The following is a 99,094-nucleotide window of genomic DNA, read 5'->3' on the forward strand; positions in this document are numbered from 1 at the left end:
AGAAGGATATCTCTGCGATTGATACAGAAAATCATATCCATGTATGCCAAGGGAATGACTACGAGACAGATTTCCGAAACGATCAATGACATCTACGGTTTTGAGGCATCGGAAGGATTTGTATCCGACGTAACCGATAAGATTCTGCCCCACATTGAGGAATGGCAGAACCGCTGCCTTGTCAGCGTTTACCCGATCGTTTTCATTGATGCCATCCATTTTTCCGTGCGTCAGGACAGCATCGTAAGCAAACTTGCGGCCTACGTCGTTGTAGGGATTAACGATGCCGGGCGAAAAGAAGTCTTAACCATTGAAATTGGAGAAAATGAGAGCAGCAAATATTGGCTTGGCATTCTTAAGGAATCACTGATAAATAGTGGATAATCACAGCCAGCTGATCCGCAGACACAAATTTCACAAATTGCAATACAAAAGAGCGTGCAACACTGCTCTCATTGCCCCTTTTTCTTCCCCGAATCGCCCATTTCACCGGGAAATTTTGGAAAAAGGGCGCACTTATCCCATTGTCATGCAGAACGCCCTCTGCCTTCCTGCCCTCAAACACATGACGAGGTTCGCCGATGCAAAGAGCAGATAGTAACGGAGCAGGTTCTTCTTGATGCCACGATACCTTGTCCTGCCCGCTTGGAACAGCCGCTTCACAATGAGGAACGGATGCTCCACCTTGCAGCGGATGGAAGTTTTCTCGTGTTCGATCTTCTTGTCCCAGTTGACTCCTGCATACGCCTTTGTTGTGCGGTTCTTTGAAGGTCTTTTCGCAATACGGTAATCCACGCTCGATAGATGAGGATCTTCAAGGATTTCTGCGCGCTTTTCCACGCCGAGATACCCAGAGTCCCCATAGACGCTGTGGTCATCCGCTCGGATCAATGCGTGCGCCTGCACGATGTCATGCACGTTGGCTGCTGTCCCTGTGATTGTATGAACGTAGCCTGTTGCCGCATCCGTACCGGAATGAATCTTCATGCCGAAGAACCATTGATTCCCTTTCCTGACGGAGTGCATTTCAGGGTCGCGGGTCTTCGTGGTGTTCTTGGTCGAGCTTGGTGCATGGATGATGGTGGCGTCAACGATTGTACCGCCGTGCATGATGAGTCCTGCGGCGTCCAGCCGCTCTTTCACGTCGTCGAACATCTTGCGGGTGATGTCATGCTTTTCCAGCAGGTGTCGAAAGTGCAGGAGTGTCGTAGCATCCGGTGTCCGTTCGATGGAGAAGTCGATCTTCAGGAAGCGCTTCATGGCATAGCTGTCATAGATTGCATCCTCGATTCCCTCGTCCGAGAGACCGAACCAGTTCTGCATGAGATACATGCGCAGCATCGTTTCGAGCGGGATTAACTTCCTGCCACGCTCTTTCTGGACGTAGAACGGCGCAATGAGTTCCATCCATTCTTTCCAAGGGATGATGGATTCCATGGCATCCAGGAAGGCTTCACGCTTTGTTGTTCTGTTACGGTTTGCGTATTCCATGTCTGTAAATGTTTGCTGCACCATTTTTGTCTCTCCCTCATCGTTTATTGTTTTTCTCTATTGTAATCTTTCAAGGCAGAGTTGCGCAACATAAGAATTTATCAGTGTTTCCTTAACAGCCTAAAAAATCGGGGGGGTTCAAGATGTTCTTATCCTTTGCTCTGACGGGCTCAGCGGGCTCAAGGAAGCGGTAGAGGCGGCCTTTCCGGAAACGGAGCATCAGCGCTGCATCGTACACATGGTACGCAATACCCTGAAATATGTGGCGCATAAGGACATGAAATTCTTTGCCAAGGATCTTCGCAGCATATACACGGCTCCTGATGAAAAGACCGCCCTCAAAAGACTAGAAGAGGCAGATAAAAAATGGAGTTCCCATTATCCAGCGGCCATGCGGAGATGGTATGATCATTGGGACGTCATAACACCGATATTCAAGTTCTCTATGGGTGTTCGCACCGCATTTTATACCACGAATATCATAGAGAGTCTTAATGCATCATACCGCAGATTAAATCGACAACGGAGCGTATTTCCTAGTGCACAAGCGTTATTAAAGGTTCTTTATTTGACGACGTTTGAAGCCACTAAGAAATGGACGATGCCGATAAAGAACTGGGGTAAAATCCGAGGCGAACTGGCCATTATGTATCCGAACAGATTGCCTGATTAACACTTGCACACATCATAGAAGATCCGATTTACAGACTTTTCTTCACAGACTCATATCAACAAACCATATACTCAATGCCACTGCTCATTTCAGCTCCGCAACGCTTGCACCGCTTCCGCCTTCGGAAATATCGGCAAATGCGACAGATAAAACAGACGGGTGACGCTTCAAATAATCCTGTATGCCAAGGCGCAAGGCGCCCGTCCCTTTGCCGTGAATGATTAGGATTTTTGAAAGTCCCGCAAAGACAGCGTCGTCAATAAATTTGCCAAGCGTGAGTTCCACTTCGGATACGGTCATGCCGCGCACATCGATCTGCGAGTGTACCCGCGCCGCTTTTTGAGAGATTCCTCCCGTGAAGCCGACTTTTTCGGTGCGGTGGTTTTTCTTTTTTCGTGAGACGAACGTGCATTCATCCGGTTTAACGACGGTGCGCAGTGCACCGATTTGGACGGTGAGCTCCTTCCCCTGCACGGCGAGGACGGTACCCTCCTGTGCCAACCGCGTGATATGGACAATATCTCCGGGCTCAATCTCGCCCGCACGGATCTTTTGCCCGACTTTCGTGGCGGAGGGATGTCGCTGCGGCATATAGGCTCCGGTCAGACGCTCGCGCGCTTCTTGGATCGCCTTGCGGCGCTCTTTCACGCCGTGATCGTCAAACTGCTGCTTGAGCTTTTTAATTGTCTCTTCCGCACTGCGCCTTGCCTCGCGTACAATGCCGTTCGCCTCTTCGCGCGCCTTGTGCAGGAGCTTCCTATGCGCCTGGATAAACTTGTCTCGTTCCGTGCGCAGCTGCTCCTCCATGGCGGATATTTTCTGTGCCCGTATACGCAGTTCGGTTTGACGGGTCTCGTACGCGCGCTTTTCCTGCTCAAGCTCGTTGACGACAGTCTCAAACCGCACATGATCTTCGTCGATATACCGCTGCGCACGCGCGACGATAGCGTCGGCAAGTCCGAGCCGACGGCTGATCGAAAAGGCGTTGCTCGCACCCGGCGTACCGATCAAGAGACGATAGGTAGGGCGCAGCGTCGACGTATCAAATTCGACGCTGGCATTCATAACGCCCTGTCTGCCATAGGCATATGTCTTGAGCGCGGCGTAATGCGTCGTTGCAATCACACTGATGCGGCGCTGTAAAAGATGCTCGATGATACTGCGCGCTAGGGCTGCGCCTTCGTCAGGATCCGTCCCCGCGCCCACTTCGTCTAATAGGACGAGATCGTTGCTCTTTGCCTTTTGCAGAATCCGCACGATATTTTTCGTGTGTGCCGAAAACGTAGAGAGACTTTGCTCTATGCTCTGCTCGTCCCCGATATCCGCATAGATGCTTCCGTACACGGGGAGTTCTGCCCCCGACGCGGTTGGGAGAAAGCAGCCGGACTGCGCCATGAGCGCTAAAATGCCAAGCGTTTTCATGCTGACGGTTTTCCCGCCGGTATTGGGTCCCGTAATCAACAGCACGGAAAAATCGCGTCCCAGTTCAATATCGATGGGGACGACACGGTCTTTCGGGAGCAGCGGATGGCGCGCCCTTTGCAGCCGAACGTATCCGGCACGATTGAACGTCGGCGCATAGGCTTCCATATTGCGCGATAGTCCCGCGCGCGCAAAGATGAGATCAAGCTCTGCCAATATCGTGCAGTTTTCGGATACAATATCTGCGGCGCGTGCAATTTCCTGCGACAGCTGCTGCAAAATACGCCGTATTTCCTGCTCTCGCGCAAGCTCCATTTGACGCACGGTGTTGTTGAGTTCCACGGTTGCCAACGGCTCTACAAAAAGCGTCGCGCCGCTTGCGGAGCGGTCATGAATGACGCCGGGAAATTGCGCGCGGTATTCCTGTTTGACGGGGATAACGTAGCGTTCGGCACGGACGGTGACGATCGCCTCTTGAAAACATTTTTGATATGCCGCATCGTGCAGAATCGTGGAAAGCCGCTCTTTCACACGATTTTGTGCGGAAAGCATCTCTCGTGTCACACGTCGAAGTTCCGGACTCGCATCGTCGCGGAGATTGCCATGCTCGTCAATGGTATTCTGCAAATGCTTTTCGAGCATCCCCAGGATTTCAATCCGTACACCCTTCTCTTTCAGCAGTGGAAGAGACAGATCGGCATCGCGGAAAAAATACTTGACGTTTCTCATGCCCTGCATCGTGCTCATGATCTCTCGCAGCTCTTCGACTTCTAGTGTAGAACCGAGCGTGGCTTTTTGCAGCGTATGCCGCAGGTCATAGATACCGCCGAAGGGCGGCGCCTGCATTTGCAGGACGCTCACAGCTTCCGCAGTCTCCGCGTGCAGCCGCAGAACGGTATCGAAGTCCGATGCGGGCGTCATCGTGCGGCACAGTTCTTTCCCTCGCATGGAGGAAGTAAATAATGATAGCCGGTCTTTTATTTTTCGTATTCTAAAACCTTGAATGCCTCAGTGTCCATGCTCCTACCTCAAATTATAAAATGCCGCGGGAATAATGCCCGCGTGTGATATTGCCGCCCTCCTGCATACGCAGCATACGCTCTTGCTCCGCGCTGAGCGGGAGCAACATGCGCAGGGCATTTTTGTAAGCGGCAACCGTCTTACGAAGCTCGTTGATTGTCATGCCGCGCCCCTCAATCCGAATACACGAAATGCCGCTGTGCATCAAACGCGCGGCATACGGAAGCAGGGACAGCGTCTTAGCGTTGCATATATGCATACGGCAGAATTGATCGGTTTCTATCGGGAAATCAATACCTTTGCGATCACGCAGGAAATACTTTTCCCTGCGGCATGGATGTGAGCATGTATCGCCGTCTAAGCCCCCGAGAAAGCTGCCGACAGCGCAATACTCCGAGATCATAAGCGGCAGTCTGCCGTGCGCCAATACGGTGAGCGGAAGTGCGCTGCGCCCTGCCATACGCGAAATCTGCTTTGCATTCAGCTCCGGTGAAAGTGTCGCCTCGGAAAATCCATAGGAATGCAGAAACTCCGTGGTCATCGCATTATAGGAGATCATAGAGTAATCTGCATGAAGAGGAACTGAAAGATATGATCGAGCCAAATACGCCATGCCAATATGATGCACGTGAAGCGCGTCGGGCGGCTCTGTACGGAACGATTCAAGAAGACGCACGATCTCCTCTTCTTCCGTCGCACGGACAATGCGCGGCGTATTGAAGTCGATGCGAACGCCGCGCTCTTTTGCACAGTTCCACGCCGCTCGATAATCCTCGGCACGCAGGTGAATACCGTCATAATTTTCTCCGCCGTAGAGAATACCGTCTGCCCCTGCGTCTATAGCCGCCTTTAACGTCTCTATGTCATCCACCGCGGCCATTAGCGGCGCAGGCTTCGGCGTAGGAGCGGGGCTGCCGGTCGGCATGTGCCAATCTTTTTTTGGCAGTGCGCCGCGCCTTGCCCGCTCGAAAGATACGATGCACTGCTGCGCTAACGCGGCGATCGCTTCTCTGCGCACGTTGTTCAGTTCGCTGACGGGCATCATCAGCCCGTCCTCTATATCGGATGACAAGTGCGCTATCGTGAAAGCCGTTGCTCCGAGCCGATTGATCTGCTTTTCTACAGTTTCCTCCGTGAGTGGTCGATTCTTTGCCGGCTCTGCGATATACTCGGTCTCTGCCCAAACGGTATTACCTCTATCGTCCGTAAACGCAAGGCGCAGCGGCTTCCCCATCCGTGCCTCAACGTGCGCGCAGACGGGGATTTTTTTACGCGCATCCTCCTCATAAGAACGGCGGGCTTCATCCATTAGAGCCTTGTCATAGACCTTGAACACGGCGTCGCTCATGTGAACCTTTCCCTTGATTTCAAAGGATACCGTTGTTCCTGCCCGGGCATGTTCGATGCTCTGCCCTCGACTCGTATAGAGGGCGGTAATATCCGCACCGATACGTTTGCCGTTCATCCCCCACACATCGACTTGGTCACCGACGGACAGAGGTCTTGTTAATTTGACCGTTAGCATTCCCGTTTTACTTGCATACGCAGTGACTCGACCGATACGCAGCCCGCGATTGTTGGGACGCCGATCACTCATCATATACTTTCCGGGACGTTTCTCCAAATACGCCGTCGTAAAATCACGATTGAACACCTGCGCCAAGCGGTCGCGATCCTGCTCGTCAACAGGCGGACGGCTCATATCAAGATGCCAGTCAATCGTTTTACGATAAGCACGCACGATCGTCGCAACGTATTCGGGACGCTTCATACGCCCCTCTATTTTGAGAGAATCAACGCCGGCGTCCATCAACTGCGGGATCAAGTCTATCGTATTGAGATCGCGCGGAGACAGCAAAAAATCCCCCGCCGCATCGCCAAGAACGTCACGTCCATCACGATCCACCAGTGTGTATGGGAGACGACATGGCTGCGCACACCTGCCCCGGTTTCCGCTGCGTCCGCCGATCATACTGCTCATGAGGCACTGCCCGGAATAGCATACGCAGAGCGCGCCGTGGACAAAACATTCGATTTCTATGCGGCTGTGCGCGCAAATAGAACGAATTTCTTTGAGAGAAAGCTCACGCGAGAGTACAACGCGAGAAACCCCCAGCTCCTCTAACGCCTGCACACCGGAAATATGATGCACGGTCATCTGCGTGCTCGCGTGCAGGGGAAGTTTTGGAGCGGCATCCCGCGCGAGTTTTACCGCGCCGAGATCCTGCAAGAGAACGGCGTCCACACCTGCCTCGTAGAGGAACTGCAAATAACTTCTGAGTTTTGGCAGCTCGTCGTTATTGATGATTGTATTGACGGCAACATGTACACCGACATTCCTGAGATGGGCATATCGGATCAGTTCCGCGAGGGTGTCGTTGTCAAAATTAGATGCATAGGCGCGTGCGCCAAACATCTTCCCCGCGAGATAAACCGCGTTTGCTCCGTTTTCCACGGCAGCAAAAAAAGACTCCTTGCTTCCTGCCGGAGCAAGTAATTCCACCAAGTGTGTCACACTCCCAAAATACGGCGTCCGTATCTATTTGACCGAACAATATCATTCTTCAATGGCATCGTTCCCATCATTCTCGCCGATGAAGACCGATGTCGTCTGCAATTCTTCAAACAGTCGGAGCTGATCGTTATCAAGTGTATCCTTCAGCTCGTCTGCCGCCGGAAGCGCAGGCAAATCCTCTAACCGCTCCAAACCAAAGGCACGCAAAAAGAGCTCCGTCGTGCCGTAGAGGATCGGGCGTCCGACGACCTGCTTCCGTCCCGTTTCACAGATCAGCTCCAGCTCTAAGAGGCGCGCAATAGAGCGCTCTGCCCGCACACCTCGGATATACTCCACTTCCTGTTTCGTAATGGGCTGTTTGTAGGCGATGATAGAGAGCGTTTCCATCGCAGCGGTGGACAGCGTTGGCCGCACAACGTCCGATAGTTTTTGCACTGCGGAAAATGCCGCCGGATGCGTGACGAGCTGATACCCACCGGCGGATCTGCGCAAGGAAATGCCGCTGCCGCGTTCACGCAGGCTACTCTCCAATGCAGTCAGCAGTTCTTGTACGATCCACTCAGGCGTTTCGATGATTTCGGCAAGTTTCTGTATGGAGAGCGGCGTCCCTGAGGCAAAGAGAATCGCCTCCAATATCGCTTTTTGGCTAAGAGACTCCAACTGCCGCCTCCTTCATCACAATCTGTATGTCGTCATATAGCCGGTCTTGGTACACAATGACGGTCTGCATTTTCGTCAGTTCCAAGAGTGCTAAAAAAGCCGCCAAGAGCTCTTCGCGTGTGCCCGTAGGAAAGGCGTTCCGCAAGGTGATTCTTCCGCGGTGCTCTGTAAGAAGTTCCAGTATATCCGTCATCTTATCCCGGACACGATATTCTTCCGCGGCGATCACGACGGTCGGTATCGTAATTTCTCGATGCATACGCCGCAGCGTGCAAAAAATCTTCATCAGCACATCTGCCGATAGATTTTCGGGTGCTGACCGCTGCGCGGGAAGAGATGTCGGCGGACGTTCTACATAGCCGTTTTGCCCTTCCACCATCGCATACAGCGTCGGCGTAATCTCCTTGAATCGTCTGTACTCGAGCAGGCGAAGCACGAGCTCCATGCGAGGGTCCTCGTCCGGCGACGTCTCCGCATCGGTTTTGGGAAGCATCATGCGCGACTTAATCCGCAGCAGCGTTGCCGCCATCACCAAGAACTCACTGGCAAATTCGATGTCGAATTCATATGCCGCATCAATATATGCAAGGTACTGTTTTGTCAGATCGGCAATCGGAATATCGTAGAGATCGATCTTATTCTTTTCAATCAAATGCATCAAAAGATCCATAGGACCTTCGAACGCCTCCAATTTCACAAGATAATTTGACGCCATAATCCACACTAAAATACAAGTATGCCCGCAAGCGCTTTATAAATGGCATACACGAATTGGAACATCGGCATGAGAACGACGCCGAGCACAGGCGTCGCAATAAATACAATCATAATGAGGATACTGTACCGCTCCAGCGCCTGATAGCGATAGGCGAGATCCGGCGGCAGGAGGTTCCGCAGAATGTGTGATCCGTCGAGCGGCGGGATCGGCAGGATATTAAACACAGCGAAGTTGACGTTATAGATGAAGATCATCTGTATGATGCTGAAGGTAATCGCCGAGACGTCTATGTTGTGATAGCGAATAAAATACAACATATAAAAAGCGATAAATCCCAGCAGAAGATTCATCGCGGGACCCGCGAGCGATACGATAATGTCGTCTCTCTTGGGATTGCGAAAATTGACCGGATTGATCATCACGGGCTTTGCCCATCCGAATCGTACGAGAAAGAGCATAATCAGTCCGATCGGATCGATATGCGCCCTCGGATCGATGGTCAATCGCCCCATCAGCCGCGGCGTGAAATCGCCTAGAGAAACTGCGGCACGCGCGTGTGCGTACTCATGGAACGTCATGGCTATGATAAGTCCCGGAATGCCGAGCAGCATTTCGGTAAAATTAAATCCGAACATAAATCTCTCCCATCAATCAGTCCCGAACCGCTCTGCCGCCATCATTAAGGAGATGATGGTCTTGGAGTCGATAATCTCCCCTTTTTTATCAGTTCGAGCGCACGCGAAAACGGCATCTGCACGACGTTGACAAATTCGTCCGCATCCGTGTGCTGCACGCCGGAGGACAGACCTCGTGCGGCATAGAGATGAATATATTCGTTGGAGAATCCGACCGTGGTCGCAATCGTCGTCAATTTCTCGTAGGTCTTTGCCGTGTATCCGGTCTCTTCCGAGAGCTCCCGGCGCGCGCAGTGCAGCGGATCCTCACCGTCGGCGTCGAGCTTTCCCGCCGGCACCTCGAGCGTCACCGCACTGATCGGGTAGCGGTACTGCCGCACCAAAATAACGTCGCCGTTCGGCAAGATCGGCAGTACGGCAGCAGCCCCCGGATGCATGATCCACTCCCGAACGGCATCTTTGCCGTTCGGGAGCCGTACGGTATCGAGCCGGACATGCAGCAGTGTGCCGTCAAAGATTTTTTCACAGGCGAGTTTCGTTTCAACAAGATCTTCGTACATAATCATGTTCCCCTTCATCTGCGTTACGATGACGCCCCCTCGTCTTCCTTTTTCAAGAACAGCGCGCTCACGAAGTCCTCCGCGCGGAACGGGCGCAGATCGTCAACGCCTTCTCCGACGCCGATCCACTTTATTGGAATGGAAAGCTGTGATTTGATGCCGATGGTTACGCCGCCCTTTGCCGTGCCGTCCAATTTCGTCAGCACAACGCCTGAGACCGGCGCCGCCTTGGTAAACAGCTCCGCCTGACTGATGGCGTTCTGCCCCGTCCCCGCATCGAGCACGAGCAGAGTCTCATGCGGCGCGCCCGGAATCTCGCGTCCGATTACGCGGTATATTTTTTCGAGCTCCTGCATAAGGTTGGATTTTGTTTGCAAACGTCCCGCCGTGTCTACGATCACGATGTCGACGCCGCGTGCTTTCGCCGCCTGCATCGCGTCGAATACGACCGCAGCGGGGTCGGAGCCCTCCGCGTGCTTGACCACCTGCGCGTTCGTGCGGTTCCCCCAAATCTCCAACTGGTCGATCGCCGCCGCACGGAAGGTGTCCGCCGCGGCTAAGAGAACGGTCTTCCCCTGCCGACTATAATATGCGCTCAATTTTCCGATGGTCGTCGTCTTGCCGACGCCGTTGGTTCCGACCACGAGCAGCACCGTCGGTTCCTGCGCCGCCATCCGGAACGTATCGTCGCCCTCTTCCAGGATACGGACAATCTCTTTCTCCATGAACGGAATCAGGTCTTCGGGACTCCGAATCTCTTTCTGTTTAATCCCCTTTCGCACGGCGGCAATCAGCGTTTCCGTCGTCTTTACGCCGACATCCGCCATAAGCAGCGTCTCCTCGAGCTCGTCAATGAGATCGTCGTCAATGTCCGCATAACCGATGATGAGCCGTTCTATGTTGTGGGTGAGATTTTCCCGTGTTTTGCTGAGCCCTTTTTTGAGTCGATCAAAAAATCCCATGCCTGCTCCTTTATTTCTAAAAACCTAAGCGGTCGCACTCTCTTCGTAATCCTTCAGCCGAATCGAGAGAACCTTCGACACGCCCGCATCCTCGACCGTGATGCCGTACATACTGTCCGCCGCCCGCATTGTGCCTTTCCGATGTGTCACGATGATGAACTGTGTATTGTGTGCAAATTCTTGTAAGAAATCTCCAAATCGAGAAACATTCGCCTCATCAAGCGGCGCATCAATTTCATCCAAAATAGAGAACGGTGACGGGCGGTACTTCAGGAAGGAGAAGAGGAGCGCAATCACGGTGAGAGCACGTTCGCCCCCGGAGAGAGCCGAGAGATTCTGCCGTTTTTTATGCGGTAGTGTGACGAGAATCTCCACACCACTCGAGAGTATATCGCTTTGATCCGTGAGCCGTAATTCCGCAACGCCGCCGCCAAAGAGCCTCATAAATATCTCGTTGAAATATCCCTGAATTTGCTGAAACGCCTCCCGAAATGTCTGCGTCATATCCGTGTCTATCTTTTGGATGATGCGCTCTATATCTTCCTTCGCCTTTTGAAGGTCGTGAATCTGTGCTTCTTCCTCTTCATAGCGCGCTTTCTTTTCCGCGTATTCCTCGACGGCGTTGGGGTTGACCGCACCGAGTGCGTTGATGGCGTTCGTCAGCTCATTGAAACGTTCGTTCAGTACGGATTCGTCAATGGGAGAAATTTGCTGCGCTGCAGTTTCCGCCGTCATGCCAAATTCTGAAATCAAATTTTCGCTGCAATCGGCAAGACGCACATTGATGCGATCGAGCTGCTTGTCGTTCTCATGGAGCTTCGCACGCACCTGCTCCATGCAGGCGATCGTACGCTTAATCGCGTCGTCCAGCAGACGCATATCTGCCTCATACCGCAGACGACGATCCTTGAGGATCTGCGCATTGTCTCTATGGGCGCGCAGCTTCCCCTCTTCTTCCGAGATGGCGGATTCCAATGCAGCATTCCGTTGTTCTCCGGCGGATAATTCTTCGCTGAGCTTCGCAATTTGCTCCGTAAAACCGTCCAGCATCTCGGTTGCCTCACGGTATTCAAGCGTACGCGTTTTCACATGGTCGGCTCCCGTCCGAATCTCCGCGTCCAGTGCGGCAGATTCTACTTCGAGCGCATGGAGCCCCTGCGCGCAGGATTGCTCCTCGGATGAGAGCGCCGTCATTTTCTGCGCAATCTCTTCCGTCTCTTTGGAAAAACGCCGTGCATGATCGCCGCACTGCGCGAGATGACGCTCGAGCAGCTCTTTTTTGCGCGCGGCTCTCGCACTGCTTTCCTGCGCCACACGTTCTTTGCGTTCTAAATCCTCTACCGCAGCTGTTTGATCCGCGAGACGCGTGCGGTATATATCGCGTTGACTGCGCGCCGCAAGGAGGTCGCGGTTAAGCTCTGCCTCTTCGGCGGACGCGGCGTCCCGGCGTGTGCAGTCGTCATCCAGAAGCCTGTTTCGTTCCTCCAAATCGGCTTGGAATGCAATATGCCGTTCTTTTTGCGTGCGCAGCGTCTCTGCCAAGGTCTCCGCCTCATGGCGGCGGTTCAGTAAGAAGGACTGACGGTATCGCTGCCCGCCGCCCGAGATCGCGCCGCCCGGGTTCAGCAGCTCCCCCGTCAGTGTGACCATGCGGATTCGATACCCGTGTTCCTTTGCCGCAGCGAGCGCATCGTCCAGCGTCTCCATCACAAGCGTCCGGGAGAGCAAATGATCCACGGCTCTTTGAAACCGCTCCTCCGCCGAGACCAGCGTATTCGCCCAACCGACAGCACCCCGGACGCGGCAGAGATCAACGTCATACGGACGTTTAACGACGATGGAGGAAAGCGGAAGAAAGGTCACGCGTCCCCCGTTCCGCCGCTTGAGGCAGCCGATCGCCGCCTTCGCCGTCTGCGCATCATCCGTGATAATGTTGCGCACACTGCCGCCAAGTGCAATTTCAATCGCGGTCAGATAACGCTCCGGGATGCTGATCAGATCGGCAACGGTGCCAAAAACACCGCTGCGCCAGCCCTCCTTTGCCTGCAGCACCATTTGTATGTCTTTGCCAAATCCCTCATAGCTTTCCTGTAGTTTTCGAACAAAGTCATAGCGTTGCTGCGCACGTTGAATTTCCTCTGCAGTGCGGCGCATCTCTTCCTCGATGCCCTGCGCTTTCGCCCGGTGTTCTTCCACTGCATGAGAAAGGCGTACGCGATCGTCGGCGCATTTATCTCGCTGTTGCTCGAGGTCTTGCAGTGCGGCTTCCATACGGCTCAATTCGCTTTGCGCCTCTATAATCCGGCATTTCTTTTGTGACAGTTCTTCGCTGCGCCGCAGACGCCCCTCATCTCCGCGTTCAGAGTGATCGGCGGCAACGGCAAGCGACTCGCGCAGCCTTACCATGACGCGCTCCACGGCGCGTAGCGATCGGCTGCCGCGTGCCGATTGTTCCTCATACAGCGCACGATGCGTGCGGATGTTCTTTAGTTGTTCCTGCGCCTCTGTGTGCGCCTTCTCCTTTTCCTCCCGTGCGGCAATCTTACCGGAGAGCATATTTTGAATTTGCACAATTTCCTGCTCAGTCGCTTCAATCTTTGCCCGGCTCGACTCGCGCAGCCGCTCCAAATCCTCTTTGCGCCGCACACATTGATCCTGCCGCCCTAGGAGCATAGCGGATTCCTTCTTGAGCGCGTCAAGCGCATTCTGCAGCTCTGTATCACTTTTTTCTATCTCTGCGAGATCGCTGTCGATTTGCTCCATCTCAAGCTCTATATTGCGTTTTTTCCCCTCCGTCTGCGCGCGTTCTCCAATAAGAGACGCCTCTTCATCACGGTCATTATGCAGGAGGCGCATGAGATTTTCCTGCGCGCCGACGAGCTGTTCATGCGTCTGCACGAGCGACGTCAGGCGATATTGACGCCGCTCCGCCTCGAGCTCACGATACGCGCTTGTCTTTTCCGCTTGTGCCGCCAGCGGCTCTAGCTCGGCGCGCTGCGCATACATGATATCGCTCAAGCGAATGAGATCGGCGTCGTTTTCGCGCAGCTTGCGCAGCGCCTCCTGTTTCCTCGTGCGATACTTCGTAATGCCTGCCGTTTCTTCGAAAAAGACGCGGCGTTCCTCTGGGCGGCTGTCGAGAATATCGTTCAGACGGTTCTGCCCGATGATGCTCATGCCGTCATGTCCGATACCGGTATCGGCAAAGAGACGGTAAATATCCTTGATACGGCAGCGCGCGTCGTTGAGATATACCTCGCTTTCCCCGCTGCGATAAAGACGGCGTTTGACGACAACTTCCTCATAATCAATGGGGAGTGTCTTATCCCGATTGTCAAAGACGAGCACGACTTCCGCGACGCTGAGTGCACGCCGCGCGGTGGAACCTGCAAAGATAATATCTTCGGAGCGAAGCCCGCGCAGCATTCGGATATTCTGTTCGCCAAGAACCCAACGAACGGCATCCGTAATATTGCTTTTGCCGCTGCCGTTCGGCCCTACAACCGCCGTAATGCCGCGGTCAAATTCCACGACGATGCGGTCGGCAAAGGACTTGAATCCGTACGCTTCCAAGCGTTTTAACTGCACGCTGCGCCCCTCCTCTACAAATAAGTGCCCCCATTATAACAGAACGTGAGGGAAATTACAAAAATCAGTATCCCGGAATGATAAACTATGCTATAATGCAAGTGTCGATTCTGTGTTTTAACTTTTTAGGGGGTAATTACATGCCACTCGTTGGAACAAAAGAAATGTTTAAGAAAGCCTATGACGGCGGCTATGCCATCGGCGCTTTCAACGTCAACAACATGGAGATCGTTCAGGGCATCACGGACGCCGCGGGCGAACTCGGTTCCCCTCTGATTTTGCAGGTCTCCGCAGGGGCACGCAAGTACGCACGTCATGAGTATCTTGTTCATCTTGTGCGCGCCGCTCTCGAGATCAACGACATCCCCATCGCACTCCACCTCGATCACGGCGCGGACTTTGACATCTGCAAGTCCTGCATCGACGGCGGTTTTACCTCCGTGATGATTGACGGCTCCCATCTCCCCTATGATGAAAATGTTGCGCTTGCAAAGCGCGTTGCCGAGTATGCTCATGCGCACGGCGTTGTCGTTGAAGCGGAGCTCGGTCAGCTTGCAGGCATCGAGGACGATGTAAATGTCTCCGCAGAAGATGCGTCCTATACAAAACCGGAAGAAGTACAGGATTTCGTAGAAAAGACCGGCGTCGACTCTCTCGCCATAGCGATCGGCACATCGCACGGCGCATTCAAATTCACGCCGGATCAGTGCACGCGCAACGCCGACGGCGTGCTCGTCCCGCCTCCGCTGCGCTTTGACATCTTGGAAGAAATCGAAAAACGAATCCCAGGCTTCCCCATCGTGCTCCACGGTGCTTCCTCCGTCATTCCAAAATATGTGAAAATCATCAACGAGAACGGCGGGCATATGCCGGATGCGGTAGGAATCCCCGAGGATCAGCTCCGCCGCGCAGCAAAATCCTCCGTCTGCAAGATCAACATTGACTCAGATCTGCGTCTTGCCATGACGGCGGGCATTCGCGAACATTTCAAGAAAGAGCCGTCCCACTTCGACCCGCGTCAATACCTCACGGACGGCCGCAGCTACATCAAAGAGCTGGTCGCCCACAAAATTAAAGACGTCCTCGGATCGGACGGCAAAGCCGCCGAGATTCAAGCACTCCTCGACAAAAAATAAATATCTCTGTTCCTTTCCTCCGGTCGGATAGAAGGACTTCATCAAAATCATCAAAAAAGGCTGCTGCATTCATGAGTAATGCGGCAGCCTTTTTATTAAAGAAGACGACCCGAGTAAATACTTCAGTCATCCTCTGAAAAGCTTTTACTGAACGCTCGTAAAGATATCCTTGAACTTGTCGAGCCAAGCCTTCTTATTCTTTTCGACCGTTGCTTCATCGTCGTTGATGATGTTGATCTGTTCCTTCGGGATGAGACCAACGGGCGGATCCACATCGTCGCGAACAGAACGGCGATGGAGCTGTGAGGCAATGATGCTCTGCGCTTCTTTGCTCGTGATGAAGTCGATGAACTTCTTTGCATTCTCCATATGCTTTGCATTTTTGATGATGTAGATGCCGTCCGGCTTGGAGATAACGCCTTCCTCCATGTAGACGAGCTTTACGGGTGCACCGTCGGCAACGTATTTTGCGCCGCCCTCTTCAAACGTGCAGCCGACCGCATACTCGCCGTCCGCAACGCCTTTATAGACGGCGGAGGAGCCGGAGAGGAGCTTGCCGTCAAGATTGCGGCAGAACTTCTCGACATAATCCCAGCCCTTGTCAGGATCGCCTTTGCCCATCGCATAGAGCATGTTGACGAGGTGCTCGTAGGACGAGGAGGACTTGGAGGGATCGCTCATCGCGATCTTGCCCTTGAGCGCGGGGTTGAGGAGATCCTCATAGCCGTTGACCTTGATGTCGCCGATGAGGTTCGTGTTTACCATGATAACGCTCGGGATGTCGGTGAAGCGCGTCATCGAGCCCTCGACATTCTTGAACGCCTGCTGCACATGGTCTTCGTTCGCGGACGTGTAGTTCTCGAATAGTCCCGCCTTCGGCTTCATCGTGTTGAGTGAACCGCCCCAGAAGATGTCCCCGAGTGGATTCGCTTTCTCCGACTCAACGCGCTTGAGAAGCTCGCCGGTGCCTGCTGCGATGACTTCAACGTGGATGCCGCTCTGTTTCTCGAACTCCTGCACAAGCGGGTTGATAAACGCGAGCGGATGCGGGCAGTAGACGACGAGTGTTTTATCGCCATCAGCCGCCGCCTTCTCCTCTTTCTGCGCGCCCCCGCCGCAGCCTGCGAGCACGCCGCCGAGGAACACGCCTGCCACCAATCCGGTGAGCAGTTTCTTGAACTTCATGGAAATACCTCCTTTATATTTTTCGGAACAATTTGTTCCAAAGAAACGCGAATGTATCAAATCCCTAGAGGGTAACATCCTTGCTGCCGGAGACACGGAAGAAAATTACCATCGCCGCAATCGTCGTTATTGTGAGGATCGTCGAGAGCGCTGCCGCCGTGCCGTAGCTGGCGCGGATGACCTCGGTGTAGATGGCGACGGACATTGTTTTGGTTGCGCCCGTAAAGAGGATGACCGAGGAGCTCAGTTCGTTGATCGCGGTGATCCACGAGAGGATCGCGCCGCTCATCACACCGGGGAGCATCATGACCGCAGTGACCTTAAAGAAGGTCTTAAGCGGTGATGCACCGAGACTGATGGACGCCTCTTCGATGCTCGGGCTGATCTGATAGAGGATCGCCGAGCTGGAGCGAAGTGTGTACGGCAGACGCCGAATGACAAGGGAGATGATGATGATGAACGCCGTGCCCGAAAGCAGGATCGGGTCGTCGTTGAACGCGAGGAGCAGCGTGATACCGAGTACAGAGCCGGGGATGATGTACGGGAACATGGTCAGTACGTCGATGAACTCGGTCAGCGCGCTGCGGCGCCGTGTGGTCAGATACGCGACCGTCGCACCGAGGAAGACGATCAGGAGAATCGCCGAGGTGCTGTAAAGATAGGTATTCGTAATCGCCGTGCCGAGCGTTTCGAAGATGGTTCGATAGCTGTCCAGCGAATACCCTTCGACAAAGACCGCACCTCTCGTATTGAGGAACGACGTATAGACAACGACAAGCTGCGGTATCATCGACAGCGCAACCAAGAGGTAGATGATCGCGTGCATTACGATGTTGCCCGCGCCGGTCATGGGTTCGGACTGCATGGGACGCAGAGAGCTCATTGTGAAAGACTTGCGATTGACGACAAATTTTTGCAGGAGGAATATGGTCGATGTGATGATGACCATGATCGCCGCCATTGCCGCCGCGAAGTTTGCTTGATCACCGACCTCATTGATGAACTCCGAGTATATCATGACGGGCATGACGTTGAATCCTTCGCCGATGAGCATCGGCGTGCCGAAATCCGCCATGGCGTTCATGAATACCATGAGTGCACCCGCGAGAATCGTCGGTGTGATGAGCGGCACAATAACGGTGAATACTTTCCGAACGCCGCTGCACCCAAGACTCTCTGCCGCCTCTATGAGCGCGGAGTCGATATTTTTCATCGCGCCCGCCGCATAGAGATAGATGAACGGATAGAGCTTCAGCGTAAGGACGAGCAGGATACCTGCAAATCCGTAGATAGATGGGAACTCATAGCCAAACGTATTGTAAAGCCACTGTGTCAGCATCCCGCTGCGCCCGCCGATGAGGATCCACGAGTACGCACCGATGAATGGCGGCGAGAGGAGCGAGATGATGATGCAGATCTCCACAACGTTTTTTCCCTTGATTTTGTATTTCGTCATGAAGTACGCGAGCGTCGTGCCGATGAGGATGGCGAGCACCGTTACGCAGAGCGTCACGGAAAAGCTGTTGATCATCGACTGGTAATAATATTTGCGTTGAAAGAAATGTACAAAATGTTCCAGCGAAAATGCTCCTGTCTCTGCATTCTGGAACGCGGAAACGAAGAGCGAGAAGAGCGGATAGATGAGAAAAAGCGAAAATATAGCGATGGAGAGGACGGTGACGCCCGTCCAAAAATCGAGCCTTATTTTCTGCTTATTCATAGCGAACCACATCCTTCAGGAGGTTGCGGCTGCCGTCCGCTGTGAACACATTTACCTTGGCTGCGTTCGGGCGCAGACGAATCGTCTCTCCGACCTCGAGGATGCGCTCCGCATGTCCTACATCCTGCGAGAACTCGATTGACGGCTGTCCCATGCAGATCATGTCCTCGGGGAACTCCAGCCAGTAATTGACATATTTGCCAAGGAACACCTTGCCCGTGATGCGGCATTCCATGCCGTCCTCCTGCAGGGAGAACTCCTCCGGACGCACGGAGAGAACGACCTCCTGCCCGTCCGATGCGCCTTCGATGCCGTCTACTTGGAACGTGTAGCCGTCCGAGAGGACGATGTTCCTGCCGCCCTCGATGCGCGCACGGAACAGGTTCGAATGTCCAATGAACGTTGAGACAAAGGCATTATATGGGCGCGCGTAGAGCGTCTCCGGATCCGCTGTCTGCTGGATGACGCCCTTGTCCATGACCGCGATGCGATCCGAGATCGAGAGCGCTTCCTCCTGATCATGTGTCACATAGATCGTTGTGATGCCGACTTTCTGCTGTACCTCGCGAATCGCGGAGCGCATCTCCACACGCAGCTTCGCGTCGAGGTTCGAGAGCGGTTCGTCCATGAGCAGTACGCTCGGATGAATGACGATGGCGCGCGCAAGCGCAACGCGCTGCTGCTGACCACCGGAAAGCCGCTCGGGCAGGCGATCCTGATACTCTGTGATCTTCACCGCGTCAAGGATGTCGTCGACGAGACGTTTCATCTCATCTTTCGCCGTCTTGCGAAGTTTCAGACCGTATTCCACATTTTCACGCACCGTGAGATGCGGAAAGATCGCATAACTCTGGAATACCATGCCGATGTTGCGTTTATGCGCGGGCAAATCGTTGATCGTCTCCCCATTGAATTGGATCACGCCGCCCTCGATGGAGTTGAACCCCGCGATCATCCGCAGGAGCGTCGTCTTGCCGCAGCCCGACGGTCCCAAAAGTGTGAAAAACTCACCGTTTTTGATCTCCTGCGAAAGATCCGGGATAATCGTCAGATCTCCGTAACGCTTCACCACATCTTTGATCTGTATCGCTACACTCACTCTGTATCCCACCTTTTATCAAGTTGTCCCGTACATCGTCAAGAATTTTCCGCGAATCACGACAAATATCGCCATAAAAGAATCCATCGTCTTTTATGAAGTTTCCGACTTCTTATATTTTACAGAATTAAATATAGCGATACAATCCTTAATTCTGTAAAAATATCTGAATTTCTGAACTAAGATATTATTTTAAAATAAACTATAAAAACTGTATTGAATAAGGGAGTGTATAATAAACTGTGTAAATAGGGATACAGCTTAGGAACACTCCCGGTGAGGGGAAGTCAAAAACTAAGGAGGAACCGTTATGTCAAAGAGGCTCCCACGGCGCGGTGCAACGCTCGCCAAGGCAATTATCGAAGAGTATCAACCCAAAACCGTAGAGGATATGCAAAACGCCCTCAAAGAAATCTTCGGTCCCATGTTTGAAGCCATGCTCAACGGCGAGATGGAAAACCACCTCGGTTACATGAGCAACGAGCGCAGCGAAAAGGATACAGCAAATCGCCGCAACGGATATACCCCCAAAGTCCTCAAAACCTCAGCAGGCGAGGTTCCCATCAGCGTCCCAAGAGACCGTGACGGCTCTTTTACACCGCAAATCGTTCCCAAAAGACAGACGGACGTTTCGTCCATTGAAGGAAAAGTCCTCGCGATGTATGCCAGAGGAATGAGTCAGCGAGACATCTCCTCCACCATCGATGACATCTATGGCTTTATGCTCAGTGCCGAGCAAATCTCGCATATTACAGACAGTGTGCTTGACGAGCTGCATGAATGGCAAAATCGACCGCTCAAGGCATTTTATCCGTTTGTCTTCGTTGACTGTATCTATGTTTCAATGCGCGGTGACAAAGGCGTATCTGATCAAGCGGTATATGTGATCCTCGGATATGATCTGAAAGGCAAGAAAGACGTTCTAGGGCTATGGATGGGAGATACGGAAAGCAAACATCACTGGATGCAGGTATTTGACGAGATCAAAGCACGCGGCGTACAGGACATCGGCTTCATATCAATGGACGGAGTGAGCGGCCTGGAAGACGGCGCAAAGTCGATCTTTAAGAACGTGGTGGTACAGCGGTGCATTGTTCACCTGATACGCAATTCTCTTAAATACGTTCCGAGCAAGGATTACAAGGCATTTACGGCACAACTTAAAAAGATCTATGGGGCAGTTAGCCTTCGGGCTGCACAGAGCGAATTTGAGAAATTCTGTGAGACTTGGAGCAAGTATCCGGGCGCAATTCGCGTATGGAAGGACAACTTCCGGCATGTTGAGCAGCTTTACCAATATGGCAGTGATGTCCGTCGTGTCATGTACACAACAAATGCGATAGAGAGCGTCAATGCAAGTTTTCGCAAAGTAACGAAGCAGGGGGCATTTCAAAGCGAGACGGCTGTGTTCAAGGTGTTTTACTTACGGATCAAGGAGCTGTACAAGAAGTGGAAGGGACACTCCATTCAGAACTGGGCGATTGTGAGAGTGTGTGAAAGAAATTCTGTAAAAACTTCCGACTCGAAGGAATAAGGACTTCTATGGTAAAATCAAATCATGGGAGGTCTTTGTTTATGGCAAAACAACAAAAAGAAGTTCACAAAGTCAAAATGACCGATGGGAAAAGAGCGATCATTCAGCAACTCTTTCAAGAGTATGACATTGAGAGCACATCCGACATCCAAGACGCACTAAAAGACCTGCTGGGCGGAACCATCAAGGAAATGATGGAGGCGGAAATGGACAGCCATTTAGGCTACGAAAAATCCCAACGCTCCGCCAATGAGAACGCTCGCAATGGGTACAAATCCAAGACATTAAACAGCAGCTATGGGAGCGTTCGGATTGAAGTCCCCCAAGACCGACAGTCTTCTTTTGAACCACAGGTGGTAAAAAAGCGGCAGAAGGATATCTCTGCGATTGATCAGAAAATCATATCCATGTATGCCAAGGGAATGACTACGAGACAGATTTCCGAAACGATCAATGACATCTACGGTTTTGAGGCATCGGAAGGATTTGTATCCGACGTAACCGATAAGATTCTGCCCCACATTGAGGAATGGCAGAACCGCTGCCTTGTCAGCGTTTACCCGATCGTTTTCATTGATGCCATCCATTTTTCCGTGCGTCAGGACAGCATCGTAAGCAAACTTGCGGCCTACGTCGTTGTAGGGATTAACGATGCCGGGCGAAAAGAAGTCTTAACCATTGAAATTGGAGAAAATGAGAGCAGCAAATATTGGCTTGGCATTCTTAACAGCCTAAAAAATCGGGGGGGGTTCAAGATGTTCTTATCCTTTGCTCTGACGGGCTCAGCGGGCTCAAGGAAGCGGTAGAGGCGGCCTTTCCGGAAACGGAGCATCAGCGCTGCATCGTACACATGGTACGCAATACCCTGAAATATGTGGCGCATAAGGACATGAAATTCTTTGCCAAGGATCTTCGCAGCATATACACGGCTCCTGATGAAAAGACCGCCCTCAAAAGACTAGAAGAGGCAGATAAAAAATGGAGTTCCCATTATCCAGCGGCCATGCGGAGATGGTATGATCATTGGGACGTCATAACACCGATATTCAAGTTCTCTATGGGGGTTCGCACCGCATTTTATACCACGAATATCATAGAGAGTCTTAATGCATCATACCGTAGATTAAATCGACAACGGAGCGTATTTCCTAGTGCACAAGCGTTATTAAAGGTTCTTTATTTGACGACGTTTGAAGCCACTAAGAAATGGACGATGCCGATAAAGAACTGGGGTAAAATCCGAGGCGAACTGGCGATTATGTATCCGAACAGATTGCCTGATTAACACTTGCACACATCATAGAAGATCCGATTTACAGACTTTTCTTCACAGACTCGATTGTGATGAATCAACTCTGTATTGATGAGCGTGTCGGGCAGATGATCCGAAAATATTCCGCTCTATAAGAAACTTACACACTTTACTTGACAAACCCTTGAATAATTTTTATCAGTTTTTCCCATCCTTCCTCCTGATAAAATTCATGCTAGATAATTTGACTTTTGTTATTATTAATAAAAATATTCTATTATGCCTCATATACTTTTTAATGATCACTATCCACTTTTTTTAATGGAAACATCCATACCTTACGTGGATGTTCATCTTCTCCATTTTGAATTTCTTGATATGGCTTATTCGAAAGCTTTACTATCCCTTGATAGGTATACTTTGTAGGCTCAAAAACTTCAAATAGATGAATCTCAACACCATTATGATCTGATTCAAGTAAAGTCTTATTTTGATTTCCATCTATTGTCTGATCACCATTTCTCCCCATACCTGTATAATGGAGCTCATTTCCATACCATTTATCAGCGTACATTTTCGTATGATCTGATATGATAACAAGTGTACCTGTTGCTTTAGACCGACGCATTCCTCCCATATTTCCACAACGAAATGTACGATATAATTCTTCATTTGTTACAACATCTCCAACAGAAAATATTGGCTTAACTTTTTGAGATTCCACTGCTTATTTCCTTTCTCCTATTATTTTTGATTTTCTTATCAACATTCTTGAGTATGAACAAAACTAATACATTCATTATAACAGAAAAATATCCTCTCTTTAATATTAAAAATAAGAGCATCAGTGTATTGATTCCAAATACATGGATTTATATATGGCAAGACTTTGTATGACTTCACCGCCCCGTCTGCGTCATCCATGCCACGCACTCGACATGCGAGGTTTGCGGAAATAAATCCACGGGTTGTATCTCCCGGGCTTCGTACCCGAGGGTTTTCATGATGGCGAGGTCGCGTGCGAGGGTTGCGGGGTTGCAGGAGACGTAGACGATGCGGCGGGGCTTCATATTAGCGAAGGTTTTCAGGACGGTCGGCGTACAGCCCGCGCGCGGGGGATCGACGACAACGACATCGGGGCGTACGCCCTGCCGATAGAGCGACGGCATGACGGCGGTCGTATCGCCAACGATAAACTCGGCGTTTTTGATGCCATTGTCGCACGCATTTTTCCGTGCGTCGAGGATGGCGGGACGGACGATCTCGATGCCGTAGACGTTCCACGCCCTCTGTGCGAGGAAGAGTGTGATCGTCCCCGTGCCGCAGTAGGCGTCGATGACGGTCTCCGTGCCGTGGAGGTCGGCGTATTGCAGCGCCTGCTCATAGAGGACTGCCGCCTGTGCGGTATTGACTTGGAAGAAGGAGCGCGGCGAGATGTGAAAGCTGAGCTTTCCAAGTGTGTCTCTGATGGTCGGCTTCCCCCATAGCAGTACGGTGTCCCGCCCCATGACAACGTTGTTGCGGTAGGTCTGGATGTTCTGCTGGATGCTGACAAGCTGCGGCAGGCGTTCGCGCATCATGCGGATCAATTCTTTTTTGCGCGGCAGTTCCTTCGCAGCGGTCACGATGACCGCCATGAGTTCATCGCCCTGCCCGACGCGCCCGACGATGTGACGCAAAATGCCGCGGTGTGTGTCCTCGTTGTAAACGGGAATCCGGAGCTTCGTTACGATGTCACGCACGGCGTTTGCGAGCGCATTGTTCCCCTCCCGCTGGATATGGCAGTCCTCGGTGTCGATGATCCGGTGACTCCCCTGCGCGAAACATCCGACGACAATTTGCCCCTGATGAATGCCGACGGGGAACTGCATTTTGTTGCGATAGTTCCACGGCGATGCCGCGCCCAACGTTTCCTTGACCGGGACATGCGGCAGTTTTCCGATATGCGTCATGGCGTCGACGACTTGAAGACGCTTTGCCGTAAGCTGTGCTTCGTAGGAGAGGTGCTGCAACTGACAGCCGCCGCAGACGCTGTAGATCTCGCAGCGCGGGCGTACGCGGTCGGCGCTCGCGACACGAATCTCCATGATACGCGCACGCGCATAGGTCTTTTTTACTTCTTCGACGCGCGCGGAAACCTGCTCGCCCGGCAGTGCGTTCGGCACGAATATGGTGAAGTTATCGTACCTGCCGACGCCCTCGCCCGACGTGCCGAGACGTTCTATCCGGATGTCGTAATTCTTTCCCTGCTGTACGGGTATTGCGGTCTTCATTCTGCCTCTCTCTGTATCATACTATATCCTGCGCACAAAACGTCAGTTTTTGAAAGAGTTCGCGCGGATGCGATAAAAGGATCTGCGCGCCGTGCTCTGTGAGTTCCTGCTGCGGGCGAAATCCCCATAGGACGCCGACCGCGAGCGTTCCCGCGTTGTGCGCGGTATCCATGTCGACGGCAGTGTCGCCAAAATACGCTGTGGATGCAGGCGATACGCCCATTCGACGGGCGATGTGCAAGACCTTCTGCGGATCGGGCTTGCGCGGCAGACCGCGCCGGTCGCCGATGACTTCTTGGAACATATTTTTAGGAAATAGGGCTTCTACTATGGCATCCGCCGCGCTCTGATGCTTATTCGTGCAGATTGCCATGGGGATATTCCTGCGCCGAAGTTCCTCCAGCATCTCCGGGATGCCGTCATAGGGCTTCGTCTGGTGCAACAGACGCTCCGCGTAGCAGTCTTTGTAGCGCGCCATTGCTTCATCCACGAACGCCGCATCCCGGCTCCGCTCCTTGGGCAATATGCGCTCGATCAGTTTGCGAGAGCCATCACCGACGAAATAGCGATATGCGCCCACGTCATGCGTTCGAAATCTATAGGATGCGAGCATGGCGTTCGCGGCGTCCGCGAGATCCGCCAGCGAGTCGACCAGTGTTCCGTCCAAATCAAATACGGCGGCTTGACAGTGCATGACCGTGCCCCTCCTTCCGCAAGTGCAATCAGCCCTTTCCATACGGGAAGGGCTGATTTTTATGTCCGCTCACAACGAGATATTTGTTTTCGAAAAATCAGGCGTCCAGTTTTTTTGCGAGCAGTTCGTTCACCATCTGCGGGTTTGCCTTGCCCTTGGACTGTTTCATGACCTGCCCGACCAGCGCGCCGATGGCCTTCTTGTTGCCGCCCTTGTAGTCCTCGACCGCCTTTGTATTCGCGGCGATGACGTTCTCGACGATCTCCTCGATCTCCTTGGTATCGGTGATCTGGACGAGCCCCTTATCCTTGACGATTTTCTCCGGTGCGTCGGGCGATGTCCACATCTCCTTGAACACGGTTTTGCCGATCTTCGAGGAAATCGTTCCCTTCGAGATGAGCAATATCATCTCGCCAAGGCGTTTGGCATCGACGGGAGACTGCTCGATCGTCAGTCCCTCGGCGTTGAGGTTTTTCGACAGATCGCCCATCAGCCAGTTCGCCGCGAGCTTTGCATCCGCTCTCGTTGCGGTAATGGCATCGTAATACTCCGCCATGGCGCGCGAACTCGTGATGATGCCCGCGTCGTAGGCGGAAAGCCCCGCCTCGTCCATCAGACGCGCACGGCGGGCATCGGGCAGCTCCGGCAGCGCGGCGCGAATCGCCTCGATCTCTGCGGCGCTCGTGACGATCGGCGGCAGATCAGGCTCCGGCATATAGCGGTAGTCGTGCGCCTCTTCCTTACTGCGCATGGAGAGCGTGATGCCGCGCTCGGGATCCCATGTGCGCGTCTCCTGAACGATGTGTCCGCCGTCCTCAAGCACCTCGGTCTGCCGTTCCACTTCGTAGTTGATGGCGTCTTCGAGCGCCTTAAAGGAGTTGATGTTCTTCATCTCCGTGCGCGTGCCGAGCACATCGGAGCCGACCGGACGCAGCGACACGTTGATGTCCGCGCGGAGATTGCCCTCCTCCATGCGGCAGTTGGAGACGTCGATGTACTCCATGATCGCCTTGATCTTCTCCATATAGGCGCGCGCTTCCTCCGCCGAGGACATATCCGGCTCTGAGACGATCTCGAGCAGCGGCACGCCCGTGCGGTTGTAGTCCACATTCGACGTCGCGGAGTCCTTAATCGTCGTACCGGAGTGCACGAGTTTTCCCGCATCCTCCTCCATGTGGATGCGCGTCAGGCGAATCCGTTTCTTCCCCGCCGCCGTATCGATGTCAACCCAGCCGTGCTCGGCGATGGGCAGATCGTATTGGGAGGTCTGAAAATTCTTCGGCAAATCGGGATAGTAATAATTCTTTCGGTCAAATTTGCTGTACTCGTTGATCGTGCAGTTCGTCGCAAGCCCCGCCTTGATCGCGAACTCTACGACGCGGCGGTTGACGACCGGCAGGACGCCCGGCAGGCCGAGACAGACGGGACAGACATGCGTGTTCTGCGCGGCGCCGAAGGTTGTGGCGCAGCCGCAGAAAATCTTCGTGTTGGTCTTGAGCTCGCAGTGAATCTCAAGACCGATGACAGTTTCGAATTTCATGCGTTCCCTCCAATCGGCGCTAGTTTCGTATGATAGTCGTGCGCCTGTTCATAGGCAAATGCCGCACGCAAAATCGTCTCTTCCGCAAGAGGTTTCCCTATGATTTGCAGTCCGATCGGAAGTCCCGCCGCACTGAATCCGCACGGCACAGAAATGCCCGGCAGTCCCGCAAGGTTGACCGGTACGGTAGAGATGTCCTGCAAATACATTTGCAGCGGGTTTTCTATCTCTCCGATGCGATACGCGGTCGTCGGCGCCGTCGGCGTCATAATCACGTCGACGTCCTCAAAGGCGCGTGTAAAGTCCTCGCGAATCAGTGTCCGCACCTTGAGCGCCTTCAGATAATAGGCGTCGTAGTAGCCCGCCGAGAGCGCATAGTTGCCGATGAGGATGCGGCGGCGCACCTCATCGCCGAATTTCTCCGTGCGCGTGCGCGTCATCATATCGACGAGGTCTTCCCCGTCCACGCGCGCGCCGTAGCTCACGCCGTCATAGCGTTCGAGATTGGTCGCCGCCTCCGCGGGCGCGATGAGATAGTAGGTCGACACCGCGTAGTCCGTATGCGGCAGGGAGATTTCCCGCACCTCGGCGCCCATGGATTCAAAATCGTGAATCGCCTTGCGGACGGCAGTCTCGACCTCTGCGTCCATGCCGGGGATGAAGTATTCCTTCGGCAGTCCGATCTTCAGCCCCTTGACATCCTGCGTCAATGCTTTCGTATAGTCGGGCACGGGGCTTTTGCTTGCCGTCGAATCCATCACGTCGTGTCCCGCGATGACGTTCAGCAGATGTGCGGCATCCGTGACGTCGCGCGTCACAGGACCGATCTGATCGAGCGAAGAGGCGTATGCGATGAGTCCGTAGCGGGAGACGCGCCCGTAGGTCGGTTTGAGTCCGACGATGCCGCAGAACGACGCGGGCTGACGGATGGAGCCGCCCGTATCGGAGCCGAGCGCCCAGATCGCCGTCCCTGCCGCGACTGCCGCCGCGCTGCCGCCGGACGAGCCGCCGGGCACGCGCGCCGTATCCCACGGATTGTGCGTCGGCCGGTACGCGGAGTTCTCCGTCGAGCCGCCCATCGCAAACTCGTCCATATTTGTCTTGCCGAGAACGACCGCCGCAGCATCGTGCAGCTTTGTCACAACCGTCGCGTCGTAGGGCGGAACAAAGTTTTCGAGAATCTTTGAAGCGGCGGTCGTCCGCACGCCCTTCGTGCAGATGTTATCCTTCACCGCGCCGGGAATCCCCGCGAGGAACGGAATCTCTTCCTTCGCCGCAATTTTCGCATCAACGGCGTCCGCCTGCATGCGCGCCGCTTCGCGTGTCTCGAGGAGATACGCGCCCACCTGCGGCTCTGCGGCATCCATCCGTGCAAAGGCATCCTCCGTGAGTTCGCGCGCGCTGATCTCGCGGCGCGAGAGCATATCGTGCAGGACATGCGCCGGTTTTTCATAGAGATGCAAAAGAGTCCCTCCTATCCTTCCAGTACCTTCGGCACTTTGAAGTACCCGTCCTCCCGGAGCGGCGCATTGGAGAGCGCGGCTTCGTTCGGGAGAGACGGACGCACCTCGTCGGCACGAAACACATTCTCGATCGGCAGCGCGTACGTCGTCGGCCGGACGCCCTCCGTATCGACACCGGAAAGATTATCCACATAGGTCAGGAAGTCCCCGAGACGCGCGAGCGCATCCGCTCTTTCGTCCGCAGGAATGGCGAGACGCGAGAGACGCGCGGTCGTCTCCAGATCCTTTTCCGTCACATTCATAGCTTCACCGTCTTTCATTGCAATATCCTAGACATTATAACAAATTGGCGCACGCCTATCAAATCGAAATCCGCGCCGGTCTGATATTCCCGCAGAAAATTACCGCAGGAGTCCCTTGCTGCGGAGATGCTCTTCCGCCACGGCGCGAGGTTCGCGCCCCGCGCTCTCAACGGCATAATTCATCCGCGCCATTTCGGCATCCGTGATCGTATCCGTCAGTTTTTCAAGCGTATCCGCAAGCTCCGGATGTGTGGTCAAAACTTCCTCGCGAACCACATTCCCGCAGCGGTAGGAGGGAAAAAATCCGCGGTCGTCTTGAAGAACGACGGCATCCGATGCGGCGAGCTGCCCGTCCGTCGTGAAAATCGTCATGACGTCGATTTGTCCGCTTTCGAGCGCCTTATATTTAAGCCCGATATCGAGATCCATCGTCCGCGCAAAACTCAGCCCATAGGCGCGGCAAAGCGCCGCATATCCGTCCTCGCGTTCGAAGAAATCATACTCCGCCCCAAAGGTCAGTGCCGGCGGAGCATTTACTAAGTCGGAATACGTTCGCAGTCCATATTGCTTCGCGATGTCCCGCCGCACCACAATGCCAAACGTATCGTTGAATCCGTACATGCCGATCCACCGCATATGATACCGCTCGTGATACGCCGCCGTGAGTAACGGAAATAAATGCTCGTCATACGTCCGTTTTTCCTTCAGCACCATGTTCCACCCCGTGCCCGTATACTCCGGATAGAGGTCAAAATCACCGCTTTCCATAGCGGGCTGAATATTCGACGTTCCGCCGCCGACGCCCGGCGTCAGACGAACCGAAAGATTCGTGTCCTGCTCGATGAGGAGCTTCAGCATCTCTCCCATGACGAGCTGCTCCGTCATGGGTTTTGTCGCGATGCGGATAACATCTTTTGTTCCAAACATCCCGTAGAGCACCCCGCCGGCAAGACCGATGAACACAAGAAGTCCGGCGGCGATACCGAGAGATTTACCCGACCTGCGCCGATGCAGATCTTTTTTCGCGCCCTGCTCCAATGCGCCGAGGATGGCGTCGAGCACCAGCGCAAGCGCGGCGATAAGGAGACTGCCCGCGATCGTCAGCGCCGGGTTGTTCGTCGTAATGCCGCGATAGATCGCAACGCCGAGCCCGCCCGCACCGATGAACGAGGCGATTCCCGCAAGCGCAACGGTCATCGTCACCATATTGCGAATGCCCGACATGATAATCGGCAGTGCAAGCGGCAGTTCGACGTGCACGAGCACATAGATCGGCGTCCCGCCCATGCCGATCGCCGCTTCGATGAGCGAGCGGTCGACCTGCGCGAGCCCCGTATGTGTCGCGCGCACCATCGGCAGGAGCGCATAAACGGTCAGCGCGATGATCGCCGCCGTATTGCCCACGCCGAAAAACGGGATCAAAAAGCCCAGCATCGAAATGGACGGCACCGTATAGAGGAAATTCACCACGCCGAGCGTCGGCTGTACCGCCCGTTCGTAGCGGCTGATCAAAATCCCCGCCGCGCCGCCGACAACAAGCGCAATCCCAATCGCGGACGCAGAAATCCAAAGATGTTCCAGTGTCAGCTGCAAAAAAAATTGACCGCGCTCCGCAAATATCGAAACGACCGCCTGTAACAAGTCCATCGTTCACCTCTTTTCAAATTGTAATAAAACAAATTCTATAAGACTATATCATCACTCCCGTGTTTTTTCAACAGTAAATGCCCTTGCGCATAGTTCAAAACATACGCAAGGGCAGAACATTCAAATGACGATGACAACCTTTCCGAATCCAGTTCTGCTTTCCAAATAACGATGTGCATCAATGATTTCCGAAAGTGAAAATATTTTTTCGGGGCGAATACGGACGCGATACCGGTCGATATAATCAATCAGATCATTGAGGCGTCCCTCACGCACATTGCCCGAATAGAACGAGGTTAGATAGCTGTCCTCTGCCAAATCGATAATGGGGTCGAACTGTTCCAAGTACCATTTCCCGCCGAGCTGACCCGTACTGCATAGAATGCCGAATCGGCAGAGGTGTTTCATGCTGTCCTTTATCACTGCGGGATCGATGAGTTCCAAAATCCGGTCATAGGATCGCTCCGTCTCAAGGCGTCCGTCCCGATCTATCACAATATCGGTATAGCCCTCGGCAAGAAGTGATGACCGCATATCCGCACGCCGCGTTATCCCGTCGATACGCATATCCGGATATTTCCCTCGCAAAAGGCGCAGCGCCGCCACACCAACGCCGCTTGCACCGCCATGAACGAGGACGCTGTGCTCCGCCGAAATGCGAAGGTTCTCCAGTGAACAAAATGCCGTATAGTACGTCTCCGGAATCGCCGCCAGTTCTGCCCACGGAAGGTCAGTGTCCACCGGATAAATCTGTGCATTCGGAATCAGGACGTACTCCGCATAACTTCCGTCAAATGCCCGCCCCATCTCTCCCATGATGGAAACGACGCGCCGCCCGACGGGAAGTCGCTCCGGCTCCGTCGTCTCCTCGACCGTGCCGACGCACTCGATACCAAGGATGCGCGGGATTTTTACCGAAGGAGACAGTCCCTGCCGTGTGAATATTTCCGAATGATTGATGCCGAATCCGCGCACCTTGACGAGAGATCGTCCCTCTTTGATTGTGGGACGTGGAACATCCGTATAAACGAGCTGCTGCGCCCCGCCCGCCTCATAAACGACAACCGCCTTCATAGCGAATGTACCTCTCTTTTCACCGGTACTTAAATATATCATACGATCTGCGGGCGAATAAAATCCTCCTCGAACGCGAGCAGCATCTCACGCAGGAGCTTCAGCGCCGTCGCCGTAGATGCGCCGCTCGCATCGAGAGGCGGGGACAGCTCCACCATATCGCAGGCGACAATCCTGCACCCGTGAATGACGGAGAGCGCCGCCTTCATCAGCTCAATGAAGTTCACGCCGCCCGCCTCGGGCGTTCCCGTCCCGGGGAACACCGACGGGTCGAGCACGTCGAGGTCGATCGTGAGGTACACGGGACGCCCCTTCACCGCAGCGACGGCATCGGAAAGCCCCGCAAAGGTAAAGGGACGCAGGTTCGTGTGTCCCGCGCGCGCCCACTCCCATTCGGCGCGCTCACCGCTGCGAATGCCGAACTGATGGATGCGCCCGTCCCCCAAAATATCCCAGACGCGCCGGATAACAGTCGCATGTGACAGACGGTTGCCGAGATATTCGTCGCGCAGATCCGTATGCGCATCAAAATGAATCACGGCGAGGTCGGAATATTTTTCGGCAGCCGCCTCGATCGCAGGCAGGCTCACGAGATGTTCCCCACCGATGAGAAACGGGAGCTTCCCGTCCGTCAGGACTTCCGTGGTAAAATCTCGAATCATACCGAGCGCACGCGCCGTATCCCCGAAGGGCAGCTCCAAATCGCCGCCGTCGAACACGCGCGCATCCTCAAGGTCAAGATCCTGATACGGACTGTACGTCTCCAGTCCATAGGATTCAGCGCGCATTGTCCGCGATGCAAAGCGCGTGCCGGGACGGTACGAGGTCGTCGAATCAAACGGCGCACCAAAGAGGACAATGTGCCCCTCCTCATACGCAGCGTCACATCCTAGGAACGTCTCTATATTACGATTCCACATCTTCGAGCATCTCCTCCACATAGTTGGGCAGCGCAAAGGAAGCCGCGTGCAGCTGCGTGTTATAATAGCGCGTCTTGATGCCGAGGGCTTTCCAGCGTGCAAAATCCGCATCCTCAACGGGATGATATTTCTTTGACGCAAAGCCGAAGAGCCAATGCCCCGACGGGTAGGTCGGTATATGTGCCTGGTATACGCGGCTGATCGAAAACGACGTTACAATGCGCCGGTGCATACGCTGCATGGCATAGGCATCCTGCTCGTAAAAAGGGCTTTCATGCTGATTGACCATGATGCCGTCGTCTTTCAGCGCCTTGAAGCAGTTGCCGTAAAATTCCTTTGTAAAAAGCCCTTCTCCGGGGCCGAAGGGATCCGTCGAGTCCACAATGATGAGATCGTAGGCGCTCACGGGCTTGCGTACAAATCGAAGACCGTCCTCATAGTGGAGGCTGACGCGCGGATCGTCAAGCCCCGCCGCGGTAAACGGCAAATATTTTTTGCAGATATCCACAACCTGCTCGTCGATCTCCACGAGATCGATATGACGGACAGAGGGATAGCGGAGCAGCTCGCGCACCGTCCCGCCGTCGCCGCCCCCGATGACGAGGATATTTTCCGCATCGGGACGCACGCACATAGGCACATGCGCAATCATCTCATGGTAGATAAACTCGTCCTTTTCGGTCAGCATCATATAGCCGTCGAGCGTCAAAAAACGCCCGAACTCGGGCGATTCAAACACGTCGATGCGCTGGAACTCGCTCTGCCCGCTGTAGAGCTGACGATCCACGCGAATCGAGAACCGCACGTCCGGCGTATGCTGTTCCGTATACCAAAATTCCATCGTTCACCTCTCCGTCATGACGTTGAGACGCCGTATGCTCATATCCTCGGGGCCTGTAATCTGACAGCCCTTTTCTTTGCGTAGCGGATATAGGTCAGGATCTCCTCCGTGATCTGCTCCCCCGGCGCGAGGATCGGGATGCCCGGCGGATAGCACATGACGAACTCCGTACAGATGCGTCCTGCCGTCTCCTCGATGGGCAGGGATTCTTTCTCCGCGTAGAATGCGTCCTGCGGTCCGCATACGACAACGGGATCCATGTACTCCATGCGCAGCGTCTTTGCAGGATCTTTGCGGTAGTTGCGCCGAATCTCGGCCAGCGCCGCGACAAGCCGCTCAATATCCTTCGGTCGGTCGCCGACGGACACATAGGCGAGCAGATTTGCAATATCGCCGAACTCCGTTTGAATATCGTAGTCGTCACGCAGTATATCATAGACCTCAATGCCCGCAAGTCCTGTCGGGCGTGTGAAGATCGAGAGCTTCGTCGTGTCGAAATCAAATACCGCGCCGCCGTCCACGAGTTCTCGCCCATAGGCGTAGTAATCGCCAATGGCGTTGATTTCATCACGCGCATAGGCAACGAGGTCGATGATCTTATCGATCACCTCACGCCCGCGCAGCGCAAGGTTTCTGCGGCTGATGTCGAGACTCGAGAGCAATAAGTAGGAAGCACTCGTCGTCTGTGTGATATTGATGATCTGATGCACATAGCCGAGCGGCATCCGATCGGAGCAGAGCAGGATCGAGCTTTGTGTCAGCGAGCCGCCCGATTTATGCATACTGATTGCCGCCATATCCGCGCCCGCATCCATCGCCGCCACGGGCAGGCGATCGCTGAAATAGAGATGTGTGCCGTGCGCCTCATCCGCAAGCACCTTCATCCCATGCGCGTGCGCCAGCTCCGTAATCGCGCGCAGATCGGAGCAGATACCGTAGTAGGTCGGATTGTTGACAAAGACCGCCTTCGCGTCGGGATGACACGCAATCGCCGCCGCAACATCCTCTAGGCGCATCCCGAGCGCAATGCCGAGCGTATCGTCAATGCCCGGGTTGACATAGATGGGGATCGCGCCGCACAGAATAAGCGCATTGATCGCGCTGCGATGGACGTTGCGCGGCATGATAATCTTATCCCCGCGCCCGACCGCAGACAGCACCATCGCCTGAACGGAGCCTGTTGTGCCGCTGACCATAAAAAATGCGTGCGCAGCACGAAACGCCTCTGCCGCAAGGGTCTCCGCATCCTTGATCACCGAGACGGGATGACAGAGGTTGTCCAACATCTTCATGGAGTTCACATCGACATCCAGACAGGCTGCGCCGAGGAATGCCGAGAGCTCCGGATTCCCCCTGCCGCGCTTATGCCCCGGCACGTCAAACGGAACCAAGCGCGCGCGCTTCATACGCTCAAGAGCCTCTTGGATGGGCGCATTTTCCTGTGAGAGATACGGCATTATTTCCCCTCCGAAAGGAGATCGACGACGAGGTCGTTATAGCTATAGTCTCCGGCGAGGTCTTTCCCCTTCACCCAGCCGACCGCCTCTTCGACGTCTTTTCCCGTCGGAAGCCCTGCCGAGCGATAGGGATTGAGCTTTAACGCATCGCGCGCGGGGGCGGGAAAGCCGCTCTTTTCCATCACGAGGTCGATATACTCTTCGCGCGGCGTGTTGTTCAGATACTCCACCGCTTTATCATAAGCGCGGTACATCGCCCGGATGGAGGATTTTTTTCCCTGAATTGATTGATCTGTAAAGACCATAACGCCCGGATTGATGCCGAGATCGCCCGATCCCGTAATATAACGTCCGCCCGACGCCACGGCAACGCTCGCCATCGGTTCCGGCAACAGCGCCGCGTCGAGATTGCCGCTTTGCAGCATCTCCAAACGCACGGGAATCTGCGGGATCACGACCTTTGAGACATCTTGTTCACTCATCTTATGCGACGCAAGAATTTCATCCGTCACATACTCAATGATGGTATTGCGCGAGATTGCAATCTCCTTGCCGCGCATACCGTCAACTGATGAAATATCCGTATGACCACCCGCGATCAGGTTGTAGCTGCCGTCTGTGTAGGACGTCGCGTGTACGGCAAAGCCGCCGGAACGCGCAAAGATGACGGCGAGCAGATCGGAGACCGCACCGTCGAGATTGCCGCTCTGGAGCGCCGCATCACGCTCCATCGCACTCTTAAAGGGCATGAGTTCAACCTCAATGCCCTCTTCCTTGAAGTATCCTTGCTGTTCCGCAATAATGAACGGGATTGAATCCGTATCCGGCATGAGTCCAACGGTGAGCTTTGGCAGCGTCTCTGTCTTTTGCTCCTGTTCCAATCCGCAGCCGAATGTCAAAAACAGCCCCAAAGCGGCGATCACCGCAAGAATCTTCTTCATTTCATCCCGTCCTTTACCACTAGTCCCGCGATTCATCCTTCAGCGCTGCGCCGTGTTCGTGCGACATATGCTCGCACAAATAGCGCAGCGTCCACAGCGTATTGTACGGCGTAATCGAGGATTTATAGGAAATGCGCGGCACCCCCGCCTCCGCAAGTGCGGTGAGTACCTTTGTCAATCGCTTTCCACGGATATGCTCAAGCAGCATCACCTCATGGGGGAAATCAAAATGCGCCTCGTCCGCCGGTAGTGCCGGACGATAGCCCTTGAGCCCCAGCAGATAGCCGACCTTCTCGCGCCACGCATCGGGAGGAAGAATCTGTACGCGAATCCCGAGCGCCCGCAGCGCCGTCTGTGCCGCAGGCAAATGCTCCGGCGGGAATTGATACAGGAGGACACGCTCCTCTTTCTTCGCCATCTCAATGCTCCGTTATTTTACAGAAAGACCGCGCATCAGGAGGTATGTGACGAGCTCGTCAAGAGAAACCTCCTCCTCGATCATTTTCTGTTCGAGCGAGGTGCGCAGCGTCTTCGGCAACCGAACTGTAAGGAATCCGTTTACCGCGGACGCCTGTGCCGCCGGTTCGGGCGCCGTACTCACAAGCATTGCCGGAGACTGCATAGAGGGGTGAGCCGCGGCTTTCTTCTTCGTTTTGGCTGCCGATTTTTGTATCTCTTTTGCGGCTTCTTTCACAGGTTTTACTTCCACCGCAGGCAACTCCGGCTTCTTCTTTCCGGTATTCGCAGGAGCCGGCTGTTTCTTTGTTTCCTGCTTTACAGCGGCTTTATCCACAGCGGGCTTCTGCCCGGTCTTGCTCCCCTTTTCATCCGATTTCTTCTTTGCCATTGTATCCGCCTCCGTCGCTTTTTCTTCTGTATTCTTCTTCGCCGTGCGCCCCTTGGTCTTTCGTTCCGGCGGATAGACGAAGAACTCATTATACGCATTTCGCAGGTCTTCGCTCGCCTGCTTCGTCCCGACACCGATGATGTAGGATGGATCCTGCGCATTCAGCGACTCCGCAATCCGCACGAAGTCCGAATCCGTTGTGATGATAAAGTATTTTCGCACACCCTCTTGATAGAGAATCTGCGCAGAATCATAGAGCGCGGAATCCAGCGAATTTTTACCGAAAAATGTCCGGCTGATCTGCCGAAAGGTGAAATCCGGATACTGCATGAGGCGATCCCATCGCTTTTGCTCCGGATGCGCCTCCCAATCGGAGACGACGATCATGCGACAGGGCTGATAACGCTGCGCTTTGTCTATCGTATATTGAAGCATTTCGATGGGTGCATTCTCTATATCGTAAAGGATCGCAACTGTATCGTTACTCGAATCAAGCGTCATAGATCTCCCTCACTCCATTTTGTCTCCGGACGATCGCTTCGCACGCTGCACGAGGAAGGACTCCTCGACCTCCAGCACCTCCGCCTGACGCAGGCTGCTCTCTGCGCTGCGGATCGTCGCCGCATTCTTATCCGTCATCCATGCCGCATAGCCCTCCGCATATGCGATGTGCAGATCGCATATCTTCAGACGGAGCTGCTGGAGACTCTGCATACTGCGGGGTACGGACACCGCAGAAAGCTCTTCCTTCCGCTGCTTCCAGTCGACGAGAATATCCTGCTCCATGATCCTGCGTGCCATATCCCGTGTCGCTTGATTGCCGAGCGTTCCAACGGCAAGCGAACTGTAAAGTCGGAGCTGCGCCAAGCGTACACTCTGATCATGTCGAGCAATGATCGCTCCGGTTGCAGTAAGATAGTCCTCCACGTGCGCGCGACGTGCCTTCCCTAAGAACACCGCGTATTCATACAGATTCGTAATACCCGTTACCTGCCAGTCGCCCTCGTCCGAGGGGGCAAGCGCGACTTGAAAGGTGAAATCTGCATCCGCCTCGCCCTGATGGGCAAGGATCTCCGCGACAGCCGTCCTATTTTCCTCATTGACGTTCAGCACAGTAATCTCACGGAAACTCAGATCGCGCAGCCCGATACGCGATAGTATATTCTCAGACTCCGCACCGTCGGCAGTCTGATCTACCGCAGGAAACTCCCCAGTCGTCAGTCGCGCCTCTATGGCATCATACAACATCTTGGTAAAGGCCGGTTTGAGCATTTTAGTGAAATCATCCAGTCCCGCAGGCGTTTCTTGCCCCTGTCCGAAATCCACCGCAATCGTACCTGCCATGAAATCATCATAGCCCCGGTCAAGAACCTCATCCAAACGCACATAGCGCAGGAAGCGATTTTCATCATGCCGGTCAAGCGCCTGCACGATTGCTCCCATGGCATATTCCGGCGTCTTGGTATGAATGCGAAAATACCAAAATAGCCCCGCAAATAATACCGCAACACCAAGCAGTACGAAGCAGGAAATCTTGATCTTTACACTGCGGCTCATCATTTGAATCCCCTCTCTCCCCATGGATGAATGTATCACGCAAGCACAGCATCAATGACGCCGCCCCCCAGCACAACGTCTCCCTCGTAGAACACAATGGACTGCCCCGGCGTCACCGCACGCTGCGGTTCTGTAAAGCGAACTCGTAGTCTGTTCCCGTCAAGAGGCATTATCCGTGCCTCTGCCTCACGCTTCCCGTATCGAATCTTCGCGTGTGCCATACACACCTCGTCAAGCGACTCCCACATCGTCCAACTCAGATCCGATGCCGTAAGTTCCCGCGCAAAAACCTCCTCCGCCGTCCCCACGACAACATGATTGTGCACGGCATCAAGCGCCGTCACATAGAGCGGCTGAGGAGCCGCGATGCCTAAGCCCCGTCGTTGACCGATCGTATAAAATGAAATCCCGTCGTGATGCCCCAGCACATTCCCCGCACGGTCGACAATATCCCCGGGCACGGATCGCCCCGGGCGCTTTTCCTTCATATAGGACTTATAATCGTCACGCGGAACAAAGCAGATTTCTTGACTCTCCGGCTTATGCGCAACGGGCAGACGGTATTCCTCCGCCATGCGGCGCGTCGTCCCCTTGTCAAAGTCGCCAAGCGGCAGAAGCACATGCGCTAACGTCTCCTGATTGAGATGATAGAGCACATAGGACTGATCCTTATCTACATCTTTCCCCTTGCGCAGACGATACATCCCTCCGTCAAAATCAATACGTGCATAATGTCCCGTCGCAACATGGGACGCGCCCAGCTCCGCCGACTTATGCAGCAGCCCTTCAAATTTAATATACCGATTGCACGCAATACACGGATTTGGCGTGCGTCCGAGCAGATACTCATCCAAAAAATAGTCGATCACCGACGTTTGGAACGGCATCGTAAAGTCCATCACATAATGCCGAATCCCCAGAACATCCGCCACGCGTCGCGCATCATCCACACTGCTGAGCGAACAGCAGCTGCGGTCGTTTTCCGGATCCACATCGCGGTTCTCATTGGAAAGACGCATCGTAACCCCGACGACATCATAGCCCTGTGCAAGGAGCAGCGCCGCCGCAAGAGAACTATCCACACCGCCGCTCATCGCGACGACAACACGCTCTTTCCCCATTATCCGCTCCACTGATATGATATCCTCCTAATTTTTCGTTTAGTATATCATTCGCCATGGGAAAATACAAGATATGGTATTTGTTTCGAAAGGATCTACGAAGATGTCGCTTCATAGATACGACGACATTAGGACAATTCAGCTAGATTCCTTGACGGACATGTCACTTTCATCTATAATGAGAACAGATGATGTGCTGGGCAAGGAGACTGAGGCGAATGACCATTCAATCAAGATTATTGACGGTAGACTTTTATAATTGTAAAGGAGACAAATGCGGCAATGAGGCATTACTCCGCGAAAAAGTCTCGGAAGCACTCGCACAGATGAATCTCGTCCCACTCCAAATGATCAGCGATGTGCAGATGGGCGGACATATATCGCTCATGGCACTCCTGCCGGACGGTCACATCGCGCTCCATGTGCACCCGGATCTGCGCCATGTCTCTCTCGACATCTACCTTTGTGCGGAGAACGCTGCACTCGAGCCAATTGCAAACAGTATGCGCCGGGCGTTCCAGCCCGACAAAACAAAGAGCACTCATCTGCGTCGCGGGGACTTCCGCGCGCCTTCAGAAATCCGTCCCAAAACCACGACGCGCGTCGCCCCATTTCGCAGGATTAAGAGTACTGGCGCTAAGGTCATCCGCATCCTCGCGCGGCGTACGCGCAGATAAGTAAGATACGAACAAAGCACTCGCAGTCGGGTGCTTTTCTTTTGGTGTTTTCTACCCGCAAAAGAAAACCTGCCGAACACGGCAGGCATCATGCGGATATATATTCAGTTCTGATTGATTTTTTTCTTCTGGCACTCGGGACAATACCCAAAGAAATACATCTGCTGCGCGACGACGCGATAACCCGTCACTGACGCAACGTTCTTGTCGAGTGCAGGCAACGATGTGATGGGCACGTCCGCGACCTTGTCGCAGGCAATGCAGCGCACATGTGGATGTGGTGAGATGTCTGCATCGTAACGGAATGCCTCCTCACCTACGTTCAGCTCACGTACAATGCCGATCTCGCAGAACGCATCGAGCGACTTATAGACCGTTGCAAGACTCATCGTCGGGTAATTCGGGCGCAGCTCCTTGTAGAGCGTCTCCGCGGTTGGATGCTCTTTGGTCGCTGCGAGCGCCGCATAGACGGCGAGGCGCTGCGGTGTCACTTTCTTTTTATTTTGACGGAGAATGTCCGTGACTTCACTCATGGTCAGCATCGAATCTGCATGCATAATCGTTCCTACTTTTCAATCATACCAAAACTAAAATCATTATTACTTATGTATTATAATACTCTATCCTAAAATTCCTGTCAATAGTCCTATGTCATATTCGTCCTATAAAATGAGTGTTCCTTTTGTTTGCCGCAAAAATCATGCTATAATGTAGGACATTGACGAATGAAGAAAGGTTTGATTTCATGCGTATTTCCGATATTCCTGCCGTCATCGCAAAAGAGCTTTCCGTCCGTCCACAGCAAATCGATGCGGTCATCACGCTCCTAGACGACGGGAACACGATCCCCTTCATTGCCCGCTACCGCAAGGAAGCAACAGGCTCACTCGATGATGAAACGCTGCGCAGTGTCGAGACACGGCTGAGCTATCTGCGCGGTCTCGTCAAACGACAGGAGGAAGTCCTCGCGCGCATCGAGGAGCAGGGCAAACTCACGGACGAGCTGCGCGCCGCCGTTGAAGCGGCGGAAAAACTGCAAACGCTGGAGGATCTCTATCGCCCCTACAAGCAAAAGAAGCGTACGCGGGCGTCGGTCGCACGGGCGCGCGGACTGGAACCGCTCGCAGACGCCATGCTCCTGCAGAAGGAAACAACCGGGACGCCCGAGGAGTACGCCGCCGCCTTCGTAAATCCCGCGCAGGAGGTACGGGCGCCGGCAGACGCACTCGCGGGTGCGCGCGATATTCTCGCCGAGACCATCATGGACGACGCATCGCTGCGCTCGCAGATGCGTGAATATTTTTGGAAAAATGCCGTCCTTGAGACGGTGCTGGACGCGGCGTCGGAAGACGCGCAGACATTCCAAATGTACGATAAGTACAGCGAACCCGTGCGCACGCTGCCGTCGCACCGCATCCTCGCCATCAACCGCGGTGAGAAGAAAAGCTGTCTCACCGTACGCGTCAATATCGAACACGAGAAAAATATCGAAACGATTGCTCGCCGTATCCTCCGGCAGCCTTCTATCTTTACCGCGGAGCTGCGCGCCGCCGTCGAGGACGGGTATAAACGCCTGCTCCTCCCCGCTCTGGAGCGCGAGCTGCGCGCGCGTCTCACCGAAGAGGCGGAGGAAAAGGCAATCAAAATCTTTGGTCAAAATCTGAAACAATTGCTCCTCCAACCGCCGCTCGCAGGACATGTCGTCATGGGGCTCGATCCCGGCTACCGCACGGGCTGCAAGGTCGCCGTCGTCGACGCGACAGGGCATGTCCGCGCAAGCGGCGTCGTGCAGGTCACGCAGAGCGATGCCGCCCGCCGCGCCGCCGCACAGCAGCTTCTCAGTCTCATCAAGGAGCACGGCGTCACGCTCATCTCCATCGGCAACGGCACGGCTTCCTACGAGACGGAGCAGTTCACCGCAGCCCTCATCCGCGACAACAACCTCGCGAACGTCCACTACCTCATCACGAACGAAGCGGGCGCATCCGTCTACTCCGCATCGGCGCTCGCAAAAGAGGAGCTGCCGGACTACGACGTGACGATTCGCGGCGCCGTCTCCATCGCGCGCCGCGTGCAGGATCCCTTGGCGGAGCTGGTCAAAATCGATCCGCAGGCGATCGGCGTCGGTCAGTATCAGCACGACGTCAGTCAAAAGGAACTCAAAGAGACGCTCGACGCCACCGTCGAGGATGCCGTCAACCACGTCGGCGTCGATCTCAACACGGCGTCCCCCGCCCTGCTCGGGCGCATCGCGGGCATCAATGCCGCCATCGCAAAGAACATCGTCGCCTACCGCAACGAGCACGGCAAATTCACGAACCGCAGCACCCTGCACAAGGTCTCTCGTCTCGGCGACGCGGCGTTTACCCAGTGTGCAGGCTTTCTGCGCATCCGCGCGGGCGAAACGCCGCTCGACGATACGTCCGTACACCCCGAGTCCTATAACCTCGCGCGCGCCCTGCTCAGGGAGCTGTGCGCCGCGGAAGGCGATCTCACCGACCGTGCCGCACTCCCTGCCCTCGCGCTCAAAATTGCGCAAACGGACGCCGCCGCCCTTGCAAAGAAGCTCGGCGCAGGCGTTCCGACGGTCACGGACATCCTCAAGGCGCTCGCCCGTCCGGGACGCGACCCGCGCGAAGATCTGCCCGCACCGCTCACACGGCAAAACATCGTGAAGCTCTCTGCCCTCGCCGTCGGTACCGTCCTGCGCGGAACCGTACGCAACATCACGGATTTCGGCGCATTCATCGACATCGGACTGAAACAGGCGGGGCTGCTCCACATCTCCGAAATGAGCGGACGCCGCGTGCGGCATCCGCTTGACGTCCTTTCGGTCGGCGACGTGCTCGACGTCATGATCATCAGCATTGACGAAACGCGCGGACGCATCGGACTTTCGCTCAAACAACTGCAAATGCAACGTGAAAAGGAAAAGAAACGCGCATGACACTCTTAGAACGTACCGTTCGGGACATCAAGGTTCCCGATCCGACGATTTCCGAAGGGATCAAAGAATCCCTCCTCACCCATCACGGCATCGATTTTGGACGTCTCACGGACGCCCTCGTCCGCTATATCCGCATCACGGGCGAGCGGCATCCCGCACCGCCGCAGACGAGTGTCGTCATCTCCTGCGCCGATCACGGCGTTGCCGCGGAGAGCGTCAGCGCCTATCCGCCCGAGACGACGCTCAACATGATGTGCAACTACCTCGTCGCACACGGCGGCGCCGCGAACGCGGTGGCGAATTATGCAAATGCAAATCTCATCGTCGCCGATCTGGGCGTCAATGCCGATACCGCTCATATCCCGGGTCTCGTGCACCGCAGCATCGCGCGCGGCACGCAGAACATGACACAGGGCGCAGCAATGACGCGTGCGCAGGCAATCAAAGCTGTCGAGGCGGGCATAGAGCTTGCGGGCATCTGCGCCGACCGCGGCGATCGCTGCATCCTCCCGGGCGAAATGGGCATCTCCAACACAACCTCGAGCGCCGCTATCGTCGCCGCGATTCTAGGGCTCTCTCCCGAGGAGGTCACGGGACGCGGCGCGAACATCTCGGACGCGCGTCTTGCGCATAAGATCGAGATCGTCCGTCGTGCGCTCGCGGTCAATACGCCCGATCCTGCGGACGGGCTCGACGTCCTCAGGAAAGTCGGCGGATTTGAACTCGGATGTATTGCGGGCATCATCCTCGGCGCCGCCGCCCGCCGTATGCTCGTCATCCTTGACGGTGCAAACACGACCTCCGCCGCACTCGTCGCCCACGTACTTTGCCCCGACTGCGCATATTACCTGCTCGCCTCGCACGGCTCGCTGACCGAGCTGTCTCAGCCGCACGCGCTGCGCCGGCTCGGACTCACGCCCATGCTGCGGCTCGACATCCGCCTGAGCGAGGCGGCGGGATCGTCCATCGCACTTGACCATCTCCGACAAATGCTGTGCGTGTGGGATGCGCTCGACGGCAAAAACGCAGGTGCGGACGGCATTCACCCCGCCGTGCTCGAATCGGATGCGAACGCCGACGAGAGCGACAATACACGGCTCAAAATTCTCTCGCCGGACGGGGCAGCAATAGACGCCTGTCAATATCGTTTGGACAACCTCGCAAAGCCCATTCACAGCCTCGGCTATCTCGAACGGATCGCTGTCGTTCTCGCAGGTGCAATGAGAACCCCGCAGCCACCCGTCGATACAAAGGCTGTGCTCATCCTCGCCGCCCGCGACACCGCGCTGCCTGCGCCGCAGAGTACCGCGCTTGCGGCGATGTGCTCATATGCCGGCATCCCCATATATGTCCTGCCGCTCCCGGATGAAATAACGGAGAGCGCACTCATCCGTCTGCATCGGAGCATCGAGCGCATTGCCAAAGATGTCCCCATCCTCTTGATCGGTATGGAAGAGGACGGTTCCCCCGACCTGCGCATCGCATCGACGATCATGACAGCCGCCGCCAACGCGCGCAGTCTCATCATCCCCGCCGACGAGCCGACCGAAGACCGCGCCTGCCGGGTCTGCGAACTGTATCGCACCGTCGCCCCCTATATCCTCCATATCTTTTCCGATATGATCAAACTTGATGCCAATCCTCCCATCGGCACCGCGGGATCGCTCGCGTTCGGCATCATACGCGCCGCCCTGCACATACTGAACGATATGAAAACCTTCACCGAAGCGAATGTCGCCGTCGCCATCGACGGCGCGGGCGCGGGCAGACAGGTACGTGATTAATAAAATAGAAAAGGCTATTGTATAAACACATGATTTTGCATCTGTACAATAGCCTTTTTGAATGGTGAAATTGTTATACTTCCACTTCAAGCTGTCCGCGGCGAAAGACTTTGCCGATGGTGCCGAATTGGAAGGTGGCGGTTTCTTTGACGGTGAATCTGCCGTAGACGGTGCCGGGGCGGTAATTGGAGTTGAACGCTTCGCGCATTCCACCCGCGATGTGCATCTCCTCGCCGTAGACGAGGAAGGGATTCGGCACGATGGCGAAGAGGTTGTTGCCGAGCGGCATTCCCCAGTAGTCGGCGTCGCGCGGCGGCGTGACCGCGACGAAGCGCGGCTCGAGCTCGGGACGGCTGAGGCGGAGCTGCATGTTCGTGCACTTCATGCCCTGCACTTCATATTGTTTGATGAAGTCGTCCTGCGCTTTTTTCTTTTGGAACATAGTTCCCTGCACGTCGTAGAGTGCGTTGTAGCCGGCGATGTAGTCCGCCGTGCGCTCTGCGGGTGTTTTTTCACGCAGTTCGCGCGGCGGTGTCTGCGGGAGCGCGGCGGCATCAGCGGTCTTTTTCCGTACAGCTTCATTCTGCTTTGCGCGGTCGCTCTGCACGGGTTCTTTCCCGCCCGTGGCGCGGGCATAGCTGCCGGCGGCGCGCGCCATGGCGTTCGTGAGGCTGTCCTGCACGCTCTCCGCAGTCTTTTCGGACGGTGGTTCCGCGCCGTAGGCACGGGCAAGGTCGCGTTTTAGCTCCTCATCGAGGAGGTCGCTGACGGAGGAAAGGACGCCCGTGTCGGCATCTTCGGAGACAGGGGGCGCGAACGCCGGTTTTTGCGCGGTATATTTAGCGCAGACTTCTCCGCTCTCGAGCGATTCGATCCGCCGGATGAGTTCGTCCATGCGGCTCTGCTGACGCAGTACCAGTTTTTCGAGCAGGATCACACGCCGCGCGAGTTCCTGCATCGGTGTGAGTTCGTCCGTTCCCATGCTCCGCCCCTATGTGCCGTTAGAGTTCGATCTTCTGCGCGTTTGCGAGGGTTGCCTTTGCCTCGCGGACGATGCGTTCGATAATGGTCTGCACCGGTTCGATCTCGCGCAGGAGAGTAAGCGTCTCGCCCGCCTGTACCATGCCGTTGACGACGTCGCCGTCGACGGCGGCGAGTTTATTCGTGCCGGTGGCGCGGTCGAGCAGTTCCTGTTTCGTCGCTTTGCCGGAGAATTCGAGCGCGACGAAGTCCTCGGAGAATTTATTCTTCACGCCGCGCACAGAGCCGCCGATGGTGCTCCCGGTGACGATGGTGTCGGTGTCGACGGATGCAATCAGTTTTTCCTTGACGTTCGGATGCACGACGCACTCCTCGGCGATGAGGAAGCGCGTGCCCATCTGCACACCCGCGGCGCCCATGAGGAGGGCTGCCGCGAGTCCGCGTCCGTCGCCGAAGCCGCCCGCCATGACGACGGGGAGCGAAACCTCGGGGATGACCTGCTCCATGAGCGGCATGGTCGAGAGGACGCCGATGTGTCCGCCCGCCTCCATGCCCTCGACGACGATGGCGTCGGCGCCCTTCTCCTCGACACGCTTTGCGAGCTTGACGCTCGGGACGACGGGGATGACCTTCACGCCCGCGGCGTGGAATTTTTCAAAATACGGGACGGGATTGCCCGCGCCGAGGGTGACGAATGCGGGTTTTTCCTCGCAGATGACGTCGACGATCTCGTCCTTGTTCGGCGCCATGAGCATGACGTTGACGCCGAACGGGCGATCCGTGAGACTGCGGCAGCGGCGAATCTCATCGCGCGTGTACTCGGTGGTACGTCCGCCCGTCGAGATGATGCCTGCGCCGCCCGCGTTCGAGACGGCGGAGGCGAGATTTGCCTCCGAGATCCATGCCATGCCGCCCTGCAAAATGGGAACCTCGATGCCGAGCAGTTCCTTTAACCGATTTGCCATATGTATACCTCCATATTTCCTTATACACGCTCAACGCCTGCGATGGCGTAAGCGGACATCCCTTCTCCTGCGCCCGTAAAGCCGAGCCGTTCCTCCGTGGTCGCCTTGACGTTGACGTCCTCGACAGCGATGCCGAGACGCTGCGCGATATTGCCGCGCATCTCGTCGATGTACGGGCGGAGCTTCGGCGCCTGTGCGACGACGGTGGCGTCGACGTTGCCGATGGCAAAGCCCGCGCCGCGCACGATCCGCGCGACCTCTGCGAGCAATACGCCGCTGTCGGCACCCGCATAGCGCGCGTCCGTGTCGGGGAAATGCAGTCCGATGTCGCCGAGCGCCGCTGCGCCGAGGAGTGCGTCGGAGACGGCGTGCAGCAGCACGTCGGCATCCGAATGACCGAGCAGTCCCTTATTGTGCGGGATGTCAACCCCGCCGATGACGAGACGCCGCCCCTCAACGAGTTGATGTACATCGTAGCCGATGCCGAATCGTGTCATTCTTCCTCCCCTTTCCGACAGCGGACGACGCCGCCGAGCAGCCGTTTTGCCTCGTGGACAGCCGTTTTCATCAGCTCGCCCGCGCCCATGTCGTTACGCAGGATCGCCTCGGCGACCACCATGTCCTCGGGCGTTGTGACCTTGATGTTGCTGTACTCCCCTCTGACGATGCGCACGGGAACGCCGAGACGCTCGACGAGGCTCGCGTCGTCCGTGCCGAGGAAGCCGTCCTCGTCCGCCTTGCGGTTCGCCTCCATCAGGATGTCCTTGCGGAATCCCTGTGGTGTCTGCACCTGCCAAAGGGAGCTGCGCGGCGGCGTCGCGGCGACGGTGCCGTCCTCCGCGGCGATCTTGATCGTGTTCTTCTCGGGGACGGCGATGATCGCCGCGCCCTCGGCGCGCACGACGCGGATCAGCTCTTCGATGGTATCGCGGCGGATGAGCGGACGCGCGGCGTCGTGTACGAGCACGATGTCCGCCTCCTCCGAGACGAGCGCAAGCCCGTTGCGGATGGAGTACTGCCGCTCCGTGCCGCCCTCGACGACGCGCCACGGGGCAAGCCCCTTGACACGCCCGAGGAGGCTCGTCACCGGCTCGACCTCATCCGCGCCGACAGCGACGATGAGCTCGCCGACGTCCGGCACTTTGGAAAACGTGAGCAGTGTGCGCAGCAGCATCGGCTTGCCGGCAAGCGTTAAAAAGACTTTGTTCAGCCCCACCTGCATCCGATGCGCCTGCCCTGCCGCAGGAAAAACCACACTAACCATGTCTCTTCCTTCCCGCGCTAGCGTCAGCGCGTCACCTTGGCGAAGATCATGCGTCCCGCCGCTGTCTGGAGCGCAGACGTGACCTCGACCGAGACAATTTCGTTCATGCAGCGGAATCCGCCGTCCACAACGATCATCGTGCCGTCGTCGAGATATGCGAGCCCCTGCCCGTGCTCTTTGCCCGGGCGTACAATCTGAACGGTCATCACATCTCCCGGTATGGCGACCGGCTTTACGGCGTTGGACAGCGCGTTGATGTTGAGCACGGGGACGCCGCGGAGCTGTGCGACCTTGTTGAGGTTAAAGTCGTTCGTGATGATCTTGCCGCCGACTTCCTGCGCGAGCTGGAGGAGTTTTGAATCCACCTCGGCGATGTCCTCAAAGTCAACCTCGGTGATCTCCACCTTCATACGAGATTCCTTACGAATTTTTTGCAGGATGTCGAGTCCGCGGCGTCCGCGGACGCGTTTCAGCGAGTCCGCCGAGTCCGCGATGTGCTGGAGCTCTTCGAGGACAAAGACGGGAATGAGGAGCGTGCCCTCAAGAAAGCCCGTCTCGCAGATGTCCGCGATGCGTCCGTCGATGATGACGCTCGTATCAAGCACCTTGTACCCGCGCTCCGTGCCGCCCTCCCGCTGCGGCGCCTGTGCGGGCACGGGCGTACGTGTCTCGCGGCTGCGCGCCATCTCGCGCAGAAACCGTGGGAAGAAATCAAAGACCTCCGCGATCTCCGGGCGTTTTTTCACCATGATGTGAACGCCGAGATAGCCGAGCACGATGCTGAACACGATGGGGATGTAATCGCCGACGATAGGGATCGTAGAAAACGAGTCGCCCAAAAGACGGGCAATGATGAGTCCGATGATCAGCCCTATCGCCCCGGCAATCACGTCGCGGATCGGCATCTTGCCAAGCTGCCCCTCGACCCAGACGGAAAACCGCCGGAGACGGGTCGTGAAGAACGGGGCGAGCGGATAGCCGACGATGCCGCCGAGCACGGTGCCGACGAGGATGCAGACGAGCCCCGCGAGCGTGAGCCCGAACACCCCGAGCTCCGTCCGCCACAGCGGCGCCGACAGGTAGTCGTTTGCCGTCGGAACAAGCAGCTCAAAGAGTGTCCCGCCGATGATTGCCGTGATGAGAACGATGAAAAACCGCAATACGCGTTCGAGTAACAAAAATTCACCTCCTTTCCTCCAATAGAAATGAACAATTGACGTTCTCAGTATAATAAAAAAGTTGCATGTTGTCAAAAGACACATTTACAACAAAAAAGGAAAATTGTATCAAGTTATTCATTTTCTATTGACATCTCTGTCTTAGTCTCTATAATGATAATCGTATTCATGATACTATTGAGGTAGTATCTATCAATATGGGGTGAATCCGACCCAAGTATGGACGATCTATGTTATATGGAGGAGTAAAATCATATGGAAGGTTTTTCTAGTGCAATGCATCTCTTTAAGAGCGGCGGTCTCGTTATGTATCCGCTGCTCCTGCTCTCCCTGATCACTTTTGCAATTGCGGTGGAGCGTTTTTACTACTACCGCATCAACCGCAAGGGATCGCGCGTATTTTTTCATGGTGTCTATCATGCTGCCGTGCAAAAGGACTTTGATACCATAGAGAAACTCTGTAAGGAGTTCCCATCCGCCATCAGCCGCGTCATTGAGAGCGGCCTCATGAACGCAGGGACAGAGACGGCAATGAAGGGCGCGTTCTCCGATCGCATGTCGATGGAGGCGATCAATTTTCGCCGCTATCTCGACTACCTGAGTGCAATTGTAACCATTGCCCCGCTGCTCGGGCTACTCGGTACAGTTACGGGTATGATCCAGACGTTCAGCGTGCTTGATGAGGGCGGCGGCGCAGGCGCGATTACAGGCGGCGTCGGTGAGGCACTTGTTGCAACGGCATCCGGTCTTTGTGTTGCTATTATTGCATTCTGTGTCTATACCTATTTTAGCCATCAGCTCGACACCATTGTCACGGATACGGAGCGCCTTTGCTCTACAGTCGTTACTGCGAAGAAAGAAAGCTGGGAGGCATAATGAATTTTGGCAATCATCGGCTGAAAAAGAAGCCGGAATTTATGATCATTCCGATGATCGATATTATCTTCTTCCTGCTTGTCTTCTTCATGATGAACAGCTTGCAGACGGTCGCGCAGAAAGCGCTTGCCGTACAGCTTCCTCAAGCGCAGTCTGCATCTGCGCCCGCACAGCTCCCAATCATCATGACACTCGACGAAGAAGGTCATATCACTATTGACAACAACCCCGTGAGCATCACGGAATCAGCGGCAATCATGAAGAGCCGTATGCAGGCAAATCCGGATGCTGCAGTTGTTTTGCAGGCGGACAAACGTACGGCACACGGGCAGGTCGTCGCTGTCATGGATATGCTTAAAGGAGCGGGGGTAAAGCGGCTCTCGATTGCCGCAGAACAAAAGAAGGGATAGATATATGGATCGAAATCTCTCATGGAGAAAGGCCTATATCGTCTCCGTTCTGCTGCACCTCGTGCTGTTTGCGCTCCTGGCAATCGGACTAACGGTTGTTGTTAAACAACAGGAACAGCAGGTTTACGTCGTCGACCTTGCAGCATCTGATTTTAGCCAAGGAGGCGGCGGCAGTGCGGGCGGAGGCGGTGAAAGCGGTGGTGGAAACGAGTCGCTGTTCCCCGAGCCACTAAAGGCTGAAGAGGTTGCCAAACGTGTTGAAGCGGTGCAGCAGACTGTTCCCGCGCCGGTCACAACAACCGATACGCCCCAAACGACACCGACACCGGACGCAGTCACACTGCCTACGCAGGGATCGTCATCAACTACATCCGAATCGTCTGAAACCGGCTCCAATACCGGTAGTAATACCACCGGCGGCAGTAATAATGGCGGCAGCAACGGTGGTGGTGGCGGTGGAAGTAACGGCAGCAACGGTGGTGGTGGAGGCGGAAATGATGGCGGCGGTGGCGGCGGCAGCAACGGCGGCGGTGTCCAAAAGGCGCCCTTCGATTATGAGGGGTTCCGCCGCGCAGTCGATGCAAATAAGCAATATCCCTATATGGCAATTAAACGTCGTTTGGAAGGTCGCCCCATTGTCACAGTGACAGTGTCTGCTTCCGGATCGATTGCGGGAGTCTCATTATCGAGTCCGTCCGGTCATAGTATTCTGGATGAGGCTGCTGTAAATGCAGTTTATGCCGTTGGATCCTATCCAAATCCCACGAATGACACAGTTACTTTTAATGTTCCCGTATCTTTCACGTTGAACTAACAGTCACTATGACATATCTTTATACAAAAAGGTCACAGAATAGACTTCTGTGACCTTTTGTATAGAGAAAATCCCCGCAATCATTTGCCGGGATGCACATCATCAATGTTACTCCCATGCCTGCACCATATACTGCGCGGCTAAGAGAGCGCTGATGCCGAGCGTGACGCTCGCGCACAGATAGAGGAGCGCGAGGGGAATTTTCCCATCGTCCATCAAAGAAACGGTCTCAAAAGAAAATGTGGAAAATGTTGTAAATCCGCCGCAAATTCCCGTTTGTAGGAAGAGCACGAGACGAGGGTCGATTCCGCTGTTCCTGCCCGCGAGCGCTACAATCACACCGATGACAAAACAGCCGACGATGTTGATGCAGAACGTGCCGAGCGGAAAGCCGCCCGCGAGCCGCGGAATCGCTTGCCCGAGAAGATAGCGCAACACGGCGCCGATTGCACCGCCGAGCCCGACGGCAAGAACATTCATCGCACGACACCTCTCACATGGACAGATGCGCCGTGTCGTTCATTAACGTTATCGCGGCGAAGCCGTCGTCCTCGAATCGGATGCGGTTGACCGCGGTATTGAACTGCGAGACGTGCCAGATCGCGCGCACGGGCATGGAGAGAATATCCGCGAACAGAATGCGGATGGACGCCCCGTGCGAGATAAGCACAATGCGCCTGCCCTTATTCTGCGCGGCGATCTCGCGGACACGCCCTGCGACGCGGCGGCGGAACTCTTGGAAGTTCTCGATCCCCGGAATATCGATGGATTCAGGGTCTCTGTAGAACTGCTTCATGAGATCGGGGGTTTCCTCATTGATTTCGCTGAAATAGCGCCCTTCCCATGTGCCGAAGTTCAGTTCCCGGAGCGCCTCGTCCTTCTCTACGGGAAGCCCAAGCCGCGCGGCAAGCGGCTGCGCCGTCTCCACGGCGCGGATAAGGTCGCTCGCATAGATTTTATCGATGCCTTCGAGCGCTATATTTTTCCCGAGCAGTTCCGCCTGCTCGTGCCCCGCGGCGGAAAGAGGAATATCCGAATGTCCTTGGAACCGTCCCGTGATGTTCCACTCCGTCTCCCCGTGCCGAATGATGATGATTTCCGTCATTTCTCTCACCCCTTTATCGTACTAGGATCTAATCTCACAGACGACGCCGCCCGAGATCAGCCGCACCGTCTGCATATACCTGTACCGTCCCGCAAACTCCTGCGCGATCTGCTCCGTCCGCCGCGCGATGTCCCCGGCGGGCAGTGCCGATTCCCACAGCACGCCGACAACGGTGCCGCTGTGCGCGACGTTGACGCCGAGCGCGCCTTTCCCCTTGGCAAGGGCGATGAACTCGTCCAGCCCCTCTTTTGGCAGATGCACTTGATTGAGCCGTGCACTCGCCGTCGCCGCCTGTCCAAGCAAAATCTCCTGCCGGTAGTCCGCCGTATGAAACGCCTTGTCTACGGTGTCAAGCAGGCGGCGGTACTCGTCATCTTGATTGCCGCCGGCACTCTTGCTTTGATAATACGAAATCGTATCCACTTCGCCGCCCACATCAAAGATGGAGATGCCGATGAGCGGCACGTTGCGGTACTGTCCAAAGAGCTCGCCCGTCGTATGACTGACATGCGACAGCCCTTCAAAGGCGATGCCGTCGCTCGGCTCGATGGCGATGGCGATGTCCATGAGCTCCCGCGCCGTCAACTCCCGTCCAAAGGCACGCGCGGCAGCATAGGCGCATGCGGTAATGTCCGCGCTGGAGGATGCCATGCCCTTGCCCTGCGGGACAGGAGACTCGAGTCGAATCCCCCACTGCAATGCGTCTTTCTCAACGAGGGCAAGCGCACGCCTGACCGCTTCCTGCGCCTTTGTCCCAAGTCCCTGCATCCCGGTGAACGCGTCGGACACGGTTGCCGTTGCATAGACGCTGATGGGGGCGGTCACGAGGAACGGTGTCCCTGCAATAGAACCTTCGATGAGTTCGCCGCAGGATGCGGGCGCTTTTACAATGATTTCCATAACAACTCCAATACTGAGCACATCGTCTGTATCGAGGCGGAAATGAGTGCTTGCTGCGTCGATACGACGGAAAAAACAAATAAAACTACGGTCTCCGTCAGCACGGTTGTCGCGCCGTAGACATCCCCCGTCACGCCGCCGAGCTGCCCCGTGATGAACCGGCAGAATAAGAGCGCGAACAGGACGCCCGCGAAGAGCGCGAGCCACGCCCCCATGCCGAACGGCAGAACGAGCAGTATAGTCGTCACGGCGGCAATGAGGAGCGTCCGCCGATCCGCCATATCCGCAAAGATTTTTCCCAGCCCATCCTTGCGCGCATAGGGGAAACACGCGATGCAAATCACCATGGCAAGCCGTCCGATGATCGGCATAACGAAGAGCGCGGGAATCAGCAGCAGAGGGAACATATCGGCAAGCAGCGCGTACTGAATGAACATCATCGCGGCGATGGTCACGACTCCGAACGAGCCGACGCGGCTGTCCTTCATGATCTCGAGCTTGCGCTCCCGTTCGCGCCCCGAAAACACGCCGTCCGCCGTATCCATCAGGCCGTCCGCATGCAGCCCGCCCGTCAGGATGAGCGGCAGTAGCATCAGCAGGACGCTCGTCAGTGTATGCGCGCCGATCGTATATAGGAGCACATACGCGGCAAGCGCATAGCAGAGCCCGAGTACCAATCCGACGAGCGGGAAAAAACGTGTACTGCGCCCAAAATCCTCAGCCGTCCACTCCGTCTGGCACACCAGGCGAATCCGTGTGAGAAATTGAAGCCCGATCAAAAAGGAATGCATAAACAGCCTCTACATGTAAAGAGAAATCATATAATAAAAGCACAGATACAATATCGCAGCCGTCCCCATCAGGCGAATCGCGCCGAGAATATGTTTCGCGCGGATTCCGACATGCGCATCTCCCATATAAGCGCGGAAGTGCCGCTCGCCGAAGTAGTAATTCACGCCGCCGAGACGGATGTGCAGCGCACCCGCAACGGGTGCCTCGGCATAGCCGCCGTTTGGACTTGGATGCCCCGACGCGTCGCGTGCCATGATATACATCGCGTTGCGCCCATCATAGCCGAGCAGGAATGCCGCCATGACAAAGAGCATCCCCGTGATGCGCGCAGGGACGAAACTCAGCACGTCGTCCACGCGCGCCGCCATGCGTCCAAAATAGAGGTAGCGTTCGTTCTTGTAGCCGATCATGGAGTCCATCGTATTTGCCGCACGATAGAGCACCGCGAGCGGCGCGCCTCCAATCGCAAAGAAAAAGAGAGGCGCGATCACGCCGTCCACCGTATTCTCCGCAATCGTTTCGATCGCCGCGCGCGCCACATCCGCTTCATCGAGCCGATCCGTATCGCGCCCGACGATCCATCCGACGCGTTCGCGCGCGCCCGGAAGATTTCCTGCGGCAAGCAGGGCATAGATGTCGCGCCCCGCCTTTGCCAGCATGTGCGGCGAAATCGTAAAGTAAAGCAGAACTGCGCTCACAGCATCGACGCCCCACGATACGGAGAGCCGCTGCGCTGCGAGAAGCAGCCCCTCGACAACGGCATAGGAAAAACAGAGAATGAGCGCCGTGAGTACGGCGCCCATTGCCAGTCGTCGTTCATTCCCGCCCTGTTGCGGATAGAGCAAACACTCCAGCCACGCAATCAGACGCCCGAGCAGCGCGACGGGATGCCACCGCGTCTGCGGATCGCCAAAGATCATATCGAGACCGAACGCACACATCGCGACCAATGCCGCACTCATCATGCGTCCGCCCCCATGCCGACAATCGCGCGCAGCTTCTCCATGTCAAGGCTTTTGCGCACGGTCTCGGCGAGACGGTCATAGGCGCGCTCCTTCTCCGCACGGTAGCGGTACTGCACGGGCAGCGGCGCAAGTCCGCGCCGCGTGCGCAGACGGTTGATGATGCTGCGCCGCAGCTCGTCGTCGTCGAAGATGCCGTGAATATACGTCCCCGCAACGAGCCCATCCACCGAGATAGCGCCGTCGACGGCATCCGCAGGCGCGCCGCCCGCCGCAACGATCCGAAACGGACGGTGCACCTCCTCGGTAAAGACGGTCTCGCCCATGTGGATCTCATAGCCGGGCAGATCGCGCCCCGCAAGCTGCTCGCCAAGGAACAGGAAATCCTCGCACTGCGCCGTGACCTGACGCAGACGCTTATGCGCCGCAAATGTCGTCTCGCTCGGAAGGTAGCCGAATCCCGCAATCTCATCGTACTCCGACTCCGTATGCAGCGGGTCGCGCACTTTGCGCCCGAGCATCTGATAGCCGCCGCAGATGCCAAAGAGCGGCGTCCCGGCGGCGACTGCACGGCGAATCACCTCTTCCAATCCGCATTGACGAATATAGAGGAGATCCTCCGTTGTATTCTTTGATCCGGGCAAGAGGATGAGATTGGGACTGCCCAGCTCCGCGGGCGTACTCACATAGTAGAGCGCGACATCCGGTTCGTCTGCAAGCGCGTCAAAATCGGTAAAATTCGACAATTTCGGCGTACGAATCACGGCGACGCGAATCTTTTCGGCATCCCCTGCGTCGGCATGAGTGCTCTTCTCGTCAAGCGATACCGAGTCCTCTTCGTCAATGCCGAGCTGTTCAACGTGCGGAACGACGCCGAGGACGGGTTTGCCCGTCTTTTTCTCCAGGAACTCCAGCGCGGGCGTCAGGAGCGTGACATCCCCGCGGAATTTATTGATCACAAGTCCCTTGACAAGCGCGCGTTCCTCCTCGTCGAGCAATTCGAGTGTCCCGACGAGGGAAGCGAGTGCACCGCCGCGGTCGATGTCCGCGATGAGGAGTACGGGTGCGTTCAGATGTTTTGCTACGCGCATATTGACAATATCATTCGCCTTGAGATTGATCTCGGCGGGACTGCCCGCGCCCTCGATCACGATCAGCTCGTACTCATCCTGCAATCGTTTGAGAGCTTCTTCCACCGCGCCCCACGCCTTTAACGAGTATCCCGTATGATACTCGCGCGCGCTCATATTGCCGACCGGCTCACCCATGATGACGACCTGCGACTGCGCGTTGCCCGTGGGTTTCAGGAGGACGGGGTTCATGTCGATCATCGGCGCGAGCCCCGCCGCCTCTGCCTGCGCGACCTGCGCGCGTCCCATCTCGCGCCCGTCGAGTGTGACATAGGAGTTCAGCGCCATATTCTGCGCCTTAAACGGCACAATGCGCCGTCCCTCCTGCAGGAAGATACGGCAGAGAGCCGTCGTCAGAATGCTCTTGCCCACATGAGAACTCGTTCCCATCAGCATGATCGTCTTTGCCATACTAAATATCCTCCGCCAATTTCTTGATGTCCACGGGAATGCCGCAGGTCACGAGATACACCTTATCCGCGGATGCGGCGAGCCGCTGATTCGCCAGCCCCGCCATATCGCGGTAAAGGCGCGCGAGCTTGTTCTCCGGCACAATGCCTGTCCCCACCTCGTTCGTGACAAAGACGGTCACGGCGTCGACGGACTGTGCGGCGTGAATCAGATCGTCCATCCGTGCGCGCACATGCGCGGCAAACGAATCTGCCTGCTGCTCCTCCTCCGAATACTGCAAAATATCATTGCTGAGAAACATTGTAATGCAGTCAAAGAGAATGACGCCGTGCCGCTCCCCCGCCTCTCGCAGAGCCTCGGGCGCCTCATAAGGCGCCTCATAGGTCATCCAGTCGGCGGGGCGGCGGGAGCGATGGAGACGCACGCGCTGCTGCATCTCGTCGTCATAGATTTGCGACGTTGCGATATAGGCAACGGACATGCCATGCTCCCGCGCAGCGTGTGCCGCATAACGCTCCGCAAACGCGGACTTGCCCGAGCGCGCGCCGCCCGTGACGAGGATTATTTGTCCCATGTACGGCACGCCTCCACGAACGACGCGGCAACCGCGGGACAGCCCGCAAAATGCAGGTGGAGGTAACTGCCGAGCGTCCTTTGAACAATGCGCCCCGCAGGATACTGCGCCCCGTTGCGCATCTTGGTAAAGATAAAGGGACGCGCGGTCTCCCCGACGTCCGCTTCCTCCACGGAAAAATGGAACTCGTGCCCGTGCAGAGGAAGCCCTGCCGCACCAAATACGGTATCCATCGCCTGCACGGCGTCCACATAGCCGACCATCTGAAGTTTCTCAGTCATACGCGCCGTCCCGGGAAACACGCCCGCCATCTCATGCGACGTTCCGGCGAAATCTACAAGGTGAGACATCAGATACATATAGCCGCCGCACTCGGCATAGATCGGCATTCCCCGCTCCGCCGCTGTGCGAATCGACGCGCGCATAGACGTGTTTGCCGCGAGCTGCGCGGCAAACATCTCCGGGAATCCGCCGCCGATGATCAGTCCGTCTACGTCCGGAATCTCGGCGTCATGCAGGGGGCTGAACGGGACGAGCTGCGCCCCGCAGCCCTCGAGCTCGGCAAGACTCGCGGCGTAATAAAAGGAAAACGCATCGTCGCGCGCAATCCCGATGCGGCAAGAGGTTTTCACATCCCGGTGCGTTCCCGACACATAGTCGAGCGGCGGCGCGCTGCGCGCCAGTTCCAAGATGCGCGCGATGTCAAGTCCCGTCTCAACCTGCACGCCGATGGCGCGCACCGTCTCCGCCGCCTCGTTCTCCTCCACGGGCGTTAGCCCGAGATGCCGCTCAGGGAGCGCGAGCGCGGCATTGCGCCGGAGCGCGCCAAAGACGGGCATATCGATGCCCGCCATTGCCGTTCGAATCATCTCTTCATGCGTCTCGCTGCCAAGGCGATTGATGAGAACGCCCGCAAGACGGACGTCCTCGTCATACACACGAAAGCCGAGCGCGGTTGCCGCGGCAGATGCTCCTACCGACTTTGCATCAATCACGAGCAATACGGGCGCGTCGAGAGCCTTTGCAATCGACGCCGTAGAGCTGATGCCTTTGCGCCCGCCGTCGTAGAGCCCCATGACGCCCTCGATAACCGCAACGTCCGCGCCCGCACATTCACGCGCAAATATCTCCGTGAGCCGAGATTCGGGAACGAGCCATGTATCGAGATTGTGTCCCGCACGACCGCTCGCCATACGGTGATAGCCGAGATCGATGTAGTCGGGTCCCACCTTGAACGACTGCACGGTCAGCCCCTTGGCGTGCAGCGCCGCGAGGAGCCCCGTGACGAGCGTCGTCTTGCCGCCGCCCGACTGCGTTGCCGCAACGACGATGCGCGGGATATTCCACTCCATAAGCGCTCCTCTCCCCGATCAGGGACGCGTATTGTCGATCAGATACATCATCGCATTGACCGCCGCCGCCGCAATGGGGCTGCCGCCCTTCGTTCCCTCTACCGTGATATAGGGAACGATGCCGTTCGCCGCGAGCTCCGCCTTCGACTCCGCCGCACCGACAAAGCCGACAGGGATGCCGACGATGCAGGCGGGACGAATCCCCTCTTCGCGCACCATGCGAAGCACTTCAAAGAGCGCCGTCGGCGCGTTGCCGATGGCAATAATGCTGCCGTTCAAATCCTGACCGAATTGACGCATCGCGATCATCGAGCGTGTGATGCCCTCCTGCTTCGCGCGGACGGCGACGTCCGGATCGGCAACGAGGCAGTGTACCTCTCCGCCAAAGGACGCGAGCTTCTTCTTATTGATGCCCGTGCGCACCATTTCAACGTCCGTATAGATGTGCGCCCCCTTGCGCAGTGCGTCCATCGCAACCGCGATCGCCTCCGGATGCACGCGGATGATCGGCGCATAGCCGACGTCGCCGGACGCGTGGATGAGACGCGAATACACCTTCGTCGCCGCCTCGTCGAGCCCCAGCTCCGCAAGATGCGGTGCGATCAGCTCCATACTGCGGTTCTCAATAGCCATCGGCTCTTTGATAAAATCCATTGTGATTCTCCTATTCTTTCTTACGATTCGCACTTGGAATCGACAAATTTCAACACTTCCTCAAATGTATGCGCCAAATGCGGATAGTCCAGTACGGGGCGGTCGATGACGACCACGGGCAGACCGAGATCCTCCGCCGCTTGGAATTTCTCATCCGTACCGCCGACCATACCGCTGTTCTTAGTCACGATCACGTCGGCATCGTATTTTTCATACATACTGCGGTTCATTTCCCGCGAAAAAGGCCCCTGCATCGCGATGATCTGCGCGGGCGTCAGCCCGAGTTTTTCGCAGAGCTCCACGACCTCCGCCGTCGGCAGGACGCGCGCGATCAAGGTGCAGTCCTTCAGCGCCGGCGCCTTGACGAACCGCTCGAGATTACGGCTGCCCGTCGTTAAAAACACCGTTTTCCCAAGACGGGCGCACGTCTCGCACGCCTCCTCATAACCGTGCACGAGATGTACGTTCTCGTAGGAAATATCGGTCACGTCGCGCTCATAGCGGATGTACGGAAGCCCCGCCGCCGCACATGCCGTCATCGCGTTGCGCGACACATTGACAGCATAGGGATGCGTCGCATCGACAAAGATGCGAATGTCATGTTCCTTGAAAAAATCCAATAAGCCCTGCTCGTCAAGCGGCGTGTCGTTGATGATGAGCTTTCCGCCGCCCTCGGTGCGCTGTGCGGCAAGAAGCTGCTCGCCATAGGAACTGACGACGGACGCCGCTACATCATGCCCTGCGGCGCAGAGACGGCGCACGAGTTCGCGCCCGTCCTGCGTTCCCGATGCTACAAAAATCACAGTCCAGGCTCCCTCTTTTGATAGCCGCGCGGCGTAATCATCCAGTCGCCGACGGAGCGCGTCTTAGAGTTGCCGATGATGACGAGCGAGAACATATTGATGTCCTCATTCGTGAAATGACCAAGCGTCGAGATGAGCACCGCCTCATTGTCGCGGCTCGCGCCCGTCACGACGCCGACAGGCGTCTCCGGCGAACGATAGCGCAGGAAGATGTCCTGCACGGCGTTGATCTGACCGACGCGCTTGTGGCTGCGCGGATTGTAGAGCGCTGCGACAAAGTCGCCCTTTGCCGCAAGCTCCGCACGCTCCTGAATGATCTCCCACGGCGTCAGGAGGTCGGAAAGGCTGATGACGACAAAGTCGTGCATGATGGGCGCGCCCAGCAGCGCCGCCGCCGCACTCATCGCCGAGACGCCGGGAACGATCCCACCGAACTCGGGGCGCTCCGCCTCGTCGATCTTGACCAGCAGCTCGAGCACGAGCCCCGCCATACCGTAAATTCCGGCATCGCCACTCGAGATGACGACGACCGTTTCCCCATCCATCGCTTCCTTGAGCGCCGCGCGGCAGCGGTCGATTTCCTGCGTCATGCCCGTGTCGAGGACTCTCTTATCCTTGATAATATCCTCGATCAGCTCCACATAGCGCTTGTACCCGACGACCACCGTCGCCTCCTCAATTGTGCGCCGCGCGCGGTACGTCATATCGTCCAGACTGCCGGGGCCGATGCCCACAACGCTTATTTTTCCCATAAGAGTGCCACCGTCACTTTCCCTAATACCGTTCTGCCGAGCGCCATGCGCCCGCCGCTTTTTCCTGCCGCACAGAGCGCCGCCGCCTCGGAGACATTCCCGACGCCGATCGTCTGCTTGACAAAATTAGACTCTTTTAGTCCATATTGTTCCACCATCTGCGCGAGTTCTTCGCGCGCGTAAAAGATAATCTCGCGGTTCAGTGTGCGCGCCGCCGCGAGGAGTCCCGGCTCGTCACGTTTGACCTCAGTACTTGCGAGCACTGAGATCGCCGAGACCTCACGTCCGATCTGCGCGCACGCTTCGGTCAGCGCACGCATAATCTCCTCCTCCGGCACACCCGCGCGGCATCCGACGCCCGCAATCAGGCGGCGCGGCACGAGATAGAGCGTCCGCATAGGCATCTCCGACGCGTCCGGAACACGCTCCGCCGCAGTGACAACCACGCGGTACTGTGCCTCCTCCGGAGGCGGAAGAATCCCCTCAAACGGTGCAGCCGAAATCCCCTCGCCGCACAGTCCTGCCTCATAAAATTCATGCTGCGCTACCGCCCTATCGAGGAAGTAATCGAGCCATTTCCCCTCCAGCAGTGCACTGTTCAGCACCTGTATCGCCGCCTTTGGCTCGGGGCGCAGTGCGAGCCGTGCCGCGATCGCATCGGGGGCGCGTACGCCTGTCACGTCCGTCGCCGTCGTGATGACGGGATCGGCGCCGATCACTGCGCAGAGGCGCTGCGTACACTCGTTTGCCCCGCCGACATGCCCCGATAACAGGCTGATGCCGTGCCGCCCCTGCTCGTCAAAGACGAGAACGGCGGGGTCGTACAGCTTGCTGTTGATATAGGGCGCGATCATGCGGACGACAATTCCCGTCGCCATTACACAGACAAGCGTGTCATAGCGTCCGAACGCATCCTGCATGACATCTGCAAGCCGAACGAAATACTGTACCTTGCGCTCGGCAGGTACCTGCTCCCGCATCCGCTCAGGGAAAAAGAGCGTCCCTTTGCCGCCTTCAGCATCGTGGAGACGCAGTGCCAAGCGTACACCGCCCTGCGTCAGCGCAAAGAGCGCGGTTCTCATTTCTTTGCGTCCCGGAACATGTGCGAGAAACCGGAGTCATAGAGCCGTGAAAGCTCATATTCCGTATTGAGACAGTCGCCGACAACGATCATCGCCGTGCGGTCGATCTCCTCTTCCGCCACCTGCTTGGCAATCGTCTCGAGCGTACCGCGCAGAATCTTCTGCTCCGGCCACGTTGCGCGCTGAACAATGGCAATCGGCGTCGTGATCTCGTAGCCGCCTGCCGTGAGTTCCGCGACGACCTCTTCGATCATAGAGATCGAAAGGAAAATGCACATCGTCGCATGATGCGCCGCGAGACTGCGCAGCTTCTCACGCTCCGGCACGGGGGTACGCCCCTCGTTGCGCGTGATGATAACGGTCTGCGAGATGCCAGGCAGCGTATACTCCTGCCGCAGCGCCGCCGCCGTCCCGAGGAAGGAGCTGACGCCCGGCGTGACGTCGTATTCGAACCCGCGCTTTTTCCACGCGTCCATCTGTTCCTGTATCGCGCCGTAGATCGCAGGGTCTCCCGTATGCAGGCGCACCGTCATTTTCCCATCGGATTCCGCACGGGCAATGACCTCGACAACATCGTCGAGCGTCATATGCGCCGAATTATGAATCTCCGCGTCCTTTTTGCAGTAATTGAGCAGGGCAGGATTGACCAGCGATCCCGCATAGATCACCACATCCGCCTCAGCAAGATAGCGCGCGCCCTTGACCGTGATCAGCTCCGGATCTCCGGGCCCCGCTCCAACAATATGAATCATCTGCTCTCCTCACTTTCTCTCTGCCGTAATGATATAGATGGGATTGAGCGCCTTTGCCATATCGTAGGGACCAACACGCTCCAATCGATTGATCTGCACCTGTACTGCCTCATAAGAATAGTCGTCCTTATGCGCGTGGAAATAATCGAGACACGCTGCAACCGTCTGCATCGTGATCGCATTCGCGACGATGCGCCCCTGCGGACGCAGGCGTGCGCCGATGATGTCGAGAATGTCCGCAAGTTTCCGCCCGCTCCCGCCGATAATCGCAGCGTCGAGCGCCGGCAGATCCGCGAGCACATCGGGTGCCGTCCCCTCCACAACGGTAATATTTTCTGCGCCGAATTTCTTAGCATTCTCCGCGATGAGCGCGATCCCGTCAGGATTCTTCTCAATCGCATAGACGTGTCCCTGCGGCGCCATGCGCGCCGCCTCGATGGAGATCGATCCTGTCCCCGCACCGACGTCGTAGACGACGGCATCCGGCGTGATACGCGCCTTGACCAGCGTCAGGATACGTATTTCTTCCTTCGTCATGGGAACTTTCCCACGCACGAAGTCTTCGTCTTTGATTCCAATATTCATTCTATGTTCTCCTCATTTGCACAGACAATAATGACGCCGTGTCCAACGGCAGGCTCGCACACCGCCGCGCCGAGCGCCGTCGCAACGATGCGCTCGTCCTCGTAGGAAAGGCGCGTACAAATATACATGTGATCCGCACCGTGCCAGCCGTGTTGCAAGAGGCGCGCCGCAATCGTCTGCGAGTTATTTTTCCCGTCCGTCAGCATACCCAGCACTGCCGCCGGTGCATATGTCAGTTCCGCAGGCAGCGGTTCGCGCCCGTGAAAACTCAGCAGACGCGCGCCGTGCCACGGCAGTGCGAGCCGCGCAAAGGCAAGCTGAAGTGAGCTGATGCCGGGGACGACCTCGATTCGGTCGATCGGAAATGTCCGGCGCAGCGCGTCCAGCAACGAATAATAGCCCGGGTCTCCCGATACCATCACCACAACGTCGTCCTCAGAGAGCGAAGTTCGAATGAACTCCAGCACGGCGGGGATATCCGCGCCAATCGAACATTCCTTTGCGCGCCCGTCCGAATAATTCGCAAGCGCACGATGACCACCGATGAGTATACGCGCATTTTCGATATAATTCTGTGCTTTTGGCAAAAGATAGGAAGAATCCCCGGGCCCTATGCCCACCACAATGATCCGATGTGTCATCGTCAAAGTCTCCATCCGTGTTCCCGCGCAATTGCGCGCGCCGCGGCATCCACACCGAGAATATCCCCGGCAAAATTCACCATGATCGCGCCGACGCGCACCTTGCCAAAGAGGTACCGCTCCGCACGCACATGAACGCGTTCGGCGATCGCGGCACAGACCGCATCCGCGAGCCCTGCCGCCGCGATGCACTCCATCGCGTCCTCCGTCGTGTTCGAGGCGAGGATCGTCCGCACGCCCTCGGTGCTCATCCCCTCCGCCGCCGCATACGCCGCCAGTGTCTCAAGGCGCGCGTCCGCGACGCGGTTGTGCGTGTGGAACACGCCCGCCGCAATCTTCACGAGTTTTCCCGTATGTCCGAGAATGACCACATTTTTAACGCCGCGCTCCGCCGCGCTGTCGAGCATGAATCCAATAAAATTACTCGTCTCGACGGCAGCCTCCTGCGGCACGCCGATAGCGAGCGCGATGCGCTCGCCGATCTTGCCCGGCACGAATACCAATGTGTCAAGCCCTGCGGCAAGAGCGACGTCGATCTGCGGCACGAGGGAATCCTTGAACGCCTCCTCGGACATCGGACGGAGCACACCCGTTGTGCCGATGACGGAGATCCCACCCTCAATGCCGAGCACGGGGTTGAGCGTTTTCTTTGCGAGCTCGACCCCGGCGGGAATGGAGATGGTAACAACGGCGCCGAAGTCCGCACTTCCTGTCATCTCCTCTACGACGCGGCGAATGAGTTCGCGCGGCCCCTTGTTGATGGAGGGCTCTCCCACGGGGAGACTCATGCCGCGTTTTGTCACCGTGCCGACGCCCTCACCCGCACGAAATTCGATGCAAGATATATCATTGCGCAATGTCAGCGTCGTGAACACGGATGCGCCGTTCGTGATGTCCGGGTCGTCCCCCGAGAACTTTACCACCTCTGCGCGTATGCCGTCCGGGGTCTCTTCTACCGCCTTCACAGGGATCGTCAGCGGCGTGCCGTCGAGCGCCATGAGTTCCACCTCATGCCAGTCCTCGCCCGCACGAAATAAAAATGCTGCCTTTACCCCTGCCGCCGCACACGCACCGGTCGTATATCCGCTGCGAAGTTCCGCCTTTGCCATAGTTCGCCTCATTCTGTCAGAAAAACAGAGATATTATAACATTCTTCCCTGAAAATGAAAAGGGAGCGCCGCGCTTTTCGCGCAACGCTCCCTCACACATCCTATATATGGCGGTAAAGTCCGATGACCTTACCCATGATCTGCACATCCGTCTCGTAGAACGGCTCCATTGAGTCGTTCTCCGGCTGAAGGCGAATGCACGTCTTTTCACGATAGAACCGCTTCACCGTCGCCGTCTCACCGTCGATCAGCGCAACAACAATATCACCATTGTTCGCCGTCGGCTGCTGGCGTACCAATACGAAATCGCCGTCAAAAATACCAACGTTGATCATACTGTCGCCCTGAATCCGCAACATGAACACATCCTCCGCCGTGCCAATGAGTGCACGCGGGAACGAGAAAATCTCCTCCACGTTCTGCTCGGCGAGGATCGGCTCGCCTGCCGTCACCGTACCGACAAGCGGGATGGGAATCGTTCTCCCCCACGGGTTCTCTCCCATGATGTCGATGGCTCGCGGCTTTGTCGCATCACGGCGAATCGCACCGTTCTCTTCGAGCATGGCGAGATAGCGGTGCACCGTCGAGCTGGATTTGAGTCCGACCGCAGTGCCAATCTCGCGCACCGACGGCGGATATCCCTTGTCGACCAGGAAATCCTTGATGTATTGCAGGATCTCAGACTGTCGTCGTGTGGATATTCTTGTTTTCTTCACTGCCATACCCCCTTGTAGACTGACGTGCATACGTTTGAATCTATTGTATCATATGTACGTTCTAAAAAAAAGAGGTTTCCTGCAAAAAATTCAAAAAAACCTCAATTCGTATCAAATTTTTGCCCGGCATCGTGCAGAATACTGTCGCGACGCTGTTTTGATGCTGTGAAATAATCGTAAATTGCCGCACGATCTCCCCGCTCGACCGCATCCGCGACCGTCCCGAGGATCGCCTGCATCTCATGCAGTGCGTCGACGATCGGCTTGCGGTTCGTCATGCAGATATCTGCCCACATGTCCGCGTTTGAGGAAGCGATGCGCGTCGTATCCTTGAACCCCCCGCCGATGAGCTTGAGACAGGAATCCAGATCGTCCCCGCTGCGGTTGAGCAGGGTCACGAGCGCCGCCGCTGCAAGATGCGGTACATGGCTGATGACCGCAGCACAGCGGTCATGACGCGCAAGATCGAGCGTCGTGAAGTTCGCCTCCGTGTACCGCAGGATACGCATCAGTCGTTCCATCACCTCCGGCGGCACTGAGGGATCCTCGATGATCACATACGCCTTGCCGCGAAAGAGATCCTTCGTCGCCGCCGTTACCCCGCTTTTCTCGCGCCCTGTCATGGGATGCCCTGCGATGTAGTAAATGGAGGGCGGCAGAATTTTTTTCAGTGCCTCGCACAGGAATCCCTTCGTACTCCCGGCATCCGTGAGAATCGTCCCCGGCTTTAGAAACGGCAGAATGCGCTCGACCATCGGGACGATTTGGAGCACCGGAGGGCTAAGGAACACGATATCCGCATCACCGACGACCGCTGCAATATCGGCGGTCGCCTCGTCTACGGCACCCATCTCCACCGCCCGCCGCATGGATTCTTCCGTGCGGCAGAGCCCCGTGATATGAATCGCATCGCCGAGTTTATTCTTCAGGCAAAGCCCGAGCGATCCGCCGATGAGTCCAACGCCGATGACGGCGAGGTTTATCCTGCTCATACCCTGCGTCCAACCGCCGGAGCGATCTGACGCACCTCGTCCATGAGTATCTCGAATTTCCGCGGAATGAGACTCTGATCGCCGTCGGAAAGAGCCAATTCTGGGTGACAGTGTACCTCAATGATGAGCCCGTCGGCGCCGACCGCGACCGAAGCGCGCGCGATCGGACGCACCATCCGCCAACGCCCCGTCCCGTGACTGGGGTCTGCGATGACCGGGAAATGCGTCAGCTCCTTGAGCGCCGCGACCGCGTTGAGATCCATCGTGTTGCGCGTGTAGGTCTCAAATGTGCGGATACCGCGCTCGCAGAAGATGATGTTCTCGTTGCCGCCCGATGCGATGTACTCAGCCGCGTTCAGCCACTCGCTGATGGTCGCCGAGAGACCGCGCTTAAAGAGAACAGGCTTCTGCGATTTTCCAATCGCCTTGAGCATTTGGAAATTCTGCATATTGCGCGCGCCGATCTGCAGGAGGTCGGCATACTCCGAGACCGCCTCGAGATCGTCCTTATCCACGATCTCCGTGACGACGCGCAGTCCCGTCTTGTCCGCAACATCACGCAGAATCTTGAGCCCCTCAAGCCCCAGTCCTTGGAAATCATAGGGGCTTGTCCGCGGCTTGAACGCGCCGCCGCGCAGGAACTGTGCGCCCGCCGCCTTAACCGCAACCGCGATTTCATAGAGCTGATCGTAGCTCTCGACTGAACAGGGCCCCGCCATGATTGCAAGCTGCTCGCCGCCGACCGGGAAGCCTGCAACATCGACGATCGTATTTGCAGGGTGGAAATCACGACTGACCAGCTTATATTTCTCCGTGATGCGGACTGTTTTTTCAACGCCTTCCATCATGTTCATCTCCAGCGCCGAGATCGCCTTCTTATCCCCGATGACACCGATAATCAGACGATCCTCGCCGCGCGACGGGTGAATGTGCAGACCTGCCTGCTCGATTTTTGCCATGACACGGTCAACATTCTCCTGTGTCGCACGGGGACTCATAACAATAATCATAATAGATTCCTCCTACTACCTTATCACAGCATATGCCGCGCAGAGGGGCAGCTCCCCCCTGTTAGGCGGCACTCGGACACACAGGCGCGATTGGGCACTGCCCGCACAGCGGCTTGCGCGCCTTGCAGAGACGCCGCCCGTGCAGGATCAGCCAGTGATGCGCATCACTCCAGTCTGCACGCGGGATCACCTTTTGCAGCCCCTTCTCAACCTCAAGCGGTGTCTTTCCGACAGCGAGATGCAGGCGGTTCGATACGCGGAACACATGTGTATCGACCGCGATGGCAGGGATGTGAAACGCCACGCTCATAACGACATTCGCCGTCTTGCGCCCGACGCCCGGGAGCCTTTGCAGCGCCTCAAAGTCCGCCGGAACCTCACCGCCGTATTCCCTCAGCAGGATATCGCAGGTCTCAATGATATGCTTTGCCTTCATGCGGAAAAATCCGCAGTCATGTATCGCCTCTTCAAGCTGCGACTGCCCAAGTCCCGCGATCGCCTCAGGTGTGTTCGCACGGGGGAAAAGCCGGCTCGTCACGATATTGACGCGGGCGTCTGTGCATTGTGCGGATAAAATCACCGCGACGAGGAGTTCGAACGGGGTGGCAAAGTGAAGTGCCGGCTGCGCGTTTGGATACATTTCGCGGAGGATGCGGAGCTGTTCCGCCTTGATTGCTTTCGTTACTCTCATAAAATCACAGTCTAATATATATTAGTTCGTTAAGGAGCGCGTCGGCGCCGGAATGCGCCCGCCGCGCGCGATGAATGCCGCGGAGCTGAACGCACTCCGCACGGGCACGATCGGCGAATAACCGAGCAAACCGCCGAACGAGACGCCCTCGCCGACCTTCTTCCCCGGCACGGGGATCACGCGCACCGCCGTGGTTTTGTTATTGACCATGCCGATCGCCGCCTCGTCCGCGATGATGCCCGCGATTGTCGCTGCGGGCGTATCGCCCTCGATCGCGATCATATCGAGCCCGACCGAGCAGACGCAGGTCATCGCCTCGAGCTTTTCGATGGAAAGACTGCCGCGCTGCACCGCGTCGATCATACCCTCGTCCTCGCTCACGGGGATAAACGCCCCCGAGAGTCCGCCGACGTGGGAGCTTGCCATCAGACCGCCTTTTTCACCGCATCGTTCAGCAGCGCGAGCGCCGCCGTCGTCCCCGGTGCGCCGCACGCCTCGAGCCCCATTTCCTCAAGGATGCGCGCAACGCTGTCCCCGACCTCCGAGGTCGGCGCAAGCGAGAGATCGATGATGCCGAACGGCACACCGAGACGGCGCGAGGCTTCCCGTGCAACGAGCTGTCCCACACGCGTGATCTTGAACGCCGTGCGCTTCACCGTCTCGGCGATCTCGGTGAAGTCCGCACCCTTGAGATCCTCAAGCGCATGTTTGACCACTCCGGGACCGCTGACGCCGACGTTGATCACACGGTCACCCTCGGCAACACCGTGGAACGCGCCCGCCATGAACGGATTATCCCCCGGTGCATTGCAGAACACAACGATCTTCGCACAGCCGATCGCTTCCTGCTCACGCGTCAGCTCCGCCGTCCGCTTGATCATATCGCCCATCTCGCGCACCGCATCCATATTGATGCCCGCCTTCGTCGAGCCTATATTCACCGACGAACAGACAATATCCGTCGCCGCCATCGCCTGCGGAATCGAGTCGATGAGCACGCGGTCACCGTGTGTAAATCCCTTCTCCACGAGCGCAGAGAACCCGCCGATGAAGTTCACGCCAACCGCCTTTCCCGCGCGGTCAAGCGCCTCAGCAACCGGCACGAAGGAATCTGTTTGACATGCGTCCGCCGCAATCGCAATCGGCGTCACGGAGATGCGCTTGTTGATGATGGGAATACCGTATTCCGCCTCGATGTCCTCGCCCGTCCGCACAAGAAACTCTGCCGAATGCGTAATCTTTTCGTACACATTCCGGCAAAACTGTTCGATGTTCGGATGCGCACAGTCCCGCAGCGAAATGCCCATCGTGATGGTTCGCACATCGAGACGGTTCTCCGTAATCATTCGGTTGGTTTCCCGAATATCCTCAAAAGTAATCAATCTGCCGCTCCCCACCTAGATGCTGTGCATTACTTGAAAGATTTCCTGATGCTGCAACTTGATGTCAAGCCCGTACTCTTCACCCTTTTCTCGCAGCAGAGCTTGCAGTTCCTTCAGACGCATCCCTGCATCGTCGGGCATCTCGGCAATCATCACCATATTAAAAAACCGTCCATGATATTTTGATTCACATTTACGATATTCACACGCTGCTCCGCGAGAATCCCGCTCACCATCGCCACGATACCGACTTGATCGCGTCCGACGATCGTTACAACCAGCTTCATGCGATTCACTCCTCATCAACAAAAATATGTCCCATTATAACAAATCCGCCGCATAAAAGAAAGATGTACAGCGCTAGAACACAAAAACCGACGCCCAAAGACGTCGGTCATTCATCGGTCATATTCTTTTTTTCGCCGTTCATTGAAGAACCGCCGCATGATCGCATGACATTCGTCCGCCATGACCTGCCCGTATACCTCCGGTCGATGATTGAGCGTCATGCAGCCGGGGATATTGAACAGAGACTCACATGCGCCCGCCTTGCTGTCGGCAGCGCCATAGACAACACGGCTGATGCGGCTCATCACAATCGCCCCTGCGCACATGGGACACGGCTCGATCGTCACATAGAGCGTCATCCCCGTCAGACGCCAACGCCCCAGTGCACGGCACGCACGACGGATGGCGATGAGCTCGGCGTGTGCTGTGGCATCATGTTCCGATTCGCGCAGATTATGCCCCGTCGAGACGATGTTCCCGGCGCCGTCCATGACGACCGCACCGATGGGCACCTCACCGAGCGCATAGGCACGCTCCGCTTCGGCAAGCGCCAGCCGCATTCCTTTCACGTCATCCGGCATTGGGGAGTTTTTCCTTTATACCGGAGATGTCAACTTGCCCTTGATAAAAGAGAGATTGTGTCGCGCGCCCTACCTCAAGCGTATATGCGTCACTTTTGGGCTGCACGTCACCGTCCGATTTTTTTCGCTTCTTTTGCATCTCATCTTCGAAGATCGAAGCGAAAGCTCCGCGTTCCTCTTTTTCCTCAAAGCCTTTTCTCCGCTCAAAAAGCTCATCATTGTTGAATTTCACCCGTTTGATCCCCATCACCCGCTCAACACGTTCAAGCACGATTCACACCTCCCTTTTACTATTAACAAACTATTCTCTATAAAGAAGATCGGTTTGTATTTCAAAAACTTAAATAAAAATGACCCCTGCAACACATGCAAAGGCCATTTTTACACCAAATTTTATGCAGTTTTTACTTCAGCGCGTCGCCGAGCTGTGCGTTGACTTCGCGTGCCGCGACAACGCTCTCGTCAAACTTCGCTTTCTCTTCGCCCTCAAGCTTGACATCGACAACCTTTTCGAAGCCGTCCTTGCCGAGCACGATGGGAACGCCGACGCAGAGTTCCTTCTCTCCGTACTCCCCTTCGAGGTAGACACAGCAGGGAATGACCTTCTTCGCATCAAGCGCGATCGCCTCGACGAGCGCGGCCGCCGATGCGCCGGGCGCATACCATGCGGACGTACCGAGCAGCCCCGTCAGCGTTGCACCGCCGACCTTCGTCTTTTGCACCACATCGTCGAGCACTTCCTTCGAGAGGAGCTGCGTCACGGGGATGCCGCGGAGCGTCGCGATGCTGACGAGCGGAACCATCGTCTTGTCGTTGTGACCGCCGATGACCATGCCGTCGACATCCGTCGGCGTCGCTGGATGTCCCGCCTTGTTGAGCGCTTCCGACAGATAATAGCGGAACCGGCTGCTGTCGAGCATACCGCCCATGCCGATGACGCGGTTGCGCGGGAGCCCCGTAGCTTTCAGCGTAAGATAGGTCATCGCATCCATCGGGTTCGAGATGATGATAAAGATCGCATTCGGGGAATGTTTCAGCGCCTCTCCGACAACGCTCTTGACGATCTTTGCATTGACGCCGACCAGTTCCTCACGCGTCATGCCCGGCTTGCGCGGGAGACCGGACGTCACAACAACCACATCCGAACCTGCCGTTGCCGCATAGTCGTTCGTCACGCCGCGCACCGTCGTATCATATCCAAGGGCATGTGCCGACTGCATCATGTCCATTGCCTTACCTTCGGAGACGCCTTCCTTGATGTCGATGAGGACAATTTCACTTGCAAACTTCTTGATCGCGAGGACATTTGCTACCGTAGCGCCAACGTTGCCGGCACCAACCACAGTGATTTTCATAAGTATTTCCTCCTTAAGAAAGTACTCCTGCCGCCCATTTCATCAATAAGCGACATGATATAGAATGGACTATAATAATAGACATCATCTATTGAAATATTATAGCATTCTCATTCAGAAAAATCAATTATATTTGTGAAATTATTCACGAAAATTGCCCTAGGCAATAAAAAACGGAGCAAGAACATACTGCTCCGCCCGGTTCATCCAAAACATTTTTCGACCAGATCCGCGAGTTTCCCCTCCTTCGACGCCTGCGCCGCATCCGCCTCGACGAAATGCTGCGTCTCATCTTTTAGCATCTTGTCAAACCCGAGAATATAATTCGTCGCAATCAGATAGATGATCCGCGTCGGCGCCATCCCGTACACCTGATGCTGCAATATATGCCGAATGCGCGCCTTGTCATCCGGATATAGCTCCTTCATGCGCTGCGAGCGGAAGAGCCGCTTCACGACCTCCGTGATATACAGCCCCGACTTCATGTAGAGATCGGCGAACGTCGCCTCCGGATTGTCAAAGCATCCGGGATTGTTCTCCTCCAGCGCATCCGCCATCTGCACGACGACGCGCCGCGGCGTGAAGATCTGATTCGTCTTTTGCGGCGGGATATAATCGAAAATATCCTCCGTCTGCGTCTCGTCAAAATAATCCGCGAGTTCTTCCTTTTTCTTCAGAAATTCCCGAACAGCGTCGTTGAATACGGTTTCGTCAAATAGATGCCCGGCAAAGCGCTCTGTCTCCCCCGTCTCCGGATTCACATAGTCTCCGCCGTCGCGCAGGAAGCGAAAATCCTCCTCCGTAATCCCCGTGACCTCGGCGAATACATCGTCCTCCGTATAATCGTCAATATTTTGCAGCGTGAGATTCTCGTCCCCATATGCCATGATAAAGCTCGGAATCGTCCGTGCAAAGCCGCGCAAATGCACACGCACACGATCCTCGGCAGCTTTTTTCACCGCCTCCGCCTTGTCCCGCTCCATCCGTTCGACCAATTCCTGCGGCTTTTGCGCGATCGTCTCCTGCACAACCGTCTGCACCGCATCCTTGAACTCTTGCAGCGCCTCTTCGATTCCCGCATGATACGCCGCATCGGCGGCATCCGTTTCCGCCTGTGTCTCAGCCGTTCGACGTTTTTCATTGAGCTGTGCCGTAACGATATTTGTCTTCCGGTTGTAGTCCGCACGGATGCGGTCGATGCTGCGTTCGACGTCGCTCTCCACTTGGCGCTCCACTTTTTTCAGCGCGCCCTTTTTTACCGTATAGGCATCTGCGAGCGGCGCAACGACACGCTCCTTGAGCTGTGCCTTCATCGCCTCCGCGAGCCTGTCCACCGATTGATTCACGGCGGCATAGTCGCTTGCCGTATCCGCGATTTCTTCCATCTCGGTGGAAAGCTGTGCCTCTATCTCCTCATAGATCTTCTTGCCGAAAATATCCTGCGTCTTTCCGATGACGATCTCGCCCGGAACCTCTACCGCGCCGTCCGCATCCACGGACACCTCCGACAAACGCTCTAATCCGACTTGCCCCTTCCTTTTCGGCTCTTCCTGCGCGGGGGCGAGCTTTTCTACAATCTCCTTCACGATCCCCGGAGCGCCGAACACATTGGCAATTTTCTGAAAGAGGAAATTCGACATAAAACCGCTCCGTACAACCTCCTCGCTCTTCAGTTTGCGTGGAATCGAGAGCACCTGCGCGGCGTCCAACTCCACCATGCGCCCCTCGTCGTCCTCGCCGAGCACGGGGAAGAAATTCAGTAGCCGACGAATATTTTCCTTCCGATCATCGCTCGTTCCTCCGCCGTCCGCCGTGCGGGGCGACAGATTATTCGCAAAGGCATCAAAGATGATGAGCGTACGCGCGGGATCAAAGTCGAATACATACGCCGTCTCCTTGCGCAGGCGGCTTCCGTTTTTCGTCATGGCGCAGGGATTTTGCGCACGGAACGCCGCCTGCATATAGGACGAAGGACTTTGCAGATTGCACAGCATCAACACGCCGCTCCACTCCGGAATCGTAACGCCCACCGTCAACTGCCCCACGCTCAGTGTGATCGTCTTATCGTGGTCGCGAATGGCAGCCTTTACGCGGTCAAACGCCGCCGCGCTCTCGTCATCCGACGCGATGATCCCGTCTCCCGCCGCCAGTACGACCTCGTAATCACAAAAGACAGGGTCTTCCTTGAGGAGCTTCGCGAGCGCCTTCGCACTCGCCACACGATTCAGCAGCCATAGCGTGTGGCACAGCTCGTCCCGCAATTCCTGTGTCGAGTACGGATATTTCTCATTCGTTACGAGCGCCCGGAGGAACTTCTTGACCTCCTCCTCGTGAACAAAACGCTTCGCCTCATTCGTGGCAAAGAACTCATTGAGATCAAACGCATAATCGATACGCTCGTCCTCCCCGGAGAGGTCAATCCCGCGCGCCGCTTCCTCGGCGATCATCGGCGAGAGCCGGTACGTATACATCGCCATATGCGGCAGACACTCGTACGGATTATATTCCTCGCCCTCCCACGTCTCCTTTGCCGCCTGCTCGTCCGCATATGACCAGTTAAAAATCTGCTCCGACGTGAATTGATCGCTCGCAAGCGCCTTGAACGGCGTCCCCGAAAGATAGAGCGTGTACTTGCGGTTGATAAACTCAAACGCCCGATCCGTACGGAACGTATCGACGCCCTCCTGCGCCTCATCCACAATGAGAAGGTCAAACGTCAAATCGCTGATCCATTTGAGCTTATCATGTTCCCCGCCAAAATAAATAGAGCCTTTGAGCCCCTGCAGGGATTCAAACGCCGCCATGCACGCGGGCGCATCGTCCTCATCATCGAGACGATTCATATACTGCGCGCGCGAGAGTACGCCGGGCTTTCCCGCGAGCGCCGCCGTGTCCGAGACAAAGAAGTAATGATCGCGCCATCCGAAAAACGTGCGAAAATCATCTGCCCACGAGTTTGCGATGCTCGGACGATTCGTCACGACAAGGACGTTTGTCAGCTTCATGCGGCGAACGAGGTCATAGGCAGTCAGCGTCTTGCCAAAGCGCGGTTTTGCATTCCATAGGAATTTACTGCCGCCGCCGTGGAAATATGCCGCCGTCATCCGTACCGCCTCCGCCTGCTCGGCGCGCAGCGTATAGTCGCGGCGTTCCGCAGCAACCGCCTGTTTGCGTGTGGCAAAGCGGTTAAAATGAATCAGCAGTGCATCCCCATCCGCGTGAAACCACTCCGTCCCCGGCTCGCGCTCCACATCAATTTGTTCGAGATAGTCATGGAAATGACGATCCGTAAAGTATTCGCCCGATCCGTCCTTGAATATCGCGTTGTCCGTCCACGCGAGTTCCCATCGGATATTTGCCGTATGCGTCTGCTGTGCGATGCGATGCTCGACGGACTGCCGCTCCGTATAGCCGACCTTCGTCCAGCCGTCATGATAGGGAATCCCCGGCGTATTGTAGGCGTAGATCATCGGCACAACGCGCCGGAAACTTTGAATCTGCACCGCCATCATGCCATCTCCTTCACATGCGACTCGATAAACAGGGTCTCTTCCTCCGTCAGCCCGTACTTCGCATAGAGCTGCTTATCGATCTCCGCCACGGATACCGACCAGTCAATATCCGAGGCGGACGTAAAATCTTGCAGAGGGACGTATTTCCATTTTTCGGGTGTTAAATCCTGTGTAGTTTTCAAAACACCTAGCAAAGATCTAGCAAATTTGGACTTGATATACTTAATAACCGCCTTTATCTCAGTTTCCATATCGAACATTCCAATGCTCAAAAATGTTTCTGTTGCGCCTATCCCCGGCTCTGCTGTAATAGGCGATGTTAGAACTTCACCAAAACGCCCTGTTCCGTTTGCTTTTGGAATAAACACTTTATATTTATCAAGATTTTTTACCTTACTAACATAATCTCTGCGTAAATACTTATACACACGCTCATTATTTTCTCTTCCAAGAATCCGAATATAGCTCTTTCCGTCTGTCGGCTTCTCCTCGAAGAAGATCTGCGGCAAGCGGTCAAAAATATTCGTCGACATATCGTAGGCATGACCTTTGCTTAATTGTCGGATTGCTTCCGGATGCTCTTTGTGCATCGCATCCGTCAGCCTGTATGCCGTTCGTGTCACAACAATATCACTCATACTTTTGAAATCAGCGGCGTCCATGACCTTATGCAAAATATCATTCAGTTCGCCGTACTTTGTAAATACTTCAATCGCGCCAAAGTCCCGGCTCCGGTCGCGATACGAGATCGCAACACCGCCTTTGATATCCGTATTTGGGAATATCTTGCTTGCATCCGCTTCATAGTGCAGAATCTTAAAATGCGCATCATTTAACATCTTTTGGTTCCACGCCTTCGGTGTGCTCCCCGCGTTGAACAGGAATCTTGCGGGATGAATCAGCTCGACGACATTGGCAACTTCATAGGACGCATCCATGAACTCATGATAAATCGGCGGCGCAAATCCCTTGTTCTCCCCAAGTGTCTCATCCTGATACGGCGGATTCCCGATCACAAAGTCGAACTTCATATTCCTTCCTCCTGTATTTGCCCTGCGATATTCTAAACTGTTAACACGCCGCCAATCGTAAACACGGCAATACGGCTGTAGATTTCTACACGCGGTATCGGGTAGATCGAAAAGCCCGCCTTGCACGGCATATCCCGTCGGTTCCGCATAGGGGATCGTTCCCGTCAGTCCGTCCATCTGCCATAGATTCCACACAATCGTCTTGATGCATACACGATACTCACGCTCGTGTGGCTTTCGCTTCCACCGTGCATAGAGATATTCTTCGAATGTCATCAAGAGATTCACGCGTGCGATCAGCAGGTTGTCCCCCTGAAACTCGTATCCGTACGTCGCCTGAAACGCCCGCAGCGCCCATTTCATCCATTCGTCTTCGCCACCGGTGTTTTCGTTCACAATGCGCAGCTTGCGGTCGAGTATTCCATGACGCTCCTCCAGGGGGATGACCTCACCCGTTGAAACATCGTATCGCTGCACGAGATACGGCAGCTCGCCACAGGTGATCTCCAGCCGCCGCGCATCGACATAATGCTGCCATTTACACCGTTTTGGGAACACAACTCGCGCCGCATCCAAAAAAGGATCGTCCCCGTCAAAATATGCCGCATCCGCCTCCCCGACCATGCGCTTGCAGATGCCGGGCGGCGTAAAGACCTCCGCGTGCTTGCGCGTGCGCGCCGACTGTTCCTCCATCGCCTTGCGCGCCCGCGTCTTGATGGCGTCCGACTGTGCCCCCGTCATCAGTGACGGCAGCATCTCCTCGTCGCGCCGATATGCATCGCCGCGCGCACGATAGGCATCGGTCGCCCATATGATATTGCCGCGTGTCGTCTTATCCGCGAGGAGGTCATTCAAACGCCCCATCGCATGAAGGCGCAGAATCTCATCCTGTATCCCAACAATCAAAAAGGCTCCTCCTCTTTTGATTTTGAGTGAGCAGCCTTTTGTAAGAAATTTTCTATTACAATAACGTGTAGTATATTATTTATTGATTTATTATATAAACTTCAAAGTATAAAGCGACAGATTTTGTGATAGAATCTCCTATCTTTTTGTAGTATTATAGAATCGAAATAGATAGTGACCGGCCTATAAAATACTACACATTTATGTAAAATCAATTCACAATTCTTTCGTTTTCCCATAGATTGCCGCACGGTAACGAAAGGTAGCAAGCGGCATATTGCACTCCTTTGCCGCTGCTGTCCCTGTTACTTTTGCATTCTTCCAACGCCAATATACCTCCGGGAAGTTTTTAGGCAGCGGACGTCGCGGTCTGCCGAATCGTACCCCTCGTGCCTTCGCCGCGGCGATGCCCTCCGCCTGCCTCTGCCGGATGTTGACACGCTCGCTCTCCGCCACAAAAGACAGCACCTGCAATACAATATCGCTCAGGAACGTCCCCATCAGATCCTTGCCGCGCCTCGTGTCGAGGAGCGGCATATCTAGCACTACAATATCAATTCCTTTTTCTTTTGTTAAAATGCGCCACTGCCACAAGATCTCCGCATAATCCCTGCCGAGTCGATCGATGCTTTTGATATCTTGAATTTACAATCTAAGTGCAACAGCAGATAAAATAGAAAACGTGACACATAGGAATCTGATACAATGGAGTTTGCAACGACCACATTGATCAAGGAGAAGCCTATGTGTCACTATCACCATCTTACACTAATTGAGCGGGAAAAGATAATGTTTTTTCGCGCACAGGGGAAAAATCTATCGACGATTGCCGGCGAACTAGGGAGAAACAAAGCGACGATTGCGCGGGAAATCTCCCGCAACACGTTAGGGAAAGACTATATCCCTGCACTGGCGCAGGAGAACTACCGTGAGCGGCGCAAGAAATGCCGTCCCCATAAAAAGTTGGACAGCATCAACTTGCGCACAATCGTAAAAGACAAATTCATTCAGCACCAATGGTCGCCGGAAGAAATCGCAGGGGGTTTGCGTTTGGAAAAGCATTGTGAGTCCGTCAGCTACGCTACTGTCTACCGAGGGATCTATGCAGGTCTGTTCGACGATGAGAAGCTGTCCCACGGGGCACGCGGTGCAGTGCGAAAGCTGCGGCACAAGGGCAAACCGCGTCATAAGAAAGGATATGTGGAGCGTCGCGGAAAAATCCGTGTCAGCAACGAACTTTCTGCCCGTCCGCGTGCAGCAAATAATCGGAGACGGCTTGGGGATTGGGAAAGCGACACCGTTGCAGGAAAAACAGGCAGAGCCTGCCTCGTTACGCTCGTTGACCGAAAGAGCCGCTTTGTTGCCGGCGGTAAGGCGGACAAGAAGAACGCACGCCAGGTCAGCCGCATCATAATTCGCGCCCTCCAGGGACTTCCCGTAAAAACCATCACGCCGGATCGCGGAACAGAATTTGCCCGACATGATGAAGTTACGTCAGCACTGCATGTGCCATTCTATTTCCCGGAGCCACATCAACCTTGGCAGAGGGGCACAAATGAGAACACGAACGGTCTGCTGAGGGAATATTTTCCCAAGGGGCAGGATCTTACCGACGTTTCGCAAGAGCACGTCCAAGAGATCTTTGACGAATTAAACATGCGTCCACGTAAATGCCTTGGCTTTCAGACTCCCTATGAAGTTTTCTATAAGAGGTCGTTGCACTTGATTTGACAATTCGCCATACAAAAGATCGTCCCGCCCCAAACGCCGCAGCATCTCCTGATAGGCGGGGCGATCAAAGTCCTTCCCGGATTGTTTGTCCACATAGATGTTTTTCCGGAAAATCCCAACCTCCTCAAGTGCAATCAGCTGACGATCCTCATTCTGATCGCGGCTGCTGACACGAACATATCCATAAACGCACCCCATATATCCTCCTTTATTTTCTCATAAATAACGTCGGTGTCATTATAAGACTTTTTATCCTTCCCTTGGTAGATTATGCTGTTTCTTACGCCTAAGAGAGCATTGTCAGAAATACCAGGCAGCACGATACGAAGACAACAAAAATCCCCATCCCCGGCATAGTAAAATGTGGGGAGTGGGGAATCCTGTATGAGGATTATGAAGGTGTTATAGACATACCAATTCATTTTTGTTAAACTATAAATTAAGTTATGGAAGGGAGGAATGTCATGCGCGCCATCGGCATTATCGCCGAATACAATCCCTTTCATCATGGACATCGCTATCAGCTAACGGAGCTGCACCGTATGTTCCCTTCATCAGATGGGATTATCATCGCTATGAGCGGCAGTTTTTCCCAGCGCGGCACACCGTGTATACTCGATAAATGGACACGGGCACGGCATGCCGTCGAGGGCGGCGCCGATCTTGTTCTCGAACTGCCCTTTGTCTTTTCCTGTCGAAGCGCGCAGGACTTCGCACGCGGCGGGGTGTCCCTGCTTGCAGCACTCGGTATTGTCGAACGCCTTGCTTTCGGCACCGAGACACACGACATTGCGCTGTTAAAGTACATCGCTGCGTCGATTGATACGCCGGTCGTTCAGGGACGTCTGCATTCCTACATAAGTGCAGGCGATTCCTATGCCGCAGCTCTGTCACGTGCTGCAGCCGATAAAAGTATCCCCGAAGAAATGCTGCGTTTACCAAATAACATCCTTGCCATAGAGTATTTACGTGCCCTTTGCCGGAGTACTTTCGAAATTTCCCCCATTGCCATCCCGCGCAGCACAGCAAGCCATAACGATACCGCACTCTATCCGGGTATTACAAGTGCATCCTCGATTCGCAGTGCGCTCTATGAGAGTATACCACCGTGGGAACGACTCGCCGACAGCGTCCCCCCCTCGGTATACGCCGATCTTCGTACAGTGTACGAGACAAAGCTCCCCAACGAAAATAAGCTGCTCTCACTCTTGCGCTACACCCTCCTCACATCGAGCAACAGTGAACGGGAGGAGATCCTCGGTGTTACAGAAGGGATCGAAAATCGTCTGATCCGCACACTCCAAAAAGTGAACGACTATGACGACCTTCTCACGTCTGCGGCAACAAAACGCTATACACGCAGCCGCATTGCCCGTCTTATCCTCCATCTCCTGATCAAATTCAAAAAGGCGCAGGCAGCACGTTTTGATACCCATGGAGCGACCTATATTCGCCCGCTCGCTTTCAATGTACGTGGACAAGAGCTGCTGCGTGCAATCAAAGAGCATACACACCTCCCCATTATCACACGAACGGCAAAGTTTTTAACCTCAAACAACCGATCATTTTCGGGACGGCTCTCTCTCCTGCAAGAGATGCTTGCTTTTGATACGTTGGCAACAGATCTTCGTCTGCTGACAGTGCTTCAACATACAAATCAAACTTCGGATTTCATCACGCCGCCATGCGTGATTCTCTCTACACCGAAAGGATGAATATCATGTGTCAAAATGTCAATCTGTCTGATCTCCTCGTGCTTGACGTTCTGCGCGACGATCCTGTTCTTTCATTTCTCACTGCTCCTGAGGATGAACCGACTGCCAAAAAGTACTGTATATCCGCCCTTATTGCCGCAGCAGAAACGCACGGGCTGAGCGGCAACCTGCTGCCCCGTTATTTGCTTCACGTCCTGACGAGCCGGGCAAATCTCGTCTCTGAGACAATGGAACGCACGGATCTGCCCCCGGTACAAGTCTGCGGGATGTTTTTTACCATGACATCAGGTTGCTCTATCCATTGCTCACAGCACCGACGAGTATATTTCTCGGTGAAACGCTCCTAGATAATTACGAGCCGACCCGGAATATATATGGAAAAACGGAAGATTTTCTACTCCCGGGCGTTGCCGGCGCAAGCTCGCCGGAAGAATACGCAGAAATTCTTCTTGCTTTCTATGCCAAATACGGCTATGGCGATCTTGCCGCCTACGCAGCCTTCTGTTGGGATATCGCCGAAAATACACTGCGCGGAATTGTAGACTTTGAGCGGCCGCGCATGAGCGACCTCGTCGGATATGAAAGGCAAAAGGAGCAGCTCATCCACAATACGCGCTCTTTTGTTGAGGGAAAGCCATCCAACCATGTGCTCCTCGTCGGCGCACGCGGCACGGGAAAATCGACGGCAGTCAAAGCACTTGCCGGCATGTATGACGATATGGGGCTGCGGCTCCTTCAGGTCACAAAGGATCAGCTTTGGTTGCTCCCGGATATCATGGCACAGCTGCGGCGCTTTGCAAGTAAAAAATTCATCATTTTCCTCGACGATCTTTCATTCGAGGATTCTGACGCCGAGTTCAAGACGGTCAAATCCGCCATCGAGGGCGGCGTCTCATCCTGTCCGCCGAACGTCCGCCTCTATGCGACCTCTAACCGCCGCCATCTCGTACGCGAGACATGGCGTGACCGGCAGCAAGATGAGCTCTATCGTGATGACGCCATGCACGAAACCATTTCCCTCGCCGATCGGTTTGGACTCATCATCCAATATCATACACCGGATCAGGAAGAGTATCTCGCGATCATCGACTATCTCCTGCGACAAAAAGGAATTGCACTGACAAAAGAAGAGCTGCATCTCGCGGGACTTCGCTGGGAGCTGACACACAGCGGACGCAGCGGACGCACTGCACAACAATTTGTTGCACATTATCTAGGGACACATTAAGTTAGAACGTTCAGCAATAAACGGAAAGAGCCAACGGTACGGTATGAACACGCAGCGGGAGTACCGGTCCGCACTCGCCGTCAAGATCACTGCATAACTCCTGCTCCGTTTGAATTTCAAACGATCGTGCACGGATATGCAGGATGCTCTCTTTCTCCGTAATGGATTTTCCGGAAAACAGGTCTGCCGCAACGGACATAAACTGCGGCAGACTTATTTTTTTTACCGCAAGCAGGTCAAGCATTCCATCGTCAACGGAAATATCCGTACCAATACGTTTCATCCCTGCAACGACAGGACTGTTCGCCACGACAAAGAGAAAAATGTCCTCTTCATAGGTCGCACCATCCGCCAAAATACGCACGGGAAATGAGTGCAGGCGCGGGATTTCTCCAAGTCCTTTCAAGTAATATGCCACCCTGCCGAGTGTATTCTTATAGGTAGATTTTACCTCGTGCGCGATACCCGTGAGCATTCCTGCGCTGACGACGTTGACGAAATATCGCTTGCTGTCCTCAAGGACTCCTAAATCCACACGGCGGGACTCCCCTGCCGCAATGCGCTCAATATAGCTTTCCCAATCATCGTGAATCCCAAGATGGGTGGCAAAATCATTTGACGTACCGCTGCCAAAAATACCGAGTTGGATATCCGCATCCGCCTCGATCATTGCGTTTACGACCGTGTGCACGGTGCCGTCACCGCCCGCGGCAATCACACCGTCCGGATGCAGATCAATTAGGAACCGGCTGATATTATCCAAAGTGCCGCCGCGCGTCCGGTACGGACAAAGTACCATCCCATGCCGCTGAAATGAGTCAATCAACCAATCCAGTTTGACCTTGAACAGCGCATTCCCTGAAACAGGATTATAGATTAACGCAAGTTTTCTCATGCCTTAAAAACCCCAATTCGCTGCAAAAACCGATACCCACTGAACCGATCATCGGCAGGCGGCGCAGATCATCCTCGATCAATCCGCGCAAGAGAATCATCGCAGCAATATAGACGATGCATCCAACGAGCACCGCACCAAACGTCGATATCGCCGCAATGCCCCACCATACAAGCGTCCATGTGTAAAATCCGTAGACCGACGCCCCCATAATTCCGGCAGCGCAGATCGTCTTAAACAACTGCAGCAACTCGATGCGGTACCCGATAAACCGATAGATAAAATACAGATTAATGAGTGCAGCAACGCCCATATCGGCAGCCGTCGCCCACGCAGCGCCCATGATGCCAAGCCACGGAATCGCGGTGAGCTGCCAATTCAGGAACACCTTTGCACCTGCCGCAAGAATCATATTCACCATGGGAATGGTCGGATGCCCCAACCCCTGCAGTATCCCTGTCGATACCTGATGCAGTCCGAGCAGGATAATACTTACCGCCGAGATCATAACGGCGGGACCCGCGCCCGGCGCATTGTAAATCAGGCTCGAAATCGGGGTCGCCAGTATGAATACAATGACAAACGCCGGAAAACAGACAAAATTCGAGATGCGCACCGACGCCGCCGTCTGATCATAGACACGCACCTGATCGCCAAGGACGCGCGACTCCGAAATCGCAGGCACAATGCTCATCGCCATTGACGCCGTGAGTATCGTTGCGAGATTGACAAGCGGAACCGCCATGCCGTTCAGGTAGCCAAACAACTCCGTCGCCTCGCTGATGCTGTAACCTGCTGCCTCCAGACGCTGCGGAACAATCATGAGATCAAGGTTTGATACGACAGGAAGCATGATGCTTGCCGCCGAAACCGGGAGCGCCAGCTTAAAGATGCGCTTGATAATTGAGCGGCGCGACTCATATGCTGCTCCCGGCAGAGGTTTAAGATCCGTACCGTAGTCGCGCGCAATGTCACGTTCCAATTTGATGTGAAAATAGACAAGGACGATTAACCCTGTCACCGCCCCTGCAAGAGCGCCAAGTGAGGCTCCCGCAGCGGCATAATCCAGCCCCCACGGCATGAGGAGGCTCGCCAATACGATCATCGTTACCACGCGAAAGATCTGTTCCACGATCTGTGAGACTGCCGTCGGCGTCATCCGCTGCCAACCTTGCAGATAGCCGCGGGAGCTTGCGAGCAGGGTCACGAAAAAAACTGTCGGTGCGAGCACCACAACAGCCTTATACGCACGCGCATCACGGATGAACTGCCAGTCGATAAGCCAGTCTGCCGCCAAATATGTCAATATCGAAAAGAAAAGCCCCGTCAGCAGCATGAACATCATAGAAATACGAAATACACGCTTTGCCCCATAGATATCCTGGAGAGCCACACGCTCCGCCGTAATAATGGAAATCGCAACGGGCACGCCTGCCTGCGACACTGTCATGGCAAAAAAATAAATGGGAAAAGCCATCTGATACAGCCCGATGCCCTCGCCGCCGAGGATGCGGGAAACAAAGATCCAATTCAGCGACCCGATGACCTTGACGACGAATCCTGCTATCGTCAGGACAAAGGTTCCTTTAAGGAAGGATTCGCCCTTGCTGCTTTTCCCTCCGGAAACATCTATCTCACGAATGAGAAACACCGCCTCAATGATATTTAATATGACTATATTGTGATATTTACCGATAAATTATATCATATGGTACTCCCGCTAGCAATGTGAAGAATCACAGATCGGCAGACTTTTCTCAAAATAAAGCCCTCCCGGTGTATCTATGCTACACACAGGAGGAACTAAAGAATAATATAATTATGTGCGTGCCGCCTTGACCGCTGCGAAGCCTTTCTCTGCCGCGGCGATCGTGCGGTCGATGTCCGCATCGGTATGTGCGCCCGACATGAATACGGTTTCGAACTGCGAGGGTGCGAGATAAATGCCCTCGTCCAGCATGGTCTCGAACCAGATGCGGAACGCGTCTTGGTCGGCGGCGACGGCATCGTCGTAGTTATAGACTTCGCGATTAATGAAGAAGATGCCGAACATCGATCCCGCCTGATGCGCGCAAATAGGAACGCCGTATTCTTTGGCGATGCGCTGCCAGCCGAGGAGGAGATTCTTCGTCTTGAGTGTCAACACGCGGCTGTAATCCGGTGCGCCGTCCTCCGGCTCCGCCGTGATGATCCGCAGCGTCTCGATGCCCGCTGTCATGGCGAGCGGATTGCCCGAGAGCGTCCCCGCCTGATAGACGGGGCCCGCGGGCGAGACGCGCTCCATGATCTCGCGGCGTCCGCCGTATGCGGCGACGGGAAGCCCGCCGCCGATGATCTTGCCGAGACAGGTGAGGTCGGGGCGAATGCCGTACGCCGCCTGTGCGCCGCCGAGCGAGGCGCGGAATCCGCACATCACCTCGTCAAAGATGAGGAGCGTCCCGTGCCGCTCCGTCAGCTCGCGCAGGAGTGAAAGGTAGCCTTGCCGCGGGAGGACGAGCCCCATATTGCCCGCGACCGGCTCTACGATGACGGCGGCAATGGCATCGCCCTCGCGCTCCATCACGGAGCAAATCGCCTCCTCATCGTTATACGGGACGGCGATCGTATCCGCCGCTGTGCCCGGCGTCACGCCCGGCGAGCTCGGCACGCCGAACGTCGCCATCCCGGAGCCGGCGCTCACGAGCAGACTGTCGCTGTGCCCATGGTAGCAGCCGACGAACTTCACGATCTTATTGCGCCCCGTATAGCCGCGCGCGAGACGCAGCGCGCTCATCGTCGCCTCCGTCCCCGAGTTCACCATACGGATGACCTCAATGGAGGGATAGACGGTCTGCACGAGCTTTGCAAGCTCCGTTTCAAGGAGCGTCGGCGCGCCGTAGCTCGTGCCGCGCGCTGCCGCTTCCCGTAGCGCCCGCACCACCTGCGGATGCGCATGACCGACGATCATCGGTCCCCACGAACCAACGTAGTCGATGTATTCGTTGCCGTCGATGTCATAGATTTTATCGCCCTCTGCGCGCGCGATAAAGAGCGGGTTGCCGCCCACGTTTGCAAAGGAGCGGACGGGACTGTTGACCCCGCCCGGCATATATTGTTTTGCCTCGTCAAAAGCCGCCTTGGACTGCGCTGTGTTCCGCATATTTCATCTCCTCACTCATTCAGCCATGCGGCGGCGTCGAGCGCATGATAGGTGATGATGATCGTCGCCCCCGCACGTTTCATACTCGTCAGGCTCTCCAAAACAATGCGCCGCTCGTCGATCCAGCCGTTTGCGGCGGCGGCTTTTACCATCGCGTACTCGCCGCTGACATTATAGACCGCGATCGGGCGATCCGTCGTATCGTAGACGCGCCGCACAACGTCGAGATAGGCGAGCGCGGGCTTCACCATGATGATGTCCGCGCCCTCGTCACAGTCGAGCTGGGCTTCCTTGAGCGCTTCGCGCACATTCGCGGGATCCATCTGATACTGTCTGCGGTCGCCGAAGGAGGGCGCGCTGTCCGCGGCATCGCGGAAAGGTCCATAGTAGGCGGATGCATATTTGACCGCATAGCTCATGATGCTCGTATTGACAAAGCCCTCGGCATCAAGCCCCGCGCGAATCGCCGCAACGCGTCCGTCCATCATGTCGGACGGCGCTACGATGTCCGCGCCCGCACGCGCCTGACCGACCGCCGTTTGAACGAGATGCGGCAGTGTCGCATCGTTGTCCACGTATTTGCCGTGCAGTTCGCCGCAGTGCCCATGACTGGTATATTGGCAAAGGCAGACGTCCCCGACGACGAGAAGCTCCGGAACGGCTTCCTTGATCGCGGCAATCGCCCTCTGCACGGGGCTCGCGGGATCCCATGCGCTCGATCCGATCTCGTCCTTATAGGCAGGCAGTCCGAACACCTCGACGGCGGGGATGCCGCAGGACGCGACGAGGCGCGCAAGCTCCGCGACGTTATCTACAGAGTAGTGAAAACAGCCGGGCATACTCGGAATCTCTTCCTTGATGTGCTCGCCCGGCACGACGAAAATCGGATAGACGAAATCGCGCGGCGACAGTTCCGTCTCGCGCACGAGATCGCGCATTCCCGCGGATATGCGCAGTCGGCGCGGACGCTGAATCATATTCATTGTATATACTCCTTGATGCTGCGCACAAGCCCGTCAATCGTATACTCCTTTGCCACGATGTCGGGTTCGAGCGCAAACGAACGCGCCGTATCCGCCGTGACGGGACCGATGCAGGCGATTTTGACCTGCTGCAGGGGCGTGATATTGCCGAGCATTTTGACAAGATTTTTAACGGTCGAAGAACTGGTAAACGTCACCATGTCTATCTCGCCGCTCGCGAGACCCTGCGCAATTGCGGCGTCCTCGATCTCCGGCACAGTCTCATAGGCGGCGACTACATCCACGATCGCCCCGTGCGCGCGGAGCGTATCGGGCAGGACGTCCCGCGCTTCCTGCGCACGCGGCAGGAGAATGCGTGCGCGGGGCGGCAGGAGCGGGCGCAGCTCTTCTGCGACGGCTTCGGCGCGGAACTCCGGGGGAACGAGATCCGCCCGTATGCCGAACGCGCGCAGCGCCGCCGACGTCGCCGCGCCGATCGCCGCGACCCTGGCGTAGCCGAGTGCGCGCGTGTCCTTTCCCGCCGCATGAAGGCGCGCAAAGAAATGCTCCACGCCGTTGACGCTCGTGAAAATCAGCCACTGATACGCGTTCAGCTCCGCGATCGCACCGTCGAGCGCCGCATAGCCGTCCGCAGGAGGGGCGATGCGGATGACTGGCGCCTCGATGCAGGCGGCGCCGAGTGCCGTGAGTTTTTCCGTCAGTGCCGATGCCTGCACGCGCGCGCGCGTCACGAGAATCCTCTTGCCAAAGAGCGGACGCGTCGCCGGGCGGTCAAACCAGCGTAGCTTGTCGCGCAGTTTGACCACATCGCCCACGATGAAGATTGCGGGCGGACGTATCCCCGCGCGCACGACCGTCTCCGCGGCTTCGCCCACCGTCGTGACATAGGTCTCCTGCTCGGGATGCGTCCCCCAGCGGATGAACGCCGCGGGCGTGTCGGCAGGGCGGCCATGCTCGATGAGTTTTTTGTAATCACGGGGATATTTGCAACGCCCATGAGGAATACCAGCGTGTCCACGCCCGTCACAAGGTGCTCCCAGCGAATGTTCGAGTGTGCCTTCGTCGGATCCTCATGCCCTGTGACGACGGCAAATGACACGGCAACGCCGCGGTGCGTCACGGGGATGCCCGCATAGGCGGGAACGCTGACCGCAGAGGTCACGCCCGGCAGAATCTCAAAGGGAATCCCGCGCTCCAGCAAGAGCAGTGCCTCTTCGCCGCCGCGCCCAAAGACGAAGGGGTCGCCCCCCTTGAGCCGAACGACCGTCTTTCCCTCCGCCGCCTTGTCGGCGAGGAGCACATTGATGTCCTCTTGGCGCATCGTGTGCTTGCAGGACTGTTTTCCAACGTAGATGAGCTCGGCATCCGCCGGCGCATAGGAAAGAATGCTCTCGTCGGCGAGATGATCATAGACGACGACCTCCGCGCGTTTCATACACTCCATCGCGCCCACGGTCAAAAGGCGCGGATCCCCGGGACCCGCGCCGACAAGAAAAACTGTTCCATTCATACGTTAATCCCTATCTCTTTCAAAATCTCACGTCCGCCCATATCGAGCAGTTCCTCCGCAAGCGCGACGCCGATCTGCGCCGCCTGCGCCGGACGTCCCGACGCACGGGAGCGGCAGACGCGCATCCCGTCCACGGACGCAATCATCGCGTCCACATAGAGCATATCGCCGTCGCCGATCTCCGCATAGACACCGACGGGAATCTGACAGCCGCCCTCCACCCGACCGAGGAAGGCGCGCTCCGCCGCCGCCGCCGCCGTCATGTCCGCATCGCACATGAAACCGATCGCCGCGCAAATCTCCGCATCGTCCGCACGGCACTCAATGGCGAGCGCCCCCTGCCCTACGGCGGGCAGCATCATCGCCCGCGGCAGAACCGATCGGATGCGATCGCCGAGCCCGAGCCGCCGCAACCCCGCCGCGGCGAGTACAACGGCGTCAAACTCCCCGCGTCGAGTTTTTCAAGGCGCGTATTCACATTGCCGCGCAGATCGAGGAGGACGAGATCGGGACGCACTGCGAGGAGCTGCGCCCTGCGGCGCAGGCTCGACGTCCCGACCCGCGCCCCTGCGGGCAGTTCCTCAATCGCTGCATATTGATTGCTGACGAAGGCATCGCCCGGGTCAAGGCGCGCGGTAATGGCGCCGATAATCAGCCCTGCGGGAATCTCTATCGGCATATCCTTCAGACTGTGCACCGCAATATCGATGTCCCCCGCGAGCATCGCCTGCTCGAGCTCTTTGGTAAAGAGCCCCTTGCCGCCGATTTTGGCGAGCGGCGCATCGAGGATCTTATCCCCCTTTGTCGTCATCTTTTTCAGCACGACCGTGACCGAGGGATGACGCTTTTGCAGCTCTCCCGCGACAAACTTCGCCTGCCACAGCGCAAGCTTACTTGCCCGCGTACCGATAGTGATTGTGCCGCTGTTCACTTGTTCCCGTCTCCCCTATCGCATCCAACTTAAAGAGCGAACGCATCGCCGCGATGTAAAACGCCTCGTCCGCAGTGCCCGCAGACGCGCGCAGCTTCATCATCGGGATCCGCAAAATCTTGCGCACGATCATACGGCTCATATGTTCGACCTGCCGCTCCTCTTCCTCCGAGAGATCCGGAAGCTTTGCGCTCACGCGCTTGATCTCGCGTTCCCGAATGCGTTCGCAGCGTCCCGAGAGGAGCGCCATGAGCGGCTGGAAGGACAGATATTTGAACCGTTCGAGGAGCGACGCGACATCCTCCTGCACGATCCGCTCCGCCTTCACCGCCTCCTCCCGGCGCTCGCCGAGATGCTCGTCCACGACAGCCTCGAGTGCGTCAATATTATAAAGCTCAATCCCCTTAATATTTGTCACATCCGGATCCACATCGCGCGGCACGGCAATATCGATGAAGAAGATTTTCCTCCCATGGCGGCGTGCCATCAGGCGGCGCGCCTCCCACGCCTTAACCACATAATGCGGCGCACCGGTCGAGGTGACAACAACGTCCACGCCGACCGCATACTCCATCGCGCGATCAAAGGGAATCGCCTCCCCCCAATATGCTCTGCAAGGCGCTCCGCACGCTCAAGATGTCGATTCGCCACATAGATGGTCTCTATCCCGTGAGAACGCAGATGCTCCGCCGTCAGCTCCGCCATCTTGCCTGCACCGAAGATCAGTGCGCTGCAGCCGCCGAGTCCTCCAAGCGACGCCGCCGCAAGCTCGACCGCCGCATAGCTGACCGATACGGAACGATATGCGATGCGTGTCTCCGTACGCACGCGCTTGCCGGCCGCGATCGCGCGGTGAAAGAGCAGGTTGAGCACCGTGCTCGTCGCCCCCGCCTCGCGCGCGATCGCATACGCCTCCTTGACCTGCGAGAGAATTTGCCCCTCGCCCAAAACGAGGGAGTCAAGGCTCGCCGCCACGCGGAAGAGATGCGTCACAGCCTCCTCGTCCGTATAGGTATAGAGGTATTCGTCAAGATCCTGCCCGCCCTGCGTCAGGTCGTTCAAAAATTGGCGCAGTGCCTCCGCACCGCGTTCGTGATCCTCCACGGCGGCGTAAAACTCCGTTCGATTGCATGTCGAGAGCACGACTAAACCGCTCAGCCCGTCGTACTCCCCCAGATTTACTAGTCCCGAACGCAGCTCCTCACGCGAGAACGAAACCCGCTCGCGCACCTCCACAGGCGCCGTTCTATGATTGAGCCCTAATGTTAAGAGCCGCATGTCGTAACTCAGCCTCCGCTTTCTCTAACTCTCCGTCTCGAACCATCGATAAAATATCGTCTCGTACCGCCGTCCGCCAAAACGCTGTACGCTCCCTGCTCGTCGGAAGTGCCTCCCGCATCTCTGCACGCAGTACCGCCACATAATCCAGCCACATCTCAAAAGAGGGCGGATAGAATTGCTCAAGCTCCATCCGTATCGCCCGCGCGAGCGCCGGACTATCGCCGCCCGTCGAGACGGTCAGCAGCAGATCACCGCGGCGCATGAATGCGGGCACTTGAAAATCCGAACGCGCCGCATCGTCGATCACATTCACGAGCGCTCCGATTACCTCCGCCTCCGCCGCAGCAGCGGCGTTGACTTCACGCGCATCCGTTGCTGCATAGACGAGGAACGCGCCGCACAGCATCCCGTACGCATAACACTCACGCCGCCACGTGATGCGCCCCGCCTCTGCAAGGGCGTGCAGCCCCGCGGTCGCCTCCGGCGCAATCACCAAGATGTTCGCCGTCGCATCCGCTGCGAGAATGCCGTGTACCTTACGCTCCGCCACCATACCACCGCCAACAACGACAACGCGCCGTCCCGTCAGATCAATATTCAGCGGATACAGCAAGGTACTCCCTCCCATAGAAAATATGAATACTGTTCATATTCGCATATTATACCGCAAAAACCTACAAAAAAAAGAGCAGAAGACACAAACTCCGCTCTTTATAGTAATTATCAACAAACATATCAATATACGTTCATTTTACTTCTTCTTTTTCAAATCGTATAAGCTGCGGATAATCCGTCATATCTACACCGAGCGGCGTCACGGCGATGTATCCCTGCTCCACAGCATAGATGTCCGTACCTTCGCCCTTGTCCGTGTCGGAGACCTCACCCGCGACCTTGTAATGCACACGCCCGCCCTCCTCAATACGCTCAAAAGCGTTGATGTAGTCGCGCCCGCCCTGCCGGCAGAACACGAATTGCGGCGTGGCGTCCGCAAGTTTTTGCGGAAAGTTAATATTGAGCAGAAACGGCTTACGATACGAGATCAGCATACGCTCCATGAACGGCTCAAAATATGCCGCCGCCTCCGCAAACGAAATCTCGCTCCCCTCCGGCAGCGACAGCGCAAAGGAAGGAATCCCGTGGAAAAGTCCCTCGAAGGCCGCACCGACCGTTCCCGAGTAGATCACATCCGTGCCGAGGTTTGCTCCATGATTGATACCCGAGAGTACGACGTCCGGCATCTCCTCCGCAATCGCATCGAGATAGAGCTTGCCACAGTCCGCAGGCGTCCCGTCAATCGCCCACGCCTTGATCCCATGCACCGGATCAAACGTCTCATCCGCACGCACCTCAATCGCACTGCCAATCGTGAGCGCGTGGGACGTCCCGCTCTGCTGATGCATCGGTGCGGCAACGGTCACACGATGCCGCCCGGCAAGACTCCCCGCCAGCGTCCGCAGCCCCTCTGCCGCCACACCGTCGTCGTTGAGGATCAAAATCTTCACAAGGCGCCCCTCCAATGATGCCGTCATATACGAAAAGCAGGTTGGCTCCGCCAACCTGCTTTCCCCCAAAACCGCCGCAGCGGGAATCATGCATGGTGACCCACCACGGAATCGAACCGTGAACCTACTGATTAAGAGTCAGTTGCTCTGCCAGTTGAGCTAGTGAGTCCTATCGCGCATATGCGCAGAGCTATTATAGTGCAAGCACACTGCCGATGTCAATACTTATTGCCACGGAATCGTATTGACGATCGCCTGTACGGCTTCGACGGAGACAGGTTCTTCAAACGAGATCGAAAAGGTGTAGCCGGCACGTGCCCAAAGTGCAAGACTAACGAGTTTTTCCGTTCCCTTGACACGGATATATTGACGACCGACCTGGACGACCTGATTCACCTCGTAGATATTGCTGTCGCCGCTGATGTCGGAATCCCCCTTTGCCATGCGGAATAAAATTTCCTTCCCCGCATCATTACGGTAGAAAATCTCTGCGATCCGCCCATCAATGACGATAATATCCTTTTGCATATATCCAACGGGCAGGAGCGATGGAGTATAAACGGGAAGTCCAACAACCGCCCATGCGTCCCGTACGCTCGTATATTCTACAAGCGGTGAAGGGGCGGCGTCTGCATTCTCGCTTCCCATGAGAAGCACTGATCCCATAATTGCCGCCAATAGAAAATACCTGAACCGATATTTTTTCATCGCTTTCTCCTTACTTTCTGTGTGCAGTTTTCTTCCGAAATTCCACCTGTTTCTTTTGCGCGTTCGCGAGCATCTCGCGCGCATTTGCAAGCGCCGCTTCGGTCACGTCGTCCCCCGATGCCATACGGGCGATCTCGTGCATACGCTCCTCCTCGCTGAGCAAATCTACCTGCGTGACGGTCGCATCTCCCTTGACGGATTTCGAGATGTAGAGGTGTTCGTCCGCCATGCACGCGATCTGCGGCAGATGCGTGATGCAGAGCACCTGCTTGTACCCGGCGACATAGGCGATGCGCTCTGCGACCATCTGTGCCGTCCGTCCGCCCACGCCGGTGTCGATCTCGTCAAAGATCATGCTCGCGCCCGAGGTGTCGCGTGCGGCAACGATGGTTTTAATCGCGAGGGCAATACGCGAGAGTTCGCCCCCCGAAGCGATCTTCTCGAGCGGCTTTTCCGCTTCGCCGATGTTGGCGGAAAAGAGCATCCGCAGGCTGTCAGCACCGTTGCTCGTATATTTTTCCTCGGGCGTGACTTCGATGTGAAACCGCGCTTTGCTCATGCCGAGCTCCTGCAGTTCGCGTTCGATCTCGCCGGAAAGCTGCGCGCCGATGTCGCGGCGGCATGCGGTAAGCTCTGCCGCGCGCTCTGCAAGGTCACGAGCAAGGGCGGCAATCTCCTTATCGAGCTGCGCCATGTCCGTATCGTAATTGTCGATCGACTCCAGCTCCGCACGCACGGATGCGAGCCGTTCGAGCACGGCGGATACCGTTCCGCCGTATTTCTTTTTCAGGCGGTCAATCACGTCCATCCGCGTTTGGAGACGATCCAGATGCGCGGGATCGGCGTCGAGACTCTCGCAGTAGTCGCGCACCTCATAGGACGCCTCCTGCAGCGAGATATACGCTTCTTCGATCATGCTCTGCGCATTCGACAGCCCGGCGTCGTACCGCGCGATCTCGGCGAGATCGCGACGCACGACCGCAAGCGCGGTCAGCACCGCCGCACCTGCGGAACCGTCCTCGCTGAGCCGTGCGCTCGCCTCGGATGCATAGTCCACGAGCTTTTCCATATGCGAGAGACGGCGAATCTCCGTTTCGAGTTCTTCGTCCTCTCCCTCCTGCAGCTCGGCATCGCTGATCTCCTGCTCCTGCCAGCGCAGCATATCAAGCCGCTCGCCGATCTCGTGCGCGGCTTCCGTGCGTTCTTCACGCAGCGCGCGCTTTTCTCTCCACGCATCGTATACGCCGCGATATGCCGAAAGAAGTTGGGCGAGCGTGCCGTCTCCGTCCTCGAGCAGACGGCGCTGGCTATCCTCGCGCAGGAGCGCAAGGTTCTCATTTTGTCCGTGGATGTCCACGAAAAAAGGGGCAAGACTGCGTAAAAAGGCAACGGTCACATGACTGCCGTTGACGAGGACGGAGCTCTTGCCCGCGCGCGAAACCTTACGCACGATGATCAGCTCTTCTTCCTCGCAGTCAATTTCCTGCTCCGCAAGAACTGCGGCAAGTTCCCGGGCATCCGCATGGAGCGAAAAGACCGCCTCCACACGCAGCGCATCGCATCCGCTGCGGATCGCATCGGTCGAAACACGCTGCCCGAGGATCGCGCCGAGCGCATCGATGAGGATGGACTTGCCGGCACCCGTCTCGCCCGTGAGAATGTTAAGACCGGCGCCAAACTCGACGGAGACGTCCTCCAGCAGAGCAAAGTTCCGAACGTGCAGACTTTTCAGCAAGACGCTCCCTCCTCTCAGTGAAGCAGTTCATGAATGCGTTCGGCGACGATCTCCGCCGCCTCTTTGGGCTTTACGAGTACGAAGATGGTATCGTCGCCCGCGACCGTGCCGAGCATCTCCTTCCAATCCGTCGCATCGAGCGCCGAGGCGACGGTGTTCGCGCCGCCGGGTACGGTTTTCACAAGGACGATGTTTTCGCTGAAATCACAGTGCACCACGTTGTCCTTAAAAAGCCGCTTCATGCGCGTCTCGGAGAGCTGCACATGCTCCGGCGGGGATACGGCGTAGCGATAGCGTCCGCCGCCTGCGGGCACCTTGATCAAAAACAGCTCCTTGATGTCACGCGAGATCGTTGCCTGTGTCACGCGGACATGGCGTGCGCGCAGCGCCTCTGCAAGAGCTTCCTGCGTCTCGATGACGTCCTCTTCGATGATCTTCTTAATGAGGTCATGGCGCCGATTTTTCATTGCTCTCTCTCCTAGCAATTTCTCCACAGCTTTGTGCGTAGGGTTTGATAGTAATCCTTATCCGCAAATTTGATGATCCCCGCCCTCAGATCCGAACATTTCACCGTCACAGTATCGTCGGGGAGCACGGGAAAGGTTTCCTGCCCGTCGAGCGTGACAATGATGCTCTGCCGCATATCCACCAAATGAATATGCACGGCGTCCTCCTCGCGAATGACCAGCGGGCGGATATTGAGCGTGTGCGCGCAGATCGGCGTGAGGAGGTATCCCTTCACCATCGGGTTCATGATCGGCCCGCCCGCAGAGAGGGAGTACGCGGTCGAGCCCGTTGGGGACGCCACGATGAAGCCGTCCGCCTTGCACTCGAGCAGCGGCGTATCGTTGACGGCAAGCCCGAGCGCGATGATGCGCGCCACATCCCCCTTCATCACAACGATGTCGTTGATGGCATGACCCAGGAACTGCTCTTCTCCCGTTGGCTTGGTCACATATCCCGCAAGGAAGGGTCGCTGCTCGACATGATAGTCCCCTCTGCAAAGCTGCTCCAAACGGCGTTCCAGCTCGTCCTGCTCGATGTCCGCCATGAACCCGAGTGTCCCCATATTGATGCCGCAGACGGGCACGGGATTCTCGGCATAGCGGCGGCAGATGCCGAGGAGGGTGCCGTCGCCGCCGAGGCTAAGGGCAAAATCCGCAGGAATCCGTTCAATATCGTCGACGCCGCAGTCCGGCATGTCAAATTCGACGGCGCGCTCGCGCGGCATCATCACGCGTGCGTCCCGCGCCGAAAAAAAATGTAAAATACGCCGCAGTATCTCGCGTGTCTCCGGCTTCATCAGATTTGGAAAAACGGCAATCATCAGCATAGAGTTCTCAGCACCTCATCCATCCAGTGCGGTATGCGCCTGTGTCACAATATCGTGCACGAACGCGGCATCCATGGCGCTCCCGGCTCCCTTGAGAGAGAGGTACAGGAGATATTCGATATTTCCCTTCGGCCCCTTGACCGGCGAATAGGTCAGCCCCATCGGAATGAAGCCGATCCCCTCTGCTGCCGCCACAACGGAGCGAACGACGTCCTCGTGCACGAGGGGATCGCGCACAACGCCGTTCTTTCCGACGCGCTCCTTCCCCGCCTCGAACTGAGGTTTAATCAGAGCGACGACCTCCCCGCTCTCGGAGAGAAGCGTCCGCACGACGGGCAATACCTTATCCAGCGAGATGAATGCCACGTCGATCGAGGCAAAATCGAGCGGAACACCGAGCATCTCCGGCGTCACATTGCGGATATTCGTACGTTCCATGTTGACGACGCGTGCGTCCGTACGCAGTTTCCAATCGAGCTGACCGTAGCCGACGTCGATCGCATAGACCCGCGCTGCGCCGTTTTGCAGCATACAGTCGGTGAATCCGCCCGTCGACGCGCCGATGTCCGCCGCCGTCTTGCCCGGGAGCACGATGCCGAATACATCTATGCCCTTGGCGAGCTTGATCCCGCCGCGGCTGACGTAGGGCAGATCCTCGCCTGTGACGCGCAGACTAGCATCCGCGTCGACGGTCGTCCCTGCCTTGTCGACACGCCGCTCGTCCACGAGCACCTGTCCCGCCATGATGAGCCTTTTCGCGCGTTCCCTGCTGGGCGCAAGCCCCTGCGCTACGAGCAATAGATCCAAACGCTCTTTTTTCAAATTCTCTCCTACTGCTTTCGCCGAACGAGATACAGAACCAGTTCGCGCAGAAACGCCGCCTCATCGCCAAAAATATGAAGCGCATCCACGGCGCTCTCGACCGTCTGCCGGGCGAGCGACTGTGCCTCGTCCAGTGAGGTCAGCGTCACATAGGTGGACTTATGATTCTTCTCATCGCTGCCGACTGGTTTTCCGATGTCCTCGGCGGTGCCGACCACATCGAGGATGTCGTCCGTGATTTGGAACGCCAGACCGAAATGATCCGCGTATGTCGTGAGCGCGGCAAGCTGTTGCTCCGAAGCGCCCGCAAGGATGGCGCCACTGCGCAGCGCTGCACGGAAGAGCGCCCCCGTCTTGCCCATGTGGACGCGCTGCAGTTCTTCCATGGAGATGCGCCGATTCTCCGCCTCGAGGTCAAGCATCTGACCTCCGACCATGCCCTCCGCTCCTGCCGAGCGGCTGATCTCATCCACGATGCGCAGCAGGCGCTCTGCGGGCACATCCTGCTGACGCAGAATCACGGTAAATGCAAGCGTCAGGAGCGCATCTCCTGCGAGAATCGCCGTCCCCTCATCATATGCCTTATGATTCGTGAGTTTGCCGCGCCGATAGTCGTCATTGTCCATGGCGGGCAGGTCGTCATGGATGAGCGAGTAGGTATGAATCATCTCGAGCGCGCACGCCGCCGTGATGAACTTCGTTCCGTCCGCGCCGACCGCATCCGCCGCCGCCATCAGGAGAATGGGGCGCAGACGCTTTCCGCCCGCCATGAGGCTGTATGCCATCGATGCGCGGAGTTTATCGTCCAAAATATCGGTGCGGTCGAGTTCCGCCTGCAAGGCACGCTCCACAAGCGTCCGGCGCGACTGCCAAAGTTCCTTCATCTCAGCCCCCAATCCGAAGCTCCTCTTCGCGCACGCCATCCGCCGTCTCGGTTACAAGCAGATCCATCGTCTCCTCGGCACGCTTCAAGGATTTTACGCAAAAATCGGACAGCTTGATACCCTCCGAATACTTTGCCATGAGATCGGCAAGAGGCATCTCCCCGCCCTCGATCTCCGAAACGATTTGCTCTAACTGCGACAACGCTTCCTCAAAGGTCTGTTCTTTCTTACGCGCCATGCTGCGCCTCCTTTGCTCCATCCGCCACAACGGCGCTCACTTTTCCGTCTGCAAAGGTGATGCAGACGGCGTCCCCCGGGGAGAGTTCCTTTGCTCTGCGCACCGTTTTTCCGTCCTTTTCCACAATGCTGAATCCGCGATAGAGGAGCTGCACAGGGTTCAGCAGCTCCAGCCGCCGCAGCGCCAACTCCAGCCTCTGCCGCAGGTCGCTGCGCCGGCGATCCGCAGCGTCCGAAAGCCGCTGGGTCATGCGATCCGTACGCTGCATATAACGCGCGAGGAGCAGCTTTGGATTCCTACGCCACGGGTGTTCGTGGAGCGTCTGCAGACGCATCTGCGCCTGCGCGAGATGCCGTTTTCGCGCAGTGTCCAAACGAGTAGACAGTCCCGCGATCTGCCGTGCGATCTCCGCGCCGTCGGGAACGGCAAACTCCGCCGCCTGCGACGGCGTTGCCGCCCGTCGGTCGGCGGCAAAGTCCGCCAGCGTCGTGTCCGTCTCATGACCGACGGCAGAGATCACCGGAATGCGGGAGGCATAGATCGCACGCACCACGGGCTCTTCGTTGAACGCCCACAGATCCTCGGCGGAGCCGCCGCCGCGCCCGACGATGAGCACGTCCACGGGATATTTCTCATTGAAGAATCGGATCGCCGCGGAAATCTGTCCCGCCGCTTCCGTTCCCTGTACGAGTACGGGATGGAGAACGAGCCGAACGCCGTTCCACCTGCGCTTTGACACCTTGTAAATGTCGCGCAGAACTGCGCCCGCCTCCGAGGTGACAATGCCGATGCGCTTCGGAAAGCGCGGCAGCGGCTTCTTGTGCGCCTCGTCAAAGAGACCTTCGGCGCGCAGTTTTTCTTTGAGCTGCTCAAAGGCGAGCGCCAACATGCCCGCGCCTTCTACGTTGATGCTAGTTGCATACAACTGATAGGCACCGTCGCGCTCATAGACGGAGATATTTCCGCCGACGATGACCTGCATCCCGTTTTCCGGCGTAAACCGCAGATTGCGCGCATAGCCGTTGAACATCACGCATTTCATGCTGGCCGCGGCATCCTTGAGTGTAAAGTAACAATGCCCCGAGGGATACCGCTTGAAGTTGGAAAGCTCGCCGCGTATCAGGATGTCCGAGAGAATCGCTTCTCCCTCGAACATACTCTTGATATAGCGCGTTACGTCGCTGACACTATGAACCGTCATAATTACCTTCTATGTACAGATTTGATAAAAAAAGACCCGGTGCGCGAACGTATCGCGCAACGGATTTTCTTCAAGAGACCGCCTTTTGCATCGCCGACAAGATGCCGTTCACATAACGACCTGCGTCTTCCGCGCCGTATTTTTTTGCAAGCTCCACAGCCTCGTTTATGGCGGTGCCGGGATCGATGCGCTCCTCTTGATAATACATTTCGTAGAATGCCATGCGGATGAGATTGCGGTCAACGCCCGGCATACGCTCGAGCTTCCACTCTTTTGCCGAACGCGCGATCGCGGCATCGATCTCCCCGAGCGCGGCACGCGTCCCTCGGACAAGCCCCTGCGCATAGGGAAGATCCTTCTCTTTCAGCCCCTCAACCGCGCCGGCGGCAATTTCGCTCACATCATGAAGCGATGCCTCATTCGCAGAAAAATCCATCTGAAAAC

General features: G+C 56.2%; 82 protein-coding genes, 1 tRNA gene and 13 pseudogenes. 14 read left to right on the top strand and 82 right to left on the bottom strand.

The window, feature by feature from the left end; translation table 11 throughout:
- Nucleotides 1-363 (top strand): annotated as a pseudogene (locus HMPREF9162_RS08985) (transposase); the annotation flags it as partial.
- A 153-nt stretch (nucleotides 364-516) separates the two neighbouring features.
- Here HMPREF9162_RS08985 and HMPREF9162_RS08990 read toward each other — a convergent pair.
- The gene (locus HMPREF9162_RS08990; protein ID WP_175282240.1) at nucleotides 517-1,512 is read right to left on the bottom strand and encodes an IS5 family transposase; all 996 of its coding nucleotides are present in this window, start codon (nucleotides 1,510-1,512) and stop codon (nucleotides 517-519) included.
- Between the two features lie 130 nt (nucleotides 1,513-1,642).
- Here HMPREF9162_RS08990 and HMPREF9162_RS08995 point away from each other — a divergent pair, with 130 nt between their 5' ends.
- A complete protein-coding gene (locus tag HMPREF9162_RS08995) occupies nucleotides 1,643-2,164 on the top strand; it encodes a transposase (RefSeq protein ID WP_254655384.1) in 522 nt (173 codons plus the stop codon).
- A gap of 84 nt (nucleotides 2,165-2,248) precedes the next feature.
- Here HMPREF9162_RS08995 and HMPREF9162_RS09000 read toward each other — a convergent pair.
- From HMPREF9162_RS09000 to smc, 8 genes and pseudogenes are all read right to left on the bottom strand, one after another.
- Nucleotides 2,249-4,605, bottom strand: a pseudogene (locus tag HMPREF9162_RS09000) (endonuclease MutS2).
- Nucleotides 4,606-4,619: 14 nt separating this feature from the next.
- Entirely contained in the window at nucleotides 4,620-7,112 is a 2,493-nt protein-coding gene (locus HMPREF9162_RS09005; protein WP_009752938.1) for a DUF3656 domain-containing protein, read from the bottom strand.
- A 51-nt stretch (nucleotides 7,113-7,163) separates the two neighbouring features.
- Nucleotides 7,164-7,781 carry an SMC-Scp complex subunit ScpB gene (gene scpB, locus HMPREF9162_RS09010; RefSeq protein ID WP_009658523.1) on the bottom strand — a complete coding sequence of 206 codons (618 nt, stop codon included), beginning with the start codon at nucleotides 7,779-7,781 and terminating at the stop codon, nucleotides 7,164-7,166.
- On the bottom strand, nucleotides 7,768-8,496 hold the full coding sequence (locus HMPREF9162_RS09015) for a ScpA family protein (protein ID WP_009439119.1): 729 nt from the start codon (nucleotides 8,494-8,496) through the stop codon (nucleotides 7,768-7,770). The genes scpB and HMPREF9162_RS09015 overlap by 14 nt, the downstream gene beginning before the upstream one ends.
- An 8-nt stretch (nucleotides 8,497-8,504) precedes the next feature.
- Entirely contained in the window at nucleotides 8,505-9,134 is a 630-nt protein-coding gene (locus tag HMPREF9162_RS09020; protein ID WP_009658534.1) for a site-2 protease family protein, read from the bottom strand.
- Between the two features lie 12 nt (nucleotides 9,135-9,146).
- Nucleotides 9,147-9,694: pseudogene (locus HMPREF9162_RS09025) on the bottom strand (NUDIX domain-containing protein).
- Between the two features lie 23 nt (nucleotides 9,695-9,717).
- A complete protein-coding gene (gene ftsY / locus HMPREF9162_RS09030; RefSeq protein WP_009439120.1) occupies nucleotides 9,718-10,656 on the bottom strand; it encodes a signal recognition particle-docking protein FtsY in 939 nt (312 codons plus the stop codon).
- Between the two features lie 24 nt (nucleotides 10,657-10,680).
- Complete coding sequence (gene smc, locus HMPREF9162_RS09035) at nucleotides 10,681-14,244, bottom strand: chromosome segregation protein SMC (RefSeq protein WP_009439122.1); 3,564 nt, start codon at nucleotides 14,242-14,244, stop codon at nucleotides 10,681-10,683.
- Nucleotides 14,245-14,384: 140 nt separating this feature from the next.
- On the opposite strand from smc, the gene fba reads away from it, so the two are divergent.
- Nucleotides 14,385-15,380, top strand: a complete 996-nt coding sequence (fba, locus tag HMPREF9162_RS09040) for a class II fructose-1,6-bisphosphate aldolase (RefSeq protein WP_009658516.1) — start codon at nucleotides 14,385-14,387, stop codon at nucleotides 15,378-15,380.
- Between the two features lie 144 nt (nucleotides 15,381-15,524).
- Here fba and HMPREF9162_RS09045 read toward each other — a convergent pair whose 3' ends face one another.
- The 3 genes from HMPREF9162_RS09045 to HMPREF9162_RS09055 form a co-directional block, all read right to left on the bottom strand.
- Nucleotides 15,525-16,565, bottom strand: coding sequence for an ABC transporter substrate-binding protein (locus HMPREF9162_RS09045; RefSeq protein WP_009658525.1), 1,041 nt, complete (start codon nucleotides 16,563-16,565; stop codon nucleotides 15,525-15,527).
- Nucleotides 16,566-16,629: 64 nt separating this feature from the next.
- Nucleotides 16,630-18,285 carry an iron ABC transporter permease gene (locus HMPREF9162_RS09050; RefSeq protein WP_009752941.1) on the bottom strand — a complete coding sequence of 552 codons (1,656 nt, stop codon included), beginning with the start codon at nucleotides 18,283-18,285 and terminating at the stop codon, nucleotides 16,630-16,632.
- Complete coding sequence (locus HMPREF9162_RS09055; RefSeq protein ID WP_009439108.1) at nucleotides 18,278-19,384, bottom strand: ABC transporter ATP-binding protein; 1,107 nt, start codon at nucleotides 19,382-19,384, stop codon at nucleotides 18,278-18,280. The genes HMPREF9162_RS09050 and HMPREF9162_RS09055 overlap by 8 nt, the downstream gene beginning before the upstream one ends.
- A gap of 310 nt (nucleotides 19,385-19,694) precedes the next feature.
- On the opposite strand from HMPREF9162_RS09055, the gene HMPREF9162_RS09060 reads away from it, so the two are divergent.
- Both HMPREF9162_RS09060 and HMPREF9162_RS09065 read left to right on the top strand, forming a co-directional pair.
- Nucleotides 19,695-20,918, top strand: coding sequence for an IS256 family transposase (locus HMPREF9162_RS09060; protein WP_009752927.1), 1,224 nt, complete (start codon nucleotides 19,695-19,697; stop codon nucleotides 20,916-20,918).
- Nucleotides 20,919-20,959: 41 nt separating this feature from the next.
- Nucleotides 20,960-22,203 (top strand): annotated as a pseudogene (locus tag HMPREF9162_RS09065) (IS256 family transposase).
- Between the two features lie 262 nt (nucleotides 22,204-22,465).
- On the opposite strand, the gene HMPREF9162_RS12065 reads toward HMPREF9162_RS09065, so the two are convergent.
- The 16 genes and pseudogenes from HMPREF9162_RS12065 to mnmA form a co-directional block, all read right to left on the bottom strand.
- Nucleotides 22,466-22,894 carry an HNH endonuclease gene (locus HMPREF9162_RS12065; protein WP_198002990.1) on the bottom strand — a complete coding sequence of 143 codons (429 nt, stop codon included), beginning with the start codon at nucleotides 22,892-22,894 and terminating at the stop codon, nucleotides 22,466-22,468.
- Nucleotides 22,895-23,069: 175 nt separating this feature from the next.
- Nucleotides 23,070-24,443: a 23S rRNA (uracil(1939)-C(5))-methyltransferase RlmD gene (gene rlmD / locus HMPREF9162_RS09070; RefSeq protein ID WP_009439123.1), complete on the bottom strand. Its 1,374-nt coding sequence runs from the start codon at nucleotides 24,441-24,443 to the stop codon at nucleotides 23,070-23,072.
- 16 nt (nucleotides 24,444-24,459) lie between these two features.
- Nucleotides 24,460-25,137, bottom strand: a complete 678-nt coding sequence (locus HMPREF9162_RS09075) for an HAD family hydrolase (protein ID WP_009439112.1) — start codon at nucleotides 25,135-25,137, stop codon at nucleotides 24,460-24,462.
- Nucleotides 25,138-25,234: 97 nt separating this feature from the next.
- Nucleotides 25,235-26,677: an Asp-tRNA(Asn)/Glu-tRNA(Gln) amidotransferase subunit GatB gene (gene gatB / locus HMPREF9162_RS09080; protein ID WP_009439111.1), complete on the bottom strand. Its 1,443-nt coding sequence runs from the start codon at nucleotides 26,675-26,677 to the stop codon at nucleotides 25,235-25,237.
- Entirely contained in the window at nucleotides 26,674-28,140 is a 1,467-nt protein-coding gene (gatA, locus tag HMPREF9162_RS09085) for an Asp-tRNA(Asn)/Glu-tRNA(Gln) amidotransferase subunit GatA (protein ID WP_009752944.1), read from the bottom strand. The genes gatB and gatA overlap by 4 nt, the downstream gene beginning before the upstream one ends.
- A gap of 11 nt (nucleotides 28,141-28,151) precedes the next feature.
- A complete protein-coding gene (gene gatC / locus HMPREF9162_RS09090; RefSeq protein WP_026762170.1) occupies nucleotides 28,152-28,442 on the bottom strand; it encodes an Asp-tRNA(Asn)/Glu-tRNA(Gln) amidotransferase subunit GatC in 291 nt (96 codons plus the stop codon).
- 99 nt (nucleotides 28,443-28,541) lie between these two features.
- Nucleotides 28,542-30,089, bottom strand: coding sequence for a glycine betaine ABC transporter substrate-binding protein (locus tag HMPREF9162_RS09095; RefSeq protein WP_009752910.1), 1,548 nt, complete (start codon nucleotides 30,087-30,089; stop codon nucleotides 28,542-28,544).
- A gap of 120 nt (nucleotides 30,090-30,209) precedes the next feature.
- A complete protein-coding gene (locus HMPREF9162_RS09100; protein WP_009752914.1) occupies nucleotides 30,210-31,163 on the bottom strand; it encodes an alcohol dehydrogenase catalytic domain-containing protein in 954 nt (317 codons plus the stop codon).
- 38 nt (nucleotides 31,164-31,201) lie between these two features.
- Nucleotides 31,202-32,083 carry an agmatinase gene (speB, locus tag HMPREF9162_RS09105; RefSeq protein WP_009752908.1) on the bottom strand — a complete coding sequence of 294 codons (882 nt, stop codon included), beginning with the start codon at nucleotides 32,081-32,083 and terminating at the stop codon, nucleotides 31,202-31,204.
- Nucleotides 32,070-32,924: a polyamine aminopropyltransferase gene (gene speE / locus HMPREF9162_RS09110; protein ID WP_009658517.1), complete on the bottom strand. Its 855-nt coding sequence runs from the start codon at nucleotides 32,922-32,924 to the stop codon at nucleotides 32,070-32,072. Before speE ends, speB begins: the two co-directional genes overlap by 14 nt.
- Nucleotides 32,925-32,927: 3 nt before the next feature.
- Nucleotides 32,928-34,381, bottom strand: a pseudogene (locus HMPREF9162_RS09115) (aminotransferase class I/II-fold pyridoxal phosphate-dependent enzyme).
- Nucleotides 34,381-35,322 (bottom strand): ABC transporter substrate-binding protein, encoded by a 942-nt coding sequence (locus HMPREF9162_RS09120; RefSeq protein WP_009752924.1) that lies wholly within the window; start codon nucleotides 35,320-35,322, stop codon nucleotides 34,381-34,383. The pseudogene HMPREF9162_RS09115 and the gene HMPREF9162_RS09120 overlap by 1 nt, the downstream one beginning before the upstream one ends.
- A gap of 19 nt (nucleotides 35,323-35,341) precedes the next feature.
- Nucleotides 35,342-35,740 carry a DUF3783 domain-containing protein gene (locus tag HMPREF9162_RS09125; RefSeq protein ID WP_009658507.1) on the bottom strand — a complete coding sequence of 133 codons (399 nt, stop codon included), beginning with the start codon at nucleotides 35,738-35,740 and terminating at the stop codon, nucleotides 35,342-35,344.
- Nucleotides 35,741-35,752: 12 nt separating this feature from the next.
- Nucleotides 35,753-36,670, bottom strand: coding sequence for an NYN domain-containing protein (locus HMPREF9162_RS09130; protein WP_009658526.1), 918 nt, complete (start codon nucleotides 36,668-36,670; stop codon nucleotides 35,753-35,755).
- A 9-nt stretch (nucleotides 36,671-36,679) separates the two neighbouring features.
- The gene (locus HMPREF9162_RS09135; RefSeq protein WP_009658514.1) at nucleotides 36,680-37,729 is read right to left on the bottom strand and encodes a hypothetical protein; all 1,050 of its coding nucleotides are present in this window, start codon (nucleotides 37,727-37,729) and stop codon (nucleotides 36,680-36,682) included.
- A 32-nt stretch (nucleotides 37,730-37,761) separates the two neighbouring features.
- Nucleotides 37,762-38,847 carry a tRNA 2-thiouridine(34) synthase MnmA gene (gene mnmA, locus HMPREF9162_RS09140; RefSeq protein ID WP_175282269.1) on the bottom strand — a complete coding sequence of 362 codons (1,086 nt, stop codon included), beginning with the start codon at nucleotides 38,845-38,847 and terminating at the stop codon, nucleotides 37,762-37,764.
- A 218-nt stretch (nucleotides 38,848-39,065) separates the two neighbouring features.
- Between mnmA and speD the strand changes: the two genes are divergently transcribed.
- Nucleotides 39,066-39,524 carry an S-adenosylmethionine decarboxylase gene (gene speD / locus HMPREF9162_RS09145; protein WP_009658518.1) on the top strand — a complete coding sequence of 153 codons (459 nt, stop codon included), beginning with the start codon at nucleotides 39,066-39,068 and terminating at the stop codon, nucleotides 39,522-39,524.
- Between the two features lie 104 nt (nucleotides 39,525-39,628).
- Here the strand turns inward: speD and HMPREF9162_RS09150 are convergent, their stop codons facing one another.
- Entirely contained in the window at nucleotides 39,629-40,081 is a 453-nt protein-coding gene (locus HMPREF9162_RS09150; RefSeq protein WP_009348866.1) for a Fur family transcriptional regulator, read from the bottom strand.
- Nucleotides 40,082-40,269: 188 nt separating this feature from the next.
- Between HMPREF9162_RS09150 and HMPREF9162_RS09155 the strand changes: the two genes are divergently transcribed.
- Nucleotides 40,270-42,471: a Tex family protein gene (locus tag HMPREF9162_RS09155; protein WP_009752936.1), complete on the top strand. Its 2,202-nt coding sequence runs from the start codon at nucleotides 40,270-40,272 to the stop codon at nucleotides 42,469-42,471.
- Nucleotides 42,468-44,255, top strand: coding sequence for a nicotinate-nucleotide--dimethylbenzimidazole phosphoribosyltransferase (locus HMPREF9162_RS09160; RefSeq protein ID WP_009752939.1), 1,788 nt, complete (start codon nucleotides 42,468-42,470; stop codon nucleotides 44,253-44,255). Before HMPREF9162_RS09155 ends, HMPREF9162_RS09160 begins: the two co-directional genes overlap by 4 nt.
- A gap of 73 nt (nucleotides 44,256-44,328) precedes the next feature.
- Here the strand turns inward: HMPREF9162_RS09160 and HMPREF9162_RS09165 are convergent, their stop codons facing one another.
- From HMPREF9162_RS09165 to HMPREF9162_RS09185, 5 genes are read right to left on the bottom strand one after another with little or no spacing between them, the layout of a single operon-like run.
- Complete coding sequence (locus HMPREF9162_RS09165; RefSeq protein WP_009752922.1) at nucleotides 44,329-45,237, bottom strand: hypothetical protein; 909 nt, start codon at nucleotides 45,235-45,237, stop codon at nucleotides 44,329-44,331.
- Nucleotides 45,238-45,256: 19 nt separating this feature from the next.
- Nucleotides 45,257-46,201 (bottom strand): nitronate monooxygenase, encoded by a 945-nt coding sequence (locus HMPREF9162_RS09170; RefSeq protein WP_009658504.1) that lies wholly within the window; start codon nucleotides 46,199-46,201, stop codon nucleotides 45,257-45,259.
- Nucleotides 46,202-46,221: 20 nt separating this feature from the next.
- Nucleotides 46,222-46,698: a 2-C-methyl-D-erythritol 2,4-cyclodiphosphate synthase gene (gene ispF, locus HMPREF9162_RS09175; RefSeq protein ID WP_009752950.1), complete on the bottom strand. Its 477-nt coding sequence runs from the start codon at nucleotides 46,696-46,698 to the stop codon at nucleotides 46,222-46,224.
- A complete protein-coding gene (ispD, locus tag HMPREF9162_RS09180) occupies nucleotides 46,695-47,465 on the bottom strand; it encodes a 2-C-methyl-D-erythritol 4-phosphate cytidylyltransferase (RefSeq protein ID WP_009348873.1) in 771 nt (256 codons plus the stop codon). The genes ispF and ispD overlap by 4 nt, the downstream gene beginning before the upstream one ends.
- A gap of 23 nt (nucleotides 47,466-47,488) precedes the next feature.
- On the bottom strand, nucleotides 47,489-48,643 hold the full coding sequence (locus HMPREF9162_RS09185; RefSeq protein ID WP_009439125.1) for a PIN/TRAM domain-containing protein: 1,155 nt from the start codon (nucleotides 48,641-48,643) through the stop codon (nucleotides 47,489-47,491).
- A gap of 255 nt (nucleotides 48,644-48,898) precedes the next feature.
- On the opposite strand from HMPREF9162_RS09185, the gene HMPREF9162_RS09190 reads away from it, so the two are divergent.
- From HMPREF9162_RS09190 to HMPREF9162_RS12070, 3 genes are read left to right on the top strand one after another with little or no spacing between them, the layout of a single operon-like run.
- Nucleotides 48,899-49,519, top strand: a complete 621-nt coding sequence (locus HMPREF9162_RS09190; protein WP_009658506.1) for a MotA/TolQ/ExbB proton channel family protein — start codon at nucleotides 48,899-48,901, stop codon at nucleotides 49,517-49,519.
- Entirely contained in the window at nucleotides 49,519-49,929 is a 411-nt protein-coding gene (locus HMPREF9162_RS09195) for a biopolymer transporter ExbD (protein ID WP_009348876.1), read from the top strand. Before HMPREF9162_RS09190 ends, HMPREF9162_RS09195 begins: the two co-directional genes overlap by 1 nt.
- A gap of 4 nt (nucleotides 49,930-49,933) precedes the next feature.
- Nucleotides 49,934-50,743: an energy transducer TonB gene (locus tag HMPREF9162_RS12070; protein ID WP_009439117.1), complete on the top strand. Its 810-nt coding sequence runs from the start codon at nucleotides 49,934-49,936 to the stop codon at nucleotides 50,741-50,743.
- A gap of 108 nt (nucleotides 50,744-50,851) precedes the next feature.
- Here HMPREF9162_RS12070 and crcB read toward each other — a convergent pair whose 3' ends face one another.
- From crcB to HMPREF9162_RS09340, 28 genes and pseudogenes are all read right to left on the bottom strand, one after another.
- Entirely contained in the window at nucleotides 50,852-51,223 is a 372-nt protein-coding gene (gene crcB, locus HMPREF9162_RS09205) for a fluoride efflux transporter CrcB (protein ID WP_009752916.1), read from the bottom strand.
- 13 nt (nucleotides 51,224-51,236) lie between these two features.
- Nucleotides 51,237-51,848, bottom strand: coding sequence for a histidine phosphatase family protein (locus tag HMPREF9162_RS09210; RefSeq protein WP_009752934.1), 612 nt, complete (start codon nucleotides 51,846-51,848; stop codon nucleotides 51,237-51,239).
- A 21-nt stretch (nucleotides 51,849-51,869) separates the two neighbouring features.
- On the bottom strand, nucleotides 51,870-52,748 hold the full coding sequence (locus HMPREF9162_RS09215; protein WP_009752911.1) for a GHMP kinase: 879 nt from the start codon (nucleotides 52,746-52,748) through the stop codon (nucleotides 51,870-51,872).
- Nucleotides 52,733-53,539 carry an adenosylcobinamide-GDP ribazoletransferase gene (cobS, locus tag HMPREF9162_RS09220; protein WP_009752929.1) on the bottom strand — a complete coding sequence of 269 codons (807 nt, stop codon included), beginning with the start codon at nucleotides 53,537-53,539 and terminating at the stop codon, nucleotides 52,733-52,735. The genes HMPREF9162_RS09215 and cobS overlap by 16 nt, the downstream gene beginning before the upstream one ends.
- Nucleotides 53,540-53,548: 9 nt before the next feature.
- Nucleotides 53,549-54,505 carry an adenosylcobinamide-phosphate synthase CbiB gene (gene cbiB / locus HMPREF9162_RS09225; protein WP_009752951.1) on the bottom strand — a complete coding sequence of 319 codons (957 nt, stop codon included), beginning with the start codon at nucleotides 54,503-54,505 and terminating at the stop codon, nucleotides 53,549-53,551.
- On the bottom strand, nucleotides 54,502-56,043 hold the full coding sequence (locus HMPREF9162_RS09230; protein WP_009752952.1) for a cobyric acid synthase: 1,542 nt from the start codon (nucleotides 56,041-56,043) through the stop codon (nucleotides 54,502-54,504). The genes cbiB and HMPREF9162_RS09230 overlap by 4 nt, the downstream gene beginning before the upstream one ends.
- A 1-nt stretch (nucleotide 56,044) precedes the next feature.
- Nucleotides 56,045-56,617: a bifunctional adenosylcobinamide kinase/adenosylcobinamide-phosphate guanylyltransferase gene (gene cobU / locus HMPREF9162_RS09235; RefSeq protein WP_009752948.1), complete on the bottom strand. Its 573-nt coding sequence runs from the start codon at nucleotides 56,615-56,617 to the stop codon at nucleotides 56,045-56,047.
- Nucleotides 56,605-57,969, bottom strand: a complete 1,365-nt coding sequence (locus HMPREF9162_RS09240) for a cobyrinate a,c-diamide synthase (RefSeq protein WP_009752932.1) — start codon at nucleotides 57,967-57,969, stop codon at nucleotides 56,605-56,607. Before HMPREF9162_RS09240 ends, cobU begins: the two co-directional genes overlap by 13 nt.
- A gap of 18 nt (nucleotides 57,970-57,987) precedes the next feature.
- A complete protein-coding gene (locus tag HMPREF9162_RS09245) occupies nucleotides 57,988-58,623 on the bottom strand; it encodes a precorrin-8X methylmutase (RefSeq protein ID WP_009752933.1) in 636 nt (211 codons plus the stop codon).
- Between the two features lie 20 nt (nucleotides 58,624-58,643).
- The gene (gene cobK / locus HMPREF9162_RS09250) at nucleotides 58,644-59,426 is read right to left on the bottom strand and encodes a precorrin-6A reductase (RefSeq protein WP_009439115.1); all 783 of its coding nucleotides are present in this window, start codon (nucleotides 59,424-59,426) and stop codon (nucleotides 58,644-58,646) included.
- Nucleotides 59,423-60,178, bottom strand: coding sequence for a precorrin-3B C(17)-methyltransferase (cobJ, locus tag HMPREF9162_RS09255; protein WP_009348889.1), 756 nt, complete (start codon nucleotides 60,176-60,178; stop codon nucleotides 59,423-59,425). Before cobJ ends, cobK begins: the two co-directional genes overlap by 4 nt.
- Nucleotides 60,166-61,260 carry a cobalt-precorrin 5A hydrolase gene (locus HMPREF9162_RS09260; protein WP_009752923.1) on the bottom strand — a complete coding sequence of 365 codons (1,095 nt, stop codon included), beginning with the start codon at nucleotides 61,258-61,260 and terminating at the stop codon, nucleotides 60,166-60,168. Before HMPREF9162_RS09260 ends, cobJ begins: the two co-directional genes overlap by 13 nt.
- On the bottom strand, nucleotides 61,257-62,012 hold the full coding sequence (gene cobM / locus HMPREF9162_RS09265) for a precorrin-4 C(11)-methyltransferase (RefSeq protein WP_009752942.1): 756 nt from the start codon (nucleotides 62,010-62,012) through the stop codon (nucleotides 61,257-61,259). The genes HMPREF9162_RS09260 and cobM overlap by 4 nt, the downstream gene beginning before the upstream one ends.
- Nucleotides 62,013-62,021: 9 nt before the next feature.
- Nucleotides 62,022-62,597, bottom strand: coding sequence for a precorrin-6Y C5,15-methyltransferase (decarboxylating) subunit CbiT (gene cbiT, locus HMPREF9162_RS09270; RefSeq protein ID WP_009439109.1), 576 nt, complete (start codon nucleotides 62,595-62,597; stop codon nucleotides 62,022-62,024).
- Entirely contained in the window at nucleotides 62,594-63,238 is a 645-nt protein-coding gene (gene cbiE, locus HMPREF9162_RS09275; protein ID WP_009752937.1) for a precorrin-6y C5,15-methyltransferase (decarboxylating) subunit CbiE, read from the bottom strand. The genes cbiT and cbiE overlap by 4 nt, the downstream gene beginning before the upstream one ends.
- Nucleotides 63,239-63,240: 2 nt before the next feature.
- Entirely contained in the window at nucleotides 63,241-64,347 is a 1,107-nt protein-coding gene (gene cbiD / locus HMPREF9162_RS09280; protein ID WP_009658455.1) for a cobalt-precorrin-5B (C(1))-methyltransferase CbiD, read from the bottom strand.
- A gap of 101 nt (nucleotides 64,348-64,448) precedes the next feature.
- Nucleotides 64,449-65,063 carry a transcriptional repressor LexA gene (lexA, locus tag HMPREF9162_RS09285; RefSeq protein WP_009439129.1) on the bottom strand — a complete coding sequence of 205 codons (615 nt, stop codon included), beginning with the start codon at nucleotides 65,061-65,063 and terminating at the stop codon, nucleotides 64,449-64,451.
- A gap of 101 nt (nucleotides 65,064-65,164) precedes the next feature.
- Nucleotides 65,165-66,055 carry a prephenate dehydrogenase/arogenate dehydrogenase family protein gene (locus HMPREF9162_RS09290; RefSeq protein ID WP_009752953.1) on the bottom strand — a complete coding sequence of 297 codons (891 nt, stop codon included), beginning with the start codon at nucleotides 66,053-66,055 and terminating at the stop codon, nucleotides 65,165-65,167.
- Nucleotides 66,052-67,065 carry a 3-deoxy-7-phosphoheptulonate synthase gene (aroF, locus tag HMPREF9162_RS09295; RefSeq protein ID WP_009348897.1) on the bottom strand — a complete coding sequence of 338 codons (1,014 nt, stop codon included), beginning with the start codon at nucleotides 67,063-67,065 and terminating at the stop codon, nucleotides 66,052-66,054. The genes HMPREF9162_RS09290 and aroF overlap by 4 nt, the downstream gene beginning before the upstream one ends.
- A gap of 61 nt (nucleotides 67,066-67,126) precedes the next feature.
- Complete coding sequence (nth, locus tag HMPREF9162_RS09300) at nucleotides 67,127-67,756, bottom strand: endonuclease III (protein ID WP_009439110.1); 630 nt, start codon at nucleotides 67,754-67,756, stop codon at nucleotides 67,127-67,129.
- A 21-nt stretch (nucleotides 67,757-67,777) separates the two neighbouring features.
- Nucleotides 67,778-69,102, bottom strand: a pseudogene (locus HMPREF9162_RS09305) (PFL family protein).
- A gap of 51 nt (nucleotides 69,103-69,153) precedes the next feature.
- Nucleotides 69,154-69,425 (bottom strand): annotated as a pseudogene (locus tag HMPREF9162_RS09310) (ACT domain-containing protein).
- 111 nt (nucleotides 69,426-69,536) lie between these two features.
- Nucleotides 69,537-70,007, bottom strand: coding sequence for a tRNA adenosine(34) deaminase TadA (gene tadA / locus HMPREF9162_RS09315; RefSeq protein WP_009348901.1), 471 nt, complete (start codon nucleotides 70,005-70,007; stop codon nucleotides 69,537-69,539).
- Complete coding sequence (locus HMPREF9162_RS09320) at nucleotides 69,997-70,278, bottom strand: hypothetical protein (RefSeq protein WP_009439124.1); 282 nt, start codon at nucleotides 70,276-70,278, stop codon at nucleotides 69,997-69,999. Before HMPREF9162_RS09320 ends, tadA begins: the two co-directional genes overlap by 11 nt.
- A gap of 133 nt (nucleotides 70,279-70,411) precedes the next feature.
- Nucleotides 70,412-71,362: a malate dehydrogenase gene (locus HMPREF9162_RS09325; RefSeq protein WP_009439107.1), complete on the bottom strand. Its 951-nt coding sequence runs from the start codon at nucleotides 71,360-71,362 to the stop codon at nucleotides 70,412-70,414.
- A 203-nt stretch (nucleotides 71,363-71,565) separates the two neighbouring features.
- Nucleotides 71,566-74,871: a DEAD/DEAH box helicase gene (locus tag HMPREF9162_RS09330; RefSeq protein WP_254655383.1), complete on the bottom strand. Its 3,306-nt coding sequence runs from the start codon at nucleotides 74,869-74,871 to the stop codon at nucleotides 71,566-71,568.
- Nucleotides 74,871-76,811, bottom strand: coding sequence for an Eco57I restriction-modification methylase domain-containing protein (locus tag HMPREF9162_RS09335; protein ID WP_009752915.1), 1,941 nt, complete (start codon nucleotides 76,809-76,811; stop codon nucleotides 74,871-74,873). Before HMPREF9162_RS09335 ends, HMPREF9162_RS09330 begins: the two co-directional genes overlap by 1 nt.
- Before the next feature lie 216 nt (nucleotides 76,812-77,027).
- Nucleotides 77,028-77,447 (bottom strand): annotated as a pseudogene (locus tag HMPREF9162_RS09340) (recombinase family protein); the annotation flags it as partial.
- Between the two features lie 108 nt (nucleotides 77,448-77,555).
- Here HMPREF9162_RS09340 and HMPREF9162_RS09345 point away from each other — a divergent pair.
- A complete protein-coding gene (locus HMPREF9162_RS09345) occupies nucleotides 77,556-78,542 on the top strand; it encodes an IS30 family transposase (RefSeq protein WP_037350577.1) in 987 nt (328 codons plus the stop codon).
- Here the strand turns inward: HMPREF9162_RS09345 and HMPREF9162_RS12075 are convergent.
- Complete coding sequence (locus HMPREF9162_RS12075) at nucleotides 78,462-78,740, bottom strand: recombinase family protein (RefSeq protein WP_071586919.1); 279 nt, start codon at nucleotides 78,738-78,740, stop codon at nucleotides 78,462-78,464. The genes HMPREF9162_RS09345 and HMPREF9162_RS12075 overlap by 81 nt on opposite strands.
- A gap of 266 nt (nucleotides 78,741-79,006) precedes the next feature.
- On the opposite strand from HMPREF9162_RS12075, the gene HMPREF9162_RS09355 reads away from it, so the two are divergent.
- Together HMPREF9162_RS09355 and HMPREF9162_RS09360 are read left to right on the top strand one after the other, a co-directional pair.
- Nucleotides 79,007-80,257 (top strand): nucleotidyltransferase family protein, encoded by a 1,251-nt coding sequence (locus HMPREF9162_RS09355; RefSeq protein ID WP_009752930.1) that lies wholly within the window; start codon nucleotides 79,007-79,009, stop codon nucleotides 80,255-80,257.
- A 5-nt stretch (nucleotides 80,258-80,262) separates the two neighbouring features.
- Nucleotides 80,263-81,485: pseudogene (locus tag HMPREF9162_RS09360) on the top strand (ATP-binding protein).
- Between the two features lie 10 nt (nucleotides 81,486-81,495).
- On the opposite strand, the gene HMPREF9162_RS09365 reads toward HMPREF9162_RS09360, so the two are convergent.
- The 19 genes and pseudogenes from HMPREF9162_RS09365 to nusB all read right to left on the bottom strand — a co-directional run.
- Complete coding sequence (locus HMPREF9162_RS09365; protein WP_009752919.1) at nucleotides 81,496-82,380, bottom strand: diacylglycerol kinase family protein; 885 nt, start codon at nucleotides 82,378-82,380, stop codon at nucleotides 81,496-81,498.
- Nucleotides 82,377-84,031, bottom strand: a pseudogene (locus HMPREF9162_RS09370) (polysaccharide biosynthesis C-terminal domain-containing protein). The gene HMPREF9162_RS09365 and the pseudogene HMPREF9162_RS09370 overlap by 4 nt, the downstream one beginning before the upstream one ends.
- 168 nt (nucleotides 84,032-84,199) lie before the next feature.
- Nucleotides 84,200-85,519, bottom strand: coding sequence for a glutamate-1-semialdehyde 2,1-aminomutase (hemL, locus tag HMPREF9162_RS09375; protein WP_009752956.1), 1,320 nt, complete (start codon nucleotides 85,517-85,519; stop codon nucleotides 84,200-84,202).
- Nucleotides 85,520-85,530: 11 nt separating this feature from the next.
- Nucleotides 85,531-86,502, bottom strand: coding sequence for a porphobilinogen synthase (gene hemB / locus HMPREF9162_RS09380; RefSeq protein WP_009752913.1), 972 nt, complete (start codon nucleotides 86,500-86,502; stop codon nucleotides 85,531-85,533).
- Nucleotides 86,499-88,012: pseudogene (gene cobA, locus HMPREF9162_RS09385) on the bottom strand (uroporphyrinogen-III C-methyltransferase). The gene hemB and the pseudogene cobA overlap by 4 nt, the downstream one beginning before the upstream one ends.
- A pseudogene (gene hemC / locus HMPREF9162_RS09390) lies at nucleotides 88,009-88,943 on the bottom strand (hydroxymethylbilane synthase). Before hemC ends, cobA begins: the two co-directional pseudogenes overlap by 4 nt.
- Nucleotides 88,903-90,221, bottom strand: a pseudogene (hemA, locus tag HMPREF9162_RS09395) (glutamyl-tRNA reductase). Before hemA ends, hemC begins: the two co-directional pseudogenes overlap by 41 nt.
- On the bottom strand, nucleotides 90,190-90,837 hold the full coding sequence (locus tag HMPREF9162_RS09400) for a bifunctional precorrin-2 dehydrogenase/sirohydrochlorin ferrochelatase (protein ID WP_009752946.1): 648 nt from the start codon (nucleotides 90,835-90,837) through the stop codon (nucleotides 90,190-90,192). Before HMPREF9162_RS09400 ends, hemA begins: the two are co-directional and overlap by 32 nt.
- Before the next feature lie 133 nt (nucleotides 90,838-90,970).
- The gene (gene surE, locus HMPREF9162_RS09405; RefSeq protein ID WP_009752928.1) at nucleotides 90,971-91,729 is read right to left on the bottom strand and encodes a 5'/3'-nucleotidase SurE; all 759 of its coding nucleotides are present in this window, start codon (nucleotides 91,727-91,729) and stop codon (nucleotides 90,971-90,973) included.
- Nucleotides 91,730-91,822: 93 nt separating this feature from the next.
- A tRNA-Lys gene (locus HMPREF9162_RS09410) sits at nucleotides 91,823-91,898 on the bottom strand.
- Between the two features lie 56 nt (nucleotides 91,899-91,954).
- Nucleotides 91,955-92,395 carry a DUF4367 domain-containing protein gene (locus HMPREF9162_RS09415; RefSeq protein ID WP_371067613.1) on the bottom strand — a complete coding sequence of 147 codons (441 nt, stop codon included), beginning with the start codon at nucleotides 92,393-92,395 and terminating at the stop codon, nucleotides 91,955-91,957.
- 52 nt (nucleotides 92,396-92,447) lie between these two features.
- Complete coding sequence (gene recN, locus HMPREF9162_RS09420) at nucleotides 92,448-94,172, bottom strand: DNA repair protein RecN (protein ID WP_009439128.1); 1,725 nt, start codon at nucleotides 94,170-94,172, stop codon at nucleotides 92,448-92,450.
- A 14-nt stretch (nucleotides 94,173-94,186) separates the two neighbouring features.
- Complete coding sequence (gene argR / locus HMPREF9162_RS09425) at nucleotides 94,187-94,639, bottom strand: arginine repressor (RefSeq protein ID WP_009658424.1); 453 nt, start codon at nucleotides 94,637-94,639, stop codon at nucleotides 94,187-94,189.
- 11 nt (nucleotides 94,640-94,650) lie between these two features.
- Nucleotides 94,651-95,505 (bottom strand): NAD(+)/NADH kinase, encoded by an 855-nt coding sequence (locus HMPREF9162_RS09430; RefSeq protein WP_009752918.1) that lies wholly within the window; start codon nucleotides 95,503-95,505, stop codon nucleotides 94,651-94,653.
- A gap of 15 nt (nucleotides 95,506-95,520) precedes the next feature.
- A complete protein-coding gene (locus HMPREF9162_RS09435) occupies nucleotides 95,521-96,327 on the bottom strand; it encodes a TlyA family RNA methyltransferase (protein WP_009752955.1) in 807 nt (268 codons plus the stop codon).
- An 8-nt stretch (nucleotides 96,328-96,335) separates the two neighbouring features.
- The gene (locus HMPREF9162_RS09440; protein WP_037350573.1) at nucleotides 96,336-97,211 is read right to left on the bottom strand and encodes a polyprenyl synthetase family protein; all 876 of its coding nucleotides are present in this window, start codon (nucleotides 97,209-97,211) and stop codon (nucleotides 96,336-96,338) included.
- A 1-nt stretch (nucleotide 97,212) separates the two neighbouring features.
- Complete coding sequence (gene xseB, locus HMPREF9162_RS09445; RefSeq protein WP_009348925.1) at nucleotides 97,213-97,449, bottom strand: exodeoxyribonuclease VII small subunit; 237 nt, start codon at nucleotides 97,447-97,449, stop codon at nucleotides 97,213-97,215.
- Complete coding sequence (gene xseA / locus HMPREF9162_RS09450) at nucleotides 97,439-98,650, bottom strand: exodeoxyribonuclease VII large subunit (RefSeq protein WP_009752912.1); 1,212 nt, start codon at nucleotides 98,648-98,650, stop codon at nucleotides 97,439-97,441. Before xseA ends, xseB begins: the two co-directional genes overlap by 11 nt.
- 70 nt (nucleotides 98,651-98,720) lie before the next feature.
- On the bottom strand, nucleotides 98,721-99,094 hold a 374-nt coding region (nusB, locus tag HMPREF9162_RS09455), incomplete at its 5' end, for a transcription antitermination factor NusB (RefSeq protein ID WP_037350579.1).

Source organism: Selenomonas sp. oral taxon 137 str. F0430 (assembly GCF_000183625.1).
Classification (GTDB): Bacteria; Bacillota; Negativicutes; order Selenomonadales; family Selenomonadaceae; genus Centipeda; species Centipeda artemidis.

Excerpts from the sequence above, each read along its gene's own strand:
- cbiB (WP_009752951.1), bottom strand. The coding sequence starts at position 54,505 with ATGATGAGTGCGGCATTGGTCGCGATGTGTGCGTTCGGTCTCGATATG.
- rlmD (WP_009439123.1), bottom strand. The coding sequence starts at position 24,443 with ATGAAGACCGCAATACCCGTACAGCAGGGAAAGAATTACGACATCCGG.
- HMPREF9162_RS09290 (WP_009752953.1), bottom strand. The coding sequence starts at position 66,055 with ATGAGCAGGATAAACCTCGCCGTCATCGGCGTTGGACTCATCGGCGGA.
- cobS (WP_009752929.1), bottom strand. The coding sequence starts at position 53,539 with ATGCATTCCTTTTTGATCGGGCTTCAATTTCTCACACGGATTCGCCTG.
- HMPREF9162_RS09325 (WP_009439107.1), bottom strand. The coding sequence starts at position 71,362 with ATGAAAATCACTGTGGTTGGTGCCGGCAACGTTGGCGCTACGGTAGCA.
- HMPREF9162_RS09210 (WP_009752934.1), bottom strand. The coding sequence starts at position 51,848 with ATGACGGAAATCATCATCATTCGGCACGGGGAGACGGAGTGGAACATC.
- cobU (WP_009752948.1), bottom strand. The coding sequence starts at position 56,617 with ATGGGACAAATAATCCTCGTCACGGGCGGCGCGCGCTCGGGCAAGTCC.
- HMPREF9162_RS09020 (WP_009658534.1), bottom strand. The coding sequence starts at position 9,134 with ATGTTCGGATTTAATTTTACCGAAATGCTGCTCGGCATTCCGGGACTT.
- HMPREF9162_RS09125 (WP_009658507.1), bottom strand. The coding sequence starts at position 35,740 with ATGGCGAAGAAAGAGGAGCGTGTCCTCCTGTATCAATTCCCGCCGGAG.
- ispD (WP_009348873.1), bottom strand. The coding sequence starts at position 47,465 with ATGGTTAGTGTGGTTTTTCCTGCGGCAGGGCAGGCGCATCGGATGCAG.
- cbiD (WP_009658455.1), bottom strand. The coding sequence starts at position 64,347 with ATGGCAAAGGCGGAACTTCGCAGCGGATATACGACCGGTGCGTGTGCG.
- HMPREF9162_RS09430 (WP_009752918.1), bottom strand. The coding sequence starts at position 95,505 with ATGCTGATGATTGCCGTTTTTCCAAATCTGATGAAGCCGGAGACACGC.
- cbiT (WP_009439109.1), bottom strand. The coding sequence starts at position 62,597 with ATGAATATTGGAATCAAAGACGAAGACTTCGTGCGTGGGAAAGTTCCC.
- HMPREF9162_RS09330 (WP_254655383.1), bottom strand. The coding sequence starts at position 74,871 with ATGGCGGTGCAGATTCAAAGTTTCCGGCGCGTTGTGCCGATGATCTAC.
- HMPREF9162_RS09190 (WP_009658506.1), top strand. The coding sequence starts at position 48,899 with ATGGAAGGTTTTTCTAGTGCAATGCATCTCTTTAAGAGCGGCGGTCTC.
- crcB (WP_009752916.1), bottom strand. The coding sequence starts at position 51,223 with ATGAATGTTCTTGCCGTCGGGCTCGGCGGTGCAATCGGCGCCGTGTTG.
- HMPREF9162_RS09060 (WP_009752927.1), top strand. The coding sequence starts at position 19,695 with ATGTCAAAGAGGCTCCCACGGCGCGGTGCAACGCTCGCCAAGGCAATT.
- cbiE (WP_009752937.1), bottom strand. The coding sequence starts at position 63,238 with ATGACACATCGGATCATTGTGGTGGGCATAGGGCCCGGGGATTCTTCC.
- speB (WP_009752908.1), bottom strand. The coding sequence starts at position 32,083 with ATGTGGAATCGTAATATAGAGACGTTCCTAGGATGTGACGCTGCGTAT.
- HMPREF9162_RS09170 (WP_009658504.1), bottom strand. The coding sequence starts at position 46,201 with ATGGCAAATCGGTTAAAGGAACTGCTCGGCATCGAGGTTCCCATTTTG.
- fba (WP_009658516.1), top strand. The coding sequence starts at position 14,385 with ATGCCACTCGTTGGAACAAAAGAAATGTTTAAGAAAGCCTATGACGGC.
- xseB (WP_009348925.1), bottom strand. The coding sequence starts at position 97,449 with ATGGCGCGTAAGAAAGAACAGACCTTTGAGGAAGCGTTGTCGCAGTTA.
- HMPREF9162_RS09160 (WP_009752939.1), top strand. The coding sequence starts at position 42,468 with ATGACACTCTTAGAACGTACCGTTCGGGACATCAAGGTTCCCGATCCG.
- speE (WP_009658517.1), bottom strand. The coding sequence starts at position 32,924 with ATGGAATTTTGGTATACGGAACAGCATACGCCGGACGTGCGGTTCTCG.
- HMPREF9162_RS09155 (WP_009752936.1), top strand. The coding sequence starts at position 40,270 with ATGCGTATTTCCGATATTCCTGCCGTCATCGCAAAAGAGCTTTCCGTC.
- HMPREF9162_RS09120 (WP_009752924.1), bottom strand. The coding sequence starts at position 35,322 with ATGAAGAAGATTCTTGCGGTGATCGCCGCTTTGGGGCTGTTTTTGACA.
- hemB (WP_009752913.1), bottom strand. The coding sequence starts at position 86,502 with ATGAATATGATTCAGCGTCCGCGCCGACTGCGCATATCCGCGGGAATG.
- gatC (WP_026762170.1), bottom strand. The coding sequence starts at position 28,442 with ATGAATGTGACGGAAAAGGATCTGGAGACGACCGCGCGTCTCTCGCGT.
- nth (WP_009439110.1), bottom strand. The coding sequence starts at position 67,756 with ATGAGAGTAACGAAAGCAATCAAGGCGGAACAGCTCCGCATCCTCCGC.
- HMPREF9162_RS09045 (WP_009658525.1), bottom strand. The coding sequence starts at position 16,565 with ATGAAGTTCAAGAAACTGCTCACCGGATTGGTGGCAGGCGTGTTCCTC.
- gatB (WP_009439111.1), bottom strand. The coding sequence starts at position 26,677 with ATGAAATTCGAAACTGTCATCGGTCTTGAGATTCACTGCGAGCTCAAG.
- hemL (WP_009752956.1), bottom strand. The coding sequence starts at position 85,519 with ATGCGGAACACAGCGCAGTCCAAGGCGGCTTTTGACGAGGCAAAACAA.
- HMPREF9162_RS09165 (WP_009752922.1), bottom strand. The coding sequence starts at position 45,237 with ATGGGAACGGACGAACTCACACCGATGCAGGAACTCGCGCGGCGTGTG.
- HMPREF9162_RS09240 (WP_009752932.1), bottom strand. The coding sequence starts at position 57,969 with ATGGAGTGGAATATCCCGCGCATCGTCGTTGCGGCAACGCAGTCGGGC.
- HMPREF9162_RS09050 (WP_009752941.1), bottom strand. The coding sequence starts at position 18,285 with ATGAATAAGCAGAAAATAAGGCTCGATTTTTGGACGGGCGTCACCGTC.
- tadA (WP_009348901.1), bottom strand. The coding sequence starts at position 70,007 with ATGCCGGATGACGTGAAAGGAATGCGGCTGGCGCTTGCCGAAGCGGAG.
- HMPREF9162_RS09075 (WP_009439112.1), bottom strand. The coding sequence starts at position 25,137 with ATGCACTGTCAAGCCGCCGTATTTGATTTGGACGGAACACTGGTCGAC.
- HMPREF9162_RS09260 (WP_009752923.1), bottom strand. The coding sequence starts at position 61,260 with ATGAGAACCGCGCTCTTTGCGCTGACGCAGGGCGGTGTACGCTTGGCA.
- ftsY (WP_009439120.1), bottom strand. The coding sequence starts at position 10,656 with ATGGGATTTTTTGATCGACTCAAAAAAGGGCTCAGCAAAACACGGGAA.
- speD (WP_009658518.1), top strand. The coding sequence starts at position 39,066 with ATGACCATTCAATCAAGATTATTGACGGTAGACTTTTATAATTGTAAA.
- HMPREF9162_RS09150 (WP_009348866.1), bottom strand. The coding sequence starts at position 40,081 with ATGCATGCAGATTCGATGCTGACCATGAGTGAAGTCACGGACATTCTC.
- HMPREF9162_RS09100 (WP_009752914.1), bottom strand. The coding sequence starts at position 31,163 with ATGAAGGCGGTTGTCGTTTATGAGGCGGGCGGGGCGCAGCAGCTCGTT.
- HMPREF9162_RS09130 (WP_009658526.1), bottom strand. The coding sequence starts at position 36,670 with ATGACGCTTGATTCGAGTAACGATACAGTTGCGATCCTTTACGATATA.
- HMPREF9162_RS09095 (WP_009752910.1), bottom strand. The coding sequence starts at position 30,089 with ATGGACTTGTTACAGGCGGTCGTTTCGATATTTGCGGAGCGCGGTCAA.
- HMPREF9162_RS09345 (WP_037350577.1), top strand. The coding sequence starts at position 77,556 with ATGTGTCACTATCACCATCTTACACTAATTGAGCGGGAAAAGATAATG.
- HMPREF9162_RS09365 (WP_009752919.1), bottom strand. The coding sequence starts at position 82,380 with ATGAGAAAACTTGCGTTAATCTATAATCCTGTTTCAGGGAATGCGCTG.
- HMPREF9162_RS09135 (WP_009658514.1), bottom strand. The coding sequence starts at position 37,729 with ATGATGAGCCGCAGTGTAAAGATCAAGATTTCCTGCTTCGTACTGCTT.
- HMPREF9162_RS09195 (WP_009348876.1), top strand. The coding sequence starts at position 49,519 with ATGAATTTTGGCAATCATCGGCTGAAAAAGAAGCCGGAATTTATGATC.
- HMPREF9162_RS09440 (WP_037350573.1), bottom strand. The coding sequence starts at position 97,211 with ATGAAGGAACTTTGGCAGTCGCGCCGGACGCTTGTGGAGCGTGCCTTG.
- ispF (WP_009752950.1), bottom strand. The coding sequence starts at position 46,698 with ATGACACGATTCGGCATCGGCTACGATGTACATCAACTCGTTGAGGGG.
- HMPREF9162_RS12070 (WP_009439117.1), top strand. The coding sequence starts at position 49,934 with ATGGATCGAAATCTCTCATGGAGAAAGGCCTATATCGTCTCCGTTCTG.
- cobM (WP_009752942.1), bottom strand. The coding sequence starts at position 62,012 with ATGATTCATATTGTTGGAGCGGGGCCCGGAGATCCGGAGCTGATCACG.
- HMPREF9162_RS09230 (WP_009752952.1), bottom strand. The coding sequence starts at position 56,043 with ATGGCAAAGACGATCATGCTGATGGGAACGAGTTCTCATGTGGGCAAG.
- HMPREF9162_RS09215 (WP_009752911.1), bottom strand. The coding sequence starts at position 52,748 with ATGGAAATCATTGTAAAAGCGCCCGCATCCTGCGGCGAACTCATCGAA.
- HMPREF9162_RS12075 (WP_071586919.1), bottom strand. The coding sequence starts at position 78,740 with ATGGGGTGCGTTTATGGATATGTTCGTGTCAGCAGCCGCGATCAGAAT.
- cobJ (WP_009348889.1), bottom strand. The coding sequence starts at position 60,178 with ATGGGAAAAATAAGCGTTGTGGGCATCGGCCCCGGCAGTCTGGACGAT.
- HMPREF9162_RS09015 (WP_009439119.1), bottom strand. The coding sequence starts at position 8,496 with ATGGCGTCAAATTATCTTGTGAAATTGGAGGCGTTCGAAGGTCCTATG.
- xseA (WP_009752912.1), bottom strand. The coding sequence starts at position 98,650 with ATGACGGTTCATAGTGTCAGCGACGTAACGCGCTATATCAAGAGTATG.
- HMPREF9162_RS09415 (WP_371067613.1), bottom strand. The coding sequence starts at position 92,395 with ATGGGATCAGTGCTTCTCATGGGAAGCGAGAATGCAGACGCCGCCCCT.
- mnmA (WP_175282269.1), bottom strand. The coding sequence starts at position 38,847 with ATGGGGAAAGAGCGTGTTGTCGTCGCGATGAGCGGCGGTGTGGATAGT.
- aroF (WP_009348897.1), bottom strand. The coding sequence starts at position 67,065 with ATGATTATTGTTATGAGTCCCCGTGCGACACAGGAGAATGTTGACCGT.
- HMPREF9162_RS09245 (WP_009752933.1), bottom strand. The coding sequence starts at position 58,623 with ATGGATTTTATCAAAGAGCCGATGGCTATTGAGAACCGCAGTATGGAG.
- HMPREF9162_RS09355 (WP_009752930.1), top strand. The coding sequence starts at position 79,007 with ATGCGCGCCATCGGCATTATCGCCGAATACAATCCCTTTCATCATGGA.
- argR (WP_009658424.1), bottom strand. The coding sequence starts at position 94,639 with ATGAAAAATCGGCGCCATGACCTCATTAAGAAGATCATCGAAGAGGAC.